Genomic DNA, 115343 nt, shown 5'->3' with positions numbered 1-115343 from the left:
ATTTCGAGCAATTCGACTACGTTCAACAATTGAATCTAATAGCGTAAATTCTTCAGTAATATCTTGAGCAACTGCAGCGGATTGGGCATTATTCATTTTCAGCCTCCACACTCATTTTGCGTACTTGATCTGTATTTTGCAGAACTTGATCAAGTAGATCTTCTAAGCGCTCATTATTCGAAATTTTGTTGCGCAAATCAGTCAAACGTTCGCGAGCTTCTACCAACTTTTTCAAAGGATCCACTTGCTGAACCACATTTTCAGGACGAAAATCTTCCATCGACTTAAACGTCAAATCAACAGACATACGTCCACCATCTTCAGTCAATGTATTTTCAACTTGATAGGCAGCACGCGGTGCTAAGGACTCCATGACTTCATCAATGTTTTCTAAATCAACATTAATAAATTTTTTGTCTTTGAGCTTGTTTTTTTCTATTTCAGATGCCGCGGAAAAATCACCTAAGACACCAACAACAAAAGGTAACTCTTTGATTTCTTTAGCATCACCAACTTCAACATCATAAGTCAGTTGCACCCGAGGTGGTCGAATACGCTGTAACTTTTTTTGGACGCTTTCACGTTTAGCCATATGAAAATCCTGTTTTTTATTATTTCAAAAATGAAAGTTTTTAAAGTGAATTGAAGGGATTTGTATTCGGTTTGCTCGCCACTTCTGTTGATTGTACTTTCTCAACTTTTTTGGGTTTTGCCACCTGAGCCGTTGTTTTCTTTGTGGTTTGTTTGGTTGAATTCGCAGTCTTACGTGTGGTTTTCTTTGGTGCTTTGATCACCACAGCCTTTGCATCACTCGTATCTGGCGCTGGCAAAGAATTACGAACAAGATTAGACAGCTCTTTAGCAGGTGGATAAGTTAAATCTGCAGATAAATAGCGCATTTCTTCTTGACGCATATGGTTTAACGCCATATTTGCAATCGAAACGCCAGCTAAAAACCGAGTATCTGTTAATGATGTATGATTAATATTTCGCGCATTTAACTCTTCAACCAGTTGAAGTGCTTTATAACTTTTCCCAAGTTCTTGATATCGACTAGCAGCTTGAACCAATAATTTATTTTTTAGCTCATCATTTTTTTTATTATTGCTATCGCAAATCTGTGCATATAAACTTAGTAAATCGTGATCAGTTTCACCATTTACCAATGGGTAATTTTTAATACACTTATTTTTTAAACTAATACCCTCTTCTACCGCTGCAAAAGCAAATGGTGTCACCGTTAATAAAACGAATGTAGGTAAAATTAAATAATATTTTTTCAAAACTTGCCTCGAACCTTTATGAATAAAAAATTAAAATTATTATCAGTAACTTCGATTTAAAATATACACACCCTAGGTAAATATTTCTGCTTATATAATGCGCTTGGATTTAACAAAAATATACCCCCTAAAGTCAAGGAAAGAAATGTTACTCAAAAGTAACTATGTTTGCTTTTTGTAATATATCTCCTTTTTTATCTAAATTTCATTTGTGTATTATGATGGCATATATATAAAATACCCGCCAAATAGCATTTATAATGGCTTGTAAAATGCTAATTTATAAATAATTTTATATTTACACTAAAAACACAGATAGCCATTGGCATATTTGTCTTGTAAAAACTTTGCTATAAAGCATGACTGAGTTACATATGAATAACCTTAAAATATTAATTAAGAAGCTATCTAATCATGCGCGTGTTGCTCTAGAGAAGTCTGCAAATAGTTGTATTAATCAACAAAATTATGAAATCGAAATTGAGCATTTTTTTCTTGAATTATTAGAACAACAAGAAACAAATGATCTCCACTTATTAGTTGAAAAATATAAAATTTCCCATGATTTTTTAGTTAAGGATTTACAACTCAGTCTTTCCCAATTGCCTAAAGGAAATACTCGCACCCCAATATTTGCTCAATCCATTATTCGTTTATTGGAGCAAGCGTGGCTACTTGCTTCAGCCGAACAAAATCCTGTCATTCGAACAGGTCATATTTTGGTAGCACTTTTAACAGCACCAGATTTGCATCAAATGGCATTACGCGCTTCGAGCCAATTTGAACTGTTTCCGATCGATACAATGAAGCATAAATTTTTGGACCTATGCTCAAACAGTATTGAACAAGACGTTTTACAGGAAACAGCGCCAAGCGAAAGCACTGAGCCTGCACAGCATTTGGCTAAAAACAAAACGCCAGCACTTGATCAATATACAATTAACCTGACCCAAAAGGCACAAAGTGGCCTTATCGACCCCGTTATTGGTCGTGAGTTTGAAATACGTTTAATGCTCGATATCCTGATGCGTCGACGCCAAAATAACCCCATTTTAACTGGTGAACCGGGTGTAGGAAAAACGGCTGTCGTTGAAGGTTTGGCATTAAAAATTGTGAACAACCAAGTGCCTGATGCTTTAAAAAATGTTCAGCTGCATACGCTTGATATGGGACTATTACAAGCAGGTGCCAGCGTAAAAGGTGAATTTGAAAATCGCTTGAAACAAGTGATTCAAGAAGTTCAGTCTGCCACGCATCCTATAATTTTATTTATTGATGAAGCACATACTTTGATTGGTGCAGGAGGTCAAGCAGGCCAAAATGATGCTGCCAATCTATTAAAACCCGCACTGGCTCGTGGTGAGTTACGTACCATTGCAGCAACCACATGGGCTGAATATAAACAATATTTTGAAAAAGATGCAGCGCTCAGTCGACGCTTTCAAGTCGTTAAAGTTGAAGAACCAACCGAAGATGTCGCCATCGATATGTTACGTGCCATGCTACCAGTCATGGCCAATCATTTTAATTTAAATATTGATGATGAAGCCATCGTCACAGCCGTACACTCTTCACATCGCTATATTAGTGGTCGTCAACTCCCAGACAAAGCAATTAGTGTACTGGATACAGCCGCAGCGCGTGTAGCACTCACTCAGAATGCACAACCTGTAAAGTTAGATCAGATACTTGCTCAACAACATAATCTCAAACTTGAATATGAAATTTTAGAAAATGAGCATAAAAATTTACCGATTCATCATGAGCGATTGCACGATTTGAAGCAAAAACTGGCTCAGCTTGAGTGTGAAATTGAGCACACTCAAACGCAGTGGCAAAAAGAAAGAGCACTAGTTGAACAGATAAAACAACGCCAACAAGATACAACGGCTCATAATGCTCAAGAAGACATTGCTGCGCTTCGTGAAGAATTAAGCAATGTACAAGGTCAGAATCCCTTAGTGTTTGAGCGTGTTAATGCACAAATCATTAATGAAATTATTTCAGACTGGACCGGTATTCCTGTGGGCAATATGGTCAACGATGAAATAAAACAAATTCTCAGCCTAGAAAGCAAACTGGCTGAGCGTGTTATGGGACAAGACTCTGCCCTACATCAACTGGTTCAGGGAATTAAAACATCTAAAGCAAAATTGGATGATCCTAATAAACCGCAAGGCGTGTTCATGTTGGTGGGGCCAAGTGGTGTCGGTAAAACCGAAACCGCACTTGCGCTGGCGAGTGAGCTTTATGGTGGAGAATCCCACCTAATCACTATTAATATGTCTGAATATCAAGAAGCACATACCGTTTCTTCTTTAAAAGGTGCTCCACCTGGATATGTGGGATATGGTCAAGGCGGTGTGCTGACTGAAGCCGTTCGCCGAAATCCTTATAGTGTGGTTTTACTGGATGAAATTGAAAAAGCACACAACGATGTTCAAGAACTCTTTTATCAAGTTTTTGACAAAGGTACACTTGAGGATGGTGAAGGCCGAATCATCGACTTTAAGAATACCACCATTATTTTGACCTCGAATGTAGGTTCGAATGCCATTATGCAGGCCTGTTTGAATCAACCGATTGAGACATGGCCAACCGCGGAAAGCTTAGCAGAGCAGTTAAAACCAAGTTTATATAAACAATTTAAACCTGCTTTTTTAGGGCGCATGCGTATCGTTCCCTATTTCCCACTGCATGATGATTTACTGGTTCAAATTATCCATCATAAAATCAAGAAAATAACCTCTCGCCTTGAGAAGCAGTACCAAACCAAAGTTCAATATTCAGAGGAACTGGTAGAACTGTTATTAAGTCGCTGTACGGAAGTCGATAGCGGCGCACGAAATGTTGATCACATTTTGAATGCCAGTATATTGCCTGCTTTAGCCACAGAAATATTGATGGCTTTGGCAGCAGATCATTTGCCTAAAGTTATTCAGATTGATATCAAAGATGATGAAATTACTTATATTTTAGATCCTGTCGAAAAAACCACGGCTAAAAAGAAACAACATCCTGCTAAAAAGAAAGCGAATCAAATTTAATAGAATATAGAGTGTAAAATTATGAGCTTAGAAATCGAGCCTTTATTGTCTCCTATCTCAAGCGATCAACTATGTGGACAAGACTTGTCTTTTTCCAATGAATTCCACGCTATCAAAATTGCAAAAACTCAGGATGATCCACTACTCGATCAAGGCGATTGGGTCGCTGAACCCAAGCAAGCAGACTGGCATTTCGTTGAACAAAAATCTATCGAGCTCCTCACGGGAAAATCGAAGGATTTACGCTTATTGGGCTGGTTACTTGAAGCGTGGTCAAATTTATACGGATTCGAAGGCACCGCAAAAGCCCTAGAGCTTATGCACCGGACGCTAAATGAGTATTGGACACAACTTCATCCTGAAATTGAAGAAGAAGATTTAGATCAACGTCTAGGTTTATTACAAGGTTCAATTAATCATTTGATTCCACTGATTAAACAAGTCGCTATCGTGAATGTTCCTTCATTTTCACTCAGTGATTATGAAGCCTTATTGAGACAAAAAAACCATTTGTTGAAACAAGTCGAAAGTTATACGGATGATGCCAATAGCTCTCAGATTTTGGAACAATTTGAGCAGAGCTTGTTCAATACATCAAAATCATTTCAATATCAGAACTATCAACATTTTTCGGCAATTCTGGCTGAATGGTCAGTTTTGAAAAGTGTGTTAGATACCTTAATGGGTTTAGACGCACCAAGCTTTGCTGCGATTGATACTCAGCTTGAAAACATCCACACCAGTTTAAAAAAGCTCTACAAAACCGATGTTTTTACTCAGCCTGTAATGGCGACACAAACGTCTGAGTATTCTGCTGCCGCAACGATAACAACACAGGCACTTTCATTTACCCAGCACAAAGAACAAGAGATTGACATGAACACCGTCCATCCATCCAAAGGCTTTCAGGTTCAACCACAAAATCACTTAGCAAACCGTGAACAAGCCATGCGGGTATTACAAGAAATTTCTGACTATTTCCAAGCCAATGAACCGCATAGTCCCGTAAGCTATATGTTACAAAAAACCATCAAGTGGAGTCAGATGCCACTACATGAATGGTTAAATCAAGTCATTAAAAACGAAAATCCACTGCATAACGTCCAAGAACTACTGGGCGTGCAACAAGCAAATGAATCAAACGATTGGTAATCTAAATGTTTAAAGCAGAAAAAATACTTTGGGGTGAAGGTCTATTTTTACGTCCTCAACATTTTCAATTACAAGATGCGTATCATGAACAACGTCTGAATCATACCATTCGTTCCACAATTCCATTTGCCTATGGCATTCAAAATATTCAATTTGATGAGGCTCAGTTACACACACATATCTTGGCCCTCGAAAGTATTAGTATGATTTGGCAAGATGGCGAAATTTATCAAGCGCCGACACGTGATTTACTGCCAGAGCCAGTGTTATTAGATGAACTGAATTTACGTGGCGAAATCCTAGTTTATTTAGCCTTGCCGATTGTACAAGCCAATAAGAAAAATGTGAGCGCTGAAAATAGTGCACAGTTTGGTCGCTACCACTCTTATCTGACCTCAACCCACGATTTATTTACAGATGCAACTGCAGCAGATATCACCTTATTGCGCCGCCGTGCAGAGTTTCGCTTGTTAGAGGCGAACGTAGAACCGAATCAAGAACTGGATGGTTTTTTGTATTTAGCTTTAGCAAAAATTAAACGTCAAAGCTCAGGTCAATTTGAATTTGATCGTCATTTTATTCCGCCTATCTTGCATATCGAATCTTCTGAAAATCTTATCTTGAGTTTGAAACGCAGTTTAAATGTCATCAAAGCGAAAATTAAGACCATTCAAAGTAATAATCGAGAAAATGAGCAAAAGCTAATTGAGTTTCGCTCTGGCGACATTGTGTCATTTTGGTTGGTCAATGCACTCAACACAGCACACGCGACGTTGAATCATTTATTGCAATATCCGCATATCCATCCAGAGCGACTATTTTTTGAATTATTACGTTTAACAGGCTCATTACTGACCTTTTCAACGGCTCATGAGGTTGATCATTTACCTCGCTATCAACACCATAATTTACAAGAAAGTTTTAGTCAGCTCGATGTCATTCTACGTGAGTTATTAGATACGATTATTTCAAACCGCTATATCAGTATCCAATTGAAAGAAACACGACCATCCTATTGGTTAGGCAGTTTAGAGTCAGACAAAATTACTCGAGATTCAAGGCTTTACTTGGCTGTTTCTAGCAGCATGATGCAAAGTCACGAACTAATTCAATTGGTTCCGTTACGATTTAAAGTCGGCAATACCGTAGATGTGGAACAACGCGTCATCGCCGCACTCCCTGCAGTTCCTTTACATCATTTAATGCAAGTTCCAACCGCTATTCCAGTGCGATCTGGTGTGAGTTACTTTGAAATTGAACCGAATAATGACTTATACCAACGCATGTTGGATGCCGAGTCAATTTGTATTTATATTCCAGCAGGTTTCCAAGATATTGCTGTTGAATTGATTGCTGTGATGAATGGCTAAGGAAATGAATCATGAATAATGCCCCTTCACTTTTTGATGATGGACAAATTGGAACTGGTTCAATTTCTCAGCCCATGACCGCCAAAGTCACCAGCACAACCAACTTGGTCGACTTACTCCATGACGGGTTTTATATTGTATTTTTATTGAAAAACAAATACATACCGAGTAGTGCAACGGAATTCCGCGAAAAAATCATTGTCCTACTCAACCGTTTTGAAAACCAAGCCAGAAAATTACAATTTTCATCAGATGATATTCAAGATGCTAAATATGCTTACTGTGCATTATTAGATGAAACCATTGTGACTCAGCAAGATGCACAATTTTTCGAGCTACAAAATAGTTGGTTGATCAGTCCCTTACAGCTTAGTTTATTTGGCTCGCAACTTGCGGGTTATCGTTTTTTCGAAATTTTAGAAGAGTTACGCCGTAAAGGAAATAGTCGATTAGCCGCACTTGAAGTTTATCATTACTGCATGCTTCTGGGTTTTCATGGTAGATACCGTATTGAGTCTATAGAAAATTTAAACCATTTGGTCGCACGTGTGGGTGATGAAATTGACTATTTGAAGGGGAAAAAGGCAGCCTTTTCTCCCTTTGCATCGCTCCCCGATCAAATTAAACATATGATTCACCGTGAGCTTCCTTTTTACTGGATTTTACTTTTTCTAATCGTATTCGCACTCTTATCCTTTGCGGGCTTGCGCTATATGTTATCAAAGCAAAGTACGAATTCTTTAGCCACATATGAAAATGTCATTTCTACGCCAACAGAACAGGCACATATTACTATTCATTTACCCTAAGAACTAACTCCATGGCTCATGAAAAACGGACTTCAGTCAAAATTTTGACGTCTACAAAAAAGAAAAATATTTCGCCTATGCTCTATGCGTTTGGTGGTTTTTTGGGTGGTGTCGTATTGATGGCCACTCTTGGTTTTACTTATTTTTTTGCACAACAAAAAAATGATTCAAGACAGGTTAATCAAAGTTCTAGCGTGGATGTCACTGAACCCTCAGTCGATAATGAAGCCCCGACGCGGGAACCCGAAGCTATTTTTGAAGCGACTAAAGCCATCCCTTCTAAAAGTGTTCAACCTTCAAATGTAACTGAGCCGCCTTCTGATTTTCCTCAACCCAAAGAAGATGAATTAAGCAAAGCTTTTCTTCGTCCAACCGAAACAGTTGCTGCACCATCGATGAAGAGTGCTAGTCCGCAGCCCTTACCAAAAGAAAATAAGAAACAAAACTCGTCAACGCAAAGTTCGGCCGCACCGAAAGATAAAAATCACGACAAAGTAACCAAAGCAGAACAGGCTGTGGAAAAATCCGAAGAATCTCCCACAGGTAGTGTACAAACCAAAATTACAACTCGTACCGTCGAAGCCCCAATGCCAGCTACTATCAGACTATGATTTATGCTCTTTTTTCGCTTTTTCTAATCCTGGCACTAGGACTAGGTTTGGCACTGTCCTACGAACTCAGAGCAAAATTTGTTGGCTTTTTTGTCGGGTTAATTCCTCAAGGAAAAAAAAGATTTCAATCCGCTCGTCATTTTGCACAGCATATAAATCATGCTGCTGCGCCCGAGCAATTGCAATCGCATTGGCATATTCAACAGTGGTGGATATTGGTTGCGGGTCTATTCTTATTTGCTAGCATCTTAATGTTTGCTTTTACCAGTCCAATCACGCCCACTAAAATTGAAGCGGATTATTTAAGACAATCGGATCCACAAATTTATGCCCTACTTGATGGACAAATTTTGTCTCCGCCACCAGAGATCGAAGAATCCTTAGTTGCTGCGGCCATAGTTGAAGCAAGTCTGCTTGAGCAAGCGGATCTTAATAATAATTCTATTCAAGCCAGTGCTTTGAACTACGATCCAAGTATTCAGGATGTTCATTCAACTCATTCACATGACAATTTAGCAACAGCTGATCGTAAGTGGCACAAAATGAACCCACGCTATAAACAACGTCTACTGATGGTATTTAAAATAATGCGTGAGCAGCATGGATACGAACTGGTTTTACTGGAAGGCTATCGTAGTCCGCAGCGTCAGAATTCTTTAGCCAGCAATAAAAATACGACTTTGGCACGTGGTTATCAGAGTTACCATCAATTTGGCTTGGCGGCGGATGTCGCATTTAAGCGGGATGGAAAAGTCGTTATTTCTGAACGAGATCCATGGGCGATGCGTGGCTATCAGCTCTATGGTGAAGTTGCAGAATCTGTAGGTTTAACTTGGGGCGGACGTTGGAAGTCGATCCAAGACTATGGCCATACTGAATATCGAATGCCGAACTTAAAGAAAACTGCGGAAATGGCTGAAAAGCTGACCTCTGAAGGACAACTTTCAGCTGCGAATTTGAGTTAATCAGGTTGAAGGCTGACTCAAATATTGAGTGATGATTTGCAGAACTTGCGCAGTTTTCTCTGCATGTAACCAGTGTCCAGCATCTACCACCGTCTGAATCTGGGCTTGAGAAAACTGCGATTGGATAGCTTCTATATATTCTGGCTTTTCTACATAAGGTGAGTTTCCACCACGTATAAACAATGCAGACTTATGCCATGTTTCTATATTTTCCCATGACAAAATTTGGGCATAGTTCTGATACAGTGCATCCACATTAAACAACCACTTCCCTTTACTAAAAGATTTCAAGAGAAACTGAATCACCATTTCTTCTTTGAGATATTCACGCATGATTTCTATAGCTTGCTGACGTGTTTCAATATCTGCTTTTTGTACTGCAAAGAGCGCTTTAAAAATCTGCTCATGATGATTTTCTTTATAAGCAATAGGCGTAATATCCAATACCACCAGTTGATCTAGTCGATCTCCTGCGAGTTCGGTCACTTTCATCACCAGCTTTCCCCCCATCGAATGCCCGATCAAAGAAAAGTGCTCGATATTGAGTTCATCTAAAGTTTCAATTAGATCAGCTGCCATTACCTCATAATTCATAACATTTGAATGTGAGGATAAGCCATGATTACGCACATCTACCTGTAATACATGGTGGCTTGAATAAAATTCCCGAGCCAACATACCTAAATTACTTAAACTGCCAAATAAACCATGAACAAAGACCAATGTTTTTGCAGCTGACTGCTCATTTTGATGAAATTGATGATTTAGGATCATATGAAACTTACTTTATTTGATTGCTATAGATATTGAATTTTTAATAGAAATAAATCAAATGACTTTTTGCGTTTCATCAAAAATTTGCTTAGGCTATTTTGAATAGGGATTTGCTTAGGCTAAATTTAAAAACATCGTGTACATGTATTGTTCCTAATATCAGCTTAAATTTTTGAATCAAATTTTAGGCAGATGAGAAAATGCTCAAGACCTTAAGTCTTGCTACCTTTTTATTTTAAAAATAATTCAGCGGAATTTTTAAGTAAGAAATACCATTGTCTTCTGGTTGAGGGAACTTGCCTGCAAACATATTGATTTGAATTGCTGGTAATATCAATTTGGGCATGCTTAACGTTGTATCACGGCGGTTTCGCATCTCGACAAAATCGGCCTTTTCCGTTGTAGTATTGATATGAAGGTTTTTATGCTTTTGCGAATAAACCGATGTTTCATATTGGTATTGATCACGACTTTCGGGTAAATAGTCATGGCATAAGAACATCCGCATTTGATCTGGCAATGTGTACAAAGTCTTCACTGAGTCAAATAAAGCCGCCGCACTCCCCTTTGGGAAATCACAACGTGCTGTTCCATAGTCAGGCATAAACAAAGTATCCCCCACAAAAACAGTATCACCAATGACATAACTGAGACACGCAGGTGTATGCCCTGGTGTCGGAATATTATATGCTTTTATGTTGCCTATCAAAAAAGTCTCGTGATCTGCAAAAAGATAATCAAAGGACTGCGTAGCGTTTAAACTTTTAATATCTAAGTGATAAATCTCACCAAAAGTTTGTTGTACGATCTCAATCTTATGACTAATCGCAATTTTTCCACCTAGCTTTTGCTTTAAATACTGTGCAGCACTTAGATGATCTGCATGAACATGCGTTTCTAAAATCCAGTCTACGCTTAGGCTATTTTCCTGAATATAAGCAATGATTAAATCAGCCTGCTCTGTTTTAGTCGTTGCCGATGCTGCATCATAGTCCAACACACTATCAATCACGGCGCAGCGCTGAGTGTCGGGATCACTCACCACATAACTAAACGTGTTGCTCACCGAATCAAAGAATGCTTTTACTTGAGCAATTTGCATCATGGCATTTTCTCCATTACTTTACGATGTAGCAGTACACCGACAAACATCGCAATTATAAAATAGATCGCTTGATAATAACCCAGTCCAATCAAAGTAAAGCTCGGCGCAGGACAAATTCCCGCAATTCCCCAGCCTATACCAAATAGCAGACTTCCGAAGATCAGTTTTCTGTCGATTTTCGTATTTTTAGGAAGTTGTATGGCTTCACCATAAACCGTTTTTGGATCTGGCTGACGTACAGCTTTTTGAAAAGGAATAAATGCAACCGCAATTGCACCCATCATCACAAAAGCTAAACTGGCATCCCAGTGCCCAAAAATATCTAAAAAGCCAATCACCTTCGCAGGATTCGACATTCCTGAAAGCATGAGACCAATTGAAAATAATCCACCCCAAATGAATGCCCAAACATTTTTCATTTTTAGATTGCTCCAAGCATATGACGGACAACATACACAGTGATAAAGCCTGCAAACATAAAACTCATTGTAGCGATGATTGAACGTTTGGATAAGCGACTGATACCACAAATACCATGCCCGCTGGTACAACCAGAGCCTAAGCGAGTTCCAAAACCTACCAATACGCCCGCAATAATTAACATGAAAGGTGTAGCTTCAATATAGATCTCTGGCTGAACAAAAGCGGCATATATAAACGGAACAATGAACAGGCCCAATAAAAACCACAGTGCAGGCGTATTTATAATCCCTTTTAAGTTTAAAACTTGAGAGACCAGACCACTGATTCCCGCAATCCGCCCATTGGTATATAAATATCCAACGGCGGAGATGCCGAGTAATATTCCACCTATAAAAGACCACGCAAAATCATGCATTGGTAAGCACCCTAAAACAATATATGTTTTTATAATATATTTAATTAAAAAATAATCAAGTACCCTTTGTATCTATCGATGCTATGCACGTCTATGACCACTGTTTACGGGCCCTTGCATCTAGATTTAGATATTTGAATGGTTACTATCTGTTCGTTATCGAAGCTTTTAGTCTTTTAGATAACACCTTAAAGCATTTCTTTTACATAGTTATTCTTCACAATAACGTAAAAAGCTTGAATATATCCCCATAGGTATCTACACAATTTCCGAGCTTTGCGTTAAATTGAAGAGCATGCTCTTCAATTTAACATCTCTGGTCTGGATCAGCGTCTTGTCAAACGTTATAACAGCCTTGTAAAACTCTATATGAATCCTCTTGCTTCACTTGCTCCCGCAATCAAAGACCTGGCCTCTACCCAAAAGTCGAGTTTCTCAACTACACAGGCTGTTTGGCGATTCCTGAATAATAATAAAATCTCTTTTAGTCAATTAAACCAGCCGATTAAGCTTCTTGCATGCGAACAGATCAAGACATCACCGCATCAGTATGCATTAATCGTTCATGACTGGTCTCAACTGCAGTATGTGAAGCACAGTCATAAGGTTCAGCGTCTTCAAAGAACAGAGGCGAATTCAGGCTATGAATTGCAAAGCAGTTTACTTGTCGATGCGTCATCAGGGCTCCCAATTGCGCCATTAGCTCAGACGCTAACAGATGCATCCGGCTGTTATTCCACATTCAGTGAACAATACAGCGAGCGCAAGTCCCATTTGGACTCACTCGCAGAACAAATCAAAACGATTGAACAGTATCCGATTGAGAAAACAAAAGTCCATATCATTGACCGTGAAGGAGACTCGATTGCCCACTTGAGGGAAATCAGCAGCCATGGTTTCAAATGGTTGATTCGGGCCAAAGAAAGCCATCGGATTGAGCATCAAGGGGAAACCTACAAAGTTGCAGAAGTCGCAGAAAAAGTAGTAACTCAGCAAGTTAAGCCGATTGCTTATAAAGGAAACAGGCATATGCTGCATGTTGGAGAAACCGATATTCGGATAACGCGTGCAGCAAAACCGAAGAGAAAAGATGATTTAGGCCAACGGGTTGCTCCCCAGCCAGGCAAGGCAGTTACAGCCAGATTAATTGTTGCTGTGGTGAAAGATGCTCAAGGTAAAACAGTCGCGAGATGGTCGCTGATCAGCAATGTTTCTTCAGAGATTGATGCGGTAGAATTAACCACCTGGTATTACTGGCGCTGGACAATTGAGTGCTATTTCAAGCTTCTGAAGCAGGCAGGCCATGACGTTGAATCATGGCTTCAGACCACACCTGCAGCGATTTTAAGACGGCTCCTGATCAGCAGTATGGCGTGTGTACTGACTTGGCGAATACAGCGTTCTGAAGATGAACAAAATCAGAAAATTCGTATATTTCTGGCCCGTCTTTCAGGCCGACAGCAGAAGAGAGGTAAGTTGGAAAGTGCACCTGCAATATTGGCAGGACTTTCGATTTTACTGAACACTCTTCAACTGCTCTCAGAATATTCAATAGATGAACTGAATGAAATCGCAACAATTGCATTAGGTACATCAAGATGTGTAGATACCTATGATATATCCCCGAGGGATTTTGTATTCAGCTCTTTTTTAGATTAGAAATACTTAACTTATCTCGTATTATTTCATAATAGTTTTCATTTAAAGAAACTGAATAGAGTTAGAGGTACATCTCTACATCATGAGTATTATTCTGGGTTTATAAAACACATTTACGACTTTTGAATATATTTTTATGTAGGTATACACATGAAAAGTGATGAAATAGCCCGATCTTTTTCTGAGCCGTTTATTGGAATTCTGATAGTACGCGTTCTGCAAACCATCTTGGGAGCTTAGACACGGCGGCATTCATTTTTAAGGTTTCAGCTGCTTCAATTTCAGCAAGAAAAGACGCTTGTATACCGTCAGAAGAGTTATCAAACAAGTAGGCTCGATCACAGCACTCTACTGCTTGCATGAGCAGATCCATACTACGGTAGTAACGTTCAATAATTTTCTGCTCAGGAACAGGATGGCCACCCACACTGACGCGATACTTGACTCGGGCAATATTGATTTGTGAGAGGTGGTCCCACATGTTTGAACAACTAAAAGCTTATTTATAAGTGATACTCTGCTCTAGTTAAGCTACCTTATTTTGTTGTGGTAGCTGGTCATAGTAAAACTCATCTGGAGTCATTTTGTCCAGACTCGAATGAGGTCGTTTCAAATTATAAAATTCAAAATATGCGTTTAATTGCTTCTTCGCATCCAAAACATTGCTGTAGGCTTTGAGATACACCTCTTCATATTTAACGCTCCGCCATAATCGTTCAACCATCACATTATCAACCCATCGACCTTTACCATCCATACTGATTTGAATGCCATTTGATTTCAATACATCAATAAATGCATCACTGGTAAACTGACTGCCTTGGTCTGTATTAAATATTTCAGGTCGACCATATTTTTCAATAGCTTCATTTAATGTTTCTATGCAAAATGTAACCTCCATACTAATCGATACTCTATGCGCAAGTACCTTGCGGCTATGCCAATCAATCACAGCACATAAATAAACAAAGCCTTTTGCCATAGGGATATACGTTATATCCGTAGACCACACTTGATTACTGCGCTGAATAGCCAATCCTTTGAGCAGATATGGATATTTGCGGTGAGCTTGATTAGCCTGGCTTAAATTTGGTTTGCAATATAACGCATTAATGCCCATTTTCTTCATTAAAGTACGTGTATGACGTCGTCCTATATGATGTCCTTGACGATTCAACAAATCACGCATCATCCGGCTACCTGCAAAAGGGTATTGCATATGTAACTCATCCATACACCGCATTAGCTTCAGATCTGATGCACTCACAGGTTTTGGGCGATAGTAATAACAACCACGGGAGACTTTCAGCAGCTGAGCTTGCTTAGATACTGAAATCTGAAGTGAGTCATCGATTAACTTTTGTGGTTGAAGCGGCCCAGTTTCTTCAACACACCTTCTAAAAAATCAATTTCTAATGCCTGCTCACCGATTTTTGCATGTAGTTTTTTTAGATCGATGGGTGGTTCTGTTGGAGCTTTTGATTGATCGAAAGCTTGCGAGGAAGCTGAAATCAGTTGATTTTTCCAGTCGATAATTTGGTTTTGATGAACATCAAATTCAGCACTCAATTCAGCAAGTGTTTTTTCTGCTTTAATCGCAGCAAGTGCTACCTTAGCTTTAAAATCATTTGAATGATTTCTTCTTGGTCTACGTGCCATAAAATACTCCATATATTGATGTTTATAACATCATTTGGGGAGCAAAATATCACTTATAAGTGTTGTTCAAATTTCCTGATCCACCTCTGTGGGTCTACTGTTGAGACATAATATAGATAGGTTTTATAACCCTGACGTTTCGCTTCTCGGAGAAACTCAACTTTAGAGATATGTGACATGACTGTCTCAAAAGTAAAACTGACTTTTAAGCGCAGAAACTCAAGCCGGATATAGTCAATAATGCGTGCACAGAGATAAGAATCAATTTCATTGGTTTTAAACTCGATCTTCCATTCATCTAGCACAATTGGTTCATGCGCAAGTAAGGCCACGAACTGTCCCGTCTGGGGACGCTTCTTACTTTTTAGAAAAGTGACCAACTCTGAAGCTTTTAAGGAAGGATGATAATGCAATAAATCAATGCGTTGACTCTGTCTTAAGTTTTGTTCCAGTTCATCTGCATTTAAATATGCCCCAATATGTTGGGGCAAGAGGTAATCTTTAACAGTGCTTTTACCAGAACCATTCGGTCCTGCAAACATTCTTATTCTAGGTTGTCGAGGTGGCATATCAATCTATACGGTTGCGTGTTTCTTTTTACGTGTCAAGGTCGGTAAAACGCCTACATCGACATAAGCATTACTTAAGTCTTGTAAAACAGTTTCATTGCCATGAATATCGCGTTCAACCAACTGTTCAGCTTTTGCATAAACCACAGACGAACGAGTGGTTGCTTTTTGAAAAGCATCATGAAAAGCATGAATGGCAAGTTTAGGAATCATATCATCCTCATATTTGCCTACTTTAATGTCGGTATAAGCTGCCATACACCAACTCCTACTCAAACGATGGTTGATTTTTATTTATCTTAACACAATCGAGAACATTGTCTATTTATACAGCATCCTGAAACAATAAATTAGATCTTAATATCTACACTAATTTCATGCTGTCTTATTCGGTTACTTTACTTTTTAATCGTTTCGTATCTTCAACTTTTAAAGCTTTCGCCGTTGGGCAGAAGGCACTTTCATTCATCCCTGCATCGGTCAGGCTTTTTTCTTGCTGATCAAGATAACGGTTGGCCACCATCAGCATCACTGAAGCGGTACTTAACTCAATATTGGCTTTAGATAGCGCAGCAATTTGATGATATGCATCCATACGCTGACAAAATGCGGTTTTCATTTCTGTTGCTGTCGCTGGATTATCTTTTGCATCTAAAACGGTTTTAGTTGAATTCACAGTTGCTGTATATTCAGCCATCTTCTGATCATACTGTGCCTGAGTTAGCTTCGTTGTTTCTGCATAACTCAGGGCTGATAGAAATAACGAAAGGCTAAGCAACGTCCATGTCTGTTTTTTCATGTATTAAGACTCATCGCCTTCTTTCCATACGTCTTCATAATCATCGCCATCAATCATAAAACGATAACCTTCACTTAAAGCCAAGTATGGAAGTACATCGGGCAAGATATCTTGTAATTCACGTACAGTCATGGTTGTAAAAAAGTCTTGGCCTTCACCCAACTCACCACCATAGATAAACCAAGCGACATTCTCTTCAGTTTCTGGCTTTTTACGTAAACCGACAATGGGTTCTTGATTCAAAGTATGCACAGCAACAGCAACGACATCATCACCTTTTACTTCAACATAAGCCGAGTCAAATTCTTCACACAGTAGTTTTTGTTCTGCAATCAATTCATTCAATGCAGATTGTTGTGACTTTTGTGCCATGCGATGCTGCCCCTTTTGAGCGTCAATCTATCGATAGCGCATTTTAAAACATATTTAGGTCAAAGGCTGTTTTTATTTAAACAATTAGCACACAGGTGAACACTCAATATCACTACAAATGTGGCATTCATTTTGCTTAACAGTATTACGTTTTATAAAAAAAGTAATATCGGGGCTAAGCAAATATGGGTTATGTCGTACGAGAACTCAGTCCTCAAAGCAAAATATTGCTGGGCTTTGGATCATTTCTAATACCAATCCTCATTTGGTGTGCTGTGAGTTATTTGCCCTTTATTTGGCATCCACAGGTACAAATCACCAACTCTGGCAGTATCTCTTTTTTACAAGTCGGTAGCCGTGTAGACAAAAGTGTGTTCTATGCCGAAGCGCAAAATGCCATCAATACAGGCACTGAACCGCCACAAGGTAATTTGGTCAATCCCATTTATTTACCAGCACCTCATCAAGTTGCGACAGCCTTAGTGACAGCATTTACGACACCACCAGCTCAAGCCGATGCACCATGGTTTCATCAAAGTCTTTGGCACAGTATCAAAATTGTATTCAGTGCTTTCTTTATTGCATCACTCGTTGGTATTCCATTGGGGATTTTATGTGGTTTTTCCAACAAAATTTCCCAGCTCACTGAACCCTTTGTTGAGTTCTTTCGCTACTTACCTGCGCCTGCCTTTGGTGCACTGGCTGTTGCCATATTAGGCATTAATGATGCACCAAAAATTGCCATCATCGTGATTGGGACGCTGTTTCAGCAAATTCTGATTATTGCCAATACTACGCGTATGGTGGACCGCGGGCTGATTGAAGCGGGTTATACCCTAGGGACGAATAAAGCAAAAAGTCTGTTTCATGTGGTCATTCCAGCAGCGTTACCCGATATTTACCGTGATTTACGTGTTTTGCTGGGCTGGGCTTGGACCTACTTAATTGTCTCTGAACTAATTGGCACCACCACAGGGATCACTTGGTTTATTACCCAGCAAGCACGCTATCAGAACTTTGACAATGTCTATGCTGCGATTTTAATTATTGGCGTGATTGGCTTGGTCTGTGATGTGATTTTAATGAAGCTCGGACAACATCTGTTTAAATGGAAAGCGGGAGCAAAATAATGAAAACCACAGATATAAGAATGACGGAATTCAATGCTCGTCAGTATTTTGATCACATTTATCAACGTCCTGTCATTTTAGAGGCCAAACAACTTAGTCAAGTTTTTCAGCATGGTAAAAACTCACGCACGATTTTAAATCAGCTCGATTTGAAAATTCATAAGCGGGAGTTTATTTGTGTGATTGGGCCATCTGGTTGTGGAAAATCAACCTTTAGTCGGGTTGTTGCGGGTCTAGACCCATATAGCTCTGGTGAATTGCTAGTAGATGGACAGCCCATTTCAGGCCCTAGTCCAGAGCGAGGCATGGTGTTTCAAGGCTATACCTTATTTCCTTGGAAATCGGTTAAAGAAAATGTGATGTTTGGTCCACTCATGAAAGGTGCAAGTCATGCCTCAGCCGAAGCGGCTGCAAGAGAATGGATCAATATTATTGGCTTAGAGAAATATGAAAACCAATATCCACATCAACTATCTGGCGGGATGAAGCAACGTGTTGCGATTGCCCGTGCTTTAGTCAATGAACCGAAAATTTTACTGATGGATGAACCTTTCGGTGCGCTTGACCCGCATACCCGTCAGAAAATGCAAAAACACCTAATGGACCTATGGCAAAACATTGATATCACCATTATTTTTGTAACCCATGATATGGATGAGGCTATTTTACTGGCTGATCGTATCGTAGCGCTTAAAGCCAATCCTGGGGAAATTAAAGAAATTATTGAAGTAGATTTACCCCGTCCACGAAACACTGAACTGATGTCCAGCCCTGCCTTTAAGCAACTTCGAGAGCGAGTCGATTTCTTAGTACATACACAAGAAGAAGAACTTGATCCAGCACTGGAAGATTTACCCAAAATTCCACGTATGACCCAAGTTAGTACGCACAAGTAACTCATTGATCTAGCCTGAGGGACGACCCTTAGGTTTTATGCACTGTTGGACGGCCAACGCGAGGATTTTACTATGCAAGATAAATATGTCCTTCCACTGGTGGATATCAGCCTTTTAAATAGCCCAAATCTAGATGAGCGTATGCAAGTTGCTCAAGCGCTTGATCAGGCCTGCAAAGAAGTTGGTTTTCTCTACCTCAAAGGTGATCAATTTCAACCTACATTATTTGCACAGTTATGTGACATCGCAGAACACTATTTTGCCCAAGATGAAGCACTGAAAATGCAAAATTATATTGGCAAATCGGTGAACCATAGTGGCTATGTACCTATAGGTGAAGAACAGTTTTCGAGTAACAGCTATGATTTAAAAGAATCTTATGATGTGAATTATGACTATCAAGGGCCTGCATTAAATTATCCCTTACTAGGCCCGACGCAATGGCCGGATGATCCTGCATTTAAACGCCATATCTCACAGTACTATCAGCACTTAAAAGCCATTGGTCATCAACTATTTCGCTGTTTTGCACTGGCTTTAGAGCAAAAAGAAGACTTTTTTGATGTGCATATTCAACATGCACCCAGTCAATTACGCCTCATTCACTATCCATTTAACCCTCAAGCGACAGATGCAGAAGGCATCGGGGCACATACCGACTATGAGTGCTTTACTTTATTATTGCCGACAGCACCCGGTTTACAAGTTCTCACTAAGCAAGGTGAATGGATTGATATTCCCCTACTTGAAAATACCTTGGTGATGAACATTGGTGACATGATGGAGATATTGTCCAATGGCAAATATTTAGCCACCAAGCATCGGGTCAAAAAAGTCCAACAAGAACGCTACTCCTTTCCTTTATTTTTTTCTTGTGACTATGACTATGTCATCCAACCGATTAATACAAATGAGCCACCTAAATATGCGCCACTGGCAGGTGGAGAACATTTGTTTAATCAAACAGCTCAAACCTTTCATTATTTAAAACAGCGTGTAGCCAGTGGTGAGTTGGCCTTAAAGAATGCCGTTCCACTTTATTCTTTTGGTCTGACTGAGTCAAACATGGAGTACACACCATGAATTTATTTGAAACTTTAAGTCAACTAAAACCCATCACAGCTGCTTCAGGTAGTGTGCCAACCTATTTAATGGGCGCATTTCGACGTAAAAGTATTAGCTTTTACAATGGCCTGACCGATGAAAATACGATTGTGTATTGGTTTCAGTCCAAGAGCTTCACCATTGACCTACGTCTTAAATCAGTAACAGATACACCTATCGTAGAGCGTCAAGCATGGGTCGGTTATACGCATTGGGATACACAAAATGCATCACTGTCATGGGTGCTAAGTAGTAATTATCAGAACCATACCCAGTGGCCTGAGCCTGCAACCCTACATAGCATTGGCAATTGTATTTTGGAGTTTTCACCCAGTAATGCGTATGTTGAAGACTGGCGTCAACAAGCCAGTATGGGTTTATTTTTAGGACTACGCTTAGTCAAAGCTGTACATGTATCGACACAGCAAGAAATTTCGCTCGATGGCGGTCTCATCATCTGCGGTGAGCATATGGCATATGCACAGTCACGTTTACCCCATATTCAACAGAATATAGACACGTTAGGGATTCTTTCTTATGTGGAGCAAAGTCCTTCTGACTTAAATCAAATTGAAAACTATGAAGTATCAGTTTCAACTCAGGATCAGCTCATTCAATATTCAAGCTGCACTCAAGCGACTCAACAACAACTCATTCTAGACGGTTTTGAAGTCTTTGATACTGAAACCCTCATACAGCGTAAATTGATCGGTGGCGAAGCATATCAGCTGGTGTTCGTCGTGGATGTGTATGAACCTGAATACACTTTTCAAAATGTAACATCGACCACGGCGGACAGTCAGCATTGGCTGAAACAAGAACAACATCACCTCATGCATCATGCAACTGTGGTTGCGTAAGGGAACTTTAATAAGCTATGGCTTTTCTCTATTTATTGATTGCCGTGATTGCAGAAGTACTCGCGACTTCTGCATTAAAAGCGACCAATGGTTTCACTGCACCTTTACCTATCGTTTTAACCATTATCGGTTATGCAATTGCACTCTTTTTCTTAGGTCTAACGTTTAAATCCATCCCTATGGGGCTAGCTTACGCACTGTGGTCAGGTGCTGGCATTATTCTTATTTCTACAGTCGGTTGGATTTACTTTAAGCAGCAGCTCGACTTTGCGGCGGTTGTTGGTTTAAGTTTTATGATTATCGGCATCGTGATTATTCATGTGTTTTCTAAAAGTACGCATTTATAAATACATGCCTTAAAATCCACTCTTTATTTAACATTAGATCTTTCTTTGCTTTTTAAACACACTCATACAAAAAAAGCCCAAGTTAACTTGGGCTTTTAGTTTCTACGAAGTCTTACTTTAACTCTTCAACTAAAGCTGGGTAAATTGCGCCATCAACATCCATTTCTGTTTTATAAATGCCATTTTCAACATTGAATTTGTTTACGTGGTAGCTTGAGCCATAAATCGAGTCAAAACCTGAACCTTTCTTAAAGACGGTTTTATTGGCTGCCAAATCGAGTAAATGCGTCCCGCCAATAAATTGTTCATATTGTTTCGGATCAACGCCAACACGGTTAGACATAATTTTCACGGCGTCTTCATGTGTTGCAGGGTCATTAATATATTTGACTGTTTTATCCCACACTTGGATCATCTTTTTCCAATCTTCTTTATTGGCAGAAAGATGGCTCATATTTACAGTCAGCGTGTCATAAATTAAACCTGGCTTATCTTTAGAACTATAAATAATTTTAGACCCTGCAACAGACTTCAACGCTTGATTGGCTACAGGTTGCCAGACCGCAATTGCAGCAATGTCTGGACTTGCAAAAACTTGTGGAAGCTCATTGGTCATAGAATTGACCAATTTAATGTCACTGGTCTTAATTTTTGCATCTGTCAGTGCTGTACTTAGCAATAGATGGTCAACCAAGCCTTTTTCAGTAGCAATACTTTTGCCTTTTAAATCGGCAATGCTGTTAATTCCATCTTTTGCAATGATCACATCATTACCTGCGGAGTAGTCCGTCGCCATAATCATGACACCTTGAATTCCACCAGAAGCTGTGACTAGATTATCTCCATTGGTCACCAGTACTGCATCTAGCTGATTGGCTGCAAAAGCAGAAAGCGATGATGAATAATCAAACCATTTAAACTCAACATTCACCCCCGCCTCTTTGAGCCAACCTTTTTCAATTGCCACTTGCCATGCAACAAAACCCGGCCAATCACTGTAGCCAATCGTGATGGTTTTTGTGGCTGTGCTCTCAGATGCACTGTTCTTTGTTTCAGGAATTTTGGCGGTGTTATCACAACCTGCCAATAAAATAGTCGAAACAATAGAGACTGATAAGAACGCTTTTTTAATCATGATGCAGTTTTCCCGATGCTGTAAATGTTTAAACTTGCTATGTATGGAGTGAGTCATTGAGGGCCGTGAACATGGTCACGATTTCAACGCTCTCTGTTTTTCATTTTGTGGAATCGGCGGCATCACCGCATCCATTAGTTCCAAATGCCCTTTGATCACACCTTTCAAAGCAATGAATTGTTGGCTTAATGCTTTCAATTCAGCACTTAAACCCTGCAAAATCATCACTTCTAGAATTTTTTGCTCATCTAACTGAATATGCAGTGAACTGACCACTTGCTCTAAAAATTGTTGCTGCAAGTCCAGCAATTGGACTCTAAGTGGCGTAACACTGGCGTCATAGAGCAAGGTAAACGTCCCCACCATCACGGCGTTACGTTGCTCCTGATCCGCAATCAAATGTTTATTGATCATGTCGACAATCGCTTGAGAACGGCTTTCATAGTGCTGATCAACAATTTTCTGATCCAATGCATCGACAGTTAATTCAGGCACAGTGATGCTGATCCGTGCCAATTTATGTTTCGGCACGCGCTTATCCTTTTTCGGATGAATCTTGTTTGATATAAATGCCCGCTCTAGCGCTTAAGATGGCGACCACGAACTGTTTAAATACAGTAAAGAATGCATTTAAGTCATCTTTAAATTGTTTAGACATTTGCTGCTCCTTTCGGTATTACCAAAAAAGGTTTTTGTAATACCTAGAACTAAGCAGAATACATGCCAATTTTTTTGATTAGATTGACAGCAACAGCGCATGGGAAAGTTTATTTTTTGTGCAAAATATATTTCTATTCTTTGTACACGACAAAAAAAGATAACTCATTGAAATAATGGCATAATACTTGTTTTCTGACGACGAATATGATGACACATTTCAATGAGTTACATCTCATCTTAAACAAATATCTAAAGTGGAACAAGTCACATGCAAAATGTTTTACACTGATTATGCTTGCATTAATTGTAAAACAGACATGTAATCTTTCTTCTGCATCTAAAGCCTTACCCATCAAGTGCTTACCACAATCATTTTATCGACGTATACAACGCTTCTTTGCAGATCAGTATTTCGATTATCGTCAAATTTCTCAGTTAATTTTCAATATATTTTCATTCGATAAAGTCCAATTAACTTTGGATAGAACTAATTGGAAATGGGGAAAACGAGATATTAATATCTTGATGTTAGCCATCGTCTATCGTGGAATAGCGATACCTATTGTTTGGACATTGCTCAATAAACGTGGAAATTCAGATACAAAAGAGCGTATTGCTTTGATTCAACGCTTTATCTCCATTTTTGGTAAAGATCGTATTGTGAATGTGTTTGCAGACAGAGAATTTATCGGTGAGAAATGGTTTACATGGTTAATTGAAAATGACATTAACTTCTGTATACGTGTTAAAAAAACTTTATTGTGACCAATCACTTAGCCAAGAATCATAAAATTAGTGATTTATTTCGTCATCTTCAAGTTGGTCAAACTGAATGTCGTAAACGACGTATTTGGGTTGGTCGAGTGAAACTGTATATTAGTGCGCTACGATTAGAAGATGGAGAGCTTTTACTTGTTGTTTCTCCTATGTTTAATGCTTCTGCTATTCGTGATTATGCATTACGCTGGGAAATCGAAACGTTATTTAGTTGTCTCAAAGGACGTGGATTCAATCTTGAAAATACTCGTTTAACAGACCCTAGACGAGTCAAGAAATTGATAGCAGTGCTAGCTATCGGTTTCTGTTGGTGCTATTTAACAGGTGAATGGCAACATGATCGGAAAAAAGCGATAAAAATAAAGAAGCATGGACGACTTTCAGTAAGTTTATTTCGCTACGGTTTGGACTATGTTCAAATGGCTATTCTACGTTTGATTGGTTTTGGAAAAAAAGAAGAATTTAAGAAAGTGCTAGCAATTTTAAGAAAGAAAAAGCCTGATAGGACAAGGATCCTATGAAATTTGTCGTGTACAGAGATTTCTATTTTTAAAATTGATACATCAAAGTGCATTTCGGGACTATTCAGCTTGACTTTTCATCCGCCAAAAGCCGAACGTTTACATCCCTATAGGTAAAACACCTTATGGACATGAGCTCTTATGTCCTCGCAACTTTTAGTTTTCTCTCACTTATACGCAAAAAAAAATCGCCAGATGGCGATTTTTCTTTTATTGATAAGCTTTTTGGAACTCACCCAAAATTGGAGCGGAGACGCCATCTTTATACACATATCGAGAGATAATACCTTGATCTGTATAAATATTCATTTTGATCGAATCCGTTCCTTTTAACTTACTCATCAAATTTACAGGCGCTAAAATATAATTGGTCGAACGGTCGGTGCCTAACACATGATCATGCTCGGTTGGTCCAGTGACAGGAAAAGTTTGGCTTTTTTGTCCATTGGTAAACACGACCTTTTGAATGTCGTATTTATTGTAAGTACTGCTCAAATGCATTTTTAACTTAAGCAGTTCTTTGTTGGATTCATTCCAGCTCACAGTGACCACTGGACAAAGCTCATTCTGCGCACAGATGAGTAACCCTGTGGTCCCCACATTTTGACGACTTGGGTCTGTAGAGGTTGTCGCACAACCTGAAAGCAACATCGCCCCCAAACTCATGAGTAGCCATTTTTTTGGCGATACGTTCGTTATCATTATATTTACTCCCAGAAACTTAAAAGGCTTTGAAATTCTAAAATGAAGCTTTGATTTTTCCCAGTCCCTATTTTTGACGAATCTGCACCTAAATCAAGCTTTTTCGTTCATTCAGGTTATAAATTTTAAAATTTATATCTCTTTATACAAATATGAAAGAAAAGAACCCACTGAAAAGCTCGCTGCTAACCAAGCACATGTATTCTTTTCTAATATGCACTCTAGGCAAGCACTACCGCGCTTATACCTGTATATCAAACAAATGACTAAAAGTTTTTCAAATTATATGCAAATGAATACTCAACTTTGCAAGCCTATCAAAACAGATGACAGAACATGACGAAGGGAACCGACATCCTTTATACTGGTTCTAAAAACTCACCAAAGACATAGCCGCCGATGAAATTCTTTAGTTGCGCATCCTGTCAAAACCAAGTCTTTTTTGCCAACTCGCAATGTGTGAGCTGCCAAACTACACTCGGTTATATTGCATCAGAAAAAGATATGGGAAGCTTTGAACAACACAGCCCTGTTCTTTGGTTAGCGTTAAATGAAAAATACCAGACGAAGCGCTATAAGCCTTGTTATAACTATCAGCATCATCAGGTCTGTAATTGGGTCATTCCCGCAGAGAGTAGCGACATCTACTGTGAGTCTTGTGTACTCACATATACCATTCCTACTCTCGATAACCCTGATCATATCGTCTATTGGTCACGGCTCGAACATGCTAAACGGCGTTTTCTGTATTTAATGCAACGCCTGAATATTATGCCAAGGCCCAAATATAACGATGATGATCGCTACGGACTCCGTTTTAATTTTCTCATGCCTGAACCAGAGCACCCTGTGCTGACAGGACATGCTAACGGCGTTATCACACTCAATGCCAGTGAAGCAGATGTCATCTATAGGGAAACGACCCGTATTAAAATGGGTGAAAACTACCGTACACTTTTGGGACATTTCCGACATGAAAGTGGGCATTATTATTTTGACCTCATTAAATCGCTACATCCTGAGCTGGTCGACGAGTTCCGTCAGTATTTTGGAGATGAACGTCAAGATTATAGCGCAGCACTAAAACGTCACTATGAAGATGGCGCACCACAAAACTGGGACCAGTTTTATGTCAGCTCTTATGCCAGTACACATCCTTAGGAAGACTGGGCAGAAACATGGGCACACTATTTACACATGATGGACACATTGGAAACCGCTTACTATGCAGGATTAATTGTGCGTAACAATCGAAAAGATACGCATGACTTAAGCTTTTATGAAAATCCAATCGGCGCTCAAGATTTTGATTTACTCCTCAAACAGTGGATGACACTGACTTTTAACTTAAATGCGTTAAATCGCAGTATGGGTTTAGAAGATGCTTATCCATTTACGCTATCAGGACCAATCCTCGATAAATTAAGATTTATACATAAACATGTTTTGGGCAAAGCCTTTGCTCGCCAAATCGCTTGAGCCTAAATATAAGCGTTCTCAGGTTATGTGTAGGGACACAAAAGATTGGACCAAATCTGGATGTAACTCGGTAAAAATTATCTTAAAATGAAAGACATCTTTAGCCTATATAGATAATGTCCGTGCTAAAAAATATGCTTTTAACGAAACATCATGCTTTCACGCGACCAATCATTTTAGGGCTAACGATTGTTTTACTGCCTGCCTGCCAGTTGGTCAAAGTTAAAGAAAATAATATCCATCAAGCTATTCGTAGTAAGTCTGAAAATATCTTAACCCACGACCAATTTAGTGCGGAAACCACCAGCTTACTCAAACTACTCAGCCTGACGCCACAGCAATGCACCACTGAATTTGAAACATGTTTGCAACGCGTAAACACACAAACGGATATTGCAGCAGATGAGCGCTATGCCACTTTAAGTGAACTGTATTTGGCCCAAGCTTTAGAGCTCTCAAAACAACGCAACTGTGTCCAAGAACAGCCTCACAGTAAAAATAATCACTGCTTAGAACAGAGCCTTGGGGCCTTCGACCAGAGTTTACGTTATAGCTATGTGTATTTATTTAAAATGCAAGAAAGCCCAAGTACCCGTGTTTTTGATCAAAGACAAATGCATGTCCGCACTTTTTACAATGTCGCTTTGTCACGTTTAATTACCACGGCGTACCGTACACAACCTTTTTATCAAGTTCCCACGCAACTCAACGTCCAACAACGTCAATATATTGTAAATTTAGAACACTATCCTGAACTGAAAAGTAAAACCATTAACCGAGTTCAATCCAGCTATAACTTAAATTTTTCAGGTTTTTATCAAGTCAATCGTCAAGATGGTTTGGGCGCAGAGTTTGTGGTTGTGACTGAAGCGGACCCTATTCATAAAAATGATTTTATTCTTGACCCGATATCGTTTTATCAAAATCAAACCAATCCCAATATCCATCCTGCACGCTATTTGTCCGTAACCGCAGCGGCGCAGCCATTAGACCCGGAAAGCACTATTGAAGATGTGCTTAATGGCAAAGCTGTTTTTGAGATTGAGCTGTTTAATCCTTATACGCAAAAGTATGTAGAGATTCATCAGCAAAAATACATTCTCACGGCGAATTATTCTGTGCCTTTTGCCTACTGGCTGGCAGAAAATAAACTGGGCTCTACAGGCTACTTAACCTTGCTCGATAAAACTGAGCGATTGCGTATGCCACATGTCTATATGCTTGAACCTTACCAGCCGAATAAAAAAGTGATTGTACTTATTCATGGTCTTGCCAGCAGCCCTGAAACTTGGGTCAATCTGACCAATAACATTTTGGGGGATAAAGTTTTACGGGAAAACTTTCAGGTATGGCAGGTATTCTATCCAACCAATATGCCGATTGTTGAAAGCCGCTATCAGGTTCATGCACTACTTAAACAAGCCTTTACACAAGTTCAACCCAACTCTCGCTCAGCCAGTGACGCCGTGCTGATTGGACATAGTATGGGGGGCGTCATTAGTCGCTTACTGATTAGTGAGCACGATATTTCTGAACAAGTGATTCCACTATTAAACTATGAGCAATACACCCGATTACAACAATACCCCGTAATTAAAGAACGTTTTCAATTTCATTCTGATTTACCCATTGGACGTGCAATTTTTATTGCCGCGCCTCACCTTGGCAGTGAACTATCTGACCGCTGGTACATAGAATTGGTGAAGAAAATGGTCAAGTTACCGATCACTTTCTTTAACCAAGTGGATATACAACTCAATGGTAGCTCTAGCACCAAAGGCATGGTGCAATCTGGCCCTGACGACTTAAGCCCCAAGTCACGCTTTATGGCTTTAACCAGTAACATCATGCCTGTATCCACAGTTCCTTATCATTCTATTATTGGTAATCACCGCAAGACCCATGACACACATGACATGAGTGATGGTATTGTGCCCTATTCAAGTTCACATTTAGAAAAAGCAGTCTCTGAAAAAATCATTAAAGGCAATCATTCTGTGCATGAGGAAGCAGAAACATTATTAGAGTTGCGCCGTATTTTGAGGCTACACCTTCAGCAAACTCAGGATCAATGATCAACAGTACTAAAAATGTTCTACTGCTAGGCGGCTTTTATCCAAATACTCTAACCCAGCTAAATGAGCATCGAAAACTTGAAAAGCAGCTGTCTTAAAACATGACGTACGGAAAGGTTTTGATATACTTGCTTTATCTAAAAAATACATGCATTTATCTGCTCGGAAACATCATGCACATTAAAAATCAAGTTGTACTGGTCACAGGTGGCGCACGCGGTTTAGGTCTTGCAATTACACACGTCTTAATCAATGAGGGTGCTCGTGTAGTCGTGAACTATTTGAACAGCCATGTTGCAGCTCAAGCCTTAGTCCAGCAGTATCCAAAGCAGGTTTTTATCTACCAAGCTGATGTTACAGACAGTGCACAAGTCAAAAGTATGTTTGATGCAAGCTTTCAGCATTTTGGACAGCATATCAACACCGTGATTAATAATGCGCTGATTCAATTCGAGTTTAATGGTGAGGCCCGCCCAAAAGTTCATGAGCTACGCTGGGAAACTATGCAACAACAATTTGAGGGTGCAGTTAAAGCCGCTTTGAATACTACCCAAGCGGCGCTTGAAGGTATGAAACAAGGCCAGTTTGGGCGCATTGTAAACATCGGAACCAATCTGGTACAGAACCCTGTAGTGCCTTATCATGACTACACCACGGCGAAGGCTGCACTTTTGGCATTTACCCGTACCTCAGCGCATGAACTTGGCCAATATGGCATTAATATCAATATGCTCTCTGGCGGTTTACTGCAAACCACCGATGCCAGTAAAAGTACACCCAATGAAGTTTTTGATTACATCGCGAGTGCAACACCACTGCGTCGTGTAGTTACACCTGAGGAATTTGCTTCAGCCATTTTAATGTTCTTATCGCCATATTCTCGTGCTGTGACAGGTCAAAACTTGATTGTGGATGGTGGTTTAGTCAAAGGCTAATGAGCTTTAATCCCTAAACTCTGAATAAGCATGATTTAAACAATCCATTTTAAAATTCTTGAAGCTTCATCGACTTGAAGCTTTGTTTTAGGTTCAAGTCTTCTTCAGAATCTGCTCACCCTAGCAAGGAATACAGTACGATGCTTTCTTTTCCCATTCGGCACCGACTGGCTGGCTTTTACTTTTTTTATTATTCCATTGTGGGAACCTTCATGCCGTTTTGGAGCCTATATCTCGAAGATCAAGGCTTTAACTACAGTGAAATCGGTATCCTTTCCTCAATTGCGATCATTACCCGTTTTTTTGCTCCTTTTATTTGGGGCTGGATTGCAGATAAATCAGGGAAACGGATGCTCTTGGTCAGAGTTGCAACGTGGATGGAAGCCTGTATTTGGTTCATGATTTTTATCATTCCAAACTCATTTCAGGCGATCGCCCTGCTCATGCTGATCTTTAGCTTCTTCCAAAATGCCATTCTGGCTCAGTTTGAAGGCGTTACTCTATTTTGGCTCGCGGAACAGCGCAGTGCTTTGTATGGAAAAGTTCGAAAGTGGGGCTCTGTCGGTTTTATTGTCGGGGTTTTTGGTATCGGTGCCTTATTAGAAGTTTTACCCATCTCTATGCTGCCAGTTTTATTGCTGTGTATTTCATTTTTGGCCTTTATTTGGTCATTTAGCATCAAAGAACCGACCACTGCACCCCATTCACAAGGGCAGCTTGAGCCATTGTTACCTATCTTAAAAAAACCCGTTGTAGCGGCATTTTTCGGTATCGAGTTTATTCTGCTTTTTTCACATGCGCCGTTTTATAGTTTTTATAGTAACTTCTTAAAACAAGCTGGTTACTCAACCACAGAAATTGGTTTTTTGTGGGCTGTCGGTGTCATGGCCGAAATTATTATGTTTGCCATTGCTCACATTTTTTTCAAACGTTTTTCATGGCGACTCATGGTGTCTATTTGTCTAATCCTCACGGCGCTACGCTGGTTTATGGTCGGTTCTTTTCCACAAATCTTTGCGATCCAATTCTTCGCACAAACCATTCATGCCTTTAGCTTTGGTTTATTTCATCTCATCGCCATGCGTATCATTTTCCAAAACTTTAGTTTAGGACAACAAGGACGCGGTCAAGCCCTGTATAGCACCATGTGGGGACTGGGTGTAGCGTCTGGAAGTATTCTTGCAGGACATTTTTGGCACAGCCTGTCAGGCGAACATATTTTTATTCTGGCAGGCTGTGCTGTGTTACTGGGTTTGGGTTTTGTTCGGTACTTACCCAAAGAAGTTCAAGCTTAAAAAGTTCTCTTCTGATCTGTACACATAAATTGCAGCAGTTTCATTAATCAGCTTTCTAAATTTTGATTTCACTGTATTTATGAAACCATGGTTGGGCCTGTTCAAGCTGACTAGCCAGCTGTAATAGCAGATCTTCACGGGCAAAAGGTGCAATAAACTGCGAACCAAGCGGAAGATTGTCAGCATTCCAATACAAAGGTACAGACATCGCGGGTAAACCTGTGATGTTAGCTAACTGCGTAAAAGGCACCCAACGCAAATTATCTTTCACAATTTTATCGACCAGTTTTCCTTGTGCCAGCAAATGTGCTTTGCCGACTTTTAGTAAGCTTTTTAAAATTGGTTTTTGCCATAATGGGGTAGAAATTTGCCCATTTTTGGGTGCGACTGAAGCTGTAGCAGGAGTCAAATAAAGATCATAATGATCAAAAAATTGGTTCATTTGGGTGACATATACTCCCCAATTATTCAGATTATGAATATATTCTAACGCAGTCGTTTTCGCACCAAAGGCAGCCAAAGCTAAAGAATCCAGCTCAAAATCTCCTGCTGTGGTCGGAACGTGTTGCTTGATCTGCTCTAACATATAAGAAAATTGACTAAACCACGTCGTGATAAAGTCTCTGGCCAAAGACATACCATCTATCTCAGGTTGCGCTTCAACCACTGTATGCCCTAAAGACTCCAACAAACGTGCAGTATGCTGTACAGCATCAATTGCATCTTTAGACACTGGGGTTCCGATAGGCGATTGAGTACTAAATGCAATTTTAAGTTTTTTTACAGGCTGCTGTAGACAGGCCAAATAGCTTTGGCTAGGTAGTTCAATTTTAAACAATGAACTATGCTCCGCACCCTGCGTTGCATCTAACATGGCTGCACTATCTCTTACACTTTTACTCAATACATGCTGTATCGCAGCCCCATGCATTGCTTCACTCATATCTGGGCCCCACGGCGTACGTCCACGACTTGGTTTTAAACCAAATAAACCGCAATACGATGCAGGAATTCGAATCGATCCGCCGCCGTCGCCCGCACCCGCAATAGGAACAATCCCAGCGGCCACTGCAGAAGCGGAACCACCCGATGAGCCACCACTGTTATGTTTTAAATTCCAAGGATTATGACAGGCTCCCCAAGCATCTGATTCTGTAATACCTTTGATACCAAACTCAGGAGTATTGGTACGCCCAAAGGTTAAAATTCCTGTGTTTTCCCAACGGTTTACAATTTCTGCATTATGTTCTGCAATATGGCCTGTGCGTTTAAATGCTTGGCATCCATAAGAGGTTGGATAACCTGCATATTCTTGAAATAAATCCTTTACTAAAAAAGGCACCCCTGCAAATGGACCAAACAATGCATTTTGCGCTCTGTTCTTGGCATAATCATGCATCGGAATAATAATCGCATTTAAAACAGAATGGGTTTGCTGACTACGCTCAATTGCAATTTGTAATAATTCAGCGGGATGGATGTGTTTTTGTGCAACCAACTCAGCCAAACCCAGCCCATCATAACGAAGGTATTCAGAAAAATTCATTTTTATCCAAGTATATAGTTTTTATTGTTTTATACTTTTACTAAATTTTAACCTATGAGGCAAGTTGTACTTGATTACGTCCTAAAGTTTTGGCTTGATATAACGCCCGATCAGCACGATTTAACAAGCTCTGTAGGCTATTTTGCGTTGGTAAAACTTGATGCACCATACCAAGACTCACCGTCATACTCAAAACCGCATGCGCCACTTGGGTTTTTGAAGTAGCGACAGCACGACAGATACGTTCTGCAATGATTTGTGATTCAATTTCAGTGGTATTATTTAGCACCACCACAAATTCTTCACCGCCCATACGCGCAAATAAATCCTGTTCACGCAAATTACTTTTCACGGTCGTGGCAAAGCTTTGTAGCAATACATCACCCATATAATGACCATATTGATCGTTCATTTTCTTAAAGTGATCAATATCTAGCACAATAATACTCATCGATTAAACCAGATTTTCCTTCAATAAGTTTTCAGTTTGAGTGAAGAAAAAACGGCGATTTCCCACATGAGTTAAGGGATCATGGTTGGCCAGATAGAGCACTTCTTTATACAGATCATGACGATTACGACTCACAATACATAAAAGCAAAGGTGCAATCATCAACATGCACAGCCCTATACGCACCGAAATAGAAGTGGCCAAGAAGTTATCTGCTGTACGTGAAATATAATAGGTCGTTAAACTATGATACGTCACAAAACAAACCAAACTGTTAATGATACTCACATAAAATAAGTTGTAACTTAAAGCCGCCCAAATGAGCCCTGCTAGAGGGAAAAGTAAGGCACCAGGACCAAAGAACAGATGAGTACATGCCACAGAAATTAAAACTGAGAGTAAGGGTAAAACATCGACAAACTGGGTTTCACACTGTCTACGGTTATTCCAAAGATACTTTAATTTCTTCGCTGCAGGAAAGGTCAACATGAGGGGTAAAAGTGAAATACAATTGAGAACTTCCCCCGTCCACCAAATATAAAACTCAGCCCAAAGGTCTTGCGTGCTCATAAAGGTGTGTGGCATATACGGAACGACCGCAACGGCAAATATCGCGCTGGAAAAGCACCCAAGAAAAACACAAACCAAGAAAAGATAAAGAAAATTTAAGCCTTTGTTATATGCACGATAGTCAATTTGTAAATAATGGCTCTGTACACGACAAAAATAGATAACTCATTGAAATAATGTCATAATAATTGTTTTCTAACGACGAATACTATGACACATCTCAATGAGTTATATCTTATCTTAAACAAATATCTAAAATGGAACAAGTCACATTTAAAGTGCTTTGCGCTCATCATGCTTGTGATTATTTTAAAGCAAACATGTAATCTTTCTTCTGCATCTAAAGCCTTGCCCATCAAGTGCTTACCACAATCATTTTATCGACGTATGCAGCGCTTCTTTGCAGGTCAGTATTTTGATTATCGTCAAATTTCTCAGTTGATTTTCAATATGTTTTCATTCGACCAAGTGCAACTGACTTTAGATAGAACCAATTGGAAATGGGGAAAACGAAATATTAATATCCTGATGCTCGCAATCGTTTATCGTGGAATAGCGATACCTATCCTTTGGACATTGCTTAATAAACGTGGAAATTCAGATACGAAAGAGCGTATTGCTTTGATTCAACGCTTTATAGCCATTTTTGGTAAAGACCGTATTGTGAATGTGTTCGCAGACAGAGAGTTTATCGGTGAGCAGTGGTTTACATGGTTAATTGAACAAGACATCAACTTCTGCATTCGTGTTAAAAAAACTTCATTGTCACCAATCATTTAGGAAAGAATCATAAAATTAGTGATTTATTTCGCCATCTTAAAGTTGGTCAAATTGAATGTCGTAAACGACGGATTTTGGTTGGTCGGGTGAAACTATATATAAGTGCACTACAGTTAGAAAATGGAGAGCTTTTACTCGTCGTTTCTCCTCAGTTTAATGCCAATGCTATTCAGGATTATGCATTACGCTGGGAAATTGAAACCTTATTCAGTTGTCTCAAAGGACGCGGGTTTAATCTTGAAAATACGCGCTTGACAGACGCTAGACGAGTGAAAAAATTGATTGCGGTGTTAGCTATAAGCTTCTGTTGGTGTTACTTAACGGGTGAATGGCAACATGATCAAAAAAAAGCGATAAAAATAAAGAAGCATGGACGACTCTCAATGAGTTTATTTCGCTATGGTTTAGACTATGTTCAAATGGCGATTCAGCGTTTAATTGGTTTTGGGAAAAAAGAAGAGTTTAAGGAAATTTTGGCAATTTTAAGAAGGCAGAATCCTGATAGGATAAGGGTTCTGTGAAATTTGTCGTGTACAGAGAAATAATGGATAAAAAATAACGAAACGCCTACAGTCATAAAATTGGCGATCGTTAAAGCCAACGTCAGCTCAAGATGACTCCCTGTGACTAAGTCTGCCGACATATAACCAATAAATGCGCCCAACCAGCCACCAACATTTCTGAGTCGCTTAAACCTTAAAAATAAGCCGATCAGTACGGCATTAGCTGGCCAAAAATAAGCGAAATATGCAATCGGTCGAGTGAATATCCCAAGCAAACAGCAGACAAAAATCACCGCAGCAACAATCAAACATGCTCGGCCACGCTGTTTAAAATTCAACGATACTTCTGTGAGCTTAACTGCGTACAAAATATTCCCTCATTTTTACATGAGTTATGATTAAACATCATGTTTTCTACTGTCACCTTGCTTGCAAACGATGCATTGATGAAAACCATCACAGATTGACAATATTTACTAAATAAACTCTATCGATTGTTCGTTATGGTTTCAATATAATTTTTTGATTTATATCCTGAATCTAAATATTTACGATTAAACGCTGATATCACTCTCACCCATAAAAAAAGCCTCCACATTGGGAGGCTTTTATTATTTTTGGACTTATTTCGCTTCAGAAGCTGCCGCTGGTGCTGATGCACCTGCTTCTTCAGACTCTAAAGGTGCAGCATCAATCATCTCTGGACTAACTTCAATATTGGTCACTGGTGTTTCAGTTGCTGAACTTTCCACTGGCGTTTGTTCAGTCTCTTGTTTTTTGTCACTACACGCAGCAAGCGACAGCATCGTTGCAGAAGCTAAAACCACCAAAGCCATTTTCATGTTAATCATTATTCACCTTCACATTAGTCATCAATTGCTTGAAACAATACTACTTATTTTTGCTCAAGTTTAAAGTATTCGTTTGTGAGCAATCTTTTGAAATTAAGGCAGAATTATAACATCATTGCACAAAAATGATAAAAACAAGCTCGAAGCAAACTTGTTTTTATCTATCCAAGAATGCACTCGAATTAAACAGGATACGCTGTCGCGACTTCCTGACTAATCATTGCCGCAGTTGCCGCAGATAGCGTCCAACCTAAGTGCCCATGTCCTGTATTAAAGAACACACGTTCTAGCTTTCCACGGCGAACTACAGGCATCATATTCGGCATCATGGGGCGAAGACCTGCCCAAGGGACCGCATGCTCTGTCGAAACTTTAAAGTTACGATTGGTCCAGTCAACAAGAGGTTGAATCCGATCTGCCCGGATATCACGGTTATAGCCATTAAACTCAGCAGTGCCCGCGACACGGAAACGATCTTTACCTAAACGTGAAGTTACAATTTTCGCGCTTTCGTCCAGCAAACTCACCCACGGCGCATTTTGCTGGCTTTCTTCGTCATTTAACATCACCGTAATCGAATATCCCTTTACAGGATAAACATTGACCCGCTCTTGGACCAATTCAGCCAATTGATAGCTACCCACCCCAGCACAAACCACAACAGCATCGGCAGCGAGCATTTCAACTTCCGCTGGTGCAAGCTCTACATTCTCAGAACTAGGTTGTAACTTCACTTCAACACCTGATGTTAAATGCTGAATATCTGTCACATCCATACCAAAACGATACTTCACACCTAACTTTTTGGTGACTTCAGCCAAACCCGTCGTGTACTTATGAATATCACCGGTCGCATCACCTTCACAATAAAATCCAGCATAATAGTCACCGGTCAATGTCGGCTCAATTTGCTTAATTTCTTCATTGCTTACTCCACAACGTTCAAGTCCACCTTTATTGAGTAAATCATTAACTCGAATGGCAACGTCATAATCTTGTTTATTATGATAAAAATGCAAAATACCACGTTTTTCTAAATTGAAGTCGATTGACTCTTTATCCGCAATTTCGAACAAGCGTTGTCGAGCCAATAAAGCCAAACGTACTGTTTCGCGGGTATTGGCCTCATAATGTTTAATATTGCCTAGAAATTCCATCAGCCATGCATATTTATGCACACTAAACGCAGGATTGAGCAATAAAGGGGCAGATTTTTGAGACATCCATTTCATGCCTTTCAGCACTGTCGATTTTTGGTTCCAAACTTCCGCATTGCATGCAGACAGTTGTCCACCATTTGCAAAAGAAGTTTCCATGGCTGGAAATAAATGCCGATCCACAACGGTGACTTGATAACCCAGTTGACTTAATTCATAAGCAGTTGTGACGCCCGTAATTCCAGCACCAATGACAACGACATGACACATAGACACCTCCTTTTTATTGTTTGATGTCAACCCCATCTGTCATGTGTACCTGAGAGCTTCGACCTAAAACATCCCTTGACGTTTTAAACCATCCCCTTCGGTGAGTGATTGAACACTTCTCTCCAGAGTTTTTTCATTATTACAGTCCTTTTGCCTGAGAGTTTCCGGGGTCGTTGCTCCTTCGGCGAATGCAGAACATTTCTCTCCTGCAATAATGCTTATTATTCTATGAGCAATTTATATACCATGTAATCACCCAATTGGAAACTGCTCTTAAAGTATTATCTTTCGTTTATTTTTATAGAGCATAACCTCAGCTTAGGGCAAGCGTTGCACTATACTGGCTAACATGACTATCTTTTGCTTCAAAAGAGGACGCATGCCGTCGGACATTAGCGCTATCCTAAGGTCATCTAAACATTTTTAATAGTGATGATTTATAGATCTTAAGATGCTTCATTCTGTTTCTCTCCTGTATTAAAAGAATGAATGAGTTGTTCTGCATCTTGATAAATTTCTTGCCAATGTGGCAACAATTCGCTATGAAAATCGATCTTTATATAACTCGTATTAAACCCATAATTGGGTTGATGTGTATTAAATTCACAACTTGTTGCACCAGTCTTAAAATAAAGACACTTAATGGTTAGGCTTACCCCTTTACCTTTACGCTCCTGCCAATACACCTTTTTTCCAACACCATCATCACTTTTTACCTCTATTTCATAGAGTCCCAAATCTGAATTAAATGTTTTTGTTTCATCTATCCATACTTCACTCACCTCTTCTCCACCAGAAGACATTCCTTTCCTTAAGTATTGTTTTAAAATCAAAAACTCATTAAAAAAGTCTTTACTTCCCCACTCCTCTTTCCAAACTGAGCGTTGGCTTAATGCTATTTTGATATCATTTTTATACTCAGAACCTAGTCTAAAGCCTTCACTCGACGTTGTCATTTCAGGCCATCTCACTTTCAAAGCAATATGTTGAATTTGATCATCACAACCTTTAGCCTCGTGTTCTTTTTTAATATTTTTCCCCCAATAATTCACACCTTGATAAGTCACTCTGCCATAATATAAATACTGCTTATCAATGAGCATGTGCTGATCACCAAATTTTCCACAAGCATATAAGCGCGCTTTAACTTTTTCAGGGTCATGCATACTGTCGTAGCCGTATATCAACAATGAAATAACCAAAACTGTGAGTAGTGATAAAAATATAATGGTGCCTCGTCTGACTGTGCTAATTTTTTTATTCATATGCCCCTTCTTTTTTCTTTTAAAAATGAACTCTCTAAATGACTTAACCCGAATCACGGATAAGAAATTGACTTGAAAAAGAGAAGAACTAAAGCCCTTCACTGTGTGACCACACTAAACTTACGACTCTAGCCTTTGTATTCCTTGTGCTGTATATGCTCATACCCAATTATTCTGTGTTATTGATGCTTGCTTTCAATAGCTAGGAAGACTCCAACTCTAAATTTGCTTAATCATTAGGACCAAATGAAGATGAATCAACGTTTGGCCAACTATAATATGCCAACAACTCTTTTCTTACATTTAAGATTAGCTTCCATACGCAAATAAAAAAAGTCAGACCGAAGTCTGACTTTAATATGTACTCTCTTAAATATAAAGAGAATTTTCTAGTATTCAATCGGTGCAAATGGTGCAACGACATCAGCATTTTGTGCACGATGGCGCATAAAGTGATCCATTAAAACAATCGCAAGCATTGCTTCTGCAATCGGAGCCGCACGCACACCCACGCAAGGGTCATGACGACCTTTGGTTAATACATCCGTGTCTTCACGATTAATATTGATCGTTTTACCCGATGTGGTAATAGATGCTGTTGGTTTAAGAGCAATGGCCACACGAATGGTTTGACCACTCGAAATACCGCCCAAGATACCCCCTGCATGGTTGGCAAGGAAGCCATCAGTGGTTAACTCATCTCGGCTTTCATGCCCAAACTGACCAGCAACGGCAAAACCATCACCAACTTCAACGCCTTTGACCGCGTTAATCGACATCATAGCATGGGCAATGTCAGCATCTAGACGGTCAAAAACAGGCTCACCCCAACCTACAGGCACTTTTTCAGCCAAAATTTCAAGCTTTGCACCGCAACTGGTACCTTGTTCACGTAATGAAGTCACAAGGGCTTCAAAACGCGGTACGGCATCGACATCACCGCAGAAGAATGGATTATTAGGTACTTCATTCCAATCCAATTTTTCCGCAATTTCAGTCCCAATTTGGGTCACATGACCACGAATTAAAATACCAAACTTTTCAGCCAAGTATTTTTTCGCAATTGCACCCGCAGCCACACGCATAGCCGTTTCACGCGCACTTGAACGGCCACCACCACGGTAATCACGGAAACCATACTTTTGTGTATAAGTATAATCTGCATGTCCCGGACGAAAGCTTTGTGCAATATTGCCGTAATCTTTGGATTTTTGATCGGTGTTACGAATGAGTAAACCAATTGAAGTTCCAGTCGTTTTACCTTCAAACACACCTGAAATGATTTCAACTTCATCAGGTTCTTTGCGCTGTGTCGCAAATTTAGATGTGCCTGGCTTACGACGGTCTAAATCTTTTTGTAAATCGTCTGCTGTAAGCTCGAGGCCCGGTGGAACACCATCCACAATCGCCATTAAGCCTACACCATGAGATTCACCACAAGTCGTTACACGGAAGAGTTCCCCTATACTATTACCTGCCATGTCTAACGACTCCTTTTATGCTTGAACAGATTGAATGAATAAATCACGGAATTGACGGCATTGAGCCGCAGTCAATGCAAAGATTCCTGTACCGCCTTTTTGGAACTGTAACCAGTAAAAATCAACAGTATTAAAGTTTTGGCGCATTGCCCATTCAGAATTACCCACTTCAATCACGATGAGACCGTCTTCAGTTAAGTAATCTGGCGCTTGAGCTAACATTTTACGAACCAAATCTAAGCCATCTTGACCTGCTGCCAGAGCCAATTCTGGTTCATGGTGGAATTCTTCAGGTAAGTCTGCCATGTCTTCAGCATCCACATAAGGTGGATTCGACACGATGAGATCATATTGATTTTCAGCAGGAATTTTGGAGAACAAGTCAGACTCAAGTAAAGCCACTTGATACTGTTTGTCGTGGTGTTCTGAGTTAATTTGAGCTACTTCTAAAGCTTCTTTAGAAATATCTGTTGCATCTACTTCGGCATCTGGGTACGCATAAGCCAAAGCAATCGCGATACAACCTGAACCCGTGCACATATCTAAAATACGTTGTGGCGTTTTCGGATTTGGGTTTTCTGGCAAGTTATTGACTGCCTCACCCATTTGACCATTTTCACCTAAGCAATAAGGCGCGAAACGGTTTTGAATCAATTCTGCAATCGGTGAACGCGGAATCAGTACTCTTTCGTCGACATAATATGGTTTGCCATCAAAATATGCCAAATTAAGCAAATACGAAGTCGGTACTTTTTCATTAATACGACGTTCTAATAAGCTTAAAACTTCTGTCTTTTCGCTTGGTAGTAGCTTCGACTCTAAGATTTCAGCATCCGCATTCCAATCTAAAGATAAAGTTTGTAAAACCAAAGCTGAACTTTCAGCAAAATAGTCTTCTGTACCTTGACCTAAATGTGCATCGTATTGACGTAATGCTGTCACTCCAAAACGGATAAAATCACGAATTGTGCTTAAGTTTTCAGCGGCTTCCTGTATATGTTCAGGGCTAATAGTCGGGCGATCCACTAAAGGCGTCTCCAAGGTCATAATAAAAACGCCTTATGATACCCTGTTTTTCTATGATTTATAATGTTTTGATGCACAGCAAACACATTTTCATACGCTTTGCTCTTATTTGCTTATTTGCTTATACGGCCTGTACGTGCTTCGTACATATCTGCACGGGTTTGCGTCATTTGCATCAGACACGAAATACGCTGTAATTCAGTCTTTTCATTTTTCACGATAGGTTTGTTATTACAAATCTGATCACGCTGCGCCAGCCATTGCTGATGAGACTGTTTAACCAATCCTTGCTCATCTACAGGAGCCTGCGCCAAATACGGCTTAAATACTTTCTTTAAGCGTTTCTTTTGTGCTTTATATTCTTTACTCATACATGCATCAATTTCACTCAACACATTGCCAGTTTGCTTCATGCATGCTTCATATTTTTTAGTTGGGCCCATTGCATAGGCTGAACCACTGAACAATCCCACAACAAGCAATGCACTAAATATTTGTTTCAATTCCTTTCCCCAAAGCAAATTTTCTTCATTCATTTTTTAATCTAGTCATTCACAACATCTACGTGCTGCAGCGCTTTAATATAACATCCTATTTTGTATGAACATACTAGCCCTCTATAAAATTTCCACCACACAGCTTTTTACATGAACTCACAGGCTTTGCATTGAAACCTGATCAAACAGCCTTATTATAAAGTGAGTTCTTCTGCCAATATTCCCCAAATTTATGAGTTATAAACACAACAATTTAATGGCGATGCGTGAACGCTATTGGAATGACACCGAAAACAATCATGTCGACACTGAAAAAGCCTTTTTCCAGAAGCTGTTACAGCAGCAAGGGATCTATGAATGTGCAACCATTGAAGATGCTCGATACTTCTTTTTTAGCCTACCGAGCATCATCATTGTTAAAGGTTATGCACATGGATTTATGCACCAACCGGTACAAGAAATGATCCTCCAACACATACAAATGCATAAAGATGAATTGATTCAGAAAAATACGCTTAAAGTAAAATTTCGCATGTAACAATCCCGATTAGGCTATATTTAGATGGTTGCTTATCACTTATGGCCTTTTTTAACTCGAGATTCAGCAAGTTGAACTTTTTTAATACGTGAATACACGATATTATCCGTTACAATCTAAAATGCTGCCCTTGCTGATGAAAGGATTTTACTGAATTATGTCAGATCACAACGATAAGCTTAAACAACTGAAAACCTCCTCTATGGATCGTCGTTTATCGATTGCCAAAGCTTCGTTGCTTGCTGGAACACGTTGGGCTGCTTCTAATGCGACAACTATGTTTTCTAGCGAAGAAGAAAAAGAAAAGAAACGCAAAAAAGCAATGAAAGAACAGGCCGATTATCTTGTTTCTGAAATAGGCAAACTTAAAGGTTCTATCGTTAAAATTGGCCAAATGATGGCGCTTTATGGTGAACACTTTCTACCTGAAGAAATCACGCAAGCCTTAAATACTTTAAATAATCAAACAGTCGCTTTAGCGTGGCCTGCGATAAAACAGCAACTGCACAGCCAGTTGGGTTCTAAACTAGATGATTTAACCATCGATCATGAGCCACTGGGCACTGCATCACTGGCACAAGTCCACCGTGCAACGCGTAAGTCTGATGGTTTAGAGATGGTATTGAAAATTCAATATCCAGGCGTTGCTGAAGCCATTGATTCAGACATGAGCCTGTTCAAAAACATGCTTAAACTGACACGTATGGTGCCGCAAACACGCGAGTTCGACCAATGGTTCGATGAAGTTCGTGAGATGATGCACCGTGAAGTGAATTATAAAATTGAGGCTGCAACCACACGCCGCTTTGCTGCTCGCTTAAAAGAAGACCCTCGCTACATCGTGCCGCAAATTATAGATGGCTACTGCACAGACCAAGTATTGTGTATGACATTTGAACGTGGCGTTCCGATTAACAGCCCTGTCATGCTGTCTCTGCCGCAAGAACGTCGCAACAAACTTGGCGAAGCATCGCTTGAAATTGCGGTACGCGAGATTTTTGAATGGGGTGAAATGCAGACCGATCCGAACTTTGGTAATTACCTCGTTCGCTTAGGTAATGGCAATGATATCTTGGATAAAATCGTTCTACTTGACTTTGGTGCAATCCGACAGTTTGATGAACACTTACTTGGTGTTGCACGCAAGCTCATTCATGCTGGGTTTAATCATAGTAGTGAAGAAATGGTTCAAGCAATGACAGGCTATGAGTTTTTCGACTCTATCCCTCAAAGCATTAAACCGGATATGGCTAAAGTCTTCTTACTTGCAACTGAAGCATTCAGCAGCCCAAGCAACAACCCAGACTTACCTGCTGGTGTTATGGATGAACACTTTGCTTATGACTGGAAAGCAAGCCAACTTCATAGCCGTGTAATGCAGCAAGCTTCAAAGTCGATGGCGTCTCGTTATTTCAGTGTTCCACCCAAAGAGTTTATGTTTATCAGCCGTAAATTCATTGGTGCTTATACCTTTATGACTGTGATTGAAGCGAAAACCAATGTTCGTGCAATGGTCAAAAAATTTATCTAAAGGCTCATTGACCAAAATGACATTGCGTCATTTTGGTCAATTGATCAATCATTTCAATTCCAAACGATTCAATAAAAAACTTAAAAAACAAAATATTAGAATAATTTAAAATACACCCCATACCGTTTATCTTTGACAATACATCATGTCAGTCATGACATAGTTATTCGTGTGCCGCTATGTCAGCATAAAACCACAGAATAATTCTGCTGGATGAAAATAATGACAAATATGGTAAATAAAGCGCAGGGATTTGGCTTATCACTGATCACAAAAATGGCAAGTAGCGACGTACTTGACCAATTAAAACTTAGAAAATTTATCGAGAAATCGCTATATCAAGGCTCAAAAGCGGGCTACAAGACTCTATCAAAAACACAAAAAACCTTTAAAACAAATAAAGATCTACATAAACAACGACTCAATAATCAAGAAAAATCATTATTTGATCTGAGCTAGGACTTACGCACTATTATTTATAGATTCTCTGTGGTAGCAGATGATTTTTATCGAGAATAAAGTCATCAATGAAGTTTTTGATAACTGGTCTAAATAATTTCTTCTGCCAACGATATACATTTTCAAAGATCCGCTCAAACTGGTTCTTTTGTATCTCGACGTAGGCCATCAAGGCTGAAAAAATATGATTCGAAATCAGTTTAGATCGTCTTACTTGAAACTTTTCAATATGACAAACCTGTTTAATCACCCGGTGATATTGCTCTATTTTCCAATGACTTGAATGTAATTCATGAAAACCCTCAAAGGACAATAAATCATCTTCATCTTGATGCACAATATAAAACCTCTGCTGTTCTTTTAACTGAGTCTTAAATAATTGTACAAAGCCAAAATCTTTGAGCCAGACCACTTGACCCTGATGGAAATTTGGCAATAAACGCAGTTGAAACCATTGTCCTTTTTCTGGGGAAACCTTACGGTTACAGTCGATACCAAACATAAATCGAATACCATATTTTCTTATGGTTTTTAGATTTCCAGTCGATGAATACCAACTATCACCTGTAATAAATTGAATCTTTGCACCCCAACTGAGTACTTCACTTAACATATCCATAAAGTAATCATTCTTGGTTTTACTTTCAGATTTGTCATAAATTCGGAAATTAATTGGAATATTTTGACCATTCTGATCTGTCGCATACAAGGTAATGAGATTAATACCCTTGACGGATCGGTGGTGTTTGCCTGACCAAAAATAGCTAACCAAGTCCATATGTTGACTATAGGGTTTATCTAAAACAGTATCATCAATACTGACTATAAGTTTATTATTATCAATATGTTGAATTGCTTCTTGATATAGGTCGTGAGGTGTGTAGTCTTCACGTTCTAGAAAGCGATTTACACTATCATGCGAGATGTTATAAGTCTCGGCAAGTTGTGTGCAGCTAATAGAGTTCGGTTCTGTCATGAGAAAGCCCATATAAATGGGTAATGTACAAGTTGCTGTAGAAGCATGTTTAATTCGTCTGATCACAGATACTTTATAAAGTATTTTAATACTTTTTTGAATCCGTCAATGCGTAAGTCCTATGAGCTATTCAGAAGATCAGCAAATGACCATCGACACCATGTCACAGTTTGCCGCCGATATACTTTACCCATTAGCCGCAAGTGCCGATCAAAATGAAACTTTTCCAACAGAGCTTTGGCAATATATCGAAGACCTAGGTTTAAATTTTTATGCTTTGCCTGAGGCACTCGGTGGTGTCGCTGCTGAGAAAAATATTTTGAGCAATGTACTTATTGCAGAGCATCTGGCCAAAGGTGATTTTAGTTTAGCCGCGGGTATACTCTCTACCTTTAGTGTGATTAATGCCATTACACAATGGGGTGCTGAGCAAGTACAAACTTTATATTTAAACAGTTTTGCACAAGACAGTAGCATTCGCGCTAGCTTTGCAATTCAAGAAGTTACGCCTGCTTTTAATCCTTACCAGTTAAAAACCAAAGCTATTTCACGTGATGGTCAATATTTTATTCAAGGTGAAAAAACACTGGTACTATTGGCTGAAAGTGCAGATATTTTTCTTGTCAGTGCTGAACTTAATGGCCAAGCTGAAGTTTTTATTCTCAGACGGGATGAAAGTATTCAGTTTAAAAAATCTCCCGCTATGGGACTCAAAGCAACCGAAACAGCAACTTTAATTTTTAATCAAACCCCTGCTTTACGCTTAGGTGATGAAGATTTCAACTACACGGCATTTTTAGACCTCGGCAATTTAATGTGGTGTGCAATGGCGGTCGGCACATGTGAAGCGGTCAAAAAATATTGTATTGAATATGCCAATGAACGTACCGCCTTTGGTGAACCAATTTCTCACCGTCAAAGTGTTGCTTTTATGATTGCCGATATGGCCATCGAAATTGATGCCATGCGTATGCTCATTCTAAATGCCGCAAGTCTAGCTGAATCTGGGCAGACATTTCACCGTGAAGCCTATTTAGCATGTTTACTTTGTGCCGAAAAAGCCATGAAAATTGGCACCGATGGTGTACAGATTTTAGGTGGGCACGGATTCACCAAAGAACATCCTGTTGAGCGTTGGTATCGTGATTTACGTGCAACAGCGCTTGTTCACTCTGGTCTACATGCATAATAAAAAGGAAAACTGGCATGAATTTACAAAACCCTAAAAAATTTAAATTACTGATTGATCAAGCCCACCAAGTGGCCATCAATGTACTTCGTCCTATCTCTAGAAAATACGATAAAGCTGAACACAGCTACCCTAAAGAACTGGATATGCTGGCATCTTTAGTCGATGGTATGAATGCGGGGGCTGCTGTCGGCAAGCGAGGTACAAATGAACAAGGCAATAAAAATGGAGTGAATCTCTCTACCGCTTTAAGTGTAATTGAAATGTGTTATGGAGATACCGCTTTACTTCTATCAATGCCCCGCCAAGGGCTTGGAAACTCAGCAATTGCAGCTGTTGCCAATGAAGAGCAGTTAGAGCGTTTCAAAAACACATGGGCAGCCATGGCAATCACTGAACCAAACTGTGGCTCGGACTCTGCTGCTATTCGCACCACAGCAACAAAAGATGGTGAAGATTACATCTTAAATGGTGAAAAGATTTTCGTGACTTCAGGTGACCGTGCCGACGCTATCGTCGTTTGGGCAACTCTGGATAAAAAATTAGGTCGTTCAGCGATCAAATCTTTTGTGATTCCTAAAGGAACTGCTGGCATGACGGTAGAACGTTTAGAACATAAACTAGGAATCAAAGCCTCTGACACCGCAGTTATTCGTTTAATCGACTGCGGAGTGCCTGCCAATAACCTACTGGGAAATGCGGAAATTGACATCGCTAAAGGCTTTGCTGGCGTGATGGAAACTTTTGATAATACCCGTCCGCTCGTTGCAGCCATGGCTATAGGCTGTGCCAAGGCCTCACTAGAACGCATTAAAGAGATCTTCAGTGATTATTTAGATCCTCAATATATAACGCCATACTTACAAACGACTCATATTGCGAGCCAAATTTATCGTATGGAAGCCGAATGGGAAGCGGCTCGTTTACTGACCTTAAAAGCCGCCTGGATGGCAGATAACAAAAAGCCAAACTCAAAAGAAGCCTCCATCTCCAAAGCCAAAGCTGGTCGAATTTGTAATGAAATTACCCTTAAGTGCGTCGAACTTGCGTCAACGATCGGCTACAACGAAGATGAGCTTTTAGAAAAATGGGCAAGAGATTCTAAAATTCTAGATATTTTTGAAGGTACTCAACAAATTCAGCAACTCATCATTGCACGCCGTGAACTCGGAAAGTCATCAAGCGAATTGAAATAATATAAAACGTCCCATTCGGATATGTTGAAGCCATGGTTTCTCTAAATAAAGAATCATGGCTTCACATTGAAAGTACTATGAAATAAGAAAGCGTTGGACTTAGATTCATGCTATCTAACAGCGGCTGAACATATTTGTTGGGCTTAAAAAGCGTACCACAATCACAGAGTTTAACTTTCTTAAGCATGCTTCATATTAAATAAATGCTTATAATTTTTTATGTAGCCTCACTCTATTTTTAAATAGTATTTGATGAATATCATCATAAAACAAATAGCCGATGCTGTTTTCTGTTGCGTGTAAATCACTCTTTTTTGAAATTTAAAAGTTTTTTCTCTGTACACGACAAATTTCACAGAACCCTTATCCTATCAGGGTTCTGCCTTCTTAAAATTGCCAAAATTTCCTTAAACTCTTCTTTTTTCCCAAAACCAATTAAACGCTGAATCGCCATTTGAACATAGTCTAAACCATAGCGAAATAAACTCATTGAGAGTCGTCCATGCTTCTTTATTTTTATCACTTTTTTTTGATCATGTTGCCATTCACCCGTTAAGTAACACCAACAGAAGCTTATAGCTAACACCGCAATCAATTTTTTCACTCGTCTAGGGTCTGTCAAGCGCGTATTTTCAAGATTAAACCCGCGTCCTTTGAGACAACTGAATAAGGTTTCAATTTCCCAGCGTAATGCATAATCCTGAATAGCATTGGCATTAAACTGAGGAGAAACGACGAGTAAAAGCTCTCCATTTTCTAACTGTAGTGCACTTATATATAGTTTCACCCGACCAACCAAAATCCGTCGTTTACGACATTCAATTTGACCAACTTTAAGATGGCGAAATAAATCACTAATTTTATGATTCTTTCCTAAATGATTGGTGACAATGAAGTTTTTTTAACACGAATGCAGAAGTTGATGTCTTGTTCAATTAACCATGTAAACCACTGCTCACCGATAAACTCTCTGTCTGCGAACACATTCACAATACGGTCTTTACCAAAAATGGCTATAAAGCGTTGAATCAAAGCAATACGCTCTTTCGTATCTGAATTTCCACGTTTATTAAGCAATGTCCAAAGGATAGGTATCGCTATTCCACGATAAACGATTGCGAGCATCAGGATATTAATATTTCGTTTTCCCCATTTCCAATTGGTTCTATCTAAAGTCAGTTGCACTTGGTCGAATGAAAACATATTGAAAATCAACTGAGAAATTTGACGATAATCAAAATACTGACCTGCAAAGAAGCGCTGCATACGTCGATAAAATGATTGTGGTAAGCACTTGATGGGCAAGGCTTTAGATGCAGAAGAAAGATTACATGTTTGCTTTAAAATAATCACAAGCATGATGAGCGCAAAGCACTTTAAATGTGACTTGTTCCATTTTAGAGATTTGTTTAAGATAAGATATAACTCATTGAGATGTGTCATAGTATTCGTCGTTAGAAAACAATTATTATGACATTATTTCAATGAGTTATCTATTTTTGTCGTGTACAGAGAAGTTTTTTATCAGTCGTCAGTCATGTCTTTACATTAGGCCTTACATTCTCCTAATTTCCACCCTAATATTTGGAGAATAGCCAGTCTTACCAACTTAGATGCTACTTAGGCTATTTGCTATAAGCAAGAGGAATTTCTTTGATTTGTCCATGCAATCACCTATAAAAAAGCTAAATACGATGGGTTTATATGACAAAACTATCTTTGCAAGTGGCTCTACTCACAGCATAAAATCTAGACTTTCGATTAATCGCCTCTATTTCGCTTAAATAAAGTACGGATTTAACAAAACCATAAAATAGTCCCTTCTGTCTCAACTTGACTGTGATTGCACAGCTCAATATGATCTTCTCAGACATTATACCAATGGATATACAGTTTGCTGAATTATCAACGATACTTGCCAACATCTCATATTAAAGCTAAATCTGTTTTAATGTTAACAACAACTTTAATATTTACTGGTTGTACATCACTTGGTGGTGGTTCCGTTGAAAAGCGTTCAGCAAAATTAGCCAATGGCATTCAAAAGGCATATGCTGTTGAACCAACTACCGCACTACGTATTGCACCTATGATTGTACAAAGTGCCGATCGCTATAATGTCGATCCATTACTAGTTGCAGCGGTTATAAGACAAGAGTCCAGCTATCGAAATTATGCTGTTTCCCCTGCTGGTGCTATTGGACTTACTCAAGTCATCCCACGCTATTGGCAACAAACCTGCCCTGGCGATTTATTTGAAGAAATTAATAATATTAATTGTGGCACTTATATTCTCGCTAACTATAACCAAAAAGCAGAAAGTTGGCCCAAAGCTTTGGCTTATTATAATGTCGGTCCAACAGGATACCATTCGAGCTGGAAAATGAAACGTCAAGGAAAGAAATATGCCAAACAGGTTAAAGTACATCAAGAAACGTTAAAAGGTGCTCTGTGACCTTGTTAAATATGACATAAAAGCCAGCAAATGCTGGCTTTTTACCATTTATATAGATGCATATTCTCCACTCTACTCTTTTTAGTTTTAATATTTTCAGCTATAAAAAAATCCCCCTAACCGTTAAGTTAGGGGGATTTAGAATGAATGAGCTGGCGATGACTTACTCTCACATGGATAACTCCACACTACCATCAGCGCTAAGAGGTTTCACTTCTGAGTTCGGGAAGGGATCAGGTGGTTCACTCTTGCTATTGTCGCCAGCACAACTGGTATGATTACTTACTAAGGTCTTATGGTTGCCTTAGCTTTCTTCAAATCTTGCACTCTGTTCAAAGCAGTGCTTTGAACATCGTTCATTAACAGGTATATTTGAGTTGGATATTTTATCTAGCTTTATAACTAAATCAAGTTGTTTGCAGTGATTTGAACCACAACACCAACTGTTTGGGTGTTGTATAGTCAAGCCTCACGAGCAATTAGTATTGGTCAGCTTCACATATCACTATGCTTCCACATCCAACCTATCAACGTCGTAGTCTTCAACGGCTCTTTAGAGGACATAAAGTCCTAGGGAAATCTTATCTTGAGGTAGGCTTCCCGCTTAGATGCTTTCAGCGGTTATCCCTTCCGAACATAGCTACCCGGCGATGCGACTGGCGTCACAACCGGTACACCAGAGGTTCGTCCACTCTGGTCCTCTCGTACTAGGAGCAGATCCTCTCAAATTTCCAACGCCCACGGTAGATAGGGACCGAACTGTCTCACGACGTTCTAAACCCAGCTCGCGTACCTCTTTAAATGGCGAACAGCCATACCCTTGGGACCTGCTTCAGCCCCAGGATGAGATGAGCCGACATCGAGGTGCCAAACACCGCCGTCGATATGAACTCTTGGGCGGTATCAGCCTGTTATCCCCAGAGTACCTTTTATCCGTTGAGCGATGGCCCTTCCATACAGAACCACCGGATCACTAAGACCTACTTTCGTACCTGCTCGACTTGTGGGTCTCGCAGTTAAGCGCGCTTTTGCCTTTATACTCTACGCGTGATTTCCGACCACGCTGAGCGCACCTTCGTACTCCTCCGTTACTCTTTAGGAGGAGACCGCCCCAGTCAAACTACCCACCAGACATGGTCCTCGTCCCGGATAACGGGACAGAGTTAGAACCTCAATATTACCAGGGTGGTATTTCAAGATTGGCTCCACCGAAACTAGCGTCTCGGTTTCAAAGCCTCCCACCTATCCTACACAAGTAAGATCAAAGTTCAATGTCAAGCTGCAGTAAAGGTTCACGGGGTCTTTCCGTCTAGCCGCGGGTACACCGCATCTTCACGGCGAATTCGATTTCACTGAGTCTCTGCTGGAGACAGCGCCCCCATCATTATGCCATTCGTGCAGGTCGGAACTTACCCGACAAGGAATTTCGCTACCTTAGGACCGTTATAGTTACGGCCGCCGTTTACTGGGGCTTCGATCAAGAGCTTCGCTTACGCTAACCCCATCAATTAACCTTCCAGCACCGGGCAGGCATCACACCCTATACGTCCACTTTCGTGTTTGCAGAGTGCTATGTTTTTAATAAACAGTTGCAGGGGCCTGGTTTCTGTGGCTGCCAATAGCTCAAGGAGTAAATCCTATCACCGTCGGCAGCGTACCTTCTCCCGAAGTTACGGTACCATTTTGCCTAGTTCCTTCAGCAGAGTTCTCTCAAGCGCTTTGGTCTACTCGACCTGACCACCTGTGTCGGTTTCGGGTACGATTCCTATGTAACTGAAGCTTAGAGACTTTTCCTGGAAGCATGGTATCAGCCACTTCACTGTACAAGTACAGCTTGCTATCAGTTCTCAGCATAGAGTACCCCGGATTTGCCTAAGATACATGCCTACAACCTTCCACCTGGACAACCAACGCCAGGCTGACTTAACCTTCTCCGTCCTCTCATCGCATTACATAGAAGTATTGGAATATTAACCAATTTCCCATCGACTACGCCTCTCGGCCTCGCCTTAGGGGTCGACTCACCCAGCCCCGATTAACGTTGGACTGGAACCCTTGGTCTTTCAGCGTGCGAGTTTTTCACTCGCATTGTCGTTACTCACGTCAGCATTCGCACTTCTGATACCTCCAGCATACTTCTCAATACACCTTCATCGGCTTACAGAACGCTCCCCTACCACTTGCAATAAATTGCAAATCCGCAGCTTCGGCATATAGTTTTAGCCCCGTTACATCTTCCGCGCAGGCCGACTCGACTAGTGAGCTATTACGCTTTCTTTAAAGGGTGGCTGCTTCTAAGCCAACCTCCTAGCTGTCTATGCCTTCCCACATCGTTTCCCACTTAACTATAATTTTGGGGCCTTAGCTGGCGGTCTGGATTGTTTTCCTCTTGACTACGGACGTTAGCACCCGCAGTCTGTCTCCCGGATAGTACTCATTGGTATTCGGAGTTTGCATCGGTTTGGTAAGTCGGGATGACCCCCTAGCCGAAACAGTGCTCTACCCCCAATGGTATTCGTCCGAGGCGCTACCTAAATAGCTTTCGGGGAGAACCAGCTATCACCGAGTTTGATTAGCCTTTCACCCCTATCCACAAGTCATCCCCTGGCTTTTCAACGACAGTGGGTTCGGTCCTCCAGTTAGTGTTACCCAACCTTCAACCTGCTCATGGATAGATCACCCGGTTTCGGGTCTACACCCAGCAACTAAACGCCCTATTAAGACTCGATTTCTCTACGGCTCCCCTATGCGGTTAACCTCGCTACTGAATGTAAGTCGCTGACCCATTATACAAAAGGTACGCAGTCACCGAACAAGTCGGCTCCCACTGCTTGTATGCATGCGGTTTCAGGATCTATTTCACTCCCCTCACAGGGGTTCTTTTCGCCTTTCCCTCACGGTACTGGTTCACTATCGGTCAGTCAGGAGTATTTAGCCTTGGAGGATGGTCCCCCCATATTCAGACAAGGTTTCACGTGCCCCGCCCTACTCGACATCATCATATCAGCCCTTTCGTGTACAGGACTATCACCCACTATGGTTGCACTTCCCAGAGCATTCCACTAAAACTGATATGACTTAATGGGCTTTTCCCCGTTCGCTCGCCGCTACTGAGGGAATCTCAATTGATTTCTTTTCCTAAGGGTACTGAGATGTTTCACTTCCCCTCGTTCGCCTCGTATGACTATGTATTCATCATACGATACCTGCCTTATGACAGGTGGGTTTCCCCATTCAGAAATCTCCGGATCACAGGATATTTGCCGCCTCCCCGGAGCTTATCGCAGGCTATTACGTCTTTCATCGCCTCTGACTGCCAAGGCATCCACCACATGCACTTAATTACTTGACTATACAACCCCAAACAGTCGTTAATCCCTACAAGTAGGATTAAGACAGTCTATGATGATTTCTCATCACTTCCTTACAGTTTGTTGTTCTGTGTACTTAAACACTGTACAGCTTCAATTCAATTCACATACCAAAACGCTTGATTCAGTTAATTTCGCTAGTAACTCATTTCTTCAACCTTCATCAATCAGTAATAAATCACTGTTAATGTCGATCTTAAAAACGAGTATGAACAAATTATTTCAACTCAAATATATTCTGTTAATGATTTTTCCAGCCTTCGTCAGGTCAGGAAACTGTGATAAATCACAGAAGTTAATAAGCTTCAACTTACTAAATTCTATAATCCAACCTATCTGCGCGAAGCATAGCTTCTTGCTTAAATTTCAAGGAAAAGCCTTAAAGCAGTGCTTTAAGTTTTCTATTCTTAAAATTTGGTGGAGACTAGGAGAGTCGAACTCCTGACCTCCTGCGTGCAAAGCAGGCGCTCTACCAACTAAGCTAAGTCCCCAGCTTATCATCTGTGATTCGATGTATCGTAAACTGTGTTAAGGCGAATGCTTAACTCGAGCATAGCTCTCGTCTTGCGCTCGGGCGAAACATGTTTCGCCGACCCTCGCTCATGGTGGGTCTGACAAGACTTGAACTTGTGACCCCACGCTTATCAAGCGTGTGCTCTAACCAACTGAGCTACAGACCCTCAGATACATCGTCATGAAGAACAACTTGTTGTGGATTCTTACCAATCGTCAATCTTTCGTTAAGGAGGTGATCCAGCCGCAGGTTCCCCTACGGCTACCTTGTTACGACTTCACCCCAGTCATCGGCCACACCGTGGTAAGCGTCCTCCTTGCGGTTAGACTACCTACTTCTGGTGCAACAAATTCCCATGGTGTGACGGGCGGTGTGTACAAGGCCCGGGAACGTATTCACCGCGGCATTCTGATCCGCGATTACTAGCGATTCCGACTTCATGGAGTCGAGTTGCAGACTCCAATCCGGACTACGATCGGCTTTTTGAGATTAGCATCCTATCGCTAGGTAGCAACCCTTTGTACCGACCATTGTAGCACGTGTGTAGCCCTGGTCGTAAGGGCCATGATGACTTGACGTCGTCCCCGCCTTCCTCCAGTTTGTCACTGGCAGTATCCTTAAAGTTCCCGGCTTAACCCGCTGGCAAATAAGGAAAAGGGTTGCGCTCGTTGCGGGACTTAACCCAACATCTCACGACACGAGCTGACGACAGCCATGCAGCACCTGTATGTAAGTTCCCGAAGGCACCAATCCATCTCTGGAAAGTTCTTACTATGTCAAGACCAGGTAAGGTTCTTCGCGTTGCATCGAATTAAACCACATGCTCCACCGCTTGTGCGGGCCCCCGTCAATTCATTTGAGTTTTAGTCTTGCGACCGTACTCCCCAGGCGGTCTACTTATCGCGTTAGCTGCGCCACTAAAGCCTCAAAGGCCCCAACGGCTAGTAGACATCGTTTACGGCATGGACTACCAGGGTATCTAATCCTGTTTGCTCCCCATGCTTTCGTACCTCAGCGTCAGTATTAGGCCAGATGGCTGCCTTCGCCATCGGTATTCCTCCAGATCTCTACGCATTTCACCGCTACACCTGGAATTCTACCATCCTCTCCCATACTCTAGCTTCCCAGTATCGAATGCAATTCCTAAGTTAAGCTCAGGGATTTCACATCCGACTTAAAAAGCCGCCTACGCACGCTTTACGCCCAGTAAATCCGATTAACGCTCGCACCCTCTGTATTACCGCGGCTGCTGGCACAGAGTTAGCCGGTGCTTATTCTGCGAGTAACGTCCACTATCCTAGAGTATTAATCCAAGTAGCCTCCTCCTCGCTTAAAGTGCTTTACAACCAAAAGGCCTTCTTCACACACGCAGCATGGCTGGATCAGGCTTGCGCCCATTGTCCAATATTCCCCACTGCTGCCTCCCGTAGGAGTCTGGGCCGTGTCTCAGTCCCAGTGTGGCGGATCATCCTCTCAGACCCGCTACAGATCGTCGCCTTGGTAGGCCTTTACCCCACCAACTAGCTAATCTGACTTAGGCTCATCTATTAGCGCAAGGTCCGAAGATCCCCTGCTTTCCCCCGTAGGGCGTATGCGGTATTAGCATTCCTTTCGGAATGTTGTCCCCCACTAATAGGCAGATTCCTAAGCATTACTCACCCGTCCGCCGCTAAGCTAAGGTGCAAGCACCTTCGCTCCGCTCGACTTGCATGTGTTAAGCCTGCCGCCAGCGTTCAATCTGAGCCATGATCAAACTCTTCAGTTAAAAATCATTAGTAGCTTATGGCTACAAATCTTGGCTCATCAATTTTCTGACAAATATTTCTCAAATAAACTTCGAGTAATTTTTACCATCAATCAATGAAATATTTTCGATCGATCAATCAGTAAAAATCCACACAAGTTGTTCTTCATAATCTCTTAATGATCTTCTTGCTGATTCGTCATCAGCAAGACCTTCGCTCTAAGTTATTCACTACATTGCGTTGGTGTGCTGCGTATTCTATACAGTTTTATTTGCAGCGCAAGTGCATTTAAATAAATAATTTAAAAAATCCACCCGACCGGTTATTTTTAAATCAAAATAAACGTTTTAGATTAAATTATAGCCAATACCATCAAGTTATCCACCATATAAATGCGCTATCTAAATAAAAAAAACAGCTAACGCTGTTTTTTTAGAATGTACCAGCTACTGTGCTTGTTCAGCAAGCCAAGCCATAAACGCTTGGCGTTCAGATTTAGATGCACTTTTCCAAGTATTAATTAATTGTTGAGCACTACCAGAACTTGTTAAATCTTTTTGTTTATCTGTCCCAGCTTTCGCAACAACAGCTTGTGACGTATAGACCGGTGCAGGTTGTACCACTGTCGTTGCTTTTTGAGTTAGATCGGTTGGTGCATCAGTAAATAGATTTTGAAGAATACCTGCATTTTGAGTTTTACTGCCCTTTTGCTCAACCAGTAACTGATTTTTGGCATTGTATAAACCAAAGATCGGCTGCTTGGCATAAGCCTTGGCATCATCATGGTTTTGCGGAGGATTGATCAGTGCAAAACGGTAAGACTGTTGGTCTTGTAAAATTGGGGTTTTAATATTCACAATCCCTGAGCGAACGATATCGTGTGAGCCAATACCCGGATGCTCTTCAAAAAACTGGGTATAGCGGACACTGATAATATTTTCACCTGCATCAATATTATATTTGTTGTCAGAACTGAATAAACGACTCTTAACCTCTTGCCCATTTAAGCCTTCAATTTTTATTTCCTCTGGAGCAGTAATAATCACTGCTGAAAATACTGAAGTACTCAACATCAATGCTGCTGTTACAAGGGTTATGCGTAAGGTCATTTTTACACTCTATCGATGGTTTATTAAAGTTTAGTTGCACTATGCAGTGTATAAATGACAATTTTATGACAATTTCTGAGCTTAGAACCAATTCGCAACTACAATATATAGTGCTAAGCTTTGATATTTTAAAGATAAATCCTTAAACAAAAAAAAGAGCAGATCTACTCTGCTCTTTTTCATTTTAATGACTAGCGATTAATTGAATGTTTTAAAGCGATCCGCTTCAGCCATAAATGTTTTTTCACCCGCAGGCGCTTCAATCGAACCAAAAACAAGTTGTGCACGAAGTTTCTAATTCGCAGGGATATCGAAGATCTCTGCAATCTCAGCATCTACGATTGGATTGTAATGCTGTAATGACGCACCAATATTTTGTTCAGATAACGCAGTCCATACGGCAAATTGAGCAATTGCAGAAGAATGTTCAGACCACACTGGGAAATTATCTGCATAAAGCGCAAATTGTTCCTGCAATGATTTTACAACATCTTGGTCTTCATAAAATAAAACCGTACCATAGCCTGCAGCAAAGCTATTAATTTTTGCATTTGTGCCTTCAAAAGCAGCGTCTGGAACAATTTTACGTAAAGTTTCACGCACCACATTCCAAAACTGTAAATGCGACTCACCAAACAAAGTCACAATACGAGAAGTCTGTGAGTTAAATGCAGAAGGACTGTGATTTACTGCTTCTTTAATTACAGATTCAATTTGTTCTGGTGTTAATGCTACATTTTTACCAACAGCATAAATGGTACGACGTTGTTTGATGTAGTCTAAAAATGACATGTTATTTTCCTCAGCGATCTCACGATCTTGTTATATGCAGATTCATATTCATCATAGCTATAATTTCAAATTTGAACATGCTTAATTCAGCGACATAGTGTCTTAAAAATAGAACAATATGCCATAACATTACAAAACTTGATCTAGAAACCACTAAAGATTATCTCATGTTATTATGCATAAATCATAAAGCGCTCTTCATCTTTATAATGTTCTTTTTCAGCGACTTTTTCTTCTATCGAACCAAAGACCAATTGCGCGCGTAACAGCCAATGTTTTGGAATCTCAAAAACCTTTGAAATGTCAGCATCAATACTCGGGTTATAATGTTGTAATGATGCACCCAAACCTGCATCTGCTAAACAAGTCCATACAGCATATTGGGCCATACCTGAAACTTGCTCTGACCAAACTGGAAATTCTGCCGCATCAAAAGGAATTTTCTTTTGTAATTGTTGAATGATCTGCTGATCTTCATAGAATAGAACTGTACCAAATCCTGCCGAGCATTGATCAACCTTCAGTTCTGCACCAGCAAAAATATGCGCGGGGACTAACTTGCGCTGCACTTCTTTTACGACATTCCAAAAGTGATGATGCGCGTCACCCATTAAAATCACAATACAAGTACTTTGTGAATTATGTGCCGAAGGACAACTTCGCACAGCCTCTTGGATCAATTCAGCTAAATACACCTGACTTAAGTGCACACGCTTCCCTAAAACATAAATACTACGTCGCTTTTTTAGTTGATCGATAAATGTGCTTTGTTTTAGGTCTTCTTCGTGATTTTTTTTAAATTTTAAGTCTTTGGTTAAGTCAGTTGTTAGAACTTGTCCAATTTTATGTAATAAAGCCATACCGTGTTCCCCAAAATGTACAGTGATGCCTATTGTGTTAGGCGCTAGTGTAATCGCAGGAGAATCACTTATATTCATTACGTGATTTCTAAATGCTTGTTTTTAAAACAAACAAATTGAATCAAAAAATAAACTCCGCATTTAGCGGAGTTTATGTGACTGATCTAACACTTTAAAAACAGTATTGTTGAGTCTTATTTCTCTGTTTCGAACAAAGCAGCAACAAAGGATTTTGCAGAGAAAGGACGTAAGTCGTCAATTTTCTCGCCGACACCAATGAAGCGAATTGGAACATGCGTACGACTGGCAATATTAAATAGTACACCACCTTTCGCAGTACCATCGAGCTTGGTAATCGTCAGGCCTGTCAAACCAACTGCCTCATCAAACATTTCTACTTGATTAATCGCATTTTGACCCGTTCCTGCATCGACCACCAACATAACTTCGTGTGGCGCAGTCGCATCGATTTTTTGCATGACACGCTTTACTTTGGTTAACTCTTGCATGAGATGACCTTTGTTATGTAAACGACCTGCGGTATCTGCAATCAAGACATCAACACCTTTCGCACGCGCACTTTCAAACGCATCGAAAATTACGGAAGCACTGTCAGCACCATGACCTTGGGCGACTACGGCAATATTATTACGTTCACCCCAAATTTGAAGCTGCTCAGTCGCTGCCGCACGGAAAGTATCCCCTGCAGCAAGCATCACTTTCTTGCCTTCACCTTGTAAACGTTTTGCCAATTTACCAATGGTTGTGGTTTTACCCACACCGTTTACACCCACCACCAAAATCACATAAGGTGTTTTATTCGGATCGATATGTAAAGGTTTCACACGTGGTGCTAGTAAAGCCACCAACTCTTCCTGAAGTGCTTTATAGAGCGAGTGCGAGTAAATTAAATCGCCACGTGCAGTACGTTCAGTTAAGTTGGTAATAATGGTTTTCGTTGCATCAACACCGATGTCGGCTACTAGAAGCTGCTCTTCAACTTCTTCAAGCAGTTCATCATCAATTTCCTTACCGCCGATCAAAATATTGACCATACCATCAGCAAGGTTTTTACGGGTTTTGGTTAACCCTTCTTTCATGCGGCTAAAGAAACCGCCTTTTGCAGATGCATCTGCTTCTTCTGCGCTTGTTTCAGCAACCACAACTGGACTAACAACTGTTTGCTCTTTTGTTTCAACGATTGGCACATTGACCACAGGTAAACTTGGTAGTGTGACATCGTCATCCCCGATATCAGCATCAATCAAAAATTTGTTCTGCTCATTAGATTGCTGTTGCATGCCGAATCCTTGAAAAGCACTGCGTTAAAAAAGACGGATTCTACCATAAAAGATAGGCTTTCGCTTAGCAACAATACTTTATGTAAACACTTAACAAATCAATACTTCTGGCGCTTGATCTACTTCGCATTTTTCTTAAGAATGGTTATTTATTGAAATGCTTTAACTTCACCTCAACCTGAGCCCAAATTTTATATGCATCACTTATTAGTCACGCATTCTTATAAAAAAAGTTTAGTTGCACTGGGTTTAACTCTAGTTTGTTTACCTATAACTACCCATGCACAAATACGCAGTGAACTTACCCGCAGTAGTTTTGAAACTACTTTAAGCAATGGCTTGCAAGTAATTATCCGTGAAGATCATCGCTCCCCAATGGTCATGACCCAAATTTGGTACAAAGTCGGCAGTACCGATGAGTCTGGAAATATAACGGGTATTTCGCATGTGCTGGAACATATGATGTTTAAAGGCACATCCAAAGTTCCCAATGACGAATTCAGTCGCTTAAGTCGAATTTATGGCGGTACAGTAAATGCCGCAACATTTACCAATTACACCAATTACTATCAGCTTTATCCTAAAACTTACTTCCCGATGGCTCTAGAGCTTGAAGCCGATCGTATGCGCAATCTCTTACTACGTAAGCAAGACTTTGACCCTGAAATTAAAGTGGTGATGGAGGAGAGACGCCTGCGTACCGACGACAACCCACGCTCACTCGCTTTCGAACGTTTTAAATGGATTTCGTATCCCACAAGCCACTATCGTCAACCTGTCATTGGGCACATGAAACACTTGCAAAACATAAGTCTAGATGACGTGAAACAGTGGTATCAAAAATGGTATAGCCCAAACAATGCGATCTTGGTGATTGTGGGTGATGTCAATGCAGAATCCGCCCTCAGACAAGTTCAAAAATACTTTGGCGACATCAAAAGTCATCCAACACCTGTACGCAATGATGTGACTGAGTTTGAGAACATTGGTTACCGTCACATGGAGCAAAATACCAATGTTGAGGTGCCAAATTTATATATGGCTTGGAATGTGAAATCGCTTGCAACAGCAAGCAATCCAGAAGATGTTTATGCACTCACACTTATTCGAAGCTTATTAGATAGCGGGATCAGCTCTCGATTACAACAGCGCCTTGTACGCGACAAAAAATTAGCAACCGCACTGAGTGTCAGTTATGACCCTTATAACCGTGGAGACAGTCTATTTAGTATCTCCGCACTTCCAGTCACTGGCGTGGAACTTCCCGAACTACAAAAAGCCATTGAACATGAAGTTGAGCGACTCAAAACAGAACTTGTTCAACCACAAGAGCTTGAACGGATTAGCACACGCTTTGTTGCAAACTTAATTTATGGTCAAGATGACATTATCGGGCAAGCAAAGATGATTGGAAACTTAGCCGTGAATGGCTTGAATTATCGGCTGATGGATCAGCTTCCACAGCATTTTGAAGCGGTTACACCTGAAGATATTCAGCACGTTGCCCAAACCGCTTTTGTTCGTAATAACTTAAGTACCTTGTACCTTCAACCAGAAAAGAAGGCCACAAAATAATGAAAAATCAAAAGACCATCTTTCACCTATTATTTATTACCATGTCTATCTTTTGCACTACCAATGTAATTGCAGATGTAAGTGCAAGTAGTATTAGCAATGATGACCCACGTACATTACAGTCTATTGCTTCCCTACAAAGCTTAAAACAAGTTCAAACTAGCGACCTTTATACAGCACCACATGTACACGAACTTAAAAATAAATACAAAGTTCGAAGTCTATTTGTTGAGTCACCCGCCTTACCTATGGTGGATATTCAACTTACCTTTAATGCAGGCTCTGCACGAGATATAGAAGTAGAAAAAGGCCTATATGGTGTTGCCAATATGGCGGCACAACTCATTGATGAAGGCACTACTCAACATGATGCAGTTGAAATCGCGAATACCTTTGAACAAGTCGGGGCTCGTTTTAGTGTAGCTGCACACCGTGACATGTTTGTGGTTCGACTGCGTTCGTTGTCTGACCCTAAAAAACTAGATGCTGCAGTGAGTACCATGCTTGAAGTATTAAAAGACTCTACTTTTAAAAATAACAGTATTAGTTTGATGGTGAGCAATACCCAAGTAGGTCAGAAGCAATTGAAAGAAAGCCCGAGTCGATTGATGAGTATTCGCTTTTATCGCGCGCTCTACGGTTCGCACCCTTATGCTGAACCGATTACAGGAACCAATGGCAGTATTAAAAAAATTACGACTCAGCACTTAAAAAAATTCAGAGACGAATTTCTGGTTAGTCAAAATATGAATATTGCACTGACAGGCCAACTCAGTGTGAAACAAGCACAGAAACTGGCTGAACGAATAAGTGCAGCCCTCCCACAAGGTGAAGCAGCAAAGCCACTTGCTCTACCGCAAGATAAACCTAACTTTGATATTCAACACATTGTGTTTAATTCAACTCAAGCCCACGTCACCATGGGACATCTATCAACCACACGGGATGATCCGGATCGTTTAGCGCTCGAACTGGCTAACCGTATGTTGGGTGGTGGTGGATTTAGCTCCATTTTAATGAAAGAACTACGCGTTAAACGTGGATACACCTATGGAGCAAACAGTGCTTTTACATTTAGCCAAGCGGCTGGAAGTTTTAGTCTAAGTTATTCAACCCAGCAAGATCAGCTCATAGACAGCATACAAGTGGCGCATAAAGCCCTAGTTGACTTTGTCCATCAACCAATTGATGCACAGCAGTTAGAAGAAACTAAAGCCGGTATGTTACGCAGCCTACCTAACAGCTATAGCAGCAATGCAAACATCAACGCACAACTGGGCTCTATAGGGTTTTATCAACAAGATGCGAATTATTTAGCCGACTACCCAAAACGTTTAGCTGCGATCACGCCTTTAGATGTCCAAAATGCAATACGTAAACACATTCACCCTGAAAGTCTTACCCTTGTGATTGTCAGTAATGCTTTAGATAAAGAGCAACTTCGACATATTTTAGAATTGAATCTTGACCCGAATATTAAGCAAAGCATGCCGCATCCTGATCAAATTCCTGCGATTATTGAACCTCCGGAGCCAATGCCGGAAGCTGCTTCGCCCGATTCTGCTCAAACTGATGAGCTTGCATTAATCTAAAGTAATCAATATAGGAAATCTGGTTTTCCAAAACCAGATCTTGAGCCATCTCTTGTGTTTCTGGGAAAGTCGCTTGATGAGATAATCGACTTACATTTTCAAATTGGTTTGGAGAAATGGGCCGAGATAAAGCGATACTCGATAAAATGACAATAAGCATAATGATCGACGCCATCAAACCATTATAAATTTGTACAAGTGTAATCTGTGATTTTAATTTAAGAATTTTTTGGATCGCAATGTGCATAACCTACCTCTAGTGAAACTAGTGTAAGTAGCGAATTGCATAATCACAAGTTGAAATGCTGAAAAATGCCCCCATTAATGCTAAAGAGGACATAATTTCAGCAAGTCAGATTGTTTGTAAAGCAGAAGTCTAACCAACAATGCTACGAATAACTGCAAAATAGAGCACTAAGGCAATTACCCCCAATGCAATCATAATGGCGAAAGCCCCAACACCATTTTCTGCATCTGCAGGGTGTGCAGGATCGTCATCTGCAATACGTCTTAGCTCTCCATTGTATGTTTCATAAAAATCAGCCCGTTGATTTTCATCAAGCTGACGTGTGAAATCATAAACTCGTTTACGTTGTGCCAAACAAAAATCACCAAGATGAATTTCTTGATGAAAAACTGCTTCATCTAATAGTGTTCGGTGATATTGCGCCAACGCTACAATTTGAGAAACAGTTGGAGGCATATCAAAATCAAAACCGTCTAATGTATTTGTCATGTTATTCTCCTTATAAAATACAGTTTCCTGTTTTATTATCATATTCAATCCTTTGATTGTTCATTGTTTAATCATGTAAACAAAATAAGATGAAGAATACTCGACAATATATTTGACAATTCCAGCAATTTGTAATAAATATTTAACATTAGCGTGATATTTATACCTAAAGGTAAAAATACCTTTAAGTGATCATAATTAGAATAAGGAGCTTAATATGATTCAACAAATCTCTCATCATGACTTAGAACATGCGTATGCGGATGCAGTAAACACCATTCAATCACAAATGAACTTCGCAGAAGCAGTACAACAGTTAGAAAGCGTTGCACGCGCTGGCCACGGTAAAGCAGCACTATTTTTAGCAGAACTTTATTATCAAGGTTTCCGCGTAGAACGTGACTCGCTGAAAGCACAATACTGGCAACAGCTTGCCACCATGAAAGCATAATAAAACGTCACCTAGGTGGCGTTTTTTTGAGCCTAACATTTTGATATGACATATTTATTTACATAGTTATGCAAAGCTTACACTGAACTTTCATCTTAATTATTTAAAATAGCGTCATGTTCCTTACTGACATAACGCTATGTACAAAATTTTAAAACTCCAACCGATTTCAAATCATTTATATTTAAAAATCAATATTCTAAGAGGCATGATGTACTGCGGTATTCTTTGGGGGCTTTACAACACTGAACAGCAAGGCTGGGCGATGACCTCAGATCATGATGACTATGTTTTCCCTTTTTGGCTCAATGGTTTACACGCACATCAATATGCTCAATTGCACTGGCCAAACTATATTCCTAAAAAAATCACACCGCAGGATTTCCAGAGCGCATTACTGCCTACTCTATCACGCTTAAAAGTCACCCCTGCGCTATGTAATGGCACAAAGCGTATGAAGCTCAGTACGTCTCAAATGCGTCACTTTTTCTTCAATGACGCTATTCTAGAGCCAGCTTAAGGTTCATTGAGAACAATAAAGTTCAATGAACTTATTATTTTATTGAGAGCTATGACTGTAAAGTATTTGCTTTTTTTTTAAATCGCGCTAATTTAAATATAAAACAATAACCACAACTGAGGATATGCCCTATGACCAATGTTGCTCAAGTATTAAAAGATAAAGCACATCAAGCAATCTACACCATCAGCCCTGAAGCCACGGTTCTTGAAGCAATTTCACTTATGGCAGATAAAGGCATTGGTGCACTTGTGGTCACACAAGAAGAACGTGTTGTAGGTATATTGTCCGAACGTGACTATATGCGCAAAGTCATGTTGATGGAACGTAGTTCGAAGCAAACCACAGTCAATGAAATTATGACAGCAAAAGTACTAACGGTCACAACAGCAGTTACGGTTGAAGAATGTTTAGACCTGATGACAGACCGCCACCTACGTCATTTGCCCGTGGTTGAACAAGATCAATTATTGGGACTCATTTCTATTGGTGACTTGGTGAAAGCGGCAATGGATGATCAAAAGAAACTGATTGAGCAACTACAACAGTATATTTCAGGTTAAGTTTTAATATTTAGGTGTTCAACCATAAACGCATACTCAGCATTGGCTATTAATGATAAAAATATAAAACCAAGATCATAAAAAATCCCTGCTCTAAACAGGGATTTTTTTATATGACTATGAAAGGCTTAAAACTTAATTCAGACCTAATTTTGCAGCGACATAATCTGCATCTTTGTCGCCACGACCAGATACATTCACCACAATTTTAATATCTTTGGCCAACTTTGGAGCTTCACGAAGTACCCACGCCACGGCATGTGAACTTTCAAGCGCAGGGACAATCCCTTCAACTCGTGACAACCGCATAAACGCATCCAAGCACTCTTGATCAGTCGCAGTGGTATATTCGACACGACCCAAGTCTTTCAGCAGACTGTGCTGAGGCCCGACGCCAGGATAATCTAGACCTGAAGCAATTGAGTGTACTGGTAACGGTTCACCTTGATCATTTTCAAGTACATAACACGCCATACCATGAATCTGACTTGGTTTACCTAAAGTTAAGGTTGCCGAGTGCATGTCGGTATCAAGACCATGACCTGCTGGTTCGACACCAATCAGTTTCACATCTACATCGTTTAAAAATGCGGTGAAAGCACCCATAGCATTTGAACCGCCACCCACACATGCAACCACATAATCTGGGTTAGCACCAAAGCGATCATGGGTTTGTGCTTTAATTTCTTTACCAATAATCGACTGGAAGTCTCGCACCATCATTGGAAATGGATGTGGCCCAACAACCGAACCAATAGCATAGATATAATGGGTTGGATCTTTTAAATACTCTTCAAAAGCACTGTCCACAGCATCTTTCAGCGTTGCAGTACCACGTGTCACTGAAATGAGTGTTGCTCCAAGGATTTTCATTTTGACGACATTGGGATGTTCTTTTTCAATATCCACCTGCCCCATATGAATTTCACACGGAATCCCGACCAAAGCACAGGCTGTTGCTAATGCAACGCCGTGTTGGCCTGCACCCGTTTCTGCAATCACTTTGGTTTTACCCATATATTTTGCAAGCAGCGCTTCACCCAAACAGTGATTAATTTTATGTGCGCCTGTGTGGTTTAAGTCTTCACGTTTAAGATAAATCTGTGCCCCGCCCAACTGTTCAGATAACCGTTTTGCATAAAACAACGGACTTGGACGACCAACATAGTGTGCAAACAGTTCAGCAAGTTCAGTTTGAAATTCTTCTGTTGCACGAATTTGCTCGTAAGCAACTTTAATGTCATCCATTGCCACTTTTAAGTGAGGTGGAATAAACTGACCACCATAGTTGCCAAAAAAGCCCGCATCATTCGGCAAAGCAATACCATTAATTTGATGGTCCATTATTTTATGATCCTTATTCTTCAAATGTGCTTTATTTCCAGCGTTATCGTGCTAAATACTTGGTCATATCCTCAACGCCTTTGAGAGTCATTGGGTACATATGGTCTTCAAAAATTTGCTTAATTAAACCAATCGTATGGGTGTAATGCCAATAACGATCTTCTTCTGGGTTCAACCATGCTGTTTTTTCAAAATGATTGCGTAAACGCTGCAGCCAGACATTGCCTGCTTCATCATTCATATATTCAACCGAACCACCCACAGAATTGAGTTCATAAGGTGCCATAGAAGCATCCCCAACCACAATTACACGATAGTCGCGTCCATAGGTATTGAATAAATCCCACGTATTCATACGGGTGCTTGAGCGACGTACATTGTCCTTCCAAACATAGTCATATAAACAGTTATGGAAATAGAAATACTCTAAGGTTTTAAACTCAGTTTTCGCCGCACTAAAAAGTTTTTCGCATTGTGCAATGTGTGAATCCATCGATCCACCCACATCAAACAACATCAGCACCTTAATGCGATTACGACGTTCAGGCACGAGCTGCACATCGAGTATGCCTTGCTTCGCGGTTTCACGAATTGTACCGTCGATGTCTAACTCTTCAGCCGCACCTTGTCTGGCAAACTTACGCAAACGACGCAATGCCATTTGCATCTGACGCGTTCCGAGAATCTGATCATCATCCAAATTCTGATATTTACGTTGTTCCCAAACTTTTACAGCAGAACGCTTACGTCCCGGCCCACCAATACGCACCCCTTCAGGATGATCACCATAAGCACCAAATGGAGACGTTCCTCCAGTGCCGATCATCTTGTTTCCACCCTGATGTTTCTTATGCTGTTCGCGTAAGCGTTCTTCCAGCATTTTCATGAGTTCTTCTAATGAGCCGGCTTTCTTTAATTCTTCACGCTGCTCAGGAGTTAGATGCTTTTCTAAGAGTTCTAAATCGAACCAGTCTTTCGGTAACTTTTGAACTTTATTCAGTAAATCATCTAAATCAAAAGTTGAAATCCCATCAAAATAGTCTTTCATCCCTCGGTCAAATTTGTCAAAGAAGCGTTCATCTTTCACCATAATCGTTTTGGCGAGTTGATAGAACTCGTCTTGATCGGCAAAGACCAAACCTGAAGCAACAGCTTCATTCAGATCGATCAGTTCACGCGTCGAGACGGGAACACCGTATTTGCGTAAGGTATAAAACAAGCGCACAAACATGCGTGTTTCTCCTTTAGCGACGGGACATGAAGGCTAAACGTTCAAGCAACTGTACATCTTGTTCGTTTTTAATGAGTGCGCCATATAAAGGTGGAATGGCTTTAGACTTATCATGATTACGCAGTACATCTTCTGGCATATCATCGGCCATCAGCAAGCTTAACCAGTCAATCAACTCAGAGGTTGATGGTGGTTTTTTTAGACCCGGAACTTGACGTAATTTGAAGAAAACTTGTAATGCTTCATTGACCAATGCCGTTGAAATTTGCGGAAAATGAACATCAATAATTTCACGCATGGTTGCATCATCTGGAAATTCAATATAGTGAAAGAAACAACGACGCAAGAATGCATCTGGAAGTTCTTTTTCATTATTTGAAGTAATAATCACAATAGGACGTTGTGATGCAGTAATGGTTTCGCCCGTCTCATAGACATAAAAAGACATCTTATCCAATTCATGCAACAAGTCGTTTGGAAACTCAATGTCCGCCTTATCAATTTCATCAATCAATAAAACACAACGTTCTTCACTGGTGAATGCTTCCCACAATTTACCCGGTTTAATATAGTTTTTAATGTCATAAACACGGTCGTCACCCAGTTGGCTGTCACGTAGACGTGAAACCGCATCATACTCATATAAACCTTGCTGGGCTTTTGTGGTTGACTTGATGTGCCAAGTCAATAATTTTAAGCCTAAGCTCTCAGCCACTTGTTCAGCCAGTAAAGTTTTGCCCGTACCCGGCTCACCTTTGACCAACAAAGGCTTTTGTAAGCTACGTGCAGCTTTTACAGCAAGTTTTAAACTATCGGTAGCGATGTACTGATCTGTACCCGTAAATTGTTGTGTTTCAACAGACATGATTAAACCTTATTTTTATTAATTACAGCGGTGAATGATTGTTACTGACAACTGCTTTGGTTTTATTAGCCACATATTTTGACCAAAAGAAACCGATCACAAGCCCCACACCCATGACAAAGAGAATCAGTGACAAATTTGACCAAATGAGTGCTGATTCTTTCGTTAACACACCGAAAAGCAAGCCAAAAATAGCCGGTGCAATCGATGAGTTTGGACCTTCGGAAACCGTTGGCGTCAATAAAATGGCAAAGATCATCATCCATGTGATGCCACCCAACAGCTTCGGCAGGCGTGTAGCAATGGAATACCAACACCACAAAATTAGCAAACTGCCCAAAAGGTAAACTGTGACAGCAATACTGTCTTCAGGAATTGAATCGAGCATTGAAAGAAAACTATCCACGGTGCAACTCCTGAATTATGCTTTATGCGCCACGAAGGCCTTCTGGTGCCGCAGCATTCGGATTGATTAATCCTTCTGGCGGCATTTGTAGGAAGAAGCCTTGAGTTTGAATCGAATCCATGACATGCAATACATTTACACGGGCCAATTTACGCGCTTCACTCAGCTCTAATGACATCACAAAAGTCGCTCGACCAAATGCAACACGAACAGCTTCAGGTAAAACATTCAATGGGCTAAAATCTTCAGCGGCTTGATCAGCTTCAGTTGGACAAGCAATATAAAGATACATTTCATCTTTTTTGCTTGATTTATAAATAGAACATTGCATATCTAAAACAGCACTCAAATAACTCAAGCCACAGGATACATCAAATAAAAGCAGCTGACATTAGTCATGATTAACGCATCAGTCGTGATTTTGTATAAATATTCAAACTTCAGACCAATTGACTAATTATTAATCCATGACTTTCATTTGCGTTGAAAGATAGCTTTCATCACGGCGTAGGAGTTGAATTAAAGGTTGGGTTAGCAAATCATAGCGCCAACCTAATAAATAATCAGGCAAGTCTTGCTCATCATTATGAAAAACCACATGTTGATGCAGTGCGTTCATCCACTTTTTGCGCATCAACACTTCTTTAGGAATGCTGGTTTCATTGACCACATTTTGAATTAAGTGATCAATCTTCTCTCCCACATCTTTTGAAGAATGACGGATCGGACGTGCCATGCGTAGCGGCCAATCCGCTTGCTCAGGCAAGAACTTCACCAAATCTAAAATGGTTTTGCCATGCTCGCGGACAACGTTTTGACGTATGTCTTTTACACCCGATAACTGAAAAGCATTTTTTGGATTTTTCTCAACCAAATCAATCATGCTTGAGTTTTTCAAAATGAAACTACGTGGTGTATTAAGCGCTTTCACCATCTGTTCACGCCATACAGCCAACTGCTGTAACTGCATTAACTGACGACGTGAATGTCGATAGTTACCAATATCTTGATAGAGTAAATGCAAAGGCGTTTCTGTCGCGATTTCTTGCGTCAGATGCTGACAGTCTTCAAGTGCAAAATGTAAAAGTGACTTTGAATCTAGTTCTTGTTTAACTTTTTCTGAGAGATTCATTAAGTACAGCACATCGTTTGCCGCATAGCTCAATTGTGCAGGGCTTAATGGACGTGCCAACCAGTTTGAACGCGTTTCCCCTTTGTCGATATCGACATCCAACATTTGTTTCAGTGCATTTTGATAGCTGACTTGTAGACCATGTCCTAAAAAAGACATGCCCACTTGGGTATCAAATACATTGTTTAAGGTTTTATGCTGTGCATAGTGATAAATCAGGTCGATATCTTCGCTACAGGCATGAAAGACATTTTGCTGTGCACGAAAAAGTTTATTCCAAAATTCAGATAAATCGAGTGTCGTACCATCGAGTAAATAGACATTGTTTTCGACATTGATTTGAAATACGCCTAACTTCGGCCATAAGGTATCGACTTTGATGAATTCTGTATCGAGTCCATAGACTTCGTTACGATCCATTTTTTCCAAGACTGGTGTTAAGTCTTGTTGCTGCTGAATAAACTGAAACATATCCTACTGCGTCTAATGCTAGATGCTCTTTGGGCTATCTTACCTGAATAAGATTATTTAGCTATCAAGATTTCTAAGGGTTTTTTAATTATTTGCCGTTTTTTGTGATTTTTTTATACAACTAGATTCAAATTAATATTTTTTTTATCTTACTCAAGATTTCAATCTTGTAGCTCAACTAAAAAATGAAACAAGTATCGAAATACTTATTTCATTCGCATTCTATTATGTACAGCTTGGCTTAAGGTATGACTATCGACATATTCAAGTTCACCACCCTGTGGTACGCCTTGTGCAATGCGCGTCATTTGGATCGGTAAATGTTTCGTTGCCTCGACCAAATAGTGCGCTGTGGCCTGACCTTCTACCGTTGCATTGGTCGCCAAAATCACTTCTGTTACTTTACCATCGCCTAAACGCTGGATTAGATAAGGAATGCCGATCTCTTCAGGCCCAATACCATCAAGTGGAGATAAATGCCCACCTAATACATGGTATTTACCGCGGAAACTGCCACTTTGCTCAATCGCCATCACATCTGCGGGTGACTCAACCACACAAAGAAGTTGATCGTCACGTTCATGCGAGACGCAAATGTCACAAACTTCGTTTTCGGTCAGTGAGTGACACAAACTGCATTCGTGAATATAGCTGGTGGCTTCGTTCAAAGCATGTGCAAGACCCACAGCCCCTTCACGATTTTTCATAATCAGATGAAGCGCCATGCGCTGAGCCGATTTCGGCCCAACACTTGGCAAAATACGTAAAGCTTGTACCAATTGATCAAAACGATCGCTAAACACTATACGTATTCCTTAATTAGAATAAACCAGCAAGACCTGGTGGTAAGCCTGCACCTGAGTTCGCAGCTTTCATACGCTCTTCAGTGATTACTTCGGCTTGACGTGCAGCATCATTCATTGCCGCAGCAATTAAGTCTTCAATCATATCTGCATCATCTTGCAATAATTCAGGATTGATTTCGATACGTTTTACCACATTACGGCAAGTCATCGTTACTTTAACCAAACCACCACCAGCTTCAGCATGCACTTCAGTTTGCGCAAGCTCTTCTTTAGCTTTTTTAATGTTGCTTTCCATGTCTTTTTGCATGCGTTGAGCTTGTTGCATTAACATATTAATGTTCATTAAAATCTCCGAACATAAAATTAAAAAATTAGATTAAGTCTAAACCACGTGTTATATCGCGAATAATATCATCAATATCTTCCAAACCAACAGAAACACGAATTAAACCTTCACGAATTCCTGCGGCTTGTTTCGCTTCTGGTGAAAGTTTGCCATGGGTAGTCGTTGCAGGATGGGTAATGGTCGATTTCGCATCGCCCAAGTTACCTGTAATTGAAATAAACTGAGTATTGTCAATAACAGTCCATGCCCCTTCGCGCTCGCCTTTCACTTCAAAAGAAACGATCCCACCAAAGCCTGTTTGTTGCTTCGCTGCAAGCTCATGCCCAATATGATCTGGTAAACCCGCGTAATACACTTTTTCGACTTTCGGGTGTGTATTTAAGAATTCCGCCAGCTTTTGCGCACTTGCTGAGTGCTCGCGCATACGTAAACGTAAAGTCTCTAAGCCTTTTAAGAATACCCATGCATTGAAAGGACTCATTGAAGGCCCTGTGGTACGTACATAACCAAACACTTCTTCGAGTAGTTTATGACTACCCACTACTGCACCACCAAGAGCACGACCTTGACCATCCAAATACTTCGTCGCTGAATAAATCACCAAGTCCGCACCAAACTCAATTGGGCGCTGTAATACTGGTGTACAGAAACTATTATCAATTGCTAAAAGTGCGCCATTGGCATGTGCGATATCAGCAAGTGCTTGAACGTCTGCCACTTCAGCCAAAGGATTCGACGGAGACTCAACAAAGAGCAATTTAGTTTCAGGCTTAACGGCATTTTTCCATGCATCTAAATCTGTTAAATCGACAAAGTCGACAGTTACACCAAACTTAGCCACATATTTTTCAAACAAAGATACGGTCGAACCAAATACCGCACGTGAACAAATCACATGATCGCCCAGTTTTAAAAATGACATTGCCACAGCCATAATTGCGGCCATACCTGAACTGGTTGCCACTGCACGTTCTGCACCTTCTAAAGCTGCAAGGCGTTTTTCAAACATTGCAACAGTTGGGTTGGTAAAACGCGAGTAGATGTTCCCTGGCTCTTGACCTGAAAATTTTGCTGCGGCCTCTGCTGCATTTTCATAGACAAATGATGAAGTTAGAAAGATAGGTTCGCCATGTTCTCCCTCGAAACTACGCGTATGCCCAGTACGAATGGCTAAGGTATCTATTTGGTATTCAAATTCGTCTTGTTGGCTCATGGCTCTAGTTCAGTCGACAGACTGCCTTTGTAAAGAATTGCCAACATTTTGAGCGTCTAGGCTATTTAAGGTCAAGGTAAAATACGCGAATATTGATTAGACTTCGATCAAACTTTCTGCTTATTTGAGATCTAAGACCTATATGCACTCTTTAAAAACTAAAATTTCAACGCATCAAAATAAATTAAAGAATCTTTCTACGCGCATTTTTAATGGAAAGTCACTCATTTTGTCACAAAGCACACCTTATGAAGTGATTGAAACATTTGATCTGACCCAAATTCGCTATTACACACCTGAAGTGCGTAAGTATAAAGAACCCTTAGTTTTTGTGGTCCCGCTAGCCATCAATATGTCTATTTACGACCTTTATCCTTATCGCTCACTGGTGAAGTACTTCCAACAGCAAGGCTTTGCCGTATATGTGATTGATTGGGGGGAATTAAATATTCATAACCGTCATTTTAACTTTCTGACCTTTATTGATCATTATATTCCATTCTGTATACAAAGCATTTTAAAACATAGTGATAGTGAGCAAATTTCCCTGCATGGCTGGAGTATGGCTGGCATTTTCGTGACCTTGTATACCGCCTTACATCAACCCAATTTTGTGAAAAATTTAATGGTTTTGGGGAGTCCAATTGACAGTTATAAATCTGGGCGAAATGGTCAGTTCTTTGCATATCTCAATCGAATCATTTCAAAAAGCAAAGCATTACAACAACAAATTTATCAGGGCAAAATACCGAAGCGTCTGCTTCATACCACTGGGAGATTAAATACTTTTGGTTTTAAAATCATTGATCCTATCGGTTGGTTTCAAAGTCATAAAAACCTACTGCTTAATTTAGATGATCATGAAGCTTTGTATGAACATGCCACCATTGGCGGTTTTCTCAATCGTATGATTGATTATCCTGGCGGCATCAACCAAGACATGCTTTTTAATGTTTGGCTGCGTAATCCACTCAAAACTGGACTAATCACATTAAATGAGAAAAGCATAGCTTTAAAAAATATACGGTGCTCATTGCTTGTGGCTGCGGGCACAACAGACCAACTTGTTACAGCAGAGGCAGCTCAACCATTAACCCAATTGACAAGTAGCACCGATGTCACGTTTACTCTTATCCCAGGGGGACATTTAGGACTGATGTCGAGTAAGCGTAGTGCCGATGAATTTTGGCCACAACTGGCTCAGTGGTTAAGTGAACGTTCAAGTAAAATTTAAATACTAAGGTTTGACATGATTCAGTCAGTTGCATTTATCGGTCTAGGCGCCATGGGTTATCGCATGGCATCACACTTACCTAAACACTTTGAACACGTGTGGGTATGGAATCGTAATTTTGATAAAGCAAAACAACATGCAGAAGCCTATGGCACACAGGCGGTGGAACTTGCGCAAGCCGTTCAGGCCGATGTAGTCTTCTCTTGCCTTCCAACCAGTCAAGATATTGAAGACTTACTTGCACAAGTTGAGCTTAAAGCAGGCAGTATTTGGGTCGATTGCACCAGCGGTGTACCCTCTTCTGCAAAAAAAGTAGCTGAACAGCTTAAACAACATGGTGTGGACTTTTTAGATGCACCTGTGAGCGGTCAAACTATTGGTGCTGATAATGCAACCCTTACGGTTATGATCGGTGGTGATGCCGCAGCTTTTGAACGCGCACTACCAGCTATTCAAGCATTTGGTAAACTGATTAAACATGTAGGAGAATCAGGTGCTGGTTTTGCAGTTAAAGCCGTAAACAATATGCTTTTGGCTGTGAACCTCTGTGCTGTGGCCGAAGGGTTTACCACCCTAAAAGCCCATGGTGTAAACTTAAACGAAGCATTAGATTGCATTAATGCGTCTAGTGGTAAAAGCGGCGTAACTGAAACTGTTTTACCACAGCGCATTCTCAACCGCAGCTTCCCGCTTACTTTTGCACTCCCTCTATTAGCAAAAGATACAGGCATTGCCGTTGATTTAGTCCGCGAAGCCAAACTATCCGCACCTGTGATTGGACTGGCTCAAAGTTTAATTCAAAGTGCCAGTGATTTATCTGAAGCAGACAGCGATTTTTCTTCCGCAGTTAAACTATATGAGTCATGGAGCAAAATTACTTTAGAGTAATGTTTATCACAATAAGTCGTACTTTAACTTTAATCATAAGTTAAGTTATTTCTATGAACGCTAACAAGAAGCCTCATAAAGAGGCTTTTTGTTTATTTCTAATTTTATTGACGTTTTGATTCATTAAATGTCTAACTACATATTTAAAAATTATACGCTGTATCGGACTGAGCTCTTGTTGATGTAGATTATAAAAATCATCTGGGCTATCAAATAAACCAAAATCTTGGTTAATCCCCTTGTCTTGGATAAAAGTATCATTCAAATTCCAATCAATAGGTGGATTTTCAAAATTCTCGGTAAATACCCCAAAACCACAAAAGGTTGTTGTTTGATGCTTATTTATACTTTGTAATTTTTCTAGATAAAGTCGATCAATAATTACACCCCACTGTGACCCTCTCAATGAAATTTAAAAGTGTTAGAGCCTAAAAAAGTTGTAGAAATAGGCTAAATTACATAAAAAACATGAATATCCAGTTGTATCTGGTATTTTAAAAGCTCTTGATATATATAAATTTTATGTATTATATGCAGAAATTATGAAGTAAAATTACAATTGAGTAAGAACTCACCATTGAATAAACAGAACAAACCCCTATAAAGTAATAGCGTGACTACATACAATGTTACAAACTGAGGAAATTCTCATGAAAAAGTTGACTGTAGCGGTTTTTGCCAGTCTTGCAACATTCATCGGGGCGCAAAGTTTTGCGGCATCACCTGAGCAAGAGTGTCAAAAATTAAAAGATGATCATGATGTCATTTATGCATCTAAAGGTTTCTGTTTTAAGGACCCTGAAGCGAAAGCAAAATTTGGCAATGATAATTGCTACACCACTAAACCGAAATTCTCTGAAAAAGAGCAACAACGTCTTGACGCCCTTAAAGAACGTCAAAAAGAATTAAACTGTAAGTAAATCAGTTTAAGCGAAACTTAAGGAATAGACATGGCTTACGATGAGCAAAACATTTTTGCACGAATTTTACGTGGTGAACTTCCAGCCATTAAAGTATATGAAGATGACCAAGTTCTTGCATTCATGGATATTATGCCTCAAGCAGACGGTCATACTTTAGTCATACCCAAGACACCTGCGGTGACTTTACTCGACCTCCCTGCCGATGCTGCTGCCTACACCATTCAAGTGGTACAAAAAGTAGCAAAAGCCATTGAAGTCGGTTTGGATGCCCAAGGCATTGTCCTCATGCAACTGTCTGGAGCTGCTGCTGGGCAAACCGTTCCCCATGTACATTTCCACCTCATTCCGAGTTCGGTACATGAGCTAGGTAAGCATGCGTTACAAATGGGTGATCAAGAAAAAATCAAAGCACAAGCAGAAAAAATTCGTGCTGCTTTGTAATTCCATCTATCAAATCAAGGAGCTTCGGCTCCTTTTTTTAGGTCTAAAAATAAATAAGATCAATAATATAAGTCTCCAAAATCCACCTTAACAATTTATCGTGGAAATGCATTTGACATTGAGTTGTTTAATATTTTTGTAATATTCCCTTAATATTAATGACTTATTTGTAATCAATAATGAGCGCCAAGAGACAGAAGTCTGATGAATAAAAAGACGACTGAATAACCTTTTATAGACGAATCAACAAAAAGTCTTTCTTGGAGCTACACATGAAAAAAACACTTTGCGCATTAGCAGTTGGGGCAACTTTACTTACACCAGCTTTAGCGATGGCTGCTGACGTAAAAATTTATGGCCGTGCGCATGTTTCTTTAGACTATCTGGATGATGGCGCTGACTATAACGAAGTTGGTCTTTCTTCAAACAGATCACGTTTAGGCTTCAAAGCTGAACAAGAACTTGAAAACGGCATGACTGTTTTTGGTCAAATCGAGCAAGAAATTAACTTTGCTAGCGGCGACCAAGATGACAAAAGCGTTGATTTTTCTACTCGTGATACCTTTGTAGGTTTAAAAGGTGACTTTGGTCAAGTACGTGCAGGTCGCTTTGACAGCCCATTTAAAGTGGCTCGTGGTCCAGTGAACTTTTTTGGTAACATGGTTGGTGACATTCGTAACGTCACCCGTGCTGATATGAAGTTTGATGAACGAAACGAAAATACCGTTGAATATAAATCTCCTAAATTCGGTGGTGGCTTTAACGTACTTGCAGCTTTATCATTACATCCAAAAACTTCAATTCCAAAAGATGCAACTACTGGTGAAGGTCAGGACGATAATAAAGCTTACGATCTAGCTTTAACTTATAACGAAGGTCCGGTTGGCTTTGCTGCTGCTTATGAACGTTACGAAGAAAACTCTGCAATTGGCGCAGGCGAACGTGATGGTTTCCGTGTTGCGGCAGCATATAAAATTACACCTGAATTAAACTTCGGTGGCTTATACCAATACCTTACACATGATTTAGAAGGTACTGCAGCAAAATATGCTGATGCACAAGTATTTGGCGTAGCAGCAGACTATAAAGTGGCACCGAAAACTTATGTACGCGGTCAGGTATTCCACCGTGACGTTGACACCGATGATGCAAACTCTACCCTTTTAGCGGTTGGTGTTGAACATCGTTTAGACAAGGCAGTACGTGTATATGCAAACCTTGCAACCATGTTAAATGATAAAAATGCAGACCTTACTCCTTGGAAAGAAGGTCGTAGCTTTGGTAACTCTGTAAAAGGTGCTAAAGACGAAAACTCTACAGCACTTTCTTTAGGTTTCCGTTACGACTTCTAAGTCTAACCAAACTTAAAAAACAAAAAAACACGCTTCGGCGTGTTTTTTATTGCAACAACTTATAGGCAAATAAAAGCCAGCAAATTTGCTGGCTTTGTTTATCTAGGTAAGTTTTACAAAGATGATTTTTTAACATTAACGCTTTAAAAAGCCAGATACTAAATTCATCACCTGTTGAATATCAGCATTGGCTTCTTGTTTACTGGTTTGCTCACCCTGCGGTGTCAATGAGTCAATAATTTGTGGTAAGACTGTAGAAATCGCACTATAAATATCTTGCTTCGGCGCTTGAGTTTGCTCTGCAACTTGCTCCACCGCGGCATCATCAAACAAGTTTTGAACTTGCTCTGGATTTACACTGGCGTTTTCTCCAGGTCCTGTAGAAACCCAGTCCTCAACCTGACTGCTTAAACCTTGCCCTTTGAGTTTATCTAAAGCTGCCTGCAAACCACCTTGCTGTTGAATCCATGCCAAAATCAAAGGCAATACCGCAATCAATAAACTTTTTCCACCGCCTGCGAATCCTGAATTCTGCGAGTTTGGCGCCTGCTGCGACTGCCCACCAGTCAAACCACCCAACACCGAGCCTAAAATATCACCCAGACCACCCTGTTGTGTTTGGCTCGTACCACCCGCTCCGAGTTGTCCAAGCACCGAACCCAAAATCCCACCCAAACCACTTTGCTGATTTGACTGTTGCTGACCGCCCATGGCCTGCTTTGCCAAAATTTCTATAATATTATTAAGGTTCGTCATCACTTTATCCTTTCTAGGTTTTTAAACAGCATACGGTGTTTAAAAAAACCCTATAGAGATAAATTGTTAATTTTTGCTATGAATGAAAAAATACAGTCGTAGTCGAATCACCAACGGAATTTATTCCAGTTTTCAGGATTCGCCCAAAATTTTGAATTGAACCAGTCAGGCACATGCTTATAAGTCAAAATATTAAATTGCCATAAAGCAAAGTCTTTACCATGCGTCGTTTTATCGATTAGTTGAGTAAAACCTAAAGCACGAAGTAGTTGTTCATCCTGCAATTGACTCACCACCACAATACGCTTTGCCATCAAATCTCTTAAACGCACCAATAGTTGTGATTTTTGTTGTGAGCTTATATTTTGGATTTCTGCCGTGTCAAAAAGCACAAAACCTAAATCATAGCGCTGGGTAAAAGGCAGACTTAAAAAGTCAGATACGCTAAAATATTGCCATTGAATAGATTGATGATGATTTGGGCTGAGATCCTGCCCAATACACAATGCAGTTGAAATAGGCTGTTCTTGAGATAAATCGTCTAGCATAGAAGTAATGACGTTCAGTTCAGCCATAACCGCATCCTTAATATTGAGTGAGTAATTCTGTATGGAACTTCAAGGCATTTGCCATAAAATGCATATAGGTCTTAAAGACCTTAGTGTAACTGATCAACATACACACAAGGCAAATGTTGAATATAAATTTATCCTAGATCGTTCAGAAGTTGACCTTCCATTTAACTTGGGTCAAGAAATCGAGATTGAATGGACTGGTAAAATCTTCTGTGTTTCATGTGGTGCTAAAACATCTAAATCGTTTTCACAAGGCCATTGCTTCAAGTGCTTTAAAACCAAAGCCTCTTGTGACATGTGCATCATGAAACCTGAAACCTGTCACTACCACTTAGGCACTTGCCGAGAAGACAGCTTCGCGCATGAAGTTTGTTTCCAGCCACATATTGTTTATTTAGCCAACTCAAGTGCCCTAAAAGTTGGGATTACACGGATTAGCCAAATGCCAACCCGTTGGCTCGATCAAGGTGCAACCCAAGCCCTTCCAATTATGAAAGTCGGTTCGCGTCGTCTTTCAGGCCAACTCGAAATTATGTTTGGCACACAAGTGGCAGACAAAACTGATTGGCGTAAACTGCTCAAGGGCGAAGCAGAACCACTCGACTTGATTGAAGTTCGCGAACAACTCATCGAAGAATTTGCACCTAAAATCCAAGCCATTCGTGAGGAATTTAATCAAAACCTTGAGTTTAATGAAACAGTGGAATTGCTAGAAAACGAACTGCCACGTGAATTTGTTTATCCTGTTGAACAATACCCAGAAAAAGTTAAATCTCACAATTTGGATAAAACTCCCGTGATTCGCGGTAAGTTACAAGGAATTAAAGGTCAGTACCTGATTTTAGATACGGGTGTGATTAATATTCGTAAATATTCAGGTTATGAGCTCAGAATCCGTGCCTAAACCTACTTACCCTTAAGTAGAATTTGACTATCTCTATCTCTATACATAAAAAAACCTGCACGAATGCAGGTTTTTTTATGGTATGCGATTATTTAATTTTCGCATGTGCTTTTAAGTATTGCACATAATCTTCAGCTTCTTGCTGACCACGAAGTTGTTGATATAACTTCGAAAGCTCAGCCAACTGCTCATCCGTCAATGCACTAGACGTCGTCTTGTTTACGTTTGATACCGCGACTACCACCATTTCTGTTGGCAATAATGCTGTTGTTACAGACCACTGTCCTGCTTTTGGTGCCGCTTGGCTAAATGCCGCACGCTCAACTGCACGCGGTAAACCTTGTGAACGAATAAACACTTGCGGTGGAGTAAAGGTCAAACCGCTCTTGGCAACAACTGATGCTGCTGGTTGAGTTTTAAAGTCTTTTAAACTTTGAGCAATTTTGGCTTTAGCAGCATCATAAGCTTTTTGTTCAACCAATTTTGCTTTCACACGTGGTGTTGCTTCTTGAAGCGTTTGGACACCTGCCGCATGATAATCACGTACTTTTGCCCAAACCACATCCCCATTCGGAAGTTGAATGCTGCTGGTCGCGTTACGATCACCATTTTTAACGTCATCGTTAAACAGTTTCACTTTTACCGCAGCATTACTTAATACAGGATGCTGTGTAGATAAGGTCATGCCTTTTACAGTTTGAACTTGTACACCTTTAACTTCTTGAGACACCACATCTAAAGCATCTGAGTCTACAACCAGTTCATTTAAACTGTTTACAGTATCAGAGAATGCATTGGCTGTTTTATTCTTTTGAACTTCCGCCGTCAAACGTGCTTTTTCATTTTCAAAAGATGGCAACTTCACAGCTGGCGCATCAGTTTCAATGACATGGTAACCAAATTCAGTTTTTACAGGCGCTGATACTTGACCTGATTTAAGTGATGCTACAGCTTGGTCAAAAGCATCACCAAAAGTGCCTTTGTTATAAACTGCTAAAGCACCACCATTCGCTTTAGATGCAGTATCTTCAGAGTATTGAGCCGCAGCTGCTGCAAAGCTTGTTCCTGCTTTAATTTTTGCCACAACTTCTTCTGCACGTTTTTTCGCTTCAGCATCTGTACGTGCATCAGTCGTAATCAGAATATGTTTAACCAAAGGCGCAATATTCTCTTTTTGTGCTTCAACAAACTGTGTATAGGCTTGCTGCAACTCGGCCTCTGTTACAGGTAAAGCAGCAGCAGGTACATTGGCTGGTGTTAACAACACATAGTCAACATCTACACTTGCCACTTGTTTAAACATAGCTGGGTGTTGCTTGTAATAGTTTTCAATCTCTTGTGCTGAAACCTTGACGTTCTTTTTATATTCATCAAGATTTACATTGGCAAACTGCACAGTACGCTGTTCTGTTTGTAAGTTAGCAATTTGTTGAATATCTAGTTTACTCACCAATGCATAATCAACAAAAGTCGAACGCATCATTTTTAATGCATGGTCTTGACGTAAGTTTGCAACGAGCGCATCACTACTCATACCCACAGACTGCAAATAGCTTGAATAACGCGTTTCTGAAAATTTTCCATTTTCTTGAAAACTTGGCTGTTGAGCAATCATCTGTTCAATTTGAGTATCACTGAGTGAAATGCCCAGCTTTTCAGCCTGTTGTAATAACAAAGTATTTGCGATCAGTTGGTCCATCGCTTTATCTTTAATAAAGCTTTGGTTGAGTAAAGTTTCATCCCCATTAGCATAAGCTAAGAATTGTTCTTTAAAGGAAGCGGTTAAGGTCTCTAATTCCTTTTCAGAAATATCTTGGCCATTGACTGATTTTACAGCGTCTTTTGATCCGCTACTAAAATATCCTTCAATACCTACAAGTGCTAAAGGGGTCAAAAACAAAATGAGCAAAGCTTTGCCCAACCAACCCTTAATAACTTTACGAAAAGATTCCATAAGTATTCCAATATTTTATTTGCCCGAGATTTTAACTGAAAAGCAGCAATGAATGAATGTGTTATCGACACATTTTCTAATGTTTAATAAAAAACGCGCCGAAAAGGCGCGTTTAGTATTTATTTAAAAGATTAAGCAACAGAATCTTTTAAACCTTTACCAGCTTTGAAGCTTGGTACTTTGCTTGCTTTAATTTCTAAAGTAGCACCAGTTTGTGGGTTACGGCCAGTACGTGCAGCACGTTCTTTCACGTTGAAAGTACCAAAACCAACAAGTGTAACTGTATCACCAGACTTAAGCGCTTCAGTGATTGAAGCAATTGTAGCGTCTAAGGCCTTACCAGCATCAGTCTTAGACAATCCCCCTTTCTCTGCAATTGCATCAATTAATTCTGATTTATTCATGTGGATCGCGTCCTCTTAATATCGTTTATTTAAGGTCCAAAAATTTAGTATAAATTACCGTAACGCCTTTATAGCAATGCTTTAGGTGAAAACGCAATACTCTGTATATGCTTTTTTGGAAAATAAATCACAAAAAAACGTTGAAAAAGGTACAAAAGCACAACCAGATCACTTTTTATTCACTTTTTCGTTTAACTTCTTATTTTCTTCAATCAAAACATCGATTTTATCATTAAGTTGAAGAATCAGGTTTTCTAAGTACTGAATGTCTTTCACTGTGACCAATCCAATCCGGTTTAAGGAGTGATTTACCCCGCGATCTACAATCTTCTCAACCTTGTCTTTAGTATCCGTCACCGATTCACGCGCTTTTTCAGATACCTTTTCAACCGTTTGGTCAGCAATCTCAGTGGTTTTAGATTCTAACTCTTCGCCGACTTGGACCAACGAGTCAAATAATTTATTCCCCTCTTCCTCTGCACGTGAAAAAGCACCCAAACCGGCTAACCAGATTTGTTTGGTATACTTTCTGAAATCCAAACTATTTTTACGGTGAAAATGATGCTTAGTTTTTGTTTTTTTTAGTGTTTCATCTTCTTGCGAAATATCATCTAACTCTATATCTGCTTTTTCCATTAGCACCATCTCCTGCATGATTTATGTGCAAAAACATCCAAAAAATCTTATAGATTGCACTATACTAGCAAATATTAGACTTGATCGATTTGTAAAACTGTTCTACAAAGCATCTTTATTACATTTTTATTTTTAAGTCTGAAGTTTTTGCGAGCAGGATGCTCATTTCAGGTCAGGATTTAGGTTACTACTTATGAGTGATTCTCAAAAAGAACACAATCAAACACATATGCTACTCACTATGGTGATGATTGTTCTTGAGACGATCTTTTCTCTTATTTTAAAACACGACCGCGTGGTTGCACTTCACTGTAAAAAGTTTGTTGAGCAAAATATTGCGATTAAAATAAATAGCTATCTGCCTTATTTTGACTTCTATATCACCTTTACCGCTCAAGGTGTTTTATTTGATGCCAAAGCACCTGAAAAACCGGTCGACCTAGATGTACGCACCACATTGATGGATTTAATTAAAATTTTCGTCTTTGGAAACCGTCGTAGTATTAAAACCATGCGTATTGATGGTGACATCACCTTAAAAGATGAGTTCCGAGATTTAATTTTACATTTTAGTGCACCTAAAGTTCTTGCCGATTGGAAAAATTGGTTAACTGAACCAACTGATCCACAAAATGTCGTTGCATCCAAAAAACGTATTGCACCTCTTTTAGAGAAAATTGAAGAACAACGTTCTAAAATCAACACTCTACAGGTTGAAGTGAAACAATACAAAAATCGTATTCGCCGTATCGAGCAACGTCAAAAACGTATAAATGTCACATTTTTTGTGTTTTCTATACTTTTGATTAGCTTATTGGTATATAATATTTGGCTTGCATAACTACATAATATTTCAAGCAAATTAAATACGTATAATCCCTATTAAAAAAACTTGACTATTTTAGTCAGGATTCTTAAAATCGGCACATCTAGTCTAATCATGTGTATCGAATCATGCGCTTAACAACTCGCGGACGCTACGCAGTGACTGCTCTACTTGATTTAGCTTTGCAGCCAACTGAACAAACGATCACGCTTGCAGAAATTGCAGCTCGTCAAACTATCTCTGTTGCTTATCTTGAGCAGTTATTTGCGAAATTAAAGCGCCACGGCTTAGTTTCTAGTATTCGTGGTGCCAACGGTGGTTACCATTTAGCTCTTCGCGCTGATGAAATCACAGTATTAGCAGTTATTGAAGCTGTAAACGAAACAGTTGATGCCACTCGCTGTGACCATAAAGGCAACTGCCAAAATGGCGCAATGTGCTTAACTCACGATTTATGGCAAGAACTCTCCCATCACATTGCCGACTATCTCGCTAAAATCACTCTTGCTGACCTTGTAGCACGTGACAACGTTCAAAAAGTTGCCATTCGCCAAAACACAGCACCTTCAGATTCAGCCCTTTTATCGGTAACAGGTATTTGACATGAAACGTCCAATTTATCTTGATTATGCAGCAACAACTCCTGTAGACCCGCAAGTCGCTGAACGCATGATGGAATGTCTGACATTTGACGGCACATTTGGCAACCCAGCATCTCGCTCTCATGCTTACGGTTGGCAGGCAGAAGAGAAAGTAGAATATGCACGTGAACAAGTTGCGAACTTGATCAAAGCAGATCCACGCGAAATCGTTTGGACTTCTGGTGCAACTGAATCAGATAACTTAGCCCTTAAAGGCGTAGCACAATTCTATGCGTCTAAAGGCAAGCACATTATTACAAGTAAAATTGAACACAAAGCTATTTTAGACACTTGCCGTGAGCTTGAGTCTGAAGGTTTTGAAATCACTTACCTTGAGCCACTTCCAAACACGGGCTTAATTACTCCTGAAATGGTTGAAGCAGCTATTCGTCCAGACACTATTCTTGTTTCACTTATGATGGTAAACAACGAAATTGGTTCTGTGACTGATGTTGCGGCAATTGGTGAAATTACTCGTGCACACAAGATCTTCTTCCATGTCGATGCGGCGCAAGCTGCAGGTAAAGTTGAAATTGACCTTTCAACCATGAAAGTTGACCTTATGAGCTTCTCTGCTCATAAAATTTATGGCCCTAAAGGTATTGGCGCACTCTATGTACGTCGTACTCCACGTGTTCGTTTAAAAGCGCAAATGCATGGTGGTGGTCATGAACGCGGTATGCGTTCTGGTACACTTGCAACACACCAAATCGTTGGTATGGGTGAAGCATTTGAACTTGCAGGTAAAAACTTAGCTTCTGAACAAGCACGCATTCGCGTACTTCGTGACAAGCTTTGGAATGGCTTACAAGACTTAGAACAAATTTTCTTAAACGGCCACCCAACACAAAACGTTGCAAACTTCTTAAACGTAAGTTTCAACTTCGTTGAGGGTGAATCGTTGATGATGTCGCTGAAAGACGCCGCTGTATCTTCGGGTTCAGCTTGTACTTCAGCAACATTAGAACCTTCTTATGTATTACGTGCACTAGGTTTGTCTGACGAACTTGCGCACAGCTCAATTCGTTTCAGTTTTGGTAAATACACCACTGAAGCAGACATTGACCATGTACTTACAGTGACGCGTTCTGCGGTCGAGAAACTTCGTGAACTTTCTCCACTTTGGGACATGTACAAAGACGGTATCGACCTTTCTACAGTTGAGTGGGCTGAACACTAATTTTTCCCTTTGAAGTCATCCACATACTGGATGGCTTCATTGAAAAATCAAGTTTTGACCCCATATTTAATATTAACGCTGACCCCGAGGTTTGGAGACGCATCATGGCTTATAGCGAAAAAGTAATTGACCATTACGAAAACCCTCGTAATGTAGGTGTATTAGACAAAAATGCTGAAAACGTAGGTACAGGTATGGTCGGAGCACCTGCATGTGGCGACGTTATGCGTTTACAGATTCAAGTAGATGACAACGGTGTGATTGAAGAAGCACGTTTCAAAACTTATGGTTGTGGTTCTGCTATTGCATCAAGTTCTTTAGTGACTGAATGGCTAAAAGGCAAAACTTTAGATCAAGCTCAAGCGATCAAAAACATTGATATCGCAACTGAACTTGCTCTTCCTCCAGTAAAAGTACACTGTTCTGTACTGGCTGAAGATGCTATTAAAGCTGCTGTTGAAGACTACCGCAGCAAAAAATCTAAAGCTTAATTGCTTCGCATTTTAAAGAAAGATTAGGGAGTTTTCATGATCAACTTAACTGAAAATGCTGCAACTCATATCAGCAATTATTTAAAAAATCGCGGTAAGGGTGAAGGTATTCGCGTTGGCGTGAAAACTTCAGGCTGTTCTGGTTTGGCTTATGTGCTTGAATTTGTCGATTCAATTGATGCACATGACACCACCTTTGAGCAGTTTGGGGTGAAAGTATTTGTAGACCCAAAAAGCTTGGTTTATCTCGATGGTATGGAGATGGACTACGTGAAAAATGGTTTAAACGAAGGCTTTGAGTTTAACAACCCAAACAAAAAAGGCGAATGTGGCTGTGGTGAATCTTTCACCGTATAACAGTTCATTAACTTGCTTTTCAACATTAAAACAGTGTGTATCACACTGTTTTAATTGCATTTACATAGAGTGTTTTTGCTTTCGCAATGACCCCCAATTTAGCGCGGAATCCCTCTCCTATGAATCATTTTGAGTTGTTTAACCTCCCAGTAGCACTCGATATTGATTTAGCAACCTTAAAATCAGAATTTTTAAAGTTGCAGCAACAATATCACCCAGATAAAGCTCTCGATAAAGATCAAGCCCTCATAAAATCAAGTGAGATCAATCAAGCATTTAAAGTTTTATCTCAGGTTGATAGCCGTGCAGGATATTTATTAGGATTAAAAAAACAAGATTATCATCTTGATCAATCCATCAATGATTTTGAATTTCTCCAGTCTGCCTTAGAAATCCGTGAACAACTTGATGAAGCACGTTCAGCAGATGAATTACAATCACTCAAATTAGACGTTCAACAATGGATTGATGGTTTAGTCCGCGAATTCAAAATTGATTTTGAAGAGGAAGATTGGGCTGAGGCACGTGATGATGTCCGCAAACTTCGCTTCTTTGTAAAAGTCATGCATGACATAGATAAAGCTGAAGATCGTTTTGAAGATGACGATAGCTTTGATTTAGATGATGAATTTTAACTTATTTTTAATTTTAGACGCTCAAAGGATGTAACACATGGCTCTCTTGCAAATTGCAGAACCAGGACAATCAAGTGCGCCACATGAACACCGTATTGCCATTGGTATCGACTTAGGTACAACTCACTCTCTAGTTGCAACCGTACTCTCAGGCAAGGCAAAAGTTTTGCATGATGAACAAGGTCGTGTCTTACTCCCATCGATCGCGCATTATGGTGTAAGCCAAACCCAATATGGCGACGAAGCAAAACCATTTTTGACTGCTGACCCTAAAAATACCATCGTTTCAGTCAAACGTTTTATGGGACGCTCTAAAGCCGACATTAAGTTTCAACACCCCTACACTTTAGTGGGTGAAGATAATCAAATGCCTGCTTTTGAAACTGCTCAGGGCCGCAAAACCCCTGTCGAAGTGTCCGCTGAAATCTTAAAGCAACTAAAAGATCGTGCTGAAGCAAGCTTAAAAAATGAAGTCAATGGTGCAGTGATTACTGTTCCTGCATACTTCGATGAGGCTCAGCGTCAAGCAACACGCGATGCCGCACAACTTGCGGGTTTAAACGTATTGCGTCTTTTAAATGAGCCTACTGCTGCTGCGGTTGCGTATGGTCTGGACCAAGAAACCAATCTTGCGCATGATCACAACTATGTGATTTATGACTTGGGTGGCGGTACCTTTGACGTTTCAATTTTACGCTTTTCACAAGGCGTGTTTGAAGTGTTAGCAACGGGTGGTCATACCGCATTAGGTGGTGATGACCTTGACCGTTTAATCGTAAAATGGGCGAAAAAAGAACTCAACATTGAGCAGTTCGATGACACTGAATATGCACACGTTTTAGTTGCTGCACGTAAAGCTAAAGAAGCTTTAACCGATGCAGAAAGCGTTCATTTACAAGTTCTAGAGCATAGCTTAACGCTTGATCGTGCGATATTTGAAAGCATTATCAAAGTTGCTTTAGATAAAACGATTAGTGTGTGCAAACGCGTCCTCCGTGATGCGAAGCTTGAACTCAACGACATTCAAAACGTGGTTTTGGTCGGTGGCTCAACTCGCTCTTATGCTGTACAAAACGCTGTACGCGATGTATTTGCTCAAGAGCCATTGTGTACCATCAACCCAGACGAAGTTGTTGCTATTGGTGCATCAATTACAGCCAATCAGTTGATTGGAAACACAGCCGATGGCGCATTACTGCTTGATGTAACTCCGCTTTCTCTCGGTCTAGAAACCATGGGCGGCTTGGTTGAGCGTCTTATTTCACGTAATACCGCAATCCCTGTCGCACGTCGCCAAGAATTCACCACCTACCAAGATGGCCAAACAGCGATGTTGATTCATGTGGTTCAAGGTGAGCGCGATTTGGTTGAGCATTGCCGTAGCTTAGGTCGTTTTGTGCTTCGTGGCATTCCACCAATGACTGCGGGTCAAGCGCGTATTGAAGTGACCTTCCAAGTGGATGCCGATGGCCTACTGACGGTTTCAGCTAAAGAAACAACCTCTGGCGTACATGCACAAATTGACATCAAACCATCATATGGTTTGGCTGATAGTGACATGGAACGCTTACTGCTTGATGGTTACAAGTTTGCTGAAGAAGATAAAAATCTTCGTCACTTACAAGAAACCAAAGTTGAAGCAAAACGCGAACTCGAAGCTTTAGAGCAAGCCCTAAAAGTGGATGCTCACCTGCTCACGAATGAACAACAAGTTGCATTAAATGCGGCCAAAACTTCATTAGAAGCAACACTTGAAACAACAGAAATCAAAGCAATTGAATCTGCTGTTGAACAGCTTAAAATACACAGTGATGCTTTTGCAGCAGCACGTATGAATCAGCATATCGATGCAGCGCTGAAAGGCACAAAACTCGACGACTGGTCAAACTCAAACTAATTTATAGGTAAAGACTATGCCACGTATTAAAGTTCTCCCACATGCGCAAATCTGCCCAGAAGGTGCTGAGTTTGAAGTTGAACAGAATGCGAATCTTTGTGAAAGCTTACTGAAAAATGGAATCAAGATTGAACATGCGTGCGATATGTCCGCTGCATGTACAACCTGTCACGTTGTGGTGCGTAAAGGCTTCGACAGCTTAGAAGAAATGAATGATGTTGAAGCCGATCTACTGGATCGTGCTTGGGGCTTAGAGCCGGACTCTCGTTTGTCTTGCCAAGTAAAGTTAGTGGATGAAGACTTAGAAGTTGAAATTCCTAAATACACAATTAACCACGCGTCTGAAAATCACTAATTTTTTTCAAAGCGTAAAAAAGCCACTCATTGTAGTGGCTTTTTTACGCTTCTTACTTTTGTATCTCACACCATCAAGTTAATGATATTCATTTTTTTGAACAGGCTCTATTACTTCATCTTCAAGATTGAGTTTGACGATACCTTGTGAATTGGTCATCTTTTGTTGGGTTTGAATGCGTTGAATCATTTTTTCTAAGACTTGAATCAACTGCGGATATTCAAAATTCTGCACTTCATCTAAGTTCAGCAGTAAATGAAACCCTTTATATTCATAATCAAACCAGCGTTGATAATCTGATTTTTGCGAGGTATATTTTTCAACGACTTGCCACGTCTTTACAGCGCCTTTAATCCCCTTAAGGAAAATTGGCGCTTTCGGTGCACAAAGATAATCATTTTTTACTAAATTATGTGTATCGTCCGAAATTAAGATTTCATCCACTTGCGCTGCACTTTGTAAGCGTGCAGCAAGGTTTGCATCACGACCAACAATGGTATAAGCCATACGGTGCGATGCGCCATAGTTCCCTACGTGGCAATACCCTGTAGAAATCCCCATACGAATATGCAATGGCGGATAACCCATTTTCACCCAACGTTCGCGCAGGATTTTCATTTGCTGACGCATCGCCATAGCCATTTCCAAACAGTTTTGAGCATCACGCTCCACACCTTCAGAATTAGGGTCACCAAAGAACACTAAAATTGCATCCCCCATGAATTTATCAACAGTACCTTCATATTGCTTCGCAATCTCGGTCATGTGTTTTAAATAATCATTGAGTAGGAATGCTAAATCATCCGGAATTAAGCTTTCAGAAAGCTCTGTAAAGCCCTGAATATCTGAAAAGAAAACTGTCAGTTTCTTACGCTTGTATTCAATTTTCGCTTCTGACTCACCCTTCATAATCGATTGCCACAACTGAACTGGCGCATAGCGACTCAGCTGATTGGCAAACTCCATATAACGGTTCATCTGATCAAAATAGTGATTTTTGCGGCGGTATATGTCTTGCATTTGGTTGCGCTGATAATAGCTACCCACGCCAAAATAAGTGGTGAGGCACAAAAAGCCCAATACGATCAGTTCGGTACTTGTAGCCTCGAAATACTCACCAAAACCAAAGACAAAAATAATCGAGATATAAAAGACAACCACCCCAATCAGGCTGGCCAAAGACACCATCAAAAAAGAAATTTTATTGCTAATAGCCGTGTAAAGCATAGCAAAAATGGTTAAAAATGTGAGTACGATACTGAGATGTACAGCGGCTAAAATGATCGCAGTAATGACAATATCAATAACAAACATTACACCGCGTCGCATCTTATTATTGAAGCGATAACCTAACCACCTTGAAAATGGGGGGGTGATCAATAATACAATGAGCAACAGCAGCGGCACGTAAATCTGATATTGAGTATCTGCCATCGTATAATGATAGACGATGGTTATTAAAGACAGCATGCCATATCCCATCGCACGATGGAAATACACAAATTGTTTGGGCTCTTTAGATAACCAATGATCTAATGGCACTGCTCGTTCCCCATTATGCGCACGATCAAATCATCCCTGATTTGATTTCTCACGTGTATTAGTCCATACGCCAATCGAATGGCATATCACCTTGGCCACGTAGTGCAAGCATTAAAGTTTGACGCATATGCGCAAGCACTTCATTGCTATAAGGAACAGCGGGAGTACCCCAAACTGGTTTTGGCCATGCGACGTCGTTTTGATAACGTACAACATGGTGAAAATGGAGCTGCGGAACCATATTACCTAAAGCAGCAACATTCATTTTGTCAGCACGGAATACACGAGCCAATTGGCTTGATAACCAGCTTGACTCACGTAAAAACTGTTCTTGGTCGGCTTGACTGAGTTCATATAACTCAGTGATGCCTGGCACGCGTGGAATTAAAATTAACCACGGAAATTGCATATCATTCATTAAGCGACATGTTGAAAGTGGAAAGTCGCCTACAAAAAACGTATCTTGAGCAAGTTGTGGATGCAAACTAAACATATCTTTATAAATGATGCAAATTAGAATAATGGCTAATACTATCACATCCAATCAGAGGTGAATATTGCAAGCAATGTGTTTCAACACAAATAAACCACGTTTTACTTTGAACTACATCACATTTATTACTTTAATAAATTTTATCAAAAAATCAAGTCTTTCTTTTTATAGCGCAAGTCCGCAAGAAAGACCTGATATCTGTATGAAATCACAGCAAATTAAAGCTAAATTTTAATGCAATTCTTTCAACAAACTTTCCAATAAGTCATTGATAAATTGAATCCGTTTTTCATATTCCTCTAGCATCACCATGACCTTTAAGCGCTGACCACCCTCCATCCTAAAAAAGGTCGGGTGTTTTTGCATCATCTGAATAATACTAATCGCCTGAACAGGAGTATCTGGTGAAAATTCAATCGCACCACCATTGGCAGCAATATCCACTTTGGTAATGCCCAGTGTTTCCGCTTTCAAACGCATCTGATGCACAGCAAAAAGCTGCTTCACAGGTTGTGGCGGTATCCCAAAACGGTCAATCAACTCCATACGAATGTTATCGAGCTTTTCCTGACTGTCCGTATTACTAATACGCTTATAGAACAATAAACGCTGATGGACATCTCCCAGATATTCATCTGGAATCAAGGCCGGCATATGTAAATTGATTTCTGCAGTCAGTGATAGCGGTGCATCGAAATTTGGGGTTTTGCCTTTTTGAATGGCTTTGGTCGCCTTTTCAAGCATCTCCATATATAAGCTATAGCCAATGGCTTGCATTGAACCACTTTGTTGCTCGCCAAGTAGCTCACCCGCTCCGCGAATTTCTAAGTCTTCCGTAGCTAACATAAAGCCCGCACCTAATGTCGATGCCCGCTGAATCGCATCCAGACGTTTTTCAGCATCGCCTTTCAACCCTTTGATGGATGGCACCAACAGATAAGCATAGGCTTGGTGATGCGAGCGCCCCACACGCCCACGGAGTTGATGCAACTGCGCTAAACCCAGCTTATCTGCCCGCTCAATTAAAATGGTATTGGCATTCGGAACATCAATCCCTGTTTCAATAATGGTTGAGCAGACCAGCACGTTATATTCTTTATGGTAGAACTGCTGCATCACTTGTTCTAACTCGCGTTCACGCATTTGACCATGTGCAACAGCCACACGTGCCTCAGGGACCAACTCTCGAAGACTCTCCGCTGCACGCTCAATGGTTTCGACCTCATTATGCAAGAAATAAACTTGGCCACCACGCAGTAACTCACGCAAGATGGCTTCTTTAACTGAATCACCCGTATGTTCTTGCACAAACGTTTTTACCGCTAAACGTCGTGCAGGTGGTGTAGCAATAATGGATAGATCACGCATGCCACTAAAGGCCATATTTAAAGTCCGTGGAATTGGAGTTGCAGTCAGAGTCAACATATCCACATCTGCACGCATTGCTTTAATCCGCTCTTTATCACGTACACCGAAGCGGTGTTCTTCATCCACAATCATCAGGCCCAAGTCTTTAAACTGGACACTTTCTTGTAGAATTTTATGCGTACCAATCACGATGTCGACTTTGCCCTCAGCTAAGTCTTCGATCGTTTTGGTATGTGATTTACTGCTGCCAAAACGCGATAAAACTTCGATACGAATAGGCCAGTCTGCAAAACGGTCTTTAAAAGACTCATAATGCTGTTGGGCCAGCAACGTCGTCGGCACCAAAACAGCCACTTGTTTGTTGTTCTGCACGGCTAAGAATGCTGCGCGCATCGCAACTTCGGTTTTACCAAAGCCCACATCACCACAGACCAAGCGATCCATCGGCTTAGCCAATTGCATATCATACAAAGTCGCTTCAATGGCATTGGCTTGATCGAGTGTTTCCTCATAGGCAAAGCCACTGGCAAACTGCATATATTGACCTTGATCCAACTCAAAACCAAAACCTGATTTGGCTTGACGACGGGCTTGGATATGCAATAACTCCGCTGCTACATCATGGATTTGCTCTAATGCTTTACGTTTTGCTTTGCTCCAAGCATCAGTACCCAGCTTATGCAAGGGTGCCAAGTCTGGGTCACCACCACTATAACGACTGATCAAATGTAAATTGGTGACAGGAACATAGACTTTGGCCGCATCGGCATAATCGAGCTGCAAGAACTCATAGTCTTGATCATCAATACTTAAAGTGACTAAGCCCGCATAACGTCCCACACCATAGTCGATATGCACCACCGGCGCACCCATACTCAGTTCAGTCAAACTTCGGATAAGAAACTCTTCCGAAACCTCTTGTTGGCGTTTACGACGACGCTGTACAACGCGATGCTCATACAACTGATTTTCAGAAATGATGCTAATGCTGTCTTTTAATACCAAGCCACGCTCTAATGGCGCACTGGTAATTGCAATGGCATGTAAGGATTTTTGAAATTCAGCAAAATTTTCGACATTAGGAATCTCTCCCAATGTTGCACGCAATGCATCTTTTAAAGTTTCACGACGCCCCGCACTTTCAGCAACCAGTAATACCGGATGGTTAGCAGCATCAATATACTGTTTAACCGCATGAAAAGGCTTTTCATTTTTAGGATCGACCGCTAAACGTGGTGGAAGTTCAGTGTTTAAATTGATCACACCTGCTTTTAGATCAAAAGCCTCAACTGATGCAATAATACGGGGAAAGGTATTGAGCTGTTCTAAAACTTGATTGGTCGAAATAAAAAGCTGGTTAGGGGCTAAAATTGGCTGATCAACATTATGGCGACGGTCTTCATAACGGCGATCGATTTCTTTCCAAAAACTATCTAAACCATCATCAACCTGCTTATCTGTAATGACAATGGAATGACTTGGTAAGTACGAAAGCAGTGTACTTTGGGTTTCCATCTGCGCTGCACTGAAAAATAGTGGGAAATAGAACTCAATCCCTGGCGATGCAATTCCTTCTAACACATCCTGATAAATTGGATTTTTCTTTGGATTTGCAGTCGGAAACATTTCTGCATAGCGATCACGAAATATGCTGCGTGCCTCTTTTAAAGGAAACTCTTTAGCTGGCAATACGGAAAACTGTTTTAAGTTTTGCGTAGTACGCTGCGTTTCAGGATCAAAAAATTTAAGGGTTTCAATTTCATCATCAAATAAATCTATGCGAATTGGTGCAGCTTGACCTGAAGCATAGATATCCATAATGCTACCCCGAACCGCAAATTCACCATGGTCATATACTGTGTCGACCAAATGATAACCTGCTTGAATCAAACGCTTCTTTTGCTGTTCCAATTCAAACTTTTGACCGACGTGAATATCAAAGTGTTCTCCCAAAACCCACGAATTCGGCGCTACACGCTGCGCCAAGGTCGAAGCCGAAATCAGTAAGACACCTGTTTGCGGCATATTGGATAAAATTGCGAGACGCTCAGACACAATATCTTGATGAGGAGATAAACGGTCATAAGGCAGAATTTCCCAGTCTGGAAAAATGGTCGGTCGAATACCGTAAAATTCAAATTCACTTTCGAGTTGTGCTAAGTGTTGATTATTTTTTGCCACAACTACAAAGAGCTTTTTATTTTGTGTACTTAACGTATGAATGAATAATGCAGCTGAAGAGCCGAGCAAATTTCCCAGCCAACGTTTTTCGCCTGCTTTTAGTTGTTGCACATTCAGTTGGGAGATTTCTTCTTGGAACATGGACATGGCTTTAGCGTTTAAAAACATGCGTCATATACTAGCATGATGTCCTCACACTGCATGTTATTTTTCACGACAACAACAACATCAATCTAGCGCTAAGTCCTTTTTACAACTCAAATTTATGGCTTTTAAAAGACTTATTTTTTGTCACGTATAAACTGGTAATAATAGTCATTGAGTAGCTTAATCATTCGCTTTAGTTCAGTTAAGTTTTCTAGATTATTACCTAAACGTGCGACAAATCGTTCATTGGCAATTTCCAAGTCGAGTTTCTCATTGATTAACATAGCACTATAAAAAAGTGCATTGAGGTCATCAAACTGACTAATTCTACGATTTGAAAAATAGACCAAACGCTCAGCATGTATGGCATTTAGCACAATACCTTCAATGATAAAGCCTTTTTCATCATCATATTCAATCTGATGCTGCTGCAAAAAAAGTTGTTCTGGCACATCTTTCTTTAATTTAAATAATTGGCTTAATTTACTCAGCATAGACATCTAATCATGGTTCTTCACTCAAGCTTATTGTAGTTCTAACTGCTACCTTTTGTTAGCGTGTATTGGCTTAAAAGTATAAAAGTAGCGCATTGACCACTTTTATACCTATATATAGTTATAAATGTCCTAGCTAAATTATGCTAAAGGTACAACCTTCGGCGTCACCTCAGCAGCCAAGTTTCAAATGAGAAAATGTGACCTAACGGTTCCCGAGTAAGTAACCCTTGCCCCAATACTACGCATGACTACATCCAAGAATAGGTGTTCATTGGCTTGAATATATTTGGTATTTAAGGCTGCAATACCATTAATAAATTGCTAAACGCAGCGGCATTGGATAAACATCATTGGTCGATTGAGATTTATTGACAAGGTCATTTGGATGAATAACCTCGTATTTACCTTAAAAATGGAATAGATGCTCCAATACAAGACTGGCCAGCCAGCACTTCGTTGCTATTTATATTAATTGAAGTGCCCGCTCCACCTTGATAGACATCTATGGTTAGATGCAAGGGAAAAGCGTGTGACCAACTTTCAGGTGGTTGGATCAATTGTTCACATGCCACTGCAATGGCCTACATAATTTCAGGAGAGATTTTGCCAAATGTGCAGTTAATTTATACCGACTCTATTTTCACTTGTGCCAAAGCAAGCAGAAAATGCCATTGAATTCCTATTTTCTAATTAGAAATTTGAAAATTTTCCAATGCACTCAAAGTATGAATACCCTAAGAAAATTAGTTCAATGGTGAAATATTCGTCTTTTTCACCGATTTAATGACTGTAAATACATTTCATAAATGAAACACTTTATATGTAAATACACCTGTTTTGTAGGTAATGTAATTTTTCGTAAGCAATAAAAAATCATAAATTATAACTAGCCCGCTGATTTTACGAAATAAATGCTTAGAATTGCATTCACCTTATAAAAAAGAATAATAATTGACCAATAAACAGCATATTTTCAACAACTTATTGTTTAATTTTAAAAAACAATTAATAATTACACAAAATATACAAAAACACCTCACAACTGTTACAGAGTGTAATTTTATTTTTATGCTTGAATCGCCGTCTCAAACAAAGCGATTAAAAAATCTCCCAAGTCGGATTTTGCCAAGGAATGCCTATGAGTCAAATTAACCCCACCCTCGTCACATTTTTAGTTTATATCATTGCCATGGTTGGCATCGGTTTGTATGCGTACAAGTCCACAAACAACTTTGATGATTACATCTTAGGTGGTCGTAGTTTAGGAAGTGTGGTTACTGCGCTTTCTGCAGGTGCATCAGACATGAGTGGCTGGTTACTGATGGGCTTACCGGGTGCAATTTATTTGTCTGGTTTGTCTGAAGCGTGGATTGCCGTAGGTCTAATCGTTGGTGCATGGCTCAACTGGTTATTGGTTGCAGGACGTTTACGTGTGCATACTGAAGTCCAAAACAATGCCCTCACCCTGCCTGATTATTTCACAGGTCGTTTCGCAGATCGTAAACGTATCTTGCGTATGATCTCAGCTGTCGTTATTTTAGTATTCTTCGCCATTTACTGTGCTTCAGGTATGGTCGCAGGCGCACGTCTATTTGAAAGTATCTTTGGTTGGAACTACACCACTGCACTGTGGATTAGCGCAATTGCAACCATCAGCTATGTATGTATCGGCGGCTTCCTTGCAATTAGCTGGACAGACACCTTCCAAGCAGGTCTAATGATTTTTGCTCTGCTGCTTACCCCAATCATGACTTACCTTGCGATTGATGGTAATGCTGCACAGTTCACAGTCTTACTTGAAACGGCTCGCCCACAAGCATTGCATATTGTTTCTGAACTCAGCACTGTTGCCATCCTGTCATCATTGGCATGGGGCTTAGGCTATTTTGGTCAGCCACACATTTTAGTGCGCTTCATGGCTGCGGATTCTGTGAAAACGATTCCTGCTGCGCGTCGCATTGGTATGACATGGATGATTTTATGTCTAGGTGGTGCAGTAGGTGCTGGTTTTATTGCCATCGCGTACTTCCAACAACACCCTGAACTAGCGGCTGTGGTTTCTCAAAACCCTGAAACTGTGTTCATGGAACTGACTAAACTCTTATTCAACCCTTGGATTGCGGGTATCATTTTAGCTGCAATTTTAGCTGCAGTGATGAGTACATTAAGCTGTCAGTTACTGGTTTGTTCTACAACATTGACAGAAGACATGTACAAAGCCTTCATCCGTAAAACCGCTTCTCAAAAAGAATTGGTTTGGGTGGGTCGCTTCATGGTTATTGCTGTTGCTGTTCTTGCAATTTGTTTAGCAAGCAACCCTGACAGTAAAGTTCTAGGCCTTGTAGCTTATGCATGGGCAGGCTTTGGTGCGGCATTTGGTCCACTGATTATCTTGTCTTTGTTCTGGAAGCGCATGACCTTGAATGGTGCTATTGCAGGTATTATTGTTGGCGCGGTAACCGTGATTGTGTGGAAAAATGCATTAGGACACTTAGGTCTATATGAAATTATTCCAGGCTTCATCTTTTCTTGGATCAGCATTGTAGTAGTAAGCTTAATGGGTAAAGCCCCTGAAGCTGAAGTGGTACAACGCTTTGAACAAGCAGACAGCATGTACAAACAAGCCATGGCTGAAATGAAAGAAGAATCTACACAACGTTAATTGAACGTGTAGACCAACAAAAAAAGGGGCTTTTAAGCCCCTTTTTTGCATCTCATGCACTCAATTATTTCGACAATGGTTTGTATTTAAGCTGAATACGTGAGCTTTCTTTGATAACTTCCATCACAGGATAACTGCGCGTTTCTTTAACGCCCGGCAGTTGCCACAAGACTTGGCCTGAGATTTTTCGGAACTCATCCATACTGGCACAACGAATCTTCACCACAAAATCGAAGCCCCCACTGGTCATATGACATTCCACAATTTCATCATGCTGTAGTACGGCATGGCGAAAATCTTCCAAGACATGTGGCGTGGTTTTATCCAAAAGTATCTCCACAAAAACCACAAAACTGGCATTCAGCATATTTGGATTTAAGCGTGCTTCATAACTCAGAATAAAGCCTTCCTTGGTTAATTTTTGCACCCGCGCCAAAGCAGCCGTCGCTGATAAGTTCACTTCTTCGGCAAGTTTAATATTCGATATTTTTCCATCTCTTTGAAGAATATCTAATATTTTGATATCTGTTCGGTCCAAGCTAAAAATTGGGCTCGTCATCTGAATTAATCTCTAAATAGCATACAAATTATAGTGAGTTATTCGGCATTCTTTCTGTAATCATAAATTAATTACTATAGATCTCTCAACACATTATTGTATGCACAGGATGTAGGCATGAATATGATGGAAAGCAATACGCATTTCAACGACACTCAAACTCAATTTGAATATATTACCGAATTCAAAGAAAAAAGTGAGCTTGAAGTTGAAATCAATACCGCTTGGCGACGTGCCGAAACTGACTGTGTTCAAAACTTATTAGACCACAGCAAAATCTCTGACGAGATGAATCAACGCATTCATGAACTTGCGTTTGATTTGGCTCATACTTTACGTGAACGTAAAAGCGGCAGCGGTAAAGCAGGTATTGTACAGGGGCTCTTACAAGAATTTGCACTGTCTTCTCAAGAAGGCATCGCGCTGATGTGTTTAGCTGAAGCATTGCTTCGTATTCCAGATATGGCGACACGTGACCTATTGATTAAAGACAAAATCAACCAAGGCAACTGGAAAGAACACGTTGGTCAAAGTAACTTGATGTTTGTCAATGCGGCAGCATGGGGTCTCATGTTGACTGGCAAGCTGATGGAAACGCCAAAGCAAAATAGCTTATCAGGCACTTTAACAGGCTTATTGGCACGTAGTGGTCGTGGCATCATCCGTAAAGCGGTTGATGTAGCTATGCGTATGATGGGCGAACAGTTTGTGACTGGCGAGACCATTGCTGAAGCATTACAACACGCTGAACGTCTTGAAGAAAAAGGCTTCCGCTATTCATACGACATGCTGGGTGAAGCAGCACTGACCGATCGTGATGCTGATCGTTATATGAAAGACTATACCGATGCCATTCATGCCATTGGTCAAGCGTCAAAAGACAAAGATGTTTACGATGGTCCAGGTATTTCAATTAAATTATCTGCTCTACACCCTCGCTACCAACGTGCACAAGTTGCACGTATGCATGAAGAGTTGTACGGCAAAGTCTTTACCCTTGCTAAATTAGCACGCGGCTACAACATCGGTTTAAATATCGATGCAGAAGAATCTGAGCGTTTAGAAATTTCTTTAGAAATGCTTGAACGCCTATGCTTTGAACCAGAACTCAAAGACTGGAAAGGCATTGGTTTCGTTATCCAAGCATATCAAAAACGTTGTTTCTACGTGGTTGACTACATCGTAGACTTGGCTAAACGTAGCGAAAAACGCTTAATGATCCGTTTAGTGAAAGGCGCGTACTGGGACAGCGAAATTAAGAAAGCGCAAATTGAAGGAATGACTGACTACCCTGTATTTACTCGTAAAGTACATACAGACTTGTCGTATATCGCATGTGCAAAAAAATTATTGGCTGCACCAGAACAAATCTACCCACAGTTTGCAACGCACAATGCGCAAACCTTGGCGACCATTTATGAAATGGCCAACCCAGAGAAATACTACGTGGGTCAGTACGAGTTCCAATGCTTACACGGCATGGGCGAGCCACTGTATGAACAAGTGGTCGGTGAAAAGCAAGATAAAAAGTTGGGTGTACCGTGCCGTATTTATGCGCCAGTGGGCAATCATGAAACACTATTGGCTTACCTTGTACGTCGTTTACTTGAAAATGGTGCAAACACCTCTTTTGTAAACCGTATTGCAGATAAGTCACTCGCAATTGATGATTTGATTGAAAACCCAACTCAAACCATTTTAAGCAGTGCAAAACGTGAAAATATCGTGGGTCAAAAGCACCTTTCGATTCCACTTCCTGCTGAGCTTTATGGGCAGCTACGTGCAAACTCTAAAGGTTTAGACCTTGCAAATGACTCTGCATTAGTTCAGTTGAACCAAACAGCTCAACAGTTTGCTAAGCATCAATGGTCTGCTGCACCAATGGGTGAGCACATCCAGACCAATGACGCCGTTGCTCCGCAAAGCATTATCAACCCAGCACGTCACACAGATGTTGTCGGTTATGTACAAGAAGCAACAACTGAACAAGTTGAGCAAGCATTAAACAATGCACAGGCTGTTCAAGACATTTGGGCACGTACGGCTAAAGACACCCGTGCAAGTTACCTACTTCGCGCTGCTGACTTAATGGAAGCTCGCTTAGAAGAACTGATGGTTTTACTTTGTCGTGAAAGTGGTAAAACGTATGCCAATGCCATTGCAGAAGTTCGTGAAGCTGTAGATTTCTTACGCTACTACGCAACGCAAATGATAGATCTTGATGCAAACGCTGAAGTTGAGCCTTTAGGCACGATGCTGTGTATTAGCCCATGGAACTTCCCTTTGGCTATCTTCACAGGTCAAGTCGCTGCTGCATTGGTTGCTGGTAATACCGTGATTGCTAAACCAGCTGAACAAACGCCATTGATTGCAGCGCAAGCAATTCAAATCTTATGGCAAGCAGGTGTGCCTCAAGCTGCTGTACAGCTAATGCCAGGTCGCGGTGAAACTGTGGGGGCACAACTCAGTGCAGCCGAGCAAGTTCAAGGCATCATGTTCACAGGTTCTACTGAAGTTGCCAAGATTTTACAAAAAACTGTAGCGAAGCGTTTGAGCAAAAATGGTGAAAGCATTCCACTGATTGCTGAAACAGGCGGTCAAAATGCCATGATCGTTGACTCTTCGGCACTGACTGAACAAGTTGTACTTGATGTCGTCAGTTCAGCTTATGACAGCGCAGGTCAACGTTGTTCTGCTCTTCGCGTACTGTGTGTACAAGAAGACAATGCCGATGCTGTGATTCAAATGCTTAAAGGCGCAATGCAGCAACTTCAAGTGGGCAACCCATATCTACTTAAAACAGATATTGGCCCTGTGATTGATGCTGAAGCGCAAGAAAACATTCAAAAGCACATCGACAAAATGCGCCAAAAAGGTCATCGCGTACATCAGTTAATGCGTAATGATGCTCAAGACACTGAGATAAATGCAGGCACGTTCATTACACCAACATTAATTGAACTGCCAAATCTAAATGATTTAGAACGCGAAGTGTTTGGTCCTGTGCTGCACGTGATTCGCTTTAACCAAGGTTCACTCAAACAGTTACTTGAGCACATCAACAGCAAAGGCTATGGCCTGACGATGGGTCTACATACTCGTATTGATGAAACCATTCAAACTGTAATGACCCATGCTGAAGTAGGTAACCTCTACATCAACCGTAACATAGTGGGCGCAGTAGTCGGTGTACAACCTTTTGGTGGCGAAGGTTTATCAGGTACAGGCCCTAAAGCAGGTGGTCCAATTTATCTATATCGCCTAATGCAAAGCTGTTCTGCGAAAAAGTTAAACAAACCTTTTGCAACAGGTGCTGATTTGAACCCTCAAGTCGAGTTCAGCAACTCTGCATTGTTCCTTGAGTGGGCAGCTAAAACCTTCCCAGCAGTGAAATTGGCAAAAATTGAGAATTTCTGTTCAGGTCATCATTACGAGCTGCAAGGTCCAACAGGTGAAAGCAACCAATACATGGTGATTCCACGTCATGCAGTGTTGTCATTAGCTGAACAAGAAGCGGATCAGCTACAACAGTTGAATGCGATTTTTGCAGTCGGTAGCCGTCCAGCAGTGCTTGCAGATAACAGCTTTGTGTTAAAACACATGCCAAGCATGCCTAAAGCATTGGCTCAAGCTTTTCATGTCATCAAAGACATCAAAACTGATGCTTTTGATGCAGTATTACATCATGGTACAACGGCGCAGCTTTTAGCTCTGCAACAGCAGATTGCTGAGCGTCAAGGTGCGATTGTAGGTATTACCCACCTTAGCCCATCACAAACGGCCATTCCTTTGGAACGTTTTGTGATTGAGCGCGCGATCAGTGTTAACACTGCAGCTGCTGGTGGTAATGCAAGTCTCATGACTTTGAACTAAGCCCAATTTAAACCTGTAGTCCTCATCGGGACAGCAGGTTTAATACTGTGTTTCCTCTATTGCCAAGTCAACATCTCCTGGTCTGTTTACTTGGCATTTTTTATGCGACTCGGTTTGGCTTAATCTGCTCGATAATTTCCGATATAGCAAAGTATCAAACCATCTGTAACATGAATAAACCCCACGCTTTTGCTGAATATCTTTAGGCTAATTCGACAAACTTTGTTACCATCTCTTTTTTCAATATGTTTGCGATTTTTACTGCATATGACTTCTTCTTATCAACAACAACTTGACGCCAAAATTGAACGAATTACAGTTCAATTTGCTGAATTCGCTCCACCTTCGCTTGAAGTTTTTCAATCTCCTGAAAAAAACTTTCGCATGCGTGCAGAATTCCGTATTTGGCATACCGAAGATGATATGTTTTATGCCATGTTTGAACGCGATGAAGACAATCAGAAAAAAGTCATCCGTATTGACGACTTCCCAATCGCTGATGCCAGTATTAATCAGCTCATGCCTGTTTTATTGGCAGAATTGAAAAGCAATGATCTCCTCTCAAAACGCCTATTTGAAGTGCATTTCTTAGCAACCTTAAAGGGTGAAATGCTGGTTTCACTGATTTATCGCTGCCCACTCGATGAACAATGGCAGGTTTTAGCCAAACAACTTTCAGAAAAATTAAATATTAAGTTGATTGGCCGTAGCCGTGGTCAAAAAGTGGTACTCACCGATGAATTTGTGGTGGAAGAACTACAAGTTTTTGAGCGCAAATATCAGTACAAACAAATTGAAAGCAGCTTTACGCAGCCCAATGCGCAAGTCTGCCAAAAAATGCTCGAATGGGCCTGTAATGCTGCACAGCAGTCGAACAAAGATTTGTTAGAACTTTACTGCGGCAATGGTAACTTTACCCTACCGCTCTCAACCCGTTTCAACCGTGTCTTAGCCACTGAACTGGCTAAGTCTTCGGTGTATGCAGCACAGTGGAACATCGAACAAAACCACATCGATAATATTCAAGTCGCGCGTTTATCGGCAGAAGACTTCACACAAGCCTATAACGGCGAACGCGAATTCCGTCGCTTACAAGAAGCAAATATCGATATGAGCAGCTATGAGTTCGATACCGTGTTTGTTGACCCACCGCGTGCGGGCATTGATGGTCAAACCTTAAAATTGATTCAGCGTTTTGAACGGATTATCTATATTTCGTGTAATCCTGATACCTTGCATGACAACTTAAAAACACTCAGCCAAACCCATAAAATTTCACAGTTTGCGCTGTTTGACCAATTCCCCTACACCCATCACGTCGAGTCTGGGGTATTGCTGGAAAAAATTTAAACAATTTGTTGCAACTTAAACCGTATAAAAAAGAAGCTTGAATGAGCTTCTTTTTTAATTTTCATGAAAAAAGATAAGCTTATATAAAATGCAAGTATTTCAACTGTCATAATAACGTTAATACCTTGCGCTATAATCGGAATTTTTCGACATCGATCGCTGCTTTTATCTCTCACGCTGACTTGCATTATTTTACAGATTGGTTATATTTCACCCTATGTTAGGTTGTAAATGAAGTCTATATGAGTTTTTGGCAAAAGCTGTTTTCAAATGAACAGCAAAACGAGCATAAAAATCAAATTGCTTGTGTTGAAAATGACTGCTCTCGTAAAACCAATGAACAGCTCATCGAAAAGCTTAAAACAGCGACCGATGAAGACGTGATTGTTGGGATTAAAAAGGTATTAGCTTCTCGTGGCTATGGCCGTAAGGAGTTAAATGAACTTCAGCATCGACCTCTACAGTAGTAGAGTCACTGAATATTCATCAAAAGGCACTTAGATCAATCTAAGTGCCTTTTTTAATGGCTGTACATCACTCTGCCTATAAAAAAACCAAAGCATGTGAAACATAGTACACTTTGCACGTTTAAATATTATACAAAGTCTAATTTTTTTGTTACCTTACAGGCTCAATATAAAAATCAATAATGTTTGAAAATTAAAGGTTTAAGCAATGAAAAAACTACTCATAATCAGCACATGTATTACCCTTTTATCTTTAACAGCATGTAGCAAGATGCCGAAAGCTTGTGTTGAGTCTTGGGAAAAAATGGAAAAACTTGCCGAGCAGATGGGTTTACCTGAAGAACAACTCAAAGAACAAAAAAAGAAATTTGAAGAAGACGTGAAAGCGATGAACACTGAAGAAGCAACACGCATGTGCAGTACCCAAAACTCACTTTTAGGTCTAGTGGATCAATAAATACTACTTCATCTTAAAAGAGGATGCTTGCATCCTCTTTTAATGCGATCACAAAAGCTAGATACTCCTTTCCAATCGGTCCCTTTTATTTCTATCATCGTAAACTCAAATAACCGAAACCCACTAAACAGTCGATTATTCCCAGCAGAAGCTTTAAAATACAGATAAAAGACAACTGTAATGAATTAGCACGTATTAGGCATGCAACAACAAAAAGTCCACTACCCCTTGGGGGCTCATCTCATAGTCAAACATTTTGGCTATACGCATCACGGCATATATGCGGGGCGTGGACGTGTGATTCATTATTCAGGTTTTGCACATCTTTTTAAAAAGCATCCGATTGAAATAACCTCCATCGAGAACTTTAGCCACGGACGCAAAATTACAGTCAATCAGTACCAAGACCCCAAATATAAAGGCCGTAAAGTGGTTCGCCGTATGCGCTCACGCATGCATGAAAACAACTACCATCTTATTATTAATAACTGTGAACACTTATGCACGTGGGCCATTACAGGCGTTGAAAGTAGCCCACAAGTCATCAAAATGATGAACCGACTCACTACCATTGGCTATGTCAGCTCTATGATGAGTTTTATGAACAGCCTAATGTTAACGCTCACCACCACCTGTTTTGCCTTGGTGCTTTATATCAAAAAGAAATTACGTGATAAGGCCAAACAGCAGCTCGGCAACTATTTTGAGTTTAAAGAAGAGCGCTCTAAAAAAGATCACTGATGTGAACGTAATTGAAAAGGCGGAAATTTATCTTCAACTAAGTTGAGCTGGATATCGTATTCAAGCCATGCCTTGGCACCATCTAACACTGTAGTAAAGCCACCTGTTGCATCCATCACATAATGAATCAGCTCATTACCTTGTAACTCAATGTCATAGTTTCGAATAATCACATAGGTATTCATGCTGTCGATTTTTTCAAATACAAAATCAACTTTAGTTTTAGGCGTGCCCCATTCGATGCAGATCAGCTCATTTTCAACGACTTGTAGGACATGAGTCGAGTGCGTAATTTGGTATTTATCCCATGTCCAATCGACCATTGCGCCTTTTTCTAAATAGCCCGAAGACTGACTAAACCAAAACTTGGTGGTTATGAGTGGATCAACAAAAGCGTTGAACACAATATTGACAGAACGCCGAATCAACATCTGAGTTTCGATCACGGTAGTCATTGTTATATCCCTATCACTTTTAAACTTAGTGATAGCACATCTCAATAAACCAATCATATCGAAAATTTGTTATGGCTCAGGCAATCTGCTGATTTTCTGTTATGGATTTGTTCACTGCTTTAACTTAAATTAGCTCTATGTGCGCTCACTGGTTCTGGCAAAGATTCATTTAAAGAACTGAGCATTTCGCGCTCTATGCCCCGCACAATAGCATCTAAAGGCAAGTCGTTTTCTTGAAGTCCGAAGGGTTCTTCTAACTCTGCACTTAGCGCATCTAAACCCAATAAGAGATAGGCAATTAAGGCCACGATTACCGGTGACCAAAAACCAAGACTGGAACTTAAACTAAAAGGTAAAATGAGACAGAAAGAGTACACGGCACGGTGTAATAAAACCGAATAAGAAAATGGCAAAGGTGTAGATGAAATACGGTCACAACCAGCGTGAATATCCCCCATTGCCACTGTATGTTTAGTCAACATACTGTAAATAATATCGCTAATCTCACCACGCTTATACAACGCCGCCAGATCTTTCTGCGTAAGCTCTAATAGATATTGTGGTGGATTAATATGCGTAGCCAATGCCTGCCACTGCTCTGCTGTCAGTTGAACTTTGGCTTGATAGTGGTCATAGGTATGACTTTGCTGCCGTAAACGATCTCGAAGCAAGTGGCTAAATAACATGACGCGATACATCAAAACTGTACGCTCTGCATCATTTAAGACATAACTATCACGAATCATATGCCGTGCGTTGGCAATCATTGCGCCCCATAGCTTACGCCCTTCCCACCAGCGGTCATAACACGCTGTATTTCGAAAGCTTAAGAAAATCGAAAGAATCACACCAAATACAGTAAAACCAATGACAGGCACTGCAGGAGCAGTCACGTAATGTTGAGTCGCTAGATAAACCAACAGAGTTGAAATTAAAACACCGACCATCAGTGCTGGAAACACTTTCGGTAAAATGGTGCCACGCCAAGCAAAGAGTAATGCAAAGCTATTGGTTTTATCTCGAACAATCACAGTGTATTCCTATTGGTTTGCTACGAAAAGGCTCAACCGAAGTTGAGCCTTAATCTATATCCACATCAAGCAAACAGCGCTTATTTAGGCTTAAAGCTGTCTTTTAAGTCTAAAATACGGTTAAACACAGGTTTTTCTGCTGTATGGTCGTATTGATCTGCAACAAAATAACCTTCACGCTCAAATTGGAAACGGTCTTCAGGCTGTGCTTGCGCTAATGCAGGCTCAATCACCGCGCGTACAATTTTCAACGAATCAGGATTCAAGTTCGCTAAGAAATCATCACCCACTTCAGGGTCCGACTCTGTAAAGAGGCGATCATAAATACGCACTTCAGCAGGAATGCCCTTGCTTGCAGATACCCAGTGAATCACCCCTTTAACTTTACGCCCTTCTGGATTTTTGCCCAAAGTTTCAGGGTCGATTGAACATTTCAACTCAACAACTTCACCGTTTTCATCTTTAATCACTTCATCACACTTAATGACATAAGCATGGCGCAAACGAACTTCACCACCCGGAATTAAACGCTTGAAGCCTTTTGGTGGTTCTTCTTCAAAGTCTTTACGGTCAATGTAAATTTCAGAGGTTAACGGAATCACACGCTCACCCATGTCTACATTTGGATGACGTGAATGGGTTAAATCCATATCGTTAGGCAAGTTGGTGAGTGTGACTTTGAGTGGATTCAATACTGCCATACCACGAGCAGCTATATTTTCCAATGACTGACGGATGCAGTATTCAAGCATTGCAACATCAACAATACCATCTGACTTCGAAACACCAACACGCTTACAGAAGTCACGTAGGCCTTCTGGGGTAAAACCACGACGACGCATACCTACAACGGTTGGCATACGTGGGTCATCCCATCCATTGACATAACCACCTTCAACCAATTTACGCAATTTACGCTTAGAGGTAATGGTGTAGTCGATATTTAAACGGCTAGATTCATACTGACGTGGTACTGCTTCCGAGTGTACTTTCTCAACCACCCAGTCATAAAACGGACGGTGATCTTGGAATTCCAAAGTACATAATGAGTGAGTAATGCCTTCGATTGCATCGGATAATGGATGCGCATAGTCGTACATTGGGTACATTTTCCATTTATCACCTGTTTGGTGATGCTCTGAATGGAGTACACGGTACAAAATAGGATCACGCATATGCACATTTGGAGATGCCATATCAATTTTGGCACGCAGAACAGCTTCGCCTTCTGCAAACTCGCCATTGTTCATTTTTTCAAAACGCGCAAGGTTTTCTTCAACTGAAGTATCACGGTAAGGCGAGTTTTTACCCTGCTCAATAAAGTTACCACGGTTCAAACGAATTTCTTCAGGTGACTGCAAATCAACATAAGCATCACCCTGTTTAATCAGTTGAACCGCCCATGCATGGAGTTGATCGAAATAGCTTGACGCATAGCGTGGTTCGCCATTCCACTCAAAACCTAACCATTTAACGTCATTGGCGATCCCATCTACATATTCTTGTTCTTCTGCATCTGGGTTGGTGTCATCAAAACGTAGGTTGCAAAAACCATCAAACTCGTTGGCAATACCAAAGTTCAAGCAAATTGCTTTCACGTGACCAATGTGTAAATAACCATTCGGCTCTGGTGGAAAACGTGTGACCACTTTTTGCGTACGTCCTTCGGCCAAATCTTCGGTAATCACTTGGCGCACAAAGTCTAAGCCTGGCTGTTGTTCTTGCTGCGCTGCGACAGAGGCATTGTTACTTGGTGTCGGGTTATTTGGCAGTGTTGAAACAACATCATTCGGCTTCATAGTTTAAAAATCACTTTGATGAAAAAAATTAAGGAAAAATAGGGTCCTGCTATACGAGCATAATTCTAACTGATCTATCAGTCGATTTATGAATATTTTACAGCCCCTTAAACGATATTTGATCTATTTTACAAAGAAAATAACGTTTTTACTTGCCTTGTAGTTTACAGTTTGCTTATGCTTCTCACAACCAAAAAACCCATGGCTTTGATGTCCATGATTAGGAGATTACACAATGAGTTTTCCTCAAGTCGAATTAAACACCAATAAAGGTCGTATTGTTCTTGAACTTAACAACGAAAAAGCACCGATTACTGTTGCTAACTTCTTAGAATACGTACGTGACGGTTTCTATGACGGCGTAATTTTCCACCGCGTGATCGATGGTTTCATGATCCAAGGTGGTGGTATGGATGAAAACTTCAAAGAAAAAGCAACACGTGATGCAATTGAAAACGAAGCTGATAACGGCTTAACCAATGACCTTGGTACAATTGCAATGGCGCGTACACAAGCACCTCACTCTGCATCTGCTCAGTTCTTTATTAACGTGGGTAACAACTCTTTCCTTAACCACTCTGGCAAAAATGCACAAGGTTGGGGTTATGCAGTTTTCGGTAAAGTAACTGAAGGTCTAGACGTAGTAAACGAAATTAAAGGCGTTCGTACTGGCAACCGTGGCTACCACGCTGACGTTCCACTAGAAAACGTTGTGATTGAATCTGCTAAGATCATTTCTGAGTAATTTTTAAATCCTCCCCAGCCCTCCTTTGATAAAGGAGGGAGCTAGACTCTCATTCGAATATGAGATTATCCTCCCTTTTTAAAGGGAGGTCGGGAGGGATTTTTAAAAGGAAACTTCCGTGACCTATTTGTTTATCGCTGATTTACACTTGTCACCAGATCACCCTCGACTCGTTCGGGGGTTTTTAGATTTATTAGATGCTTATAAAAACAAGAATACCCAGCTCTATATTTTAGGCGACTGGTTCAATGCATGGATTGGTGATGACTACACAGCCCCTTGGCTAGATGAAATCATTCGCGCCTTAAAACAGTTTTCAAATGCAGGCAATCACATCTATTTCTTAGCAGGTAACCGTGATTTTGCCCTAGGACAACAGTTCCTCGACCAATTTAATGGTCAACTGTTAGCCGAAGTATGCACACTCAATCTTTCAGATCACACCATTCGTATTGAACACGGTGATCTACTTTGCACGGACGACGTATCCTATCAGCGCTTTCGTAAAATTATTCGAAATCCACTTCTGCTGAAGTTTTTAAAAAGTACGCCGCTTGGCTTTAGACAAAAATTGGCCAATGGATTCCGTAAAAAAAGCCGTCAAGCGCAACAGTTTAAAAGCTATGAAGTCATGGATGTGAATCAAGATGCTGTTCAAGCAGCATTAAGCAATGCGGATTTACTGATTCACGGACACACCCATCGTGCCAATATTCATGATATCGATGGGAAAAAGAGAATTGTACTCGGTGACTGGAAAGAAGATTCCGCTCAGATTTTAGAAATTAATGCGAATGGTCATCTACAAAATTTGGCATTAAAAAAATGGCAGTATTAATGCCATTTTTTTACTATACCAATCAATATTATACATAATGCTAACTCAAGTACTTACCGCCTTAATTCAACTCATTTAGACGGTACAATTGATTAACACCGGTATAAAAACTCAAACCATCTAAGTTCATTGGAAGAGTTTCGCCAGATTCAAGTTGAATCATATGCCCCACTTCAACCCAAATTAAACCGTGATTTGTATTCTGTTGACGTTTAAGTGGCACCAATTTTACATTGATTTCACTACCATTTACGGCTGTAGCAACACGCCATGTATCTAAAGTTGTCAAAATTTTAACTCACTAAGTGAGCTTTTTGTGATGGAACAAAGAGATTAATAAAACGGGTTTTGAATAATAATTCTGTAGTTACAACGATGATATTCAAGCCAAATGCCTGAACTCAGATAGATCACAATCAGCTATATCATAGAAAAGTAGGAACAATACCTACTCGTAGTCTGCATTATACTAGGTTGTCAAGATTTAAGCAAAAGTAGCTCACTTTGGGTAAATACTAGCATAAACCAGAAAATGATTTGTTTAAGGCACATCGGTATTTTGATCTTTTAAATTTTTAATTTCACGAGCCAACTTATAATTCCAAACCATGACAGCCACAGCAATCACTAGAAACTTAAAATTCCATTCACTATATTTTTGATATTCCGACACAATAATTAAAATACTCAAACCAAAAATCAACACCGTAAAAACTTTCGTTAAAGACTGTTGTCGGATTTTAGCTTTGATATTTTTAGGTTCTAGATCAAACATTTATACAGTATGTTCATTATTTTAAAGAAGTAATTCAACCACTTTATAAATTTGATTGCAACACAATTACTATCTCAATGTCACATAAAGACAAAACGATTAACTTACATCCAGCTTTGATTACATACTAACTGCCTCCCCCCGTAGAAATTGAGTGGCACACTCGTTATTCAATAATGATAACGAACTAAATCTCTATGCCTTTTTCAACTAAAATCTAAGTCTGTTCGAGTTGTAGCGTGATCACAAGTCTCCTTTCATCGGTTAGAATGAGACATCAACAATAAATCGAGTGCGATTATGGATCTACTAAATATTTCAAAAAGTCGTTATACCACCAAAGCTTATGACCCAAATAGAAAGATCCCTCATGAACAGTTTACTCGATTATTAGAAATTCTCCGCTTAACGCCATCGTCTATAAACATCCAACCTTGGCATTTTTTCATTGCAGAAAACACAAACGCCAAAGAGCGGATTGCAAAAGCACTGGTGGGTAAATACGCATACAATGCTCCCAAAGTACTAGATTCATCACATACAATTTTATTTTGTACCAAAGCCGATATTTCTGAGCAACATTTGGAAAATTTATTGCATCAAGATGACCTACATGGTCGTTTTAAAGATGATGCCGCTAAGCAAGGCCAAAAAGACAGTCGTTCAAGTTATGTCAACTATTACCGCAATGAAAAAGGTGATGTGCAGCGTTGGGCCGAAAACCAAACCTTTATTGCTTTAGGTCAGATTCTATTGGCTGCGGGTATTGAAAAAATTGATGCGACGCCAATTGGTGGTTTTGATGAATCTATTATTAGTGAAGAGCTAGGTTTAGCCGAACAAGGTCTAATCCCTTCTGTATTGCTCACACTAGGATATCGTAGTGACGCCGACTTCAATGCAAAACTGCCAAAGTCTCGCCTAAATAAAGAAGATATTTTCACGCAACTGTAATGCTATTTGTATATAAAAGGGACTTCAGTCCCTTTTATATTTTGGGCCTGAAAATTGCTTTATCATGTTCAATGTCAAAACAAAAATAGTGAGGTTGCTGATGTCTGTTAAGCCCAATATGCCGATGAAATTTGAATGTGCACATTGCAATAAAATCTATTTAGGTCAGTATCAACATATCATGCGCCCTCACTATCCCGATTGCCCCAGTTGTGAGCAACCAGGGCTGTTATTAGGAATTGCAGTAATTGAAGATCTGCTCAAACACCCTTTTTCCTTTGTGCAGAACTATTTTAAACAGACATTGCATAAGCTAAACAAGCCACGCTTGTGATACCCAACACCAATCCAATGGCTGTTGCGAGTTTGAGCTTTTCTTTAAAGAAAAGCAGTCCGCTGAATACACCTAACAACACCACCATAATATTCATGCCCGCAAAAACCACCGCTGGGCTGTCCTTGAGCAGCAAATGAGCTTTGACATACAATGCGATATTGGCAAAGTTCATCACGCCAAGACATAAACCTGCCATGACGTTCTTAGTTAAGCCGATATTTTTCGTAGTCACGGCAACATAACCGACTGACAATAAAAACGCACAAATAAACATCAGGTTTAACGCAACAGAAAACTGCACACCCAGCCCTGTTGTATATTTGAGTAAGACATCAATCAGCGCATAACCAAACCAGACTAGTGCTAGATACAACACGGCCTGTTTTTGACCTTCTCCACCACCAGAGGCATTGGTAAATAAAATGCACATCACGGCGGCAAGCCCCAAGACTACCCCGACAATTTTGAGCTGATTAAACTGTTCTTGAAAAATAAAATAAGCCGCCAATAAAGATAAAATCACCGACAAACGCTGTGCAATTTCTGTTTTGACAATGCCTGCATATTGTAAAGATTTAGCTAAAAATAAAAATACACTCGGCAACAAAACACCAAGCGCGACAATTAGCCACCAAGGGGTATTTGAAATAGAAACGTGGCTTAGATCAGGTTTAAACCAGAAGTAACAAAGCAAACTGGCTGAAGCATAGTTCCAGCTGATCATCTGGATCGGATCAAATCCTTTGTTTTTGCCCCATTTTAAAAGAATGGAGACCACCACACTGCAACAGGCCGCAGCAAATATCAGTTCCATAGCACACTCTTATTATTGTCGCCTCGAATATAAACACACATAGAAAAGCCCACATCAGGGTGGGCTTTTCCAATATAAATGATTCAAAAAGAATTATTTATAACGATCAACCATTTTCTCTAAAGAAATTGGACGAATCTTATCGGCATTACCCGCAGTACCAAATGCTTCATAACGGTCAACACAAATTTGTTTCATTGCATCTACAGTTTTCGCGAAGAATTTACGTGGGTCAAATTCGCTTGGTTGTTCAGCCATCATACGACGCATTGCACCAGTCGATGCTAAACGCAAGTCTGTATCGATGTTGATTTTACGAACACCGTGCTTAATTGCTTCAACCAATTGCTCAACAGGAACACCATAAGTTTCTTTGATGTCGCCGCCGTACTGGTTAATGATCGCTAACCATTCTTGTGGTACAGAGCTTGAACCATGCATGACAAGGTGGGTATTTGGAAGAGCCGCATGAATTTCTTTAATGCGGTCAATTGCCAAAATATCGCCTGTAGGTGGACGCGTGAACTTGTATGCACCGTGAGAAGTACCCACTGCAATTGCAAGCGCATCTACATTAGTATCTGCAACGAACTGACGTGCTTCTTCAACAGAAGTTAAAAGTTGAGAATGGTCAAGAACACCTTCAGCGCCTACACCATCTTCTTCACCCGCCATACCCGTTTCAAGGCTACCTAAACAACCGATTTCACCTTCAACTGAAACACCGCATGCATGCGCCATTTGTACTGTACGACGAGTTACATCAACGTTGTATTCATACGTTGTTGGTGTTTTACCGTCTGCACCCAATGAACCATCCATCATCACAGATGAGAAGCCCAATTGAATTGAACGCTGGCAAACGTCTGGATCTGTACCATGGTCTTGATGCATTACCACTGGAATGTGTGGCCATTCTTCAATTGCAGCCAAAATAAGATGACGTAAGAATGGAGCACCTGCATATTTACGCGCACCCGCTGATGCTTGTACGATAACAGGTGAATTTGTCGCATCTGCTGCAAGCATGATTGCGCGCATTTGTTCTAAGTTGTTTACGTTGAATGCTGGTACGCCGTAAGCATGTTCGCCGGCGTGATCCAAGAGCTGGCGCAATGAAATAAGAGCCATAATGTCCTCCCAGTTGATGCGACATATTCTACATGCTCAAAGGTTTCAATTCAGCAACAAATAACACTATTTAAAAAAAAGCCCCGCAATTGCAGGGACTTTTTACGAAATTCGCGTGTATTTAGTGTGCTGTAGCTGCCGAAGCCTCTACCGCAGTATCCGCAGTTGCAGCATCTGCAGGTGCATTTGCAACTTCAGCAGGAATGTCTTTGTTCTTTTCATCCAATTCTGGCTGATCAATCGCATCAATTGCCGCTTGTTGTTCAGCCGTTACAGCTTCTTCAACTGCTGCTGTTTCAGATGCCGCAGCGGTTTGCTCTGGTGCTTCATTTTTCTTACAAGCAGTCAGTGCCAATGGTGCTAACAAAAGTGCAGCAAGGGTCATTTTTAAATTCATAATGTTTTCCTAGAACAGATGATTTAATGCCCTGTAGTTTATTTCAGCATTATTTCATTTTCATGACTGAATGATGAATAGATTTGTTAATCCCATAAAAAAAGGTTGACCGAAGTCAACCTTTTTACAACAGCATGAGCACACAATAATTATTGTGCACGCTCTATCAGCGCTGCAACTGCAGGAAGTGTTTTGCCTTCGACAAATTCAAGGAATGCACCACCACCAGTTGAGATATAACCGATTTTGTCAGCAACTTCGTATTTATCAATCGCAGCTAAAGTGTCACCACCACCTGCAATAGAGAAGCCAGCAGATTCAGCAATCGCTAAAGATAAAGTTTTTGTGCCTTCGCCGAATTGATCAACTTCAAATACGCCCACTGGGCCATTCCAAAGAATCGTTTTTGACGTTTTTAGAATGTCTGCAAATGCTTTTGCTGTTTCTGGACCTACATCCAAGATCATGTCATTGTCAGTCACATCTTCAACTTTCTTCACGACTGCTTTAGCAGCAGCCAATGAACCTAAGAAGTCTGCAAAATCGATTTCAGAAGCATCAGCTACTACAACATCCGTTGGAAGCGGCACAGAAACTTTTGCCGCAATTGCCTTTGCCGTATCGATCAAATCATTTTCACACAATGATTTACCTACATTGAAGCCTGCT

108 protein-coding genes, 2 tRNA genes, 3 rRNA genes, 8 pseudogenes and 1 riboswitch (2 of these 122 running past the window's edge) are annotated in these 115343 nt (G+C 40.4%); of the genes and pseudogenes, 53 read left to right on the top strand and 68 right to left on the bottom strand.

All coding sequences use genetic code 11. The features are described from left to right. The 3 genes in view from tssC to HUK62_RS08805 are tightly spaced (at most 40 nt apart) and all read right to left on the bottom strand, a layout consistent with a single transcriptional unit that may run on beyond the window. Window positions 1-96, bottom strand: the 5' end (the start) of a protein-coding gene (tssC, locus tag HUK62_RS08815; protein ID WP_176537652.1) for a type VI secretion system contractile sheath large subunit. 1386 nt of this gene lie to the left of the window's left edge; the window shows 96 of its 1482 coding nt (coding positions 1-96); it begins with the start codon at window positions 94-96; its stop codon lies off the left edge, out of view. Continuing rightward, entirely contained in the window at window positions 89-592 is a 504-nt protein-coding gene (gene tssB, locus HUK62_RS08810; protein ID WP_176537651.1) for a type VI secretion system contractile sheath small subunit, read from the bottom strand. The genes tssC and tssB overlap by 8 nt, the downstream gene beginning before the upstream one ends. Window positions 593-632: 40 nt before the next feature. Then, window positions 633-1283, bottom strand: a complete 651-nt coding sequence (locus tag HUK62_RS08805) for a hypothetical protein (protein ID WP_176537650.1) — start codon at window positions 1281-1283, stop codon at window positions 633-635. Window positions 1284-1657: 374 nt separating this feature from the next. Here HUK62_RS08805 and tssH point away from each other — a divergent pair, with 374 nt between their 5' ends. From tssH to HUK62_RS08775, 6 genes are read left to right on the top strand one after another with little or no spacing between them, the layout of a single operon-like run. Further along, complete coding sequence (gene tssH / locus HUK62_RS08800; RefSeq protein ID WP_176537649.1) at window positions 1658-4330, top strand: type VI secretion system ATPase TssH; 2673 nt, start codon at window positions 1658-1660, stop codon at window positions 4328-4330. Window positions 4331-4351: 21 nt separating this feature from the next. Next, window positions 4352-5482 carry a type VI secretion system protein TssA gene (gene tssA, locus HUK62_RS08795; protein WP_176537648.1) on the top strand — a complete coding sequence of 377 codons (1131 nt, stop codon included), beginning with the start codon at window positions 4352-4354 and terminating at the stop codon, window positions 5480-5482. A gap of 5 nt (window positions 5483-5487) precedes the next feature. Further along, window positions 5488-6852: a type VI secretion system baseplate subunit TssK gene (tssK, locus tag HUK62_RS08790; protein WP_176537647.1), complete on the top strand. Its 1365-nt coding sequence runs from the start codon at window positions 5488-5490 to the stop codon at window positions 6850-6852. An 11-nt stretch (window positions 6853-6863) separates the two neighbouring features. Further along, window positions 6864-7661, top strand: a complete 798-nt coding sequence (gene icmH / locus HUK62_RS08785) for a type IVB secretion system protein IcmH/DotU (RefSeq protein WP_176537646.1) — start codon at window positions 6864-6866, stop codon at window positions 7659-7661. Between the two features lie 11 nt (window positions 7662-7672). Next, window positions 7673-8272, top strand: coding sequence for a hypothetical protein (locus HUK62_RS08780; protein ID WP_176537645.1), 600 nt, complete (start codon window positions 7673-7675; stop codon window positions 8270-8272). Continuing rightward, entirely contained in the window at window positions 8269-9237 is a 969-nt protein-coding gene (locus tag HUK62_RS08775) for a M15 family metallopeptidase (RefSeq protein ID WP_176537644.1), read from the top strand. Before HUK62_RS08780 ends, HUK62_RS08775 begins: the two co-directional genes overlap by 4 nt. On the opposite strand, the gene HUK62_RS08770 is transcribed toward HUK62_RS08775, so the two are convergent. The 4 genes from HUK62_RS08770 to HUK62_RS08755 all read right to left on the bottom strand — a co-directional run bounded on the left by HUK62_RS08770 (window position 9238) and on the right by HUK62_RS08755 (window position 11954). Further along, on the bottom strand, window positions 9238-10011 hold the full coding sequence (locus tag HUK62_RS08770) for an alpha/beta fold hydrolase (RefSeq protein WP_176537643.1): 774 nt from the start codon (window positions 10009-10011) through the stop codon (window positions 9238-9240). A 235-nt stretch (window positions 10012-10246) separates the two neighbouring features. Then, window positions 10247-11116 (bottom strand): MBL fold metallo-hydrolase, encoded by an 870-nt coding sequence (locus tag HUK62_RS08765; protein WP_176537642.1) that lies wholly within the window; start codon window positions 11114-11116, stop codon window positions 10247-10249. Further along, entirely contained in the window at window positions 11113-11535 is a 423-nt protein-coding gene (locus tag HUK62_RS08760; RefSeq protein WP_078426329.1) for a DUF6691 family protein, read from the bottom strand. The genes HUK62_RS08765 and HUK62_RS08760 overlap by 4 nt, the downstream gene beginning before the upstream one ends. 2 nt (window positions 11536-11537) lie before the next feature. After that, the gene (locus tag HUK62_RS08755; protein ID WP_126036574.1) at window positions 11538-11954 is read right to left on the bottom strand and encodes a YeeE/YedE thiosulfate transporter family protein; all 417 of its coding nucleotides are present in this window, start codon (window positions 11952-11954) and stop codon (window positions 11538-11540) included. 369 nt (window positions 11955-12323) lie between these two features. Here HUK62_RS08755 and HUK62_RS08750 point away from each other — a divergent pair, with 369 nt between their 5' ends. Further along, complete coding sequence (locus tag HUK62_RS08750) at window positions 12324-13613, top strand: transposase (protein ID WP_176537641.1); 1290 nt, start codon at window positions 12324-12326, stop codon at window positions 13611-13613. A 190-nt stretch (window positions 13614-13803) separates the two neighbouring features. On the opposite strand, the pseudogene HUK62_RS08745 reads toward HUK62_RS08750, so the two are convergent. The 6 genes and pseudogenes from HUK62_RS08745 to HUK62_RS08720 form a co-directional block, all read right to left on the bottom strand. Continuing rightward, window positions 13804-14076: pseudogene (locus HUK62_RS08745) on the bottom strand (zeta toxin); the annotation flags it as partial. Window positions 14077-14139: 63 nt separating this feature from the next. Next, window positions 14140-15272 (bottom strand): IS3 family transposase gene (locus HUK62_RS08740; RefSeq protein WP_223235881.1). Its coding sequence is split into 2 segments (ribosomal slippage): window positions 14140-15020 and window positions 15020-15272, totalling 1134 coding nucleotides; the frame shifts between segments, so codons are not numbered across the junction. A gap of 86 nt (window positions 15273-15358) precedes the next feature. Beyond that, a pseudogene (locus tag HUK62_RS08735) lies at window positions 15359-15814 on the bottom strand (zeta toxin); the annotation flags it as partial. Between the two features lie 33 nt (window positions 15815-15847). Then, entirely contained in the window at window positions 15848-16099 is a 252-nt protein-coding gene (locus tag HUK62_RS08730) for a hypothetical protein (protein WP_125281650.1), read from the bottom strand. A gap of 127 nt (window positions 16100-16226) precedes the next feature. Next, the gene (locus tag HUK62_RS08725; protein ID WP_176537640.1) at window positions 16227-16640 is read right to left on the bottom strand and encodes a hypothetical protein; all 414 of its coding nucleotides are present in this window, start codon (window positions 16638-16640) and stop codon (window positions 16227-16229) included. A gap of 3 nt (window positions 16641-16643) precedes the next feature. After that, window positions 16644-17012 carry a hypothetical protein gene (locus tag HUK62_RS08720; protein ID WP_004693046.1) on the bottom strand — a complete coding sequence of 123 codons (369 nt, stop codon included), beginning with the start codon at window positions 17010-17012 and terminating at the stop codon, window positions 16644-16646. Window positions 17013-17197: 185 nt separating this feature from the next. Between HUK62_RS08720 and HUK62_RS08715 the strand changes: the two genes are divergently transcribed. The 5 genes from HUK62_RS08715 to HUK62_RS08695 all read left to right on the top strand — a co-directional run bounded on the left by HUK62_RS08715 (window position 17198) and on the right by HUK62_RS08695 (window position 21349). Continuing rightward, window positions 17198-18142, top strand: a complete 945-nt coding sequence (locus HUK62_RS08715; protein ID WP_176537639.1) for an ABC transporter permease — start codon at window positions 17198-17200, stop codon at window positions 18140-18142. Window positions 18143-18156: 14 nt separating this feature from the next. Then, window positions 18157-19038 (top strand): ABC transporter ATP-binding protein, encoded by an 882-nt coding sequence (locus HUK62_RS08710; protein WP_176538465.1) that lies wholly within the window; start codon window positions 18157-18159, stop codon window positions 19036-19038. 72 nt (window positions 19039-19110) lie between these two features. Next, window positions 19111-20121 (top strand): isopenicillin N synthase family oxygenase, encoded by a 1011-nt coding sequence (locus tag HUK62_RS08705; RefSeq protein ID WP_176537638.1) that lies wholly within the window; start codon window positions 19111-19113, stop codon window positions 20119-20121. Next, a complete protein-coding gene (locus HUK62_RS08700) occupies window positions 20118-21002 on the top strand; it encodes a hypothetical protein (RefSeq protein WP_176537637.1) in 885 nt (294 codons plus the stop codon). Before HUK62_RS08705 ends, HUK62_RS08700 begins: the two co-directional genes overlap by 4 nt. A gap of 17 nt (window positions 21003-21019) precedes the next feature. Then, window positions 21020-21349: a multidrug efflux SMR transporter gene (locus HUK62_RS08695; protein WP_159128315.1), complete on the top strand. Its 330-nt coding sequence runs from the start codon at window positions 21020-21022 to the stop codon at window positions 21347-21349. A 112-nt stretch (window positions 21350-21461) separates the two neighbouring features. Here the strand turns inward: HUK62_RS08695 and HUK62_RS08690 are convergent, their stop codons facing one another. The 3 genes from HUK62_RS08690 to HUK62_RS19220 all read right to left on the bottom strand — a co-directional run bounded on the left by HUK62_RS08690 (window position 21462) and on the right by HUK62_RS19220 (window position 23142). After that, window positions 21462-22484: an ABC transporter substrate-binding protein gene (locus HUK62_RS08690; RefSeq protein ID WP_176537636.1), complete on the bottom strand. Its 1023-nt coding sequence runs from the start codon at window positions 22482-22484 to the stop codon at window positions 21462-21464. Window positions 22485-22559: 75 nt separating this feature from the next. Further along, window positions 22560-23015 carry a transcriptional regulator gene (locus HUK62_RS08685; RefSeq protein WP_176537635.1) on the bottom strand — a complete coding sequence of 152 codons (456 nt, stop codon included), beginning with the start codon at window positions 23013-23015 and terminating at the stop codon, window positions 22560-22562. A gap of 4 nt (window positions 23016-23019) precedes the next feature. Then, complete coding sequence (locus tag HUK62_RS19220; RefSeq protein ID WP_262471258.1) at window positions 23020-23142, bottom strand: hypothetical protein; 123 nt, start codon at window positions 23140-23142, stop codon at window positions 23020-23022. Between the two features lie 209 nt (window positions 23143-23351). Between HUK62_RS19220 and HUK62_RS08680 the strand changes: the two genes are divergently transcribed. Beyond that, window positions 23352-24442 (top strand): IS4-like element ISAba33 family transposase gene (locus HUK62_RS08680; RefSeq protein ID WP_107010211.1). Its coding sequence is split into 2 segments (ribosomal slippage): window positions 23352-23892 and window positions 23892-24442, totalling 1092 coding nucleotides; the frame shifts between segments, so codons are not numbered across the junction. Window positions 24443-24652: 210 nt separating this feature from the next. Here the strand turns inward: HUK62_RS08680 and HUK62_RS08675 are convergent. Further along, the gene (locus HUK62_RS08675; protein ID WP_176537634.1) at window positions 24653-25144 is read right to left on the bottom strand and encodes a hypothetical protein; all 492 of its coding nucleotides are present in this window, start codon (window positions 25142-25144) and stop codon (window positions 24653-24655) included. Window positions 25145-25543: 399 nt separating this feature from the next. On the opposite strand from HUK62_RS08675, the pseudogene HUK62_RS08670 reads away from it, so the two are divergent. The 4 genes and pseudogenes from HUK62_RS08670 (at window position 25544) to HUK62_RS08655 (ending at window position 30928) form a co-directional block, all read left to right on the top strand. Next, a pseudogene (locus HUK62_RS08670) lies at window positions 25544-26623 on the top strand (putative zinc-binding metallopeptidase). A 134-nt stretch (window positions 26624-26757) separates the two neighbouring features. After that, window positions 26758-28698 carry an alpha/beta hydrolase gene (locus tag HUK62_RS08665; protein WP_176537633.1) on the top strand — a complete coding sequence of 647 codons (1941 nt, stop codon included), beginning with the start codon at window positions 26758-26760 and terminating at the stop codon, window positions 28696-28698. A 173-nt stretch (window positions 28699-28871) separates the two neighbouring features. After that, window positions 28872-29633 carry a 3-oxoacyl-ACP reductase gene (locus HUK62_RS08660; RefSeq protein WP_176537632.1) on the top strand — a complete coding sequence of 254 codons (762 nt, stop codon included), beginning with the start codon at window positions 28872-28874 and terminating at the stop codon, window positions 29631-29633. Window positions 29634-29773: 140 nt separating this feature from the next. Beyond that, the gene (locus tag HUK62_RS08655) at window positions 29774-30928 is read left to right on the top strand and encodes an MFS transporter (RefSeq protein ID WP_176537631.1); all 1155 of its coding nucleotides are present in this window, start codon (window positions 29774-29776) and stop codon (window positions 30926-30928) included. Between the two features lie 55 nt (window positions 30929-30983). Here HUK62_RS08655 and HUK62_RS08650 read toward each other — a convergent pair whose 3' ends face one another. From HUK62_RS08650 to HUK62_RS19030, 3 genes are read right to left on the bottom strand one after another with little or no spacing between them, the layout of a single operon-like run. Next, the gene (locus HUK62_RS08650; protein ID WP_176537630.1) at window positions 30984-32474 is read right to left on the bottom strand and encodes an amidase family protein; all 1491 of its coding nucleotides are present in this window, start codon (window positions 32472-32474) and stop codon (window positions 30984-30986) included. A 52-nt stretch (window positions 32475-32526) separates the two neighbouring features. Further along, a complete protein-coding gene (locus tag HUK62_RS19035; RefSeq protein ID WP_228723674.1) occupies window positions 32527-32925 on the bottom strand; it encodes a GGDEF domain-containing protein in 399 nt (132 codons plus the stop codon). 3 nt (window positions 32926-32928) lie between these two features. Next, window positions 32929-33495 carry a GGDEF domain-containing protein gene (locus HUK62_RS19030; RefSeq protein WP_228723672.1) on the bottom strand — a complete coding sequence of 189 codons (567 nt, stop codon included), beginning with the start codon at window positions 33493-33495 and terminating at the stop codon, window positions 32929-32931. Window positions 33496-33705: 210 nt separating this feature from the next. Here HUK62_RS19030 and HUK62_RS08640 point away from each other — a divergent pair. Then, window positions 33706-34796, top strand: a protein-coding gene (locus HUK62_RS08640; protein ID WP_176536768.1) for an IS4-like element ISAba1 family transposase whose coding sequence is annotated in 2 segments (ribosomal slippage) — window positions 33706-34246 and window positions 34246-34796 — 1092 coding nt in all. Because the reading frame shifts where the segments join, the coding sequence is not laid out codon by codon here. Window positions 34797-35401: 605 nt separating this feature from the next. On the opposite strand, the gene HUK62_RS08635 is transcribed toward HUK62_RS08640, so the two are convergent. The 6 genes from HUK62_RS08635 to HUK62_RS08610 all read right to left on the bottom strand — a co-directional run bounded on the left by HUK62_RS08635 (window position 35402) and on the right by HUK62_RS08610 (window position 41364). Continuing rightward, window positions 35402-35629, bottom strand: a complete 228-nt coding sequence (locus HUK62_RS08635; RefSeq protein ID WP_058869647.1) for a hypothetical protein — start codon at window positions 35627-35629, stop codon at window positions 35402-35404. A 182-nt stretch (window positions 35630-35811) separates the two neighbouring features. Continuing rightward, a complete protein-coding gene (locus HUK62_RS08630) occupies window positions 35812-37056 on the bottom strand; it encodes a D-amino acid dehydrogenase (RefSeq protein WP_176537629.1) in 1245 nt (414 codons plus the stop codon). Between the two features lie 132 nt (window positions 37057-37188). After that, window positions 37189-37275: riboswitch (glycine riboswitch) on the bottom strand. A gap of 227 nt (window positions 37276-37502) precedes the next feature. After that, window positions 37503-38321, bottom strand: coding sequence for a hypothetical protein (locus HUK62_RS08625; protein ID WP_228723671.1), 819 nt, complete (start codon window positions 38319-38321; stop codon window positions 37503-37505). A gap of 389 nt (window positions 38322-38710) precedes the next feature. Beyond that, on the bottom strand, window positions 38711-39802 hold the full coding sequence (gene aroC, locus HUK62_RS08620; RefSeq protein ID WP_176537628.1) for a chorismate synthase: 1092 nt from the start codon (window positions 39800-39802) through the stop codon (window positions 38711-38713). A 15-nt stretch (window positions 39803-39817) separates the two neighbouring features. Continuing rightward, window positions 39818-40828, bottom strand: a complete 1011-nt coding sequence (gene prmB, locus HUK62_RS08615) for a 50S ribosomal protein L3 N(5)-glutamine methyltransferase (protein WP_010326759.1) — start codon at window positions 40826-40828, stop codon at window positions 39818-39820. A 113-nt stretch (window positions 40829-40941) separates the two neighbouring features. Continuing rightward, entirely contained in the window at window positions 40942-41364 is a 423-nt protein-coding gene (locus HUK62_RS08610) for a lysozyme inhibitor LprI family protein (protein WP_078390326.1), read from the bottom strand. 193 nt (window positions 41365-41557) lie between these two features. Here HUK62_RS08610 and HUK62_RS08605 point away from each other — a divergent pair, with 193 nt between their 5' ends. The 3 genes and pseudogenes from HUK62_RS08605 to HUK62_RS08595 all read left to right on the top strand — a co-directional run. Next, complete coding sequence (locus HUK62_RS08605) at window positions 41558-41863, top strand: hypothetical protein (protein WP_176537627.1); 306 nt, start codon at window positions 41558-41560, stop codon at window positions 41861-41863. A 157-nt stretch (window positions 41864-42020) separates the two neighbouring features. Beyond that, the gene (locus HUK62_RS08600; protein ID WP_004693012.1) at window positions 42021-43394 is read left to right on the top strand and encodes an AarF/ABC1/UbiB kinase family protein; all 1374 of its coding nucleotides are present in this window, start codon (window positions 42021-42023) and stop codon (window positions 43392-43394) included. A gap of 222 nt (window positions 43395-43616) precedes the next feature. Then, window positions 43617-43850, top strand: a pseudogene (locus tag HUK62_RS08595) (acyl-CoA dehydrogenase); the annotation flags it as partial. A 16-nt stretch (window positions 43851-43866) separates the two neighbouring features. On the opposite strand, the gene HUK62_RS08590 reads toward HUK62_RS08595, so the two are convergent. Continuing rightward, window positions 43867-44895: a transposase gene (locus tag HUK62_RS08590; protein ID WP_176537626.1), complete on the bottom strand. Its 1029-nt coding sequence runs from the start codon at window positions 44893-44895 to the stop codon at window positions 43867-43869. 55 nt (window positions 44896-44950) lie between these two features. Between HUK62_RS08590 and HUK62_RS08585 the strand changes: the two are divergent. Continuing rightward, a pseudogene (locus HUK62_RS08585) lies at window positions 44951-46018 on the top strand (acyl-CoA dehydrogenase family protein); the annotation flags it as partial. 17 nt (window positions 46019-46035) lie between these two features. Beyond that, window positions 46036-47214, top strand: coding sequence for an acyl-CoA dehydrogenase family protein (locus HUK62_RS08580; protein ID WP_176537625.1), 1179 nt, complete (start codon window positions 46036-46038; stop codon window positions 47212-47214). Window positions 47215-47566: 352 nt separating this feature from the next. On the opposite strand, the gene HUK62_RS08575 is transcribed toward HUK62_RS08580, so the two are convergent. Beyond that, a protein-coding gene (locus HUK62_RS08575) for an IS4-like element ISAba1 family transposase (protein ID WP_155118754.1) occupies window positions 47567-48657 on the bottom strand; the annotation gives its coding sequence in 2 pieces (ribosomal slippage) (window positions 47567-48117 and window positions 48117-48657; 1092 coding nt in all). Between the two features lie 451 nt (window positions 48658-49108). Between HUK62_RS08575 and HUK62_RS08570 the strand changes: the two genes are divergently transcribed. Further along, window positions 49109-49669, top strand: coding sequence for a transglycosylase SLT domain-containing protein (locus tag HUK62_RS08570; RefSeq protein ID WP_176537624.1), 561 nt, complete (start codon window positions 49109-49111; stop codon window positions 49667-49669). A 150-nt stretch (window positions 49670-49819) separates the two neighbouring features. Here the strand turns inward: HUK62_RS08570 and rrf are convergent. From rrf to ftsY, 9 genes and pseudogenes are all read right to left on the bottom strand, one after another. Next, a 5S ribosomal RNA gene (gene rrf / locus HUK62_RS08565) occupies window positions 49820-49934 on the bottom strand. A gap of 193 nt (window positions 49935-50127) precedes the next feature. Continuing rightward, window positions 50128-53021 (bottom strand): 23S ribosomal RNA (locus HUK62_RS08560). Between the two features lie 434 nt (window positions 53022-53455). Then, a tRNA-Ala gene (locus tag HUK62_RS08555) sits at window positions 53456-53531 on the bottom strand. Window positions 53532-53643: 112 nt separating this feature from the next. Further along, window positions 53644-53720 (bottom strand) — tRNA-Ile (locus tag HUK62_RS08550). Window positions 53721-53781: 61 nt separating this feature from the next. Beyond that, a 16S ribosomal RNA gene (locus HUK62_RS08545) occupies window positions 53782-55319 on the bottom strand. Together the 16S, 23S and 5S rRNA genes with 2 tRNA genes alongside form the textbook arrangement of a ribosomal RNA operon. A 426-nt stretch (window positions 55320-55745) precedes the next feature. Further along, window positions 55746-56408 carry a DUF2057 family protein gene (locus tag HUK62_RS08540; protein WP_176537623.1) on the bottom strand — a complete coding sequence of 221 codons (663 nt, stop codon included), beginning with the start codon at window positions 56406-56408 and terminating at the stop codon, window positions 55746-55748. A gap of 198 nt (window positions 56409-56606) precedes the next feature. Continuing rightward, window positions 56607-57200: pseudogene (locus tag HUK62_RS08535) on the bottom strand (nitroreductase family protein). A 173-nt stretch (window positions 57201-57373) separates the two neighbouring features. Then, window positions 57374-58060 carry a nitroreductase family protein gene (locus HUK62_RS08530; RefSeq protein ID WP_035327290.1) on the bottom strand — a complete coding sequence of 229 codons (687 nt, stop codon included), beginning with the start codon at window positions 58058-58060 and terminating at the stop codon, window positions 57374-57376. Between the two features lie 194 nt (window positions 58061-58254). Continuing rightward, complete coding sequence (ftsY, locus tag HUK62_RS08525; RefSeq protein ID WP_126036255.1) at window positions 58255-59361, bottom strand: signal recognition particle-docking protein FtsY; 1107 nt, start codon at window positions 59359-59361, stop codon at window positions 58255-58257. Between the two features lie 195 nt (window positions 59362-59556). On the opposite strand from ftsY, the gene HUK62_RS08520 reads away from it, so the two are divergent. Next, entirely contained in the window at window positions 59557-60936 is a 1380-nt protein-coding gene (locus HUK62_RS08520; protein WP_176537622.1) for a pitrilysin family protein, read from the top strand. Further along, on the top strand, window positions 60936-62528 hold the full coding sequence (locus tag HUK62_RS08515; RefSeq protein WP_176537621.1) for a pitrilysin family protein: 1593 nt from the start codon (window positions 60936-60938) through the stop codon (window positions 62526-62528). The genes HUK62_RS08520 and HUK62_RS08515 overlap by 1 nt, the downstream gene beginning before the upstream one ends. Window positions 62529-62904: 376 nt before the next feature. Here HUK62_RS08515 and HUK62_RS08510 read toward each other — a convergent pair whose 3' ends face one another. Next, on the bottom strand, window positions 62905-63264 hold the full coding sequence (locus HUK62_RS08510) for a hypothetical protein (RefSeq protein ID WP_004697078.1): 360 nt from the start codon (window positions 63262-63264) through the stop codon (window positions 62905-62907). Window positions 63265-63481: 217 nt separating this feature from the next. Between HUK62_RS08510 and HUK62_RS08505 the strand changes: the two genes are divergently transcribed. From HUK62_RS08505 to HUK62_RS08495, 3 genes are all read left to right on the top strand, one after another. Continuing rightward, window positions 63482-63715, top strand: a complete 234-nt coding sequence (locus HUK62_RS08505) for a hypothetical protein (RefSeq protein WP_176537620.1) — start codon at window positions 63482-63484, stop codon at window positions 63713-63715. Window positions 63716-63854: 139 nt separating this feature from the next. Then, on the top strand, window positions 63855-64235 hold the full coding sequence (locus HUK62_RS08500; RefSeq protein ID WP_114837285.1) for a DUF2750 domain-containing protein: 381 nt from the start codon (window positions 63855-63857) through the stop codon (window positions 64233-64235). A gap of 131 nt (window positions 64236-64366) precedes the next feature. Then, on the top strand, window positions 64367-64798 hold the full coding sequence (locus HUK62_RS08495) for a CBS domain-containing protein (protein WP_176537619.1): 432 nt from the start codon (window positions 64367-64369) through the stop codon (window positions 64796-64798). 135 nt (window positions 64799-64933) lie between these two features. Here HUK62_RS08495 and trpB read toward each other — a convergent pair whose 3' ends face one another. The 9 genes from trpB to HUK62_RS08450 all read right to left on the bottom strand — a co-directional run bounded on the left by trpB (window position 64934) and on the right by HUK62_RS08450 (window position 72612). Continuing rightward, the gene (gene trpB, locus HUK62_RS08490; protein ID WP_176537618.1) at window positions 64934-66142 is read right to left on the bottom strand and encodes a tryptophan synthase subunit beta; all 1209 of its coding nucleotides are present in this window, start codon (window positions 66140-66142) and stop codon (window positions 64934-64936) included. 43 nt (window positions 66143-66185) lie between these two features. Continuing rightward, a complete protein-coding gene (locus HUK62_RS08485; RefSeq protein WP_058951936.1) occupies window positions 66186-67373 on the bottom strand; it encodes a VWA domain-containing protein in 1188 nt (395 codons plus the stop codon). A gap of 13 nt (window positions 67374-67386) precedes the next feature. Continuing rightward, window positions 67387-68238: a MoxR family ATPase gene (locus HUK62_RS08480; protein WP_004697065.1), complete on the bottom strand. Its 852-nt coding sequence runs from the start codon at window positions 68236-68238 to the stop codon at window positions 67387-67389. Between the two features lie 22 nt (window positions 68239-68260). Continuing rightward, window positions 68261-68644 (bottom strand): hypothetical protein, encoded by a 384-nt coding sequence (locus HUK62_RS08475; RefSeq protein WP_004697064.1) that lies wholly within the window; start codon window positions 68642-68644, stop codon window positions 68261-68263. A gap of 22 nt (window positions 68645-68666) precedes the next feature. Then, the gene (locus HUK62_RS08470) at window positions 68667-68975 is read right to left on the bottom strand and encodes a YcgL domain-containing protein (protein WP_004984643.1); all 309 of its coding nucleotides are present in this window, start codon (window positions 68973-68975) and stop codon (window positions 68667-68669) included. Window positions 68976-69104: 129 nt separating this feature from the next. Then, entirely contained in the window at window positions 69105-70247 is a 1143-nt protein-coding gene (locus tag HUK62_RS08465) for an HRDC domain-containing protein (protein ID WP_058869670.1), read from the bottom strand. Between the two features lie 206 nt (window positions 70248-70453). Continuing rightward, complete coding sequence (gene recR, locus HUK62_RS08460) at window positions 70454-71050, bottom strand: recombination mediator RecR (RefSeq protein ID WP_004697052.1); 597 nt, start codon at window positions 71048-71050, stop codon at window positions 70454-70456. Between the two features lie 16 nt (window positions 71051-71066). Next, window positions 71067-71396 (bottom strand): YbaB/EbfC family nucleoid-associated protein, encoded by a 330-nt coding sequence (locus HUK62_RS08455; protein ID WP_004697049.1) that lies wholly within the window; start codon window positions 71394-71396, stop codon window positions 71067-71069. 28 nt (window positions 71397-71424) lie between these two features. Next, entirely contained in the window at window positions 71425-72612 is a 1188-nt protein-coding gene (locus HUK62_RS08450; protein WP_176537617.1) for an O-succinylhomoserine sulfhydrylase, read from the bottom strand. 142 nt (window positions 72613-72754) lie between these two features. Here HUK62_RS08450 and HUK62_RS08445 point away from each other — a divergent pair, with 142 nt between their 5' ends. Beyond that, window positions 72755-73846, top strand: coding sequence for an alpha/beta fold hydrolase (locus HUK62_RS08445; RefSeq protein ID WP_176537616.1), 1092 nt, complete (start codon window positions 72755-72757; stop codon window positions 73844-73846). A gap of 15 nt (window positions 73847-73861) precedes the next feature. Next, window positions 73862-74734: an NAD(P)-dependent oxidoreductase gene (locus HUK62_RS08440; RefSeq protein WP_004984654.1), complete on the top strand. Its 873-nt coding sequence runs from the start codon at window positions 73862-73864 to the stop codon at window positions 74732-74734. Window positions 74735-74807: 73 nt separating this feature from the next. On the opposite strand, the pseudogene HUK62_RS19025 reads toward HUK62_RS08440, so the two are convergent. After that, window positions 74808-75122: pseudogene (locus HUK62_RS19025) on the bottom strand (transglutaminase); the annotation flags it as partial. 262 nt (window positions 75123-75384) lie between these two features. Between HUK62_RS19025 and HUK62_RS08430 the strand changes: the two are divergent. The 3 genes from HUK62_RS08430 to HUK62_RS08420 all read left to right on the top strand — a co-directional run bounded on the left by HUK62_RS08430 (window position 75385) and on the right by HUK62_RS08420 (window position 77450). Further along, window positions 75385-75654: a YARHG domain-containing protein gene (locus tag HUK62_RS08430; RefSeq protein WP_176537615.1), complete on the top strand. Its 270-nt coding sequence runs from the start codon at window positions 75385-75387 to the stop codon at window positions 75652-75654. A gap of 30 nt (window positions 75655-75684) precedes the next feature. After that, window positions 75685-76098 (top strand): HIT family protein, encoded by a 414-nt coding sequence (locus HUK62_RS08425; RefSeq protein WP_004697031.1) that lies wholly within the window; start codon window positions 75685-75687, stop codon window positions 76096-76098. Window positions 76099-76370: 272 nt separating this feature from the next. Then, the gene (locus HUK62_RS08420; protein WP_176537614.1) at window positions 76371-77450 is read left to right on the top strand and encodes a porin; all 1080 of its coding nucleotides are present in this window, start codon (window positions 76371-76373) and stop codon (window positions 77448-77450) included. Between the two features lie 135 nt (window positions 77451-77585). Here HUK62_RS08420 and HUK62_RS08415 read toward each other — a convergent pair whose 3' ends face one another. Together HUK62_RS08415 and HUK62_RS08410 are read right to left on the bottom strand one after the other, a co-directional pair. Next, window positions 77586-78206, bottom strand: coding sequence for a YidB family protein (locus HUK62_RS08415; protein ID WP_125281497.1), 621 nt, complete (start codon window positions 78204-78206; stop codon window positions 77586-77588). 107 nt (window positions 78207-78313) lie between these two features. Next, entirely contained in the window at window positions 78314-78781 is a 468-nt protein-coding gene (locus tag HUK62_RS08410; RefSeq protein WP_176537613.1) for a DUF6231 family protein, read from the bottom strand. A 34-nt stretch (window positions 78782-78815) separates the two neighbouring features. Here HUK62_RS08410 and HUK62_RS08405 point away from each other — a divergent pair, with 34 nt between their 5' ends. Next, window positions 78816-79685, top strand: a complete 870-nt coding sequence (locus HUK62_RS08405; RefSeq protein WP_176537612.1) for a DUF2797 domain-containing protein — start codon at window positions 78816-78818, stop codon at window positions 79683-79685. Window positions 79686-79773: 88 nt separating this feature from the next. On the opposite strand, the gene HUK62_RS08400 is transcribed toward HUK62_RS08405, so the two are convergent. The 3 genes from HUK62_RS08400 to HUK62_RS08390 form a co-directional block, all read right to left on the bottom strand. Next, window positions 79774-81639, bottom strand: a complete 1866-nt coding sequence (locus HUK62_RS08400) for a SurA N-terminal domain-containing protein (RefSeq protein WP_176537611.1) — start codon at window positions 81637-81639, stop codon at window positions 79774-79776. A 131-nt stretch (window positions 81640-81770) separates the two neighbouring features. After that, window positions 81771-82043: an HU family DNA-binding protein gene (locus tag HUK62_RS08395; protein WP_004697018.1), complete on the bottom strand. Its 273-nt coding sequence runs from the start codon at window positions 82041-82043 to the stop codon at window positions 81771-81773. A gap of 168 nt (window positions 82044-82211) precedes the next feature. Next, window positions 82212-82679 carry a phasin family protein gene (locus tag HUK62_RS08390; protein WP_004984677.1) on the bottom strand — a complete coding sequence of 156 codons (468 nt, stop codon included), beginning with the start codon at window positions 82677-82679 and terminating at the stop codon, window positions 82212-82214. 193 nt (window positions 82680-82872) lie between these two features. Between HUK62_RS08390 and HUK62_RS08385 the strand changes: the two genes are divergently transcribed. The 8 genes from HUK62_RS08385 (at window position 82873) to fdx (ending at window position 89061) form a co-directional block, all read left to right on the top strand. Beyond that, the gene (locus tag HUK62_RS08385; RefSeq protein WP_087013627.1) at window positions 82873-83520 is read left to right on the top strand and encodes a hypothetical protein; all 648 of its coding nucleotides are present in this window, start codon (window positions 82873-82875) and stop codon (window positions 83518-83520) included. 113 nt (window positions 83521-83633) lie between these two features. Beyond that, on the top strand, window positions 83634-84107 hold the full coding sequence (locus HUK62_RS08380; protein WP_176537610.1) for an Rrf2 family transcriptional regulator: 474 nt from the start codon (window positions 83634-83636) through the stop codon (window positions 84105-84107). 1 nt (window position 84108) lies between these two features. Beyond that, entirely contained in the window at window positions 84109-85326 is a 1218-nt protein-coding gene (locus HUK62_RS08375; RefSeq protein ID WP_176537609.1) for an IscS subfamily cysteine desulfurase, read from the top strand. 104 nt (window positions 85327-85430) lie between these two features. Continuing rightward, the gene (gene iscU / locus HUK62_RS08370; RefSeq protein ID WP_004697007.1) at window positions 85431-85817 is read left to right on the top strand and encodes a Fe-S cluster assembly scaffold IscU; all 387 of its coding nucleotides are present in this window, start codon (window positions 85431-85433) and stop codon (window positions 85815-85817) included. Between the two features lie 36 nt (window positions 85818-85853). Then, window positions 85854-86174, top strand: coding sequence for an iron-sulfur cluster assembly protein IscA (iscA, locus tag HUK62_RS08365; RefSeq protein ID WP_004697006.1), 321 nt, complete (start codon window positions 85854-85856; stop codon window positions 86172-86174). Between the two features lie 119 nt (window positions 86175-86293). After that, a complete protein-coding gene (gene hscB / locus HUK62_RS08360) occupies window positions 86294-86809 on the top strand; it encodes a Fe-S protein assembly co-chaperone HscB (protein ID WP_004697004.1) in 516 nt (171 codons plus the stop codon). Window positions 86810-86846: 37 nt separating this feature from the next. Further along, window positions 86847-88706: a Fe-S protein assembly chaperone HscA gene (gene hscA, locus HUK62_RS08355; protein ID WP_176537608.1), complete on the top strand. Its 1860-nt coding sequence runs from the start codon at window positions 86847-86849 to the stop codon at window positions 88704-88706. A gap of 16 nt (window positions 88707-88722) precedes the next feature. Further along, entirely contained in the window at window positions 88723-89061 is a 339-nt protein-coding gene (gene fdx / locus HUK62_RS08350) for an ISC system 2Fe-2S type ferredoxin (protein ID WP_004697000.1), read from the top strand. A gap of 78 nt (window positions 89062-89139) precedes the next feature. On the opposite strand, the gene HUK62_RS08345 is transcribed toward fdx, so the two are convergent. From HUK62_RS08345 to HUK62_RS19275, 5 genes and pseudogenes are all read right to left on the bottom strand, one after another. Next, complete coding sequence (locus HUK62_RS08345; RefSeq protein ID WP_058869684.1) at window positions 89140-90603, bottom strand: adenylate/guanylate cyclase domain-containing protein; 1464 nt, start codon at window positions 90601-90603, stop codon at window positions 89140-89142. A gap of 58 nt (window positions 90604-90661) precedes the next feature. Next, window positions 90662-91096, bottom strand: coding sequence for an HIT family protein (locus tag HUK62_RS08340; RefSeq protein WP_004696995.1), 435 nt, complete (start codon window positions 91094-91096; stop codon window positions 90662-90664). 231 nt (window positions 91097-91327) lie between these two features. Next, window positions 91328-94786 carry a transcription-repair coupling factor gene (mfd, locus tag HUK62_RS08335; RefSeq protein ID WP_176538463.1) on the bottom strand — a complete coding sequence of 1153 codons (3459 nt, stop codon included), beginning with the start codon at window positions 94784-94786 and terminating at the stop codon, window positions 91328-91330. A gap of 140 nt (window positions 94787-94926) precedes the next feature. Next, a complete protein-coding gene (locus tag HUK62_RS08330; RefSeq protein ID WP_176537607.1) occupies window positions 94927-95292 on the bottom strand; it encodes a hypothetical protein in 366 nt (121 codons plus the stop codon). A gap of 310 nt (window positions 95293-95602) precedes the next feature. Further along, window positions 95603-96023, bottom strand: a pseudogene (locus HUK62_RS19275) (lyase family protein); the annotation flags it as partial. Between the two features lie 404 nt (window positions 96024-96427). Between HUK62_RS19275 and putP the strand changes: the two are divergent. Then, window positions 96428-97951, top strand: coding sequence for a sodium/proline symporter PutP (gene putP, locus HUK62_RS08325; RefSeq protein WP_176537606.1), 1524 nt, complete (start codon window positions 96428-96430; stop codon window positions 97949-97951). A 64-nt stretch (window positions 97952-98015) separates the two neighbouring features. Here putP and HUK62_RS08320 read toward each other — a convergent pair whose 3' ends face one another. Further along, a complete protein-coding gene (locus tag HUK62_RS08320; RefSeq protein ID WP_004696989.1) occupies window positions 98016-98510 on the bottom strand; it encodes an Lrp/AsnC ligand binding domain-containing protein in 495 nt (164 codons plus the stop codon). Between the two features lie 117 nt (window positions 98511-98627). Here HUK62_RS08320 and putA point away from each other — a divergent pair, with 117 nt between their 5' ends. From putA to HUK62_RS08295, 5 genes are all read left to right on the top strand, one after another. Next, window positions 98628-102383 (top strand): trifunctional transcriptional regulator/proline dehydrogenase/L-glutamate gamma-semialdehyde dehydrogenase, encoded by a 3756-nt coding sequence (gene putA, locus HUK62_RS08315; RefSeq protein WP_176537605.1) that lies wholly within the window; start codon window positions 98628-98630, stop codon window positions 102381-102383. A gap of 267 nt (window positions 102384-102650) precedes the next feature. Beyond that, complete coding sequence (gene trmA, locus HUK62_RS08310; protein ID WP_176537604.1) at window positions 102651-103733, top strand: tRNA (uridine(54)-C5)-methyltransferase TrmA; 1083 nt, start codon at window positions 102651-102653, stop codon at window positions 103731-103733. A gap of 242 nt (window positions 103734-103975) precedes the next feature. Then, entirely contained in the window at window positions 103976-104200 is a 225-nt protein-coding gene (locus HUK62_RS08305) for a hypothetical protein (RefSeq protein WP_176537603.1), read from the top strand. Window positions 104201-104408: 208 nt separating this feature from the next. Further along, window positions 104409-104657, top strand: coding sequence for a hypothetical protein (locus tag HUK62_RS08300; RefSeq protein WP_004696981.1), 249 nt, complete (start codon window positions 104409-104411; stop codon window positions 104655-104657). 201 nt (window positions 104658-104858) lie between these two features. Next, window positions 104859-105398, top strand: a complete 540-nt coding sequence (locus HUK62_RS08295) for a lecithin retinol acyltransferase family protein (protein ID WP_078426565.1) — start codon at window positions 104859-104861, stop codon at window positions 105396-105398. On the opposite strand, the gene HUK62_RS08290 is transcribed toward HUK62_RS08295, so the two are convergent. From HUK62_RS08290 to HUK62_RS08280, 3 genes are all read right to left on the bottom strand, one after another. Further along, entirely contained in the window at window positions 105392-105853 is a 462-nt protein-coding gene (locus tag HUK62_RS08290; protein ID WP_004696977.1) for an SRPBCC domain-containing protein, read from the bottom strand. The two genes, HUK62_RS08295 and HUK62_RS08290, sit on opposite strands and share 7 nt — an antisense overlap. A gap of 119 nt (window positions 105854-105972) precedes the next feature. After that, entirely contained in the window at window positions 105973-106884 is a 912-nt protein-coding gene (locus tag HUK62_RS08285) for a bestrophin family protein (protein ID WP_176537602.1), read from the bottom strand. Between the two features lie 80 nt (window positions 106885-106964). Then, complete coding sequence (locus HUK62_RS08280; protein ID WP_176537601.1) at window positions 106965-108683, bottom strand: glutamine--tRNA ligase/YqeY domain fusion protein; 1719 nt, start codon at window positions 108681-108683, stop codon at window positions 106965-106967. Between the two features lie 235 nt (window positions 108684-108918). Here HUK62_RS08280 and HUK62_RS08275 point away from each other — a divergent pair, with 235 nt between their 5' ends. Further along, window positions 108919-109428 (top strand): peptidylprolyl isomerase, encoded by a 510-nt coding sequence (locus tag HUK62_RS08275; RefSeq protein WP_004696971.1) that lies wholly within the window; start codon window positions 108919-108921, stop codon window positions 109426-109428. 118 nt (window positions 109429-109546) lie between these two features. Continuing rightward, window positions 109547-110266: a UDP-2,3-diacylglucosamine diphosphatase gene (locus tag HUK62_RS08270; protein WP_176537600.1), complete on the top strand. Its 720-nt coding sequence runs from the start codon at window positions 109547-109549 to the stop codon at window positions 110264-110266. Window positions 110267-110327: 61 nt separating this feature from the next. Here the strand turns inward: HUK62_RS08270 and HUK62_RS08265 are convergent, their stop codons facing one another. Beyond that, window positions 110328-110555, bottom strand: coding sequence for a transposase (locus HUK62_RS08265; RefSeq protein ID WP_176537599.1), 228 nt, complete (start codon window positions 110553-110555; stop codon window positions 110328-110330). Window positions 110556-110807: 252 nt separating this feature from the next. Beyond that, entirely contained in the window at window positions 110808-111041 is a 234-nt protein-coding gene (locus tag HUK62_RS08260; RefSeq protein ID WP_004696964.1) for a hypothetical protein, read from the bottom strand. Between the two features lie 300 nt (window positions 111042-111341). Between HUK62_RS08260 and nfsB the strand changes: the two genes are divergently transcribed. Next, window positions 111342-111995, top strand: coding sequence for an oxygen-insensitive NAD(P)H nitroreductase (gene nfsB / locus HUK62_RS08255; RefSeq protein ID WP_176537598.1), 654 nt, complete (start codon window positions 111342-111344; stop codon window positions 111993-111995). 100 nt (window positions 111996-112095) lie between these two features. Next, window positions 112096-112329 (top strand): hypothetical protein, encoded by a 234-nt coding sequence (locus HUK62_RS19020; RefSeq protein WP_227556809.1) that lies wholly within the window; start codon window positions 112096-112098, stop codon window positions 112327-112329. Here HUK62_RS19020 and HUK62_RS08250 read toward each other — a convergent pair. The 4 genes from HUK62_RS08250 to HUK62_RS08235 form a co-directional block, all read right to left on the bottom strand. After that, on the bottom strand, window positions 112289-113146 hold the full coding sequence (locus tag HUK62_RS08250; RefSeq protein ID WP_176537597.1) for a DMT family transporter: 858 nt from the start codon (window positions 113144-113146) through the stop codon (window positions 112289-112291). The two genes, HUK62_RS19020 and HUK62_RS08250, sit on opposite strands and share 41 nt — an antisense overlap. A 93-nt stretch (window positions 113147-113239) precedes the next feature. Next, window positions 113240-114277 carry a class II fructose-bisphosphate aldolase gene (gene fba / locus HUK62_RS08245; protein WP_004984718.1) on the bottom strand — a complete coding sequence of 346 codons (1038 nt, stop codon included), beginning with the start codon at window positions 114275-114277 and terminating at the stop codon, window positions 113240-113242. 121 nt (window positions 114278-114398) lie between these two features. Then, window positions 114399-114674, bottom strand: a complete 276-nt coding sequence (locus HUK62_RS08240) for a hypothetical protein (RefSeq protein ID WP_126036722.1) — start codon at window positions 114672-114674, stop codon at window positions 114399-114401. Between the two features lie 149 nt (window positions 114675-114823). Beyond that, on the bottom strand, window positions 114824-115343 hold the 3' end of the coding sequence (locus tag HUK62_RS08235) for a phosphoglycerate kinase (protein ID WP_058869696.1). 671 nt of this gene lie beyond the right edge of the window; 520 of the gene's 1191 nt are visible here — the last part of the coding sequence; its start codon lies beyond the right edge, outside the window; its stop codon occupies window positions 114824-114826.

Source organism: Acinetobacter sp. NEB 394 (assembly GCF_013374795.1).
Taxonomy (GTDB): Bacteria; Pseudomonadota; Gammaproteobacteria; order Pseudomonadales; family Moraxellaceae; genus Acinetobacter; species Acinetobacter johnsonii.
This window is presented reverse-complemented; position numbering and strand designations above follow the sequence as displayed.

Bases quoted from the DNA above. Each gene is read 5' to 3' on its own strand.
- tssH (WP_176537649.1), top strand. From the start codon at position 1,658: ATGAATAACCTTAAAATATTAATTAAGAAGCTATCTAATCATGCGCGT.
- icmH (WP_176537646.1), top strand. From the start codon at position 6,864: ATGAATAATGCCCCTTCACTTTTTGATGATGGACAAATTGGAACTGGT.
- tssB (WP_176537651.1), bottom strand. From the start codon at position 592: ATGGCTAAACGTGAAAGCGTCCAAAAAAAGTTACAGCGTATTCGACCA.
- HUK62_RS08405 (WP_176537612.1), top strand. From the start codon at position 78,816: ATGGAACTTCAAGGCATTTGCCATAAAATGCATATAGGTCTTAAAGAC.
- HUK62_RS08440 (WP_004984654.1), top strand. From the start codon at position 73,862: ATGATTCAGTCAGTTGCATTTATCGGTCTAGGCGCCATGGGTTATCGC.
- HUK62_RS08430 (WP_176537615.1), top strand. From the start codon at position 75,385: ATGAAAAAGTTGACTGTAGCGGTTTTTGCCAGTCTTGCAACATTCATC.
- HUK62_RS19220 (WP_262471258.1), bottom strand. From the start codon at position 23,142: ATGTCTAAACAATTTAAAGATGACTTAAATGCATTCTTTACTGTATTT.
- HUK62_RS19020 (WP_227556809.1), top strand. From the start codon at position 112,096: ATGTCTGTTAAGCCCAATATGCCGATGAAATTTGAATGTGCACATTGC.
- HUK62_RS08275 (WP_004696971.1), top strand. From the start codon at position 108,919: ATGAGTTTTCCTCAAGTCGAATTAAACACCAATAAAGGTCGTATTGTT.
- HUK62_RS08395 (WP_004697018.1), bottom strand. From the start codon at position 82,043: ATGAATAAATCAGAATTAATTGATGCAATTGCAGAGAAAGGGGGATTG.
- HUK62_RS08425 (WP_004697031.1), top strand. From the start codon at position 75,685: ATGGCTTACGATGAGCAAAACATTTTTGCACGAATTTTACGTGGTGAA.
- HUK62_RS08400 (WP_176537611.1), bottom strand. From the start codon at position 81,639: ATGGAATCTTTTCGTAAAGTTATTAAGGGTTGGTTGGGCAAAGCTTTG.
- HUK62_RS08330 (WP_176537607.1), bottom strand. From the start codon at position 95,292: ATGTCTATGCTGAGTAAATTAAGCCAATTATTTAAATTAAAGAAAGAT.
- HUK62_RS08485 (WP_058951936.1), bottom strand. From the start codon at position 67,373: ATGTTTGTGCGCTTGTTTTATACCTTACGCAAATACGGTGTTCCCGTC.
- HUK62_RS08675 (WP_176537634.1), bottom strand. From the start codon at position 25,144: ATGATAACGAACGTATCGCCAAAAAAATGGCTACTCATGAGTTTGGGG.
- HUK62_RS08655 (WP_176537631.1), top strand. From the start codon at position 29,774: ATGCTTTCTTTTCCCATTCGGCACCGACTGGCTGGCTTTTACTTTTTT.
- HUK62_RS08605 (WP_176537627.1), top strand. From the start codon at position 41,558: ATGAGTTATAAACACAACAATTTAATGGCGATGCGTGAACGCTATTGG.
- HUK62_RS08610 (WP_078390326.1), bottom strand. From the start codon at position 41,364: ATGAATGAAGAAAATTTGCTTTGGGGAAAGGAATTGAAACAAATATTT.
- ftsY (WP_126036255.1), bottom strand. From the start codon at position 59,361: ATGCAACAGCAATCTAATGAGCAGAACAAATTTTTGATTGATGCTGAT.
- HUK62_RS08505 (WP_176537620.1), top strand. From the start codon at position 63,482: ATGATTCAACAAATCTCTCATCATGACTTAGAACATGCGTATGCGGAT.
- putA (WP_176537605.1), top strand. From the start codon at position 98,628: ATGAATATGATGGAAAGCAATACGCATTTCAACGACACTCAAACTCAA.
- putP (WP_176537606.1), top strand. From the start codon at position 96,428: ATGAGTCAAATTAACCCCACCCTCGTCACATTTTTAGTTTATATCATT.
- HUK62_RS08690 (WP_176537636.1), bottom strand. From the start codon at position 22,484: ATGATTAAAAAAGCGTTCTTATCAGTCTCTATTGTTTCGACTATTTTA.
- HUK62_RS08705 (WP_176537638.1), top strand. From the start codon at position 19,111: ATGCAAGATAAATATGTCCTTCCACTGGTGGATATCAGCCTTTTAAAT.
- HUK62_RS19030 (WP_228723672.1), bottom strand. From the start codon at position 33,495: ATGAGCACGCAAGACCTTTGGGCTGAGTTTTATATTTGGTGGACGGGG.
- HUK62_RS08280 (WP_176537601.1), bottom strand. From the start codon at position 108,683: ATGAAGCCGAATGATGTTGTTTCAACACTGCCAAATAACCCGACACCA.
- HUK62_RS08530 (WP_035327290.1), bottom strand. From the start codon at position 58,060: ATGGCTTTATTACATAAAATTGGACAAGTTCTAACAACTGACTTAACC.
- HUK62_RS08320 (WP_004696989.1), bottom strand. From the start codon at position 98,510: ATGACGAGCCCAATTTTTAGCTTGGACCGAACAGATATCAAAATATTA.
- fdx (WP_004697000.1), top strand. From the start codon at position 88,723: ATGCCACGTATTAAAGTTCTCCCACATGCGCAAATCTGCCCAGAAGGT.
- HUK62_RS08340 (WP_004696995.1), bottom strand. From the start codon at position 91,096: ATGTTTAGTTTGCATCCACAACTTGCTCAAGATACGTTTTTTGTAGGC.
- HUK62_RS08470 (WP_004984643.1), bottom strand. From the start codon at position 68,975: ATGCAATGTTCTATTTATAAATCAAGCAAAAAAGATGAAATGTATCTT.
- HUK62_RS08420 (WP_176537614.1), top strand. From the start codon at position 76,371: ATGAAAAAAACACTTTGCGCATTAGCAGTTGGGGCAACTTTACTTACA.
- HUK62_RS08755 (WP_126036574.1), bottom strand. From the start codon at position 11,954: ATGCATGATTTTGCGTGGTCTTTTATAGGTGGAATATTACTCGGCATC.
- iscU (WP_004697007.1), top strand. From the start codon at position 85,431: ATGGCTTATAGCGAAAAAGTAATTGACCATTACGAAAACCCTCGTAAT.
- HUK62_RS08480 (WP_004697065.1), bottom strand. From the start codon at position 68,238: ATGTCTGTTGAAACACAACAATTTACGGGTACAGATCAGTACATCGCT.
- HUK62_RS08765 (WP_176537642.1), bottom strand. From the start codon at position 11,116: ATGATGCAAATTGCTCAAGTAAAAGCATTCTTTGATTCGGTGAGCAAC.
- HUK62_RS08720 (WP_004693046.1), bottom strand. From the start codon at position 17,012: ATGGCACAAAAGTCACAACAATCTGCATTGAATGAATTGATTGCAGAA.
- iscA (WP_004697006.1), top strand. From the start codon at position 85,854: ATGATCAACTTAACTGAAAATGCTGCAACTCATATCAGCAATTATTTA.
- tssK (WP_176537647.1), top strand. From the start codon at position 5,488: ATGTTTAAAGCAGAAAAAATACTTTGGGGTGAAGGTCTATTTTTACGT.
- HUK62_RS08650 (WP_176537630.1), bottom strand. From the start codon at position 32,474: ATGAATTTTTCTGAATACCTTCGTTATGATGGGCTGGGTTTGGCTGAG.
- HUK62_RS08520 (WP_176537622.1), top strand. From the start codon at position 59,557: ATGCATCACTTATTAGTCACGCATTCTTATAAAAAAAGTTTAGTTGCA.
- HUK62_RS08295 (WP_078426565.1), top strand. From the start codon at position 104,859: ATGCAACAACAAAAAGTCCACTACCCCTTGGGGGCTCATCTCATAGTC.
- HUK62_RS08515 (WP_176537621.1), top strand. From the start codon at position 60,936: ATGAAAAATCAAAAGACCATCTTTCACCTATTATTTATTACCATGTCT.
- hscA (WP_176537608.1), top strand. From the start codon at position 86,847: ATGGCTCTCTTGCAAATTGCAGAACCAGGACAATCAAGTGCGCCACAT.
- HUK62_RS08770 (WP_176537643.1), bottom strand. From the start codon at position 10,011: ATGATCCTAAATCATCAATTTCATCAAAATGAGCAGTCAGCTGCAAAA.
- HUK62_RS08445 (WP_176537616.1), top strand. From the start codon at position 72,755: ATGCACTCTTTAAAAACTAAAATTTCAACGCATCAAAATAAATTAAAG.
- HUK62_RS08730 (WP_125281650.1), bottom strand. From the start codon at position 16,099: ATGGCAGCTTATACCGACATTAAAGTAGGCAAATATGAGGATGATATG.
- HUK62_RS08410 (WP_176537613.1), bottom strand. From the start codon at position 78,781: ATGGCTGAACTGAACGTCATTACTTCTATGCTAGACGATTTATCTCAA.
- nfsB (WP_176537598.1), top strand. From the start codon at position 111,342: ATGGATCTACTAAATATTTCAAAAAGTCGTTATACCACCAAAGCTTAT.
- HUK62_RS08250 (WP_176537597.1), bottom strand. From the start codon at position 113,146: ATGGAACTGATATTTGCTGCGGCCTGTTGCAGTGTGGTGGTCTCCATT.
- fba (WP_004984718.1), bottom strand. From the start codon at position 114,277: ATGGCTCTTATTTCATTGCGCCAGCTCTTGGATCACGCCGGCGAACAT.
- HUK62_RS08455 (WP_004697049.1), bottom strand. From the start codon at position 71,396: ATGAACATTAATATGTTAATGCAACAAGCTCAACGCATGCAAAAAGAC.
- HUK62_RS08380 (WP_176537610.1), top strand. From the start codon at position 83,634: ATGCGCTTAACAACTCGCGGACGCTACGCAGTGACTGCTCTACTTGAT.
- hscB (WP_004697004.1), top strand. From the start codon at position 86,294: ATGAATCATTTTGAGTTGTTTAACCTCCCAGTAGCACTCGATATTGAT.
- HUK62_RS08495 (WP_176537619.1), top strand. From the start codon at position 64,367: ATGACCAATGTTGCTCAAGTATTAAAAGATAAAGCACATCAAGCAATC.
- HUK62_RS08600 (WP_004693012.1), top strand. From the start codon at position 42,021: ATGTCAGATCACAACGATAAGCTTAAACAACTGAAAACCTCCTCTATG.
- HUK62_RS08660 (WP_176537632.1), top strand. From the start codon at position 28,872: ATGCACATTAAAAATCAAGTTGTACTGGTCACAGGTGGCGCACGCGGT.
- HUK62_RS08375 (WP_176537609.1), top strand. From the start codon at position 84,109: ATGAAACGTCCAATTTATCTTGATTATGCAGCAACAACTCCTGTAGAC.
- tssA (WP_176537648.1), top strand. From the start codon at position 4,352: ATGAGCTTAGAAATCGAGCCTTTATTGTCTCCTATCTCAAGCGATCAA.
- HUK62_RS08385 (WP_087013627.1), top strand. From the start codon at position 82,873: ATGAGTGATTCTCAAAAAGAACACAATCAAACACATATGCTACTCACT.
- trmA (WP_176537604.1), top strand. From the start codon at position 102,651: ATGACTTCTTCTTATCAACAACAACTTGACGCCAAAATTGAACGAATT.
- HUK62_RS08780 (WP_176537645.1), top strand. From the start codon at position 7,673: ATGGCTCATGAAAAACGGACTTCAGTCAAAATTTTGACGTCTACAAAA.
- HUK62_RS19035 (WP_228723674.1), bottom strand. From the start codon at position 32,925: ATGAGTATTATTGTGCTAGATATTGATCACTTTAAGAAAATGAACGAT.
- HUK62_RS08725 (WP_176537640.1), bottom strand. From the start codon at position 16,640: ATGAAAAAACAGACATGGACGTTGCTTAGCCTTTCGTTATTTCTATCA.
- HUK62_RS08300 (WP_004696981.1), top strand. From the start codon at position 104,409: ATGAAAAAACTACTCATAATCAGCACATGTATTACCCTTTTATCTTTA.
- HUK62_RS08415 (WP_125281497.1), bottom strand. From the start codon at position 78,206: ATGACGAACCTTAATAATATTATAGAAATTTTGGCAAAGCAGGCCATG.
- aroC (WP_176537628.1), bottom strand. From the start codon at position 39,802: ATGGCAGGTAATAGTATAGGGGAACTCTTCCGTGTAACGACTTGTGGT.
- HUK62_RS08700 (WP_176537637.1), top strand. From the start codon at position 20,118: ATGAATTTATTTGAAACTTTAAGTCAACTAAAACCCATCACAGCTGCT.
- HUK62_RS08695 (WP_159128315.1), top strand. From the start codon at position 21,020: ATGGCTTTTCTCTATTTATTGATTGCCGTGATTGCAGAAGTACTCGCG.
- HUK62_RS08305 (WP_176537603.1), top strand. From the start codon at position 103,976: ATGAGTTTTTGGCAAAAGCTGTTTTCAAATGAACAGCAAAACGAGCAT.
- HUK62_RS08750 (WP_176537641.1), top strand. From the start codon at position 12,324: ATGAATCCTCTTGCTTCACTTGCTCCCGCAATCAAAGACCTGGCCTCT.
- HUK62_RS08500 (WP_114837285.1), top strand. From the start codon at position 63,855: ATGTACAAAATTTTAAAACTCCAACCGATTTCAAATCATTTATATTTA.
- HUK62_RS08540 (WP_176537623.1), bottom strand. From the start codon at position 56,408: ATGACCTTACGCATAACCCTTGTAACAGCAGCATTGATGTTGAGTACT.
- HUK62_RS08760 (WP_078426329.1), bottom strand. From the start codon at position 11,535: ATGAAAAATGTTTGGGCATTCATTTGGGGTGGATTATTTTCAATTGGT.
- HUK62_RS08465 (WP_058869670.1), bottom strand. From the start codon at position 70,247: ATGTTTCAGTTTATTCAGCAGCAACAAGACTTAACACCAGTCTTGGAA.
- HUK62_RS08775 (WP_176537644.1), top strand. From the start codon at position 8,269: ATGATTTATGCTCTTTTTTCGCTTTTTCTAATCCTGGCACTAGGACTA.
- HUK62_RS08240 (WP_126036722.1), bottom strand. From the start codon at position 114,674: ATGAATTTAAAAATGACCCTTGCTGCACTTTTGTTAGCACCATTGGCA.
- HUK62_RS08510 (WP_004697078.1), bottom strand. From the start codon at position 63,264: ATGACAAATACATTAGACGGTTTTGATTTTGATATGCCTCCAACTGTT.
- HUK62_RS08450 (WP_176537617.1), bottom strand. From the start codon at position 72,612: ATGAGCCAACAAGACGAATTTGAATACCAAATAGATACCTTAGCCATT.
- HUK62_RS08290 (WP_004696977.1), bottom strand. From the start codon at position 105,853: ATGACTACCGTGATCGAAACTCAGATGTTGATTCGGCGTTCTGTCAAT.
- HUK62_RS08390 (WP_004984677.1), bottom strand. From the start codon at position 82,679: ATGGAAAAAGCAGATATAGAGTTAGATGATATTTCGCAAGAAGATGAA.
- HUK62_RS08635 (WP_058869647.1), bottom strand. From the start codon at position 35,629: ATGATTAACATGAAAATGGCTTTGGTGGTTTTAGCTTCTGCAACGATG.
- HUK62_RS08625 (WP_228723671.1), bottom strand. From the start codon at position 38,321: ATGAATAAAAAAATTAGCACAGTCAGACGAGGCACCATTATATTTTTA.
- HUK62_RS08665 (WP_176537633.1), top strand. From the start codon at position 26,758: ATGCTTTTAACGAAACATCATGCTTTCACGCGACCAATCATTTTAGGG.
- HUK62_RS08630 (WP_176537629.1), bottom strand. From the start codon at position 37,056: ATGTGTCATGTCGTTGTCATTGGTGCTGGAATTACGGGCGTCACAACT.
- HUK62_RS08260 (WP_004696964.1), bottom strand. From the start codon at position 111,041: ATGTTTGATCTAGAACCTAAAAATATCAAAGCTAAAATCCGACAACAG.
- HUK62_RS08715 (WP_176537639.1), top strand. From the start codon at position 17,198: ATGGGTTATGTCGTACGAGAACTCAGTCCTCAAAGCAAAATATTGCTG.
- HUK62_RS08580 (WP_176537625.1), top strand. From the start codon at position 46,036: ATGAATTTACAAAACCCTAAAAAATTTAAATTACTGATTGATCAAGCC.
- mfd (WP_176538463.1), bottom strand. From the start codon at position 94,786: ATGTTCCAAGAAGAAATCTCCCAACTGAATGTGCAACAACTAAAAGCA.
- trpB (WP_176537618.1), bottom strand. From the start codon at position 66,142: ATGGACCATCAAATTAATGGTATTGCTTTGCCGAATGATGCGGGCTTT.